Annotated in this window: 144 protein-coding genes and 4 pseudogenes (1 of these 148 cut by a window edge); 104 read left to right on the forward strand and 44 right to left on the reverse strand. The window is 33.6% G+C overall.

What is annotated here, in order from left to right:
• Nucleotides 1-338: the 5' portion of a pentapeptide repeat-containing protein gene (locus tag JNUCC52_RS00630; protein WP_172771816.1), read on the reverse strand. The gene continues 307 nt to the left of window position 1, outside the view; the window shows 338 of its 645 coding nt (coding positions 1-338); the start codon lies at nt 336-338; its stop codon lies off the left edge, out of view.
• Between the two features lie 350 nt (nt 339-688).
• Between JNUCC52_RS00630 and JNUCC52_RS00635 the strand changes: the two genes are divergently transcribed.
• The 5 genes from JNUCC52_RS00635 (at nt 689) to JNUCC52_RS00655 (ending at nt 4,001) form a co-directional block, all read left to right on the forward strand.
• On the forward strand, nt 689-1,249 hold the full coding sequence (locus JNUCC52_RS00635) for a GNAT family N-acetyltransferase (RefSeq protein WP_337981015.1): 561 nt from the start codon (nt 689-691) through the stop codon (nt 1,247-1,249).
• A gap of 153 nt (nt 1,250-1,402) precedes the next feature.
• A complete protein-coding gene (locus JNUCC52_RS00640) occupies nt 1,403-2,275 on the forward strand; it encodes a peptidase MA family metallohydrolase (protein WP_337981016.1) in 873 nt (290 codons plus the stop codon).
• 222 nt (nt 2,276-2,497) lie between these two features.
• Nucleotides 2,498-3,076, forward strand: a complete 579-nt coding sequence (locus tag JNUCC52_RS00645; RefSeq protein ID WP_172771813.1) for a hypothetical protein — start codon at nt 2,498-2,500, stop codon at nt 3,074-3,076.
• Nucleotides 3,077-3,164: 88 nt separating this feature from the next.
• Entirely contained in the window at nt 3,165-3,287 is a 123-nt protein-coding gene (locus JNUCC52_RS23230) for a DUF6713 family protein (RefSeq protein ID WP_337981017.1), read from the forward strand.
• Between the two features lie 81 nt (nt 3,288-3,368).
• Complete coding sequence (locus JNUCC52_RS00655) at nt 3,369-4,001, forward strand: hypothetical protein (RefSeq protein ID WP_337981018.1); 633 nt, start codon at nt 3,369-3,371, stop codon at nt 3,999-4,001.
• A 127-nt stretch (nt 4,002-4,128) separates the two neighbouring features.
• Here the strand turns inward: JNUCC52_RS00655 and JNUCC52_RS00660 are convergent, their stop codons facing one another.
• On the reverse strand, nt 4,129-5,175 hold the full coding sequence (locus tag JNUCC52_RS00660; RefSeq protein WP_443136906.1) for a beta-propeller fold lactonase family protein: 1,047 nt from the start codon (nt 5,173-5,175) through the stop codon (nt 4,129-4,131).
• 564 nt (nt 5,176-5,739) lie between these two features.
• Between JNUCC52_RS00660 and JNUCC52_RS00665 the strand changes: the two genes are divergently transcribed.
• The 5 genes from JNUCC52_RS00665 (at nt 5,740) to JNUCC52_RS00685 (ending at nt 10,839) form a co-directional block, all read left to right on the forward strand.
• Nucleotides 5,740-5,958, forward strand: coding sequence for a hypothetical protein (locus JNUCC52_RS00665; protein ID WP_172771810.1), 219 nt, complete (start codon nt 5,740-5,742; stop codon nt 5,956-5,958).
• A 157-nt stretch (nt 5,959-6,115) separates the two neighbouring features.
• A complete protein-coding gene (locus JNUCC52_RS00670; protein ID WP_337981019.1) occupies nt 6,116-8,383 on the forward strand; it encodes a beta strand repeat-containing protein in 2,268 nt (755 codons plus the stop codon).
• Nucleotides 8,384-8,664: 281 nt separating this feature from the next.
• Nucleotides 8,665-9,582 carry a DUF4868 domain-containing protein gene (locus JNUCC52_RS00675; protein WP_337981020.1) on the forward strand — a complete coding sequence of 306 codons (918 nt, stop codon included), beginning with the start codon at nt 8,665-8,667 and terminating at the stop codon, nt 9,580-9,582.
• 25 nt (nt 9,583-9,607) lie between these two features.
• Nucleotides 9,608-10,153 carry a KwaA family protein gene (locus tag JNUCC52_RS00680; protein ID WP_337981021.1) on the forward strand — a complete coding sequence of 182 codons (546 nt, stop codon included), beginning with the start codon at nt 9,608-9,610 and terminating at the stop codon, nt 10,151-10,153.
• 527 nt (nt 10,154-10,680) lie between these two features.
• Complete coding sequence (locus tag JNUCC52_RS00685; protein WP_172771806.1) at nt 10,681-10,839, forward strand: hypothetical protein; 159 nt, start codon at nt 10,681-10,683, stop codon at nt 10,837-10,839.
• A gap of 175 nt (nt 10,840-11,014) precedes the next feature.
• On the opposite strand, the gene JNUCC52_RS00690 is transcribed toward JNUCC52_RS00685, so the two are convergent.
• Complete coding sequence (locus JNUCC52_RS00690) at nt 11,015-11,449, reverse strand: hypothetical protein (RefSeq protein ID WP_172771805.1); 435 nt, start codon at nt 11,447-11,449, stop codon at nt 11,015-11,017.
• Between the two features lie 287 nt (nt 11,450-11,736).
• Complete coding sequence (locus tag JNUCC52_RS00695; protein WP_337981022.1) at nt 11,737-12,267, reverse strand: GNAT family N-acetyltransferase; 531 nt, start codon at nt 12,265-12,267, stop codon at nt 11,737-11,739.
• A gap of 197 nt (nt 12,268-12,464) precedes the next feature.
• On the opposite strand from JNUCC52_RS00695, the gene JNUCC52_RS00700 reads away from it, so the two are divergent.
• The 3 genes from JNUCC52_RS00700 to JNUCC52_RS00710 all read left to right on the forward strand — a co-directional run bounded on the left by JNUCC52_RS00700 (nt 12,465) and on the right by JNUCC52_RS00710 (nt 14,159).
• Nucleotides 12,465-12,725 carry a hypothetical protein gene (locus tag JNUCC52_RS00700; RefSeq protein ID WP_337981023.1) on the forward strand — a complete coding sequence of 87 codons (261 nt, stop codon included), beginning with the start codon at nt 12,465-12,467 and terminating at the stop codon, nt 12,723-12,725.
• 81 nt (nt 12,726-12,806) lie between these two features.
• Entirely contained in the window at nt 12,807-12,995 is a 189-nt protein-coding gene (locus tag JNUCC52_RS00705; protein ID WP_337981024.1) for a hypothetical protein, read from the forward strand.
• A gap of 150 nt (nt 12,996-13,145) precedes the next feature.
• Nucleotides 13,146-14,159, forward strand: a complete 1,014-nt coding sequence (locus JNUCC52_RS00710) for a S66 family peptidase (RefSeq protein ID WP_337981025.1) — start codon at nt 13,146-13,148, stop codon at nt 14,157-14,159.
• A gap of 442 nt (nt 14,160-14,601) precedes the next feature.
• On the opposite strand, the gene JNUCC52_RS00715 is transcribed toward JNUCC52_RS00710, so the two are convergent.
• Complete coding sequence (locus JNUCC52_RS00715; protein WP_337981026.1) at nt 14,602-15,168, reverse strand: GNAT family N-acetyltransferase; 567 nt, start codon at nt 15,166-15,168, stop codon at nt 14,602-14,604.
• Between the two features lie 176 nt (nt 15,169-15,344).
• On the opposite strand from JNUCC52_RS00715, the gene JNUCC52_RS00720 reads away from it, so the two are divergent.
• Nucleotides 15,345-15,629, forward strand: coding sequence for a hypothetical protein (locus JNUCC52_RS00720; protein ID WP_337981027.1), 285 nt, complete (start codon nt 15,345-15,347; stop codon nt 15,627-15,629).
• Between the two features lie 214 nt (nt 15,630-15,843).
• Nucleotides 15,844-16,209, forward strand: a complete 366-nt coding sequence (locus tag JNUCC52_RS00725; protein ID WP_172771800.1) for a hypothetical protein — start codon at nt 15,844-15,846, stop codon at nt 16,207-16,209.
• Between the two features lie 205 nt (nt 16,210-16,414).
• On the opposite strand, the gene JNUCC52_RS00730 is transcribed toward JNUCC52_RS00725, so the two are convergent.
• Complete coding sequence (locus JNUCC52_RS00730) at nt 16,415-16,588, reverse strand: hypothetical protein (protein ID WP_337981028.1); 174 nt, start codon at nt 16,586-16,588, stop codon at nt 16,415-16,417.
• Between the two features lie 142 nt (nt 16,589-16,730).
• Complete coding sequence (locus JNUCC52_RS00735) at nt 16,731-16,919, reverse strand: hypothetical protein (protein WP_172771798.1); 189 nt, start codon at nt 16,917-16,919, stop codon at nt 16,731-16,733.
• 381 nt (nt 16,920-17,300) lie between these two features.
• Between JNUCC52_RS00735 and JNUCC52_RS00740 the strand changes: the two genes are divergently transcribed.
• From JNUCC52_RS00740 to JNUCC52_RS00760, 5 genes and pseudogenes are all read left to right on the forward strand, one after another.
• Nucleotides 17,301-17,738, forward strand: a complete 438-nt coding sequence (locus JNUCC52_RS00740; protein ID WP_337981029.1) for a VOC family protein — start codon at nt 17,301-17,303, stop codon at nt 17,736-17,738.
• Between the two features lie 38 nt (nt 17,739-17,776).
• Nucleotides 17,777-17,995 (forward strand): annotated as a pseudogene (locus JNUCC52_RS00745) (GNAT family N-acetyltransferase); the annotation flags it as partial.
• 316 nt (nt 17,996-18,311) lie between these two features.
• On the forward strand, nt 18,312-18,530 hold the full coding sequence (locus tag JNUCC52_RS00750) for a lactate dehydrogenase (protein WP_337981030.1): 219 nt from the start codon (nt 18,312-18,314) through the stop codon (nt 18,528-18,530).
• A 267-nt stretch (nt 18,531-18,797) separates the two neighbouring features.
• The gene (locus JNUCC52_RS00755) at nt 18,798-19,364 is read left to right on the forward strand and encodes a hemoblobin-interacting domain-containing protein (protein ID WP_337981031.1); all 567 of its coding nucleotides are present in this window, start codon (nt 18,798-18,800) and stop codon (nt 19,362-19,364) included.
• A 591-nt stretch (nt 19,365-19,955) separates the two neighbouring features.
• Nucleotides 19,956-21,140 carry a multidrug effflux MFS transporter gene (locus JNUCC52_RS00760; protein ID WP_337981032.1) on the forward strand — a complete coding sequence of 395 codons (1,185 nt, stop codon included), beginning with the start codon at nt 19,956-19,958 and terminating at the stop codon, nt 21,138-21,140.
• 242 nt (nt 21,141-21,382) lie between these two features.
• On the opposite strand, the gene JNUCC52_RS00765 is transcribed toward JNUCC52_RS00760, so the two are convergent.
• Nucleotides 21,383-22,330, reverse strand: a complete 948-nt coding sequence (locus JNUCC52_RS00765) for a bile acid:sodium symporter family protein (RefSeq protein ID WP_337981033.1) — start codon at nt 22,328-22,330, stop codon at nt 21,383-21,385.
• Between the two features lie 310 nt (nt 22,331-22,640).
• Between JNUCC52_RS00765 and JNUCC52_RS00770 the strand changes: the two genes are divergently transcribed.
• Entirely contained in the window at nt 22,641-22,865 is a 225-nt protein-coding gene (locus tag JNUCC52_RS00770) for a hypothetical protein (protein WP_172771792.1), read from the forward strand.
• Nucleotides 22,866-22,969: 104 nt separating this feature from the next.
• On the opposite strand, the gene JNUCC52_RS00775 is transcribed toward JNUCC52_RS00770, so the two are convergent.
• On the reverse strand, nt 22,970-23,299 hold the full coding sequence (locus tag JNUCC52_RS00775; RefSeq protein WP_217270088.1) for a hypothetical protein: 330 nt from the start codon (nt 23,297-23,299) through the stop codon (nt 22,970-22,972).
• A gap of 389 nt (nt 23,300-23,688) precedes the next feature.
• Complete coding sequence (locus JNUCC52_RS00780; protein WP_172771791.1) at nt 23,689-24,126, reverse strand: general stress protein; 438 nt, start codon at nt 24,124-24,126, stop codon at nt 23,689-23,691.
• Between the two features lie 188 nt (nt 24,127-24,314).
• Between JNUCC52_RS00780 and JNUCC52_RS00785 the strand changes: the two genes are divergently transcribed.
• Both JNUCC52_RS00785 and JNUCC52_RS00790 read left to right on the forward strand, forming a co-directional pair.
• Entirely contained in the window at nt 24,315-24,608 is a 294-nt protein-coding gene (locus JNUCC52_RS00785) for a transporter suffix domain-containing protein (protein WP_172771790.1), read from the forward strand.
• Complete coding sequence (locus tag JNUCC52_RS00790) at nt 24,601-25,032, forward strand: MarR family winged helix-turn-helix transcriptional regulator (protein ID WP_172771962.1); 432 nt, start codon at nt 24,601-24,603, stop codon at nt 25,030-25,032. The genes JNUCC52_RS00785 and JNUCC52_RS00790 overlap by 8 nt, the downstream gene beginning before the upstream one ends.
• A gap of 48 nt (nt 25,033-25,080) precedes the next feature.
• Here the strand turns inward: JNUCC52_RS00790 and JNUCC52_RS00795 are convergent, their stop codons facing one another.
• Nucleotides 25,081-25,311 carry a hypothetical protein gene (locus JNUCC52_RS00795; RefSeq protein WP_172771789.1) on the reverse strand — a complete coding sequence of 77 codons (231 nt, stop codon included), beginning with the start codon at nt 25,309-25,311 and terminating at the stop codon, nt 25,081-25,083.
• Nucleotides 25,312-25,422: 111 nt separating this feature from the next.
• On the opposite strand from JNUCC52_RS00795, the gene JNUCC52_RS00800 reads away from it, so the two are divergent.
• The 6 genes from JNUCC52_RS00800 (at nt 25,423) to JNUCC52_RS00825 (ending at nt 32,173) form a co-directional block, all read left to right on the forward strand.
• Nucleotides 25,423-25,659 carry a DUF3953 domain-containing protein gene (locus tag JNUCC52_RS00800; RefSeq protein WP_172771961.1) on the forward strand — a complete coding sequence of 79 codons (237 nt, stop codon included), beginning with the start codon at nt 25,423-25,425 and terminating at the stop codon, nt 25,657-25,659.
• Nucleotides 25,660-25,969: 310 nt separating this feature from the next.
• Entirely contained in the window at nt 25,970-26,392 is a 423-nt protein-coding gene (locus JNUCC52_RS00805) for an ester cyclase (RefSeq protein WP_337981034.1), read from the forward strand.
• A 234-nt stretch (nt 26,393-26,626) separates the two neighbouring features.
• Entirely contained in the window at nt 26,627-28,033 is a 1,407-nt protein-coding gene (locus JNUCC52_RS00810; protein ID WP_337981035.1) for a YfcC family protein, read from the forward strand.
• Nucleotides 28,034-28,846: 813 nt separating this feature from the next.
• Nucleotides 28,847-30,547 (forward strand): hypothetical protein, encoded by a 1,701-nt coding sequence (locus JNUCC52_RS00815; RefSeq protein WP_337981036.1) that lies wholly within the window; start codon nt 28,847-28,849, stop codon nt 30,545-30,547.
• A 764-nt stretch (nt 30,548-31,311) separates the two neighbouring features.
• Complete coding sequence (locus JNUCC52_RS00820) at nt 31,312-31,602, forward strand: hypothetical protein (protein ID WP_337981037.1); 291 nt, start codon at nt 31,312-31,314, stop codon at nt 31,600-31,602.
• 136 nt (nt 31,603-31,738) lie between these two features.
• Nucleotides 31,739-32,173 (forward strand): YxiJ family protein, encoded by a 435-nt coding sequence (locus JNUCC52_RS00825; RefSeq protein WP_337981038.1) that lies wholly within the window; start codon nt 31,739-31,741, stop codon nt 32,171-32,173.
• 385 nt (nt 32,174-32,558) lie between these two features.
• Here the strand turns inward: JNUCC52_RS00825 and JNUCC52_RS00830 are convergent, their stop codons facing one another.
• Nucleotides 32,559-33,989, reverse strand: coding sequence for a serine hydrolase domain-containing protein (locus JNUCC52_RS00830; protein ID WP_337981039.1), 1,431 nt, complete (start codon nt 33,987-33,989; stop codon nt 32,559-32,561).
• Nucleotides 33,986-34,627 carry a DUF6241 domain-containing protein gene (locus JNUCC52_RS00835; RefSeq protein ID WP_337981040.1) on the reverse strand — a complete coding sequence of 214 codons (642 nt, stop codon included), beginning with the start codon at nt 34,625-34,627 and terminating at the stop codon, nt 33,986-33,988. Before JNUCC52_RS00835 ends, JNUCC52_RS00830 begins: the two co-directional genes overlap by 4 nt.
• Before the next feature lie 1,304 nt (nt 34,628-35,931).
• Here JNUCC52_RS00835 and JNUCC52_RS00840 point away from each other — a divergent pair.
• The 8 genes and pseudogenes from JNUCC52_RS00840 (at nt 35,932) to terS (ending at nt 41,406) form a co-directional block, all read left to right on the forward strand.
• Nucleotides 35,932-36,405 (forward strand): DNA adenine methylase, encoded by a 474-nt coding sequence (locus JNUCC52_RS00840; RefSeq protein ID WP_337981041.1) that lies wholly within the window; start codon nt 35,932-35,934, stop codon nt 36,403-36,405.
• Nucleotides 36,406-36,511: 106 nt separating this feature from the next.
• Entirely contained in the window at nt 36,512-36,742 is a 231-nt protein-coding gene (locus JNUCC52_RS00845) for a hypothetical protein (protein WP_337981042.1), read from the forward strand.
• Between the two features lie 979 nt (nt 36,743-37,721).
• Entirely contained in the window at nt 37,722-37,931 is a 210-nt protein-coding gene (locus JNUCC52_RS00850) for a hypothetical protein (protein WP_337981043.1), read from the forward strand.
• Nucleotides 37,897-38,115 carry a hypothetical protein gene (locus tag JNUCC52_RS00855; RefSeq protein ID WP_337981044.1) on the forward strand — a complete coding sequence of 73 codons (219 nt, stop codon included), beginning with the start codon at nt 37,897-37,899 and terminating at the stop codon, nt 38,113-38,115. The genes JNUCC52_RS00850 and JNUCC52_RS00855 overlap by 35 nt, the downstream gene beginning before the upstream one ends.
• Before the next feature lie 17 nt (nt 38,116-38,132).
• On the forward strand, nt 38,133-38,543 hold the full coding sequence (locus tag JNUCC52_RS00860; RefSeq protein ID WP_337981045.1) for a hypothetical protein: 411 nt from the start codon (nt 38,133-38,135) through the stop codon (nt 38,541-38,543).
• Between the two features lie 227 nt (nt 38,544-38,770).
• Nucleotides 38,771-39,226 carry a hypothetical protein gene (locus tag JNUCC52_RS00865; RefSeq protein ID WP_337981046.1) on the forward strand — a complete coding sequence of 152 codons (456 nt, stop codon included), beginning with the start codon at nt 38,771-38,773 and terminating at the stop codon, nt 39,224-39,226.
• Between the two features lie 822 nt (nt 39,227-40,048).
• Nucleotides 40,049-40,498 (forward strand): hypothetical protein, encoded by a 450-nt coding sequence (locus JNUCC52_RS00870; RefSeq protein ID WP_337981047.1) that lies wholly within the window; start codon nt 40,049-40,051, stop codon nt 40,496-40,498.
• Nucleotides 40,499-40,612: 114 nt separating this feature from the next.
• A pseudogene (terS, locus tag JNUCC52_RS00875) lies at nt 40,613-41,406 on the forward strand (phage terminase small subunit).
• Here terS and JNUCC52_RS00880 read toward each other — a convergent pair.
• Nucleotides 41,357-41,791 carry a type II toxin-antitoxin system HicB family antitoxin gene (locus tag JNUCC52_RS00880; RefSeq protein WP_217270087.1) on the reverse strand — a complete coding sequence of 145 codons (435 nt, stop codon included), beginning with the start codon at nt 41,789-41,791 and terminating at the stop codon, nt 41,357-41,359. The pseudogene terS and the gene JNUCC52_RS00880 sit on opposite strands and share 50 nt — an antisense overlap.
• A gap of 111 nt (nt 41,792-41,902) precedes the next feature.
• A complete protein-coding gene (locus JNUCC52_RS00885; protein WP_172771775.1) occupies nt 41,903-42,118 on the reverse strand; it encodes a type II toxin-antitoxin system HicA family toxin in 216 nt (71 codons plus the stop codon).
• Nucleotides 42,119-42,231: 113 nt separating this feature from the next.
• Here JNUCC52_RS00885 and JNUCC52_RS00890 point away from each other — a divergent pair.
• From JNUCC52_RS00890 to JNUCC52_RS00925, 8 genes and pseudogenes are all read left to right on the forward strand, one after another.
• Nucleotides 42,232-42,474: pseudogene (locus tag JNUCC52_RS00890) on the forward strand (phage terminase large subunit); the annotation flags it as partial.
• A 480-nt stretch (nt 42,475-42,954) separates the two neighbouring features.
• Complete coding sequence (locus JNUCC52_RS00895; RefSeq protein ID WP_337981048.1) at nt 42,955-43,917, forward strand: helix-turn-helix transcriptional regulator; 963 nt, start codon at nt 42,955-42,957, stop codon at nt 43,915-43,917.
• A 72-nt stretch (nt 43,918-43,989) separates the two neighbouring features.
• Complete coding sequence (locus tag JNUCC52_RS00900; protein ID WP_337981049.1) at nt 43,990-44,622, forward strand: type 1 glutamine amidotransferase family protein; 633 nt, start codon at nt 43,990-43,992, stop codon at nt 44,620-44,622.
• A 441-nt stretch (nt 44,623-45,063) separates the two neighbouring features.
• A complete protein-coding gene (locus JNUCC52_RS00905; RefSeq protein ID WP_337981050.1) occupies nt 45,064-45,414 on the forward strand; it encodes a hypothetical protein in 351 nt (116 codons plus the stop codon).
• A 59-nt stretch (nt 45,415-45,473) separates the two neighbouring features.
• Entirely contained in the window at nt 45,474-46,037 is a 564-nt protein-coding gene (gene lepB / locus JNUCC52_RS00910) for a signal peptidase I (protein WP_172771771.1), read from the forward strand.
• 124 nt (nt 46,038-46,161) lie between these two features.
• Entirely contained in the window at nt 46,162-46,527 is a 366-nt protein-coding gene (locus JNUCC52_RS00915) for a hypothetical protein (protein ID WP_228134073.1), read from the forward strand.
• Between the two features lie 436 nt (nt 46,528-46,963).
• Nucleotides 46,964-47,317 (forward strand): capsid assembly scaffolding protein Gp46 family protein, encoded by a 354-nt coding sequence (locus tag JNUCC52_RS00920; protein ID WP_337981051.1) that lies wholly within the window; start codon nt 46,964-46,966, stop codon nt 47,315-47,317.
• A 195-nt stretch (nt 47,318-47,512) separates the two neighbouring features.
• Complete coding sequence (locus JNUCC52_RS00925; protein ID WP_172771768.1) at nt 47,513-47,698, forward strand: hypothetical protein; 186 nt, start codon at nt 47,513-47,515, stop codon at nt 47,696-47,698.
• 97 nt (nt 47,699-47,795) lie between these two features.
• Here JNUCC52_RS00925 and JNUCC52_RS00930 read toward each other — a convergent pair whose 3' ends face one another.
• Nucleotides 47,796-48,005 carry a hypothetical protein gene (locus JNUCC52_RS00930; protein WP_337981052.1) on the reverse strand — a complete coding sequence of 70 codons (210 nt, stop codon included), beginning with the start codon at nt 48,003-48,005 and terminating at the stop codon, nt 47,796-47,798.
• A 563-nt stretch (nt 48,006-48,568) separates the two neighbouring features.
• Between JNUCC52_RS00930 and JNUCC52_RS00935 the strand changes: the two genes are divergently transcribed.
• On the forward strand, nt 48,569-49,882 hold the full coding sequence (locus JNUCC52_RS00935; RefSeq protein WP_337981053.1) for a YaaC family protein: 1,314 nt from the start codon (nt 48,569-48,571) through the stop codon (nt 49,880-49,882).
• A 31-nt stretch (nt 49,883-49,913) separates the two neighbouring features.
• Nucleotides 49,914-50,930 (forward strand): DUF6602 domain-containing protein, encoded by a 1,017-nt coding sequence (locus JNUCC52_RS00940; protein WP_337981054.1) that lies wholly within the window; start codon nt 49,914-49,916, stop codon nt 50,928-50,930.
• 9 nt (nt 50,931-50,939) lie between these two features.
• On the opposite strand, the gene JNUCC52_RS00945 is transcribed toward JNUCC52_RS00940, so the two are convergent.
• The 8 genes from JNUCC52_RS00945 to JNUCC52_RS00980 all read right to left on the reverse strand — a co-directional run bounded on the left by JNUCC52_RS00945 (nt 50,940) and on the right by JNUCC52_RS00980 (nt 56,540).
• Entirely contained in the window at nt 50,940-52,091 is a 1,152-nt protein-coding gene (locus JNUCC52_RS00945) for a tyrosine-type recombinase/integrase (protein ID WP_337981055.1), read from the reverse strand.
• A gap of 15 nt (nt 52,092-52,106) precedes the next feature.
• A complete protein-coding gene (locus tag JNUCC52_RS00950) occupies nt 52,107-52,463 on the reverse strand; it encodes a helix-turn-helix domain-containing protein (RefSeq protein WP_337981056.1) in 357 nt (118 codons plus the stop codon).
• Between the two features lie 53 nt (nt 52,464-52,516).
• The gene (locus tag JNUCC52_RS00955; protein ID WP_337981057.1) at nt 52,517-53,014 is read right to left on the reverse strand and encodes an ImmA/IrrE family metallo-endopeptidase; all 498 of its coding nucleotides are present in this window, start codon (nt 53,012-53,014) and stop codon (nt 52,517-52,519) included.
• Between the two features lie 129 nt (nt 53,015-53,143).
• A complete protein-coding gene (locus JNUCC52_RS00960) occupies nt 53,144-54,859 on the reverse strand; it encodes a rhoptry family protein (RefSeq protein WP_337981058.1) in 1,716 nt (571 codons plus the stop codon).
• Nucleotides 54,841-55,083, reverse strand: coding sequence for an ABC-three component system middle component 6 (locus JNUCC52_RS00965; RefSeq protein WP_337981059.1), 243 nt, complete (start codon nt 55,081-55,083; stop codon nt 54,841-54,843). The genes JNUCC52_RS00960 and JNUCC52_RS00965 overlap by 19 nt, the downstream gene beginning before the upstream one ends.
• Nucleotides 55,084-55,110: 27 nt before the next feature.
• Nucleotides 55,111-55,677: a hypothetical protein gene (locus tag JNUCC52_RS00970; RefSeq protein WP_025219743.1), complete on the reverse strand. Its 567-nt coding sequence runs from the start codon at nt 55,675-55,677 to the stop codon at nt 55,111-55,113.
• A 12-nt stretch (nt 55,678-55,689) separates the two neighbouring features.
• A complete protein-coding gene (locus JNUCC52_RS00975) occupies nt 55,690-55,926 on the reverse strand; it encodes a hypothetical protein (protein WP_025219742.1) in 237 nt (78 codons plus the stop codon).
• A gap of 254 nt (nt 55,927-56,180) precedes the next feature.
• Nucleotides 56,181-56,540 (reverse strand): helix-turn-helix domain-containing protein, encoded by a 360-nt coding sequence (locus JNUCC52_RS00980; protein WP_337981060.1) that lies wholly within the window; start codon nt 56,538-56,540, stop codon nt 56,181-56,183.
• Nucleotides 56,541-56,652: 112 nt separating this feature from the next.
• Between JNUCC52_RS00980 and JNUCC52_RS00985 the strand changes: the two genes are divergently transcribed.
• The 3 genes from JNUCC52_RS00985 to JNUCC52_RS00995 are packed head-to-tail and all read left to right on the forward strand — an operon-like array spanning nt 56,653 to nt 57,119.
• Nucleotides 56,653-56,775, forward strand: a complete 123-nt coding sequence (locus JNUCC52_RS00985) for a hypothetical protein (protein WP_337981061.1) — start codon at nt 56,653-56,655, stop codon at nt 56,773-56,775.
• Nucleotides 56,776-56,964: a hypothetical protein gene (locus JNUCC52_RS00990; RefSeq protein ID WP_337981062.1), complete on the forward strand. Its 189-nt coding sequence runs from the start codon at nt 56,776-56,778 to the stop codon at nt 56,962-56,964.
• A gap of 2 nt (nt 56,965-56,966) precedes the next feature.
• Entirely contained in the window at nt 56,967-57,119 is a 153-nt protein-coding gene (locus JNUCC52_RS00995) for a hypothetical protein (protein ID WP_337981063.1), read from the forward strand.
• Here the strand turns inward: JNUCC52_RS00995 and JNUCC52_RS01000 are convergent.
• Entirely contained in the window at nt 57,116-57,661 is a 546-nt protein-coding gene (locus JNUCC52_RS01000; protein ID WP_337981064.1) for a hypothetical protein, read from the reverse strand. The genes JNUCC52_RS00995 and JNUCC52_RS01000 overlap by 4 nt on opposite strands.
• Nucleotides 57,662-58,119: 458 nt before the next feature.
• Between JNUCC52_RS01000 and JNUCC52_RS01005 the strand changes: the two genes are divergently transcribed.
• On the forward strand, nt 58,120-58,749 hold the full coding sequence (locus JNUCC52_RS01005) for a hypothetical protein (protein WP_337981065.1): 630 nt from the start codon (nt 58,120-58,122) through the stop codon (nt 58,747-58,749).
• A 168-nt stretch (nt 58,750-58,917) separates the two neighbouring features.
• On the opposite strand, the gene JNUCC52_RS01010 is transcribed toward JNUCC52_RS01005, so the two are convergent.
• Together JNUCC52_RS01010 and JNUCC52_RS01015 are read right to left on the reverse strand one after the other, a co-directional pair.
• On the reverse strand, nt 58,918-59,277 hold the full coding sequence (locus JNUCC52_RS01010) for a helix-turn-helix domain-containing protein (protein ID WP_337981066.1): 360 nt from the start codon (nt 59,275-59,277) through the stop codon (nt 58,918-58,920).
• A 233-nt stretch (nt 59,278-59,510) separates the two neighbouring features.
• Entirely contained in the window at nt 59,511-59,876 is a 366-nt protein-coding gene (locus JNUCC52_RS01015) for a helix-turn-helix domain-containing protein (protein ID WP_227665353.1), read from the reverse strand.
• 162 nt (nt 59,877-60,038) lie between these two features.
• Here JNUCC52_RS01015 and JNUCC52_RS01020 point away from each other — a divergent pair, with 162 nt between their 5' ends.
• From JNUCC52_RS01020 to JNUCC52_RS01130, 23 genes and pseudogenes are all read left to right on the forward strand, one after another.
• Entirely contained in the window at nt 60,039-60,233 is a 195-nt protein-coding gene (locus JNUCC52_RS01020; RefSeq protein WP_337981067.1) for a helix-turn-helix transcriptional regulator, read from the forward strand.
• Nucleotides 60,234-60,546: 313 nt separating this feature from the next.
• Nucleotides 60,547-60,696, forward strand: coding sequence for a hypothetical protein (locus JNUCC52_RS01025; RefSeq protein WP_337981068.1), 150 nt, complete (start codon nt 60,547-60,549; stop codon nt 60,694-60,696).
• A 293-nt stretch (nt 60,697-60,989) separates the two neighbouring features.
• Nucleotides 60,990-61,214, forward strand: a complete 225-nt coding sequence (locus JNUCC52_RS01030; RefSeq protein WP_337981069.1) for a helix-turn-helix domain-containing protein — start codon at nt 60,990-60,992, stop codon at nt 61,212-61,214.
• On the forward strand, nt 61,183-61,461 hold the full coding sequence (locus tag JNUCC52_RS01035) for a helix-turn-helix transcriptional regulator (RefSeq protein WP_337981070.1): 279 nt from the start codon (nt 61,183-61,185) through the stop codon (nt 61,459-61,461). Before JNUCC52_RS01030 ends, JNUCC52_RS01035 begins: the two co-directional genes overlap by 32 nt.
• 216 nt (nt 61,462-61,677) lie before the next feature.
• A complete protein-coding gene (locus JNUCC52_RS01040; RefSeq protein ID WP_172771733.1) occupies nt 61,678-61,986 on the forward strand; it encodes a DNA-binding protein in 309 nt (102 codons plus the stop codon).
• 67 nt (nt 61,987-62,053) lie between these two features.
• Entirely contained in the window at nt 62,054-62,326 is a 273-nt protein-coding gene (locus tag JNUCC52_RS01045; RefSeq protein WP_337981071.1) for a helix-turn-helix domain-containing protein, read from the forward strand.
• 19 nt (nt 62,327-62,345) lie between these two features.
• A complete protein-coding gene (locus tag JNUCC52_RS01050) occupies nt 62,346-62,711 on the forward strand; it encodes a hypothetical protein (RefSeq protein ID WP_337981072.1) in 366 nt (121 codons plus the stop codon).
• A 117-nt stretch (nt 62,712-62,828) separates the two neighbouring features.
• Nucleotides 62,829-63,038 carry a hypothetical protein gene (locus tag JNUCC52_RS01055; RefSeq protein ID WP_172771730.1) on the forward strand — a complete coding sequence of 70 codons (210 nt, stop codon included), beginning with the start codon at nt 62,829-62,831 and terminating at the stop codon, nt 63,036-63,038.
• A gap of 103 nt (nt 63,039-63,141) precedes the next feature.
• On the forward strand, nt 63,142-63,792 hold the full coding sequence (locus JNUCC52_RS01060) for an ORF6N domain-containing protein (RefSeq protein WP_337981073.1): 651 nt from the start codon (nt 63,142-63,144) through the stop codon (nt 63,790-63,792).
• Nucleotides 63,793-63,870: 78 nt separating this feature from the next.
• Entirely contained in the window at nt 63,871-64,596 is a 726-nt protein-coding gene (locus JNUCC52_RS01065; RefSeq protein ID WP_337981074.1) for a conserved phage C-terminal domain-containing protein, read from the forward strand.
• 53 nt (nt 64,597-64,649) lie between these two features.
• Nucleotides 64,650-65,873 (forward strand): annotated as a pseudogene (locus JNUCC52_RS01070) (replicative DNA helicase).
• Nucleotides 65,870-66,364: a hypothetical protein gene (locus JNUCC52_RS01075; RefSeq protein ID WP_337981075.1), complete on the forward strand. Its 495-nt coding sequence runs from the start codon at nt 65,870-65,872 to the stop codon at nt 66,362-66,364. The pseudogene JNUCC52_RS01070 and the gene JNUCC52_RS01075 overlap by 4 nt, the downstream one beginning before the upstream one ends.
• Nucleotides 66,357-66,476, forward strand: a complete 120-nt coding sequence (locus tag JNUCC52_RS01080) for a BH0509 family protein (protein ID WP_337981076.1) — start codon at nt 66,357-66,359, stop codon at nt 66,474-66,476. Before JNUCC52_RS01075 ends, JNUCC52_RS01080 begins: the two co-directional genes overlap by 8 nt.
• Nucleotides 66,477-66,513: 37 nt before the next feature.
• On the forward strand, nt 66,514-66,732 hold the full coding sequence (locus JNUCC52_RS01085) for a hypothetical protein (protein ID WP_337981077.1): 219 nt from the start codon (nt 66,514-66,516) through the stop codon (nt 66,730-66,732).
• A gap of 91 nt (nt 66,733-66,823) precedes the next feature.
• The gene (locus JNUCC52_RS01090) at nt 66,824-67,021 is read left to right on the forward strand and encodes an XtrA/YqaO family protein (protein ID WP_107896292.1); all 198 of its coding nucleotides are present in this window, start codon (nt 66,824-66,826) and stop codon (nt 67,019-67,021) included.
• 201 nt (nt 67,022-67,222) lie between these two features.
• Nucleotides 67,223-68,773, forward strand: a complete 1,551-nt coding sequence (locus JNUCC52_RS01095) for an AAA family ATPase (protein ID WP_337981078.1) — start codon at nt 67,223-67,225, stop codon at nt 68,771-68,773.
• Nucleotides 68,760-69,728: a DUF4435 domain-containing protein gene (locus tag JNUCC52_RS01100; RefSeq protein ID WP_337981079.1), complete on the forward strand. Its 969-nt coding sequence runs from the start codon at nt 68,760-68,762 to the stop codon at nt 69,726-69,728. Before JNUCC52_RS01095 ends, JNUCC52_RS01100 begins: the two co-directional genes overlap by 14 nt.
• Nucleotides 69,729-69,889: 161 nt before the next feature.
• The gene (locus tag JNUCC52_RS01105; protein WP_337981080.1) at nt 69,890-70,333 is read left to right on the forward strand and encodes an ArpU family phage packaging/lysis transcriptional regulator; all 444 of its coding nucleotides are present in this window, start codon (nt 69,890-69,892) and stop codon (nt 70,331-70,333) included.
• Nucleotides 70,330-70,899: a tyrosine-type recombinase/integrase gene (locus JNUCC52_RS01110; protein WP_337981081.1), complete on the forward strand. Its 570-nt coding sequence runs from the start codon at nt 70,330-70,332 to the stop codon at nt 70,897-70,899. The genes JNUCC52_RS01105 and JNUCC52_RS01110 overlap by 4 nt, the downstream gene beginning before the upstream one ends.
• Nucleotides 70,900-71,156: 257 nt before the next feature.
• Nucleotides 71,157-71,573 carry a hypothetical protein gene (locus JNUCC52_RS01115; protein ID WP_337981082.1) on the forward strand — a complete coding sequence of 139 codons (417 nt, stop codon included), beginning with the start codon at nt 71,157-71,159 and terminating at the stop codon, nt 71,571-71,573.
• A 262-nt stretch (nt 71,574-71,835) separates the two neighbouring features.
• Nucleotides 71,836-72,405 (forward strand): hypothetical protein, encoded by a 570-nt coding sequence (locus tag JNUCC52_RS01120; RefSeq protein WP_337981083.1) that lies wholly within the window; start codon nt 71,836-71,838, stop codon nt 72,403-72,405.
• Nucleotides 72,374-72,619, forward strand: a complete 246-nt coding sequence (locus JNUCC52_RS01125) for a hypothetical protein (protein WP_337981084.1) — start codon at nt 72,374-72,376, stop codon at nt 72,617-72,619. Before JNUCC52_RS01120 ends, JNUCC52_RS01125 begins: the two co-directional genes overlap by 32 nt.
• 194 nt (nt 72,620-72,813) lie before the next feature.
• Nucleotides 72,814-73,440: a hypothetical protein gene (locus JNUCC52_RS01130; RefSeq protein ID WP_337981085.1), complete on the forward strand. Its 627-nt coding sequence runs from the start codon at nt 72,814-72,816 to the stop codon at nt 73,438-73,440.
• A 17-nt stretch (nt 73,441-73,457) separates the two neighbouring features.
• Here the strand turns inward: JNUCC52_RS01130 and JNUCC52_RS01135 are convergent, their stop codons facing one another.
• Nucleotides 73,458-73,814 (reverse strand): hypothetical protein, encoded by a 357-nt coding sequence (locus JNUCC52_RS01135; protein ID WP_337981086.1) that lies wholly within the window; start codon nt 73,812-73,814, stop codon nt 73,458-73,460.
• Between the two features lie 226 nt (nt 73,815-74,040).
• Here JNUCC52_RS01135 and JNUCC52_RS01140 point away from each other — a divergent pair, with 226 nt between their 5' ends.
• The 5 genes from JNUCC52_RS01140 (at nt 74,041) to JNUCC52_RS01160 (ending at nt 76,475) form a co-directional block, all read left to right on the forward strand.
• Entirely contained in the window at nt 74,041-74,346 is a 306-nt protein-coding gene (locus JNUCC52_RS01140) for a sigma-70 RNA polymerase sigma factor region 4 domain-containing protein (protein WP_172771752.1), read from the forward strand.
• Between the two features lie 185 nt (nt 74,347-74,531).
• Nucleotides 74,532-75,089 (forward strand): hypothetical protein, encoded by a 558-nt coding sequence (locus tag JNUCC52_RS01145; protein WP_337981087.1) that lies wholly within the window; start codon nt 74,532-74,534, stop codon nt 75,087-75,089.
• A gap of 153 nt (nt 75,090-75,242) precedes the next feature.
• Nucleotides 75,243-75,542 carry a hypothetical protein gene (locus tag JNUCC52_RS01150; protein WP_228134071.1) on the forward strand — a complete coding sequence of 100 codons (300 nt, stop codon included), beginning with the start codon at nt 75,243-75,245 and terminating at the stop codon, nt 75,540-75,542.
• Complete coding sequence (locus JNUCC52_RS01155) at nt 75,542-75,805, forward strand: hypothetical protein (RefSeq protein ID WP_337981088.1); 264 nt, start codon at nt 75,542-75,544, stop codon at nt 75,803-75,805. The genes JNUCC52_RS01150 and JNUCC52_RS01155 overlap by 1 nt, the downstream gene beginning before the upstream one ends.
• Before the next feature lies 1 nt (nt 75,806).
• On the forward strand, nt 75,807-76,475 hold the full coding sequence (locus JNUCC52_RS01160; RefSeq protein ID WP_337981089.1) for a M15 family metallopeptidase: 669 nt from the start codon (nt 75,807-75,809) through the stop codon (nt 76,473-76,475).
• 48 nt (nt 76,476-76,523) lie between these two features.
• Here JNUCC52_RS01160 and JNUCC52_RS01165 read toward each other — a convergent pair whose 3' ends face one another.
• A complete protein-coding gene (locus JNUCC52_RS01165) occupies nt 76,524-77,852 on the reverse strand; it encodes an Ig-like domain-containing protein (RefSeq protein WP_337981090.1) in 1,329 nt (442 codons plus the stop codon).
• A 325-nt stretch (nt 77,853-78,177) separates the two neighbouring features.
• Between JNUCC52_RS01165 and JNUCC52_RS01170 the strand changes: the two genes are divergently transcribed.
• From JNUCC52_RS01170 to JNUCC52_RS01235, 14 genes are all read left to right on the forward strand, one after another.
• Nucleotides 78,178-78,609 carry a BrxA/BrxB family bacilliredoxin gene (locus JNUCC52_RS01170; RefSeq protein WP_172771689.1) on the forward strand — a complete coding sequence of 144 codons (432 nt, stop codon included), beginning with the start codon at nt 78,178-78,180 and terminating at the stop codon, nt 78,607-78,609.
• Nucleotides 78,597-79,388 (forward strand): class I SAM-dependent methyltransferase, encoded by a 792-nt coding sequence (locus JNUCC52_RS01175; RefSeq protein WP_337981091.1) that lies wholly within the window; start codon nt 78,597-78,599, stop codon nt 79,386-79,388. Before JNUCC52_RS01170 ends, JNUCC52_RS01175 begins: the two co-directional genes overlap by 13 nt.
• Before the next feature lie 249 nt (nt 79,389-79,637).
• Nucleotides 79,638-80,198, forward strand: a complete 561-nt coding sequence (locus tag JNUCC52_RS01180; protein ID WP_172771687.1) for a biotin transporter BioY — start codon at nt 79,638-79,640, stop codon at nt 80,196-80,198.
• Between the two features lie 25 nt (nt 80,199-80,223).
• Entirely contained in the window at nt 80,224-81,702 is a 1,479-nt protein-coding gene (locus tag JNUCC52_RS01185) for an AMP-binding protein (protein ID WP_337981092.1), read from the forward strand.
• On the forward strand, nt 81,699-82,850 hold the full coding sequence (locus tag JNUCC52_RS01190) for a thiolase family protein (protein WP_337981093.1): 1,152 nt from the start codon (nt 81,699-81,701) through the stop codon (nt 82,848-82,850). Before JNUCC52_RS01185 ends, JNUCC52_RS01190 begins: the two co-directional genes overlap by 4 nt.
• Entirely contained in the window at nt 82,847-83,224 is a 378-nt protein-coding gene (locus JNUCC52_RS01195; protein WP_337981094.1) for an FAS1-like dehydratase domain-containing protein, read from the forward strand. The genes JNUCC52_RS01190 and JNUCC52_RS01195 overlap by 4 nt, the downstream gene beginning before the upstream one ends.
• Complete coding sequence (locus JNUCC52_RS01200; protein ID WP_337981095.1) at nt 83,221-83,565, forward strand: MaoC family dehydratase; 345 nt, start codon at nt 83,221-83,223, stop codon at nt 83,563-83,565. Before JNUCC52_RS01195 ends, JNUCC52_RS01200 begins: the two co-directional genes overlap by 4 nt.
• Entirely contained in the window at nt 83,562-84,383 is an 822-nt protein-coding gene (locus JNUCC52_RS01205; protein ID WP_337981096.1) for an SDR family NAD(P)-dependent oxidoreductase, read from the forward strand. The genes JNUCC52_RS01200 and JNUCC52_RS01205 overlap by 4 nt, the downstream gene beginning before the upstream one ends.
• Nucleotides 84,384-85,193, forward strand: coding sequence for an ATP-binding cassette domain-containing protein (locus JNUCC52_RS01210; protein ID WP_337981097.1), 810 nt, complete (start codon nt 84,384-84,386; stop codon nt 85,191-85,193).
• Nucleotides 85,169-86,023 (forward strand): ATP-binding cassette domain-containing protein, encoded by an 855-nt coding sequence (locus JNUCC52_RS01215; RefSeq protein WP_337981098.1) that lies wholly within the window; start codon nt 85,169-85,171, stop codon nt 86,021-86,023. Before JNUCC52_RS01210 ends, JNUCC52_RS01215 begins: the two co-directional genes overlap by 25 nt.
• Nucleotides 86,016-86,819: an energy-coupling factor transporter transmembrane component T family protein gene (locus JNUCC52_RS01220; RefSeq protein ID WP_337981099.1), complete on the forward strand. Its 804-nt coding sequence runs from the start codon at nt 86,016-86,018 to the stop codon at nt 86,817-86,819. The genes JNUCC52_RS01215 and JNUCC52_RS01220 overlap by 8 nt, the downstream gene beginning before the upstream one ends.
• A 1-nt stretch (nt 86,820) precedes the next feature.
• Complete coding sequence (locus JNUCC52_RS01225; RefSeq protein ID WP_337981100.1) at nt 86,821-87,132, forward strand: CHY zinc finger protein; 312 nt, start codon at nt 86,821-86,823, stop codon at nt 87,130-87,132.
• A 603-nt stretch (nt 87,133-87,735) separates the two neighbouring features.
• The gene (locus JNUCC52_RS01230) at nt 87,736-88,623 is read left to right on the forward strand and encodes a nucleotidyl transferase AbiEii/AbiGii toxin family protein (protein ID WP_337981101.1); all 888 of its coding nucleotides are present in this window, start codon (nt 87,736-87,738) and stop codon (nt 88,621-88,623) included.
• A 278-nt stretch (nt 88,624-88,901) separates the two neighbouring features.
• Entirely contained in the window at nt 88,902-89,510 is a 609-nt protein-coding gene (locus JNUCC52_RS01235) for a YpjP family protein (RefSeq protein WP_172771676.1), read from the forward strand.
• A 799-nt stretch (nt 89,511-90,309) separates the two neighbouring features.
• Here JNUCC52_RS01235 and JNUCC52_RS01240 read toward each other — a convergent pair.
• The 5 genes from JNUCC52_RS01240 to JNUCC52_RS01260 form a co-directional block, all read right to left on the reverse strand.
• A complete protein-coding gene (locus tag JNUCC52_RS01240; protein WP_337981102.1) occupies nt 90,310-90,819 on the reverse strand; it encodes a DUF3231 family protein in 510 nt (169 codons plus the stop codon).
• A 295-nt stretch (nt 90,820-91,114) separates the two neighbouring features.
• Nucleotides 91,115-92,251: a zinc-dependent alcohol dehydrogenase gene (locus tag JNUCC52_RS01245; protein WP_337981103.1), complete on the reverse strand. Its 1,137-nt coding sequence runs from the start codon at nt 92,249-92,251 to the stop codon at nt 91,115-91,117.
• 21 nt (nt 92,252-92,272) lie between these two features.
• On the reverse strand, nt 92,273-92,635 hold the full coding sequence (locus JNUCC52_RS01250; protein WP_337981104.1) for a spore coat protein: 363 nt from the start codon (nt 92,633-92,635) through the stop codon (nt 92,273-92,275).
• Between the two features lie 12 nt (nt 92,636-92,647).
• Nucleotides 92,648-92,857, reverse strand: coding sequence for a spore coat protein (locus JNUCC52_RS01255; protein WP_337981105.1), 210 nt, complete (start codon nt 92,855-92,857; stop codon nt 92,648-92,650).
• A 774-nt stretch (nt 92,858-93,631) separates the two neighbouring features.
• Nucleotides 93,632-94,444, reverse strand: coding sequence for a hypothetical protein (locus tag JNUCC52_RS01260; protein ID WP_337981106.1), 813 nt, complete (start codon nt 94,442-94,444; stop codon nt 93,632-93,634).
• A 524-nt stretch (nt 94,445-94,968) separates the two neighbouring features.
• Here JNUCC52_RS01260 and JNUCC52_RS01265 point away from each other — a divergent pair.
• Nucleotides 94,969-96,246: an oligosaccharide repeat unit polymerase gene (locus JNUCC52_RS01265; protein WP_337981107.1), complete on the forward strand. Its 1,278-nt coding sequence runs from the start codon at nt 94,969-94,971 to the stop codon at nt 96,244-96,246.
• Between the two features lie 134 nt (nt 96,247-96,380).
• Here the strand turns inward: JNUCC52_RS01265 and JNUCC52_RS01270 are convergent, their stop codons facing one another.
• Both JNUCC52_RS01270 and JNUCC52_RS01275 read right to left on the reverse strand, forming a co-directional pair.
• On the reverse strand, nt 96,381-97,028 hold the full coding sequence (locus JNUCC52_RS01270) for a FusB/FusC family EF-G-binding protein (RefSeq protein WP_337981108.1): 648 nt from the start codon (nt 97,026-97,028) through the stop codon (nt 96,381-96,383).
• Between the two features lie 263 nt (nt 97,029-97,291).
• Nucleotides 97,292-97,588, reverse strand: coding sequence for a hypothetical protein (locus JNUCC52_RS01275; protein WP_172771667.1), 297 nt, complete (start codon nt 97,586-97,588; stop codon nt 97,292-97,294).
• A gap of 370 nt (nt 97,589-97,958) precedes the next feature.
• Here JNUCC52_RS01275 and JNUCC52_RS01280 point away from each other — a divergent pair, with 370 nt between their 5' ends.
• The 6 genes from JNUCC52_RS01280 to thrS all read left to right on the forward strand — a co-directional run bounded on the left by JNUCC52_RS01280 (nt 97,959) and on the right by thrS (nt 103,205).
• On the forward strand, nt 97,959-98,357 hold the full coding sequence (locus JNUCC52_RS01280; protein ID WP_337981109.1) for a MarR family winged helix-turn-helix transcriptional regulator: 399 nt from the start codon (nt 97,959-97,961) through the stop codon (nt 98,355-98,357).
• Complete coding sequence (locus JNUCC52_RS01285) at nt 98,357-98,704, forward strand: DUF3147 family protein (protein ID WP_337982165.1); 348 nt, start codon at nt 98,357-98,359, stop codon at nt 98,702-98,704. Before JNUCC52_RS01280 ends, JNUCC52_RS01285 begins: the two co-directional genes overlap by 1 nt.
• Before the next feature lie 15 nt (nt 98,705-98,719).
• Nucleotides 98,720-99,205 (forward strand): GNAT family N-acetyltransferase, encoded by a 486-nt coding sequence (locus JNUCC52_RS01290; RefSeq protein ID WP_337981110.1) that lies wholly within the window; start codon nt 98,720-98,722, stop codon nt 99,203-99,205.
• Nucleotides 99,206-99,663: 458 nt separating this feature from the next.
• Nucleotides 99,664-100,155, forward strand: coding sequence for a hypothetical protein (locus tag JNUCC52_RS01295; protein ID WP_337981111.1), 492 nt, complete (start codon nt 99,664-99,666; stop codon nt 100,153-100,155).
• A gap of 158 nt (nt 100,156-100,313) precedes the next feature.
• The gene (locus JNUCC52_RS01300; protein WP_337981112.1) at nt 100,314-100,823 is read left to right on the forward strand and encodes a hypothetical protein; all 510 of its coding nucleotides are present in this window, start codon (nt 100,314-100,316) and stop codon (nt 100,821-100,823) included.
• Between the two features lie 459 nt (nt 100,824-101,282).
• Nucleotides 101,283-103,205, forward strand: coding sequence for a threonine--tRNA ligase (gene thrS, locus JNUCC52_RS01305; protein ID WP_337981113.1), 1,923 nt, complete (start codon nt 101,283-101,285; stop codon nt 103,203-103,205).
• Nucleotides 103,206-103,358: 153 nt separating this feature from the next.
• On the opposite strand, the gene JNUCC52_RS01310 is transcribed toward thrS, so the two are convergent.
• From JNUCC52_RS01310 to JNUCC52_RS01325, 4 genes are all read right to left on the reverse strand, one after another.
• A complete protein-coding gene (locus tag JNUCC52_RS01310; protein ID WP_337981114.1) occupies nt 103,359-103,835 on the reverse strand; it encodes a hypothetical protein in 477 nt (158 codons plus the stop codon).
• Between the two features lie 217 nt (nt 103,836-104,052).
• Nucleotides 104,053-104,217, reverse strand: coding sequence for an aspartyl-phosphate phosphatase Spo0E family protein (locus JNUCC52_RS01315; protein ID WP_172771661.1), 165 nt, complete (start codon nt 104,215-104,217; stop codon nt 104,053-104,055).
• A 533-nt stretch (nt 104,218-104,750) separates the two neighbouring features.
• Complete coding sequence (locus JNUCC52_RS01320; RefSeq protein WP_337982166.1) at nt 104,751-105,104, reverse strand: GNAT family N-acetyltransferase; 354 nt, start codon at nt 105,102-105,104, stop codon at nt 104,751-104,753.
• Nucleotides 105,105-105,110: 6 nt separating this feature from the next.
• Nucleotides 105,111-105,305, reverse strand: coding sequence for a hypothetical protein (locus JNUCC52_RS01325; protein WP_337981115.1), 195 nt, complete (start codon nt 105,303-105,305; stop codon nt 105,111-105,113).
• 273 nt (nt 105,306-105,578) lie between these two features.
• On the opposite strand from JNUCC52_RS01325, the gene JNUCC52_RS01330 reads away from it, so the two are divergent.
• Both JNUCC52_RS01330 and JNUCC52_RS01335 read left to right on the forward strand, forming a co-directional pair.
• Nucleotides 105,579-106,061, forward strand: coding sequence for a GNAT family N-acetyltransferase (locus JNUCC52_RS01330; protein WP_337981116.1), 483 nt, complete (start codon nt 105,579-105,581; stop codon nt 106,059-106,061).
• Between the two features lie 7 nt (nt 106,062-106,068).
• The gene (locus tag JNUCC52_RS01335; RefSeq protein WP_337981117.1) at nt 106,069-106,503 is read left to right on the forward strand and encodes a GNAT family N-acetyltransferase; all 435 of its coding nucleotides are present in this window, start codon (nt 106,069-106,071) and stop codon (nt 106,501-106,503) included.
• 156 nt (nt 106,504-106,659) lie between these two features.
• Here JNUCC52_RS01335 and JNUCC52_RS01340 read toward each other — a convergent pair whose 3' ends face one another.
• A complete protein-coding gene (locus JNUCC52_RS01340) occupies nt 106,660-107,409 on the reverse strand; it encodes a class I SAM-dependent DNA methyltransferase (protein ID WP_337981118.1) in 750 nt (249 codons plus the stop codon).
• A 210-nt stretch (nt 107,410-107,619) separates the two neighbouring features.
• Here JNUCC52_RS01340 and JNUCC52_RS01345 point away from each other — a divergent pair, with 210 nt between their 5' ends.
• Together JNUCC52_RS01345 and ccsB are read left to right on the forward strand one after the other, a co-directional pair.
• Complete coding sequence (locus JNUCC52_RS01345) at nt 107,620-108,396, forward strand: CPBP family intramembrane glutamic endopeptidase (protein WP_228134066.1); 777 nt, start codon at nt 107,620-107,622, stop codon at nt 108,394-108,396.
• Between the two features lie 85 nt (nt 108,397-108,481).
• Entirely contained in the window at nt 108,482-109,654 is a 1,173-nt protein-coding gene (gene ccsB, locus JNUCC52_RS01350) for a c-type cytochrome biogenesis protein CcsB (RefSeq protein WP_337981119.1), read from the forward strand.
• 77 nt (nt 109,655-109,731) lie between these two features.
• Here the strand turns inward: ccsB and JNUCC52_RS01355 are convergent, their stop codons facing one another.
• The 3 genes from JNUCC52_RS01355 to JNUCC52_RS01365 all read right to left on the reverse strand — a co-directional run bounded on the left by JNUCC52_RS01355 (nt 109,732) and on the right by JNUCC52_RS01365 (nt 113,124).
• Nucleotides 109,732-109,932 carry a cold-shock protein gene (locus JNUCC52_RS01355; RefSeq protein WP_010859201.1) on the reverse strand — a complete coding sequence of 67 codons (201 nt, stop codon included), beginning with the start codon at nt 109,930-109,932 and terminating at the stop codon, nt 109,732-109,734.
• 369 nt (nt 109,933-110,301) lie between these two features.
• Nucleotides 110,302-110,928, reverse strand: a complete 627-nt coding sequence (locus JNUCC52_RS01360) for a response regulator transcription factor (RefSeq protein WP_337981120.1) — start codon at nt 110,926-110,928, stop codon at nt 110,302-110,304.
• Nucleotides 110,929-110,931: 3 nt separating this feature from the next.
• Nucleotides 110,932-113,124 carry a sensor histidine kinase gene (locus tag JNUCC52_RS01365; RefSeq protein ID WP_337981121.1) on the reverse strand — a complete coding sequence of 731 codons (2,193 nt, stop codon included), beginning with the start codon at nt 113,122-113,124 and terminating at the stop codon, nt 110,932-110,934.
• Nucleotides 113,125-113,177: the final 53 nt, after the last annotated feature.

Consider the following 113,177-nt stretch of genomic DNA (forward strand, 5'->3'; position numbering starts at 1 on the left):
CCTAAGTTAGCTTCCGCTAAATTCAAACCTAATAATTTACAGTTTTTGAATTTGACTCTGTGAATTAGTCCTTCACTAAAGCTGGCATTCGATAAATCGCAATTTTCAAAAATTACATCGGTTAAATCAATTTTTGTAAAAGTTACATCTATAAATCTTACATTTTTAAAGAGTACTTTTGAGAGGACTAGCCTTTCAATGCACTCATTATTAATAACAGTGTTAGAGATTACACAATCTGATAAAAACGGATCTTCTTCATAAAAAATATCTTGAAAATTTGCATTTTCTAAAGATAAAGGTAATTTAGGTGATTCGATTTTAAATACTTTTGCCACGAGGAGCACACCTTTCAAATGGAAGTCTTCATAAGAATAATAAAAAATACATTAATATATAAGACTTTATTTTTTAGTAATAGTGTGGACAAGAAAAAATTTCATACTGGATTATTCCACGAATTACAAATAGGGGGGCTTTCAATTGGCTATTACGCTCGGAAAATATAAATTATAAATGGTAAGGAGGGATAAATCGGGAAATTAATTGGTACTACGAAAGATGACGTATGATTCCTAGGTAGTATTCGACTGTTCGATGTAATACTGATTTTTAAAAAATAATACGAAAATTTATGTTACGATAATGGGAAGAACGTATGTTAAATTTAGGGAAAAGGATGATGAATATGCATTCCAATTTTAATTTTACTAGTTTACCGATATTTACAACCGAACGTTTTATCTTACGTAAAGCACAAGAAAATGATTGTCATGATCTTTTTGATTTGTATTCAAATGAGCAAGTGACGAGATATACGCCTTTAACCCCATTTACATCTATTGATGATGCGATGGATGAGTTGAATTGGTATGACACGATTTCCAAAGAACAGACTGGTTTTAGATGGGTAATTGAAGAAGCGGAGTCTAAAAAAGTAATAGGTACTTGTGGATTTTTGAATTATGAAAAAGAACATAATCGTATTGAGATTGGCTATGATTTAAATCAAAGCTATTGGGGGAAGGGTGTTATGAAAGAAGCGATTAGTTGTATTATTCCATTTGCATTTTTGACGATGAAAATTAACAAAATAGAAGCAAAAGTGGAACCAGAAAATCTATCATCCATTAGATTGTTAGAAAAATTAAACTTTTATAAAGAAGGTGTATTAAGACAACATGAAGTTGAGAAGGGGAAATATATTGATTTAGCTATTTTCTCCATTTTAAAAAGTGAATATCAGTGATGTTTTGTTTAAAAAGTATCTCTATTCCATAATTGTGTATTTTCCGTTGGGGTCTTAATATTTTTTATTTTTAGAAATTTCCAAAAAAAAGTGAAACTTCCATAGTTTCCTTCCGTATAAAATGGAAAATACTATTTTTTATGGGAGGTAAATATGGTTAAGTTTAGAGGCTACTTTCTTATATTAGTGTTCTTACTAACAGCCTGTACGCAGGATACAGTTATTCCTAAAGAACAAGAAAAAAGTAATGAAAATATTGTGACTACACCTGATGGTAAAATAACGTTTGATGTTATTAATAACATTAAAATTCCCCAAGAAAAAGTAGAAACAATTAAAGAAGAGATACTTGCTGCATATGAAGTAATAAAAAGTTCAATCCAAACTACATATGTTCCATCGGAAAGAATTCAGATATTTCTCAATGAAGGAAGTCAAATGTCATGGGGCTTTGCAAAGGAAATCCAGCTATATGACATTAAGGATGATCGATATCCACTTGTCCATGAAATGACACATTCTTTACTCGGTTATGGAAATAATTTTGATACAAGCAGTGGTTATTTTACGCAAGAAGGTTTTGCTTCTTATATGGAACAAAAATACGGAAATGATAAAATTAATTCTCATCGGTTAATGAAGTATTTTATGGATTCAAATAAATTAATTCCTATTATCAAGTTAATGGATATGAATTATGCTTCATCTTATTTTCGCCCAAATCTTACAAATCCAATTGAGGAGAGTATCCTAATGGCTCTAAGCTATAATCAATCCAATTCTTTTGTAACATATTTAATTGATACTTATGGAATAGAGAAATTTGAACAGATTTACAACGAAAAGGAGTTGGATAAAAAGATAGAACAGGTTTACGGTAAAAATATTGATGAGTTAGAAAAAGAGTGGATAGCTATTATTAATAGCCAAACTGATCTAACAACAAATGAGAAATTAGTCAATGATCTCTATAATATTGTCTCAGTTATAGATAAAATAGATCCAAAATATTTTACAAAGGAATAATTTTTTAGAATCATTTATGGCGCTAAGGAAAGCTAATTGATGCAATACTTTATAAATAATAATAATTTTTCTTTTGCCTGCTTTAATTAGTTTTCTGATCCCCACCTTAAACTAAAAATCAAAGAGCATTTATTTCCATTTTATACTTTAAAGCTAATTGCATTTTACGTTCCAATATTATATTCTAACATAATACATAAATTTGGAAATGAGATGATTGACGTGAATAGTTTAGAAAGAGCCAATAAAAGAAAAACAAGAGCTATGCAAATTTTGGATGAATTACAATTAATTCAAAAATGGAGTACTGTAGGGGACTGTTATTTAGTAGGAGCAACAGCTTATAATTTAATAGTGTCACCTGATATTGATATGGAGACATTTAGTGAAGAGCTAAATCCAGACAAAATTATGAAAGAATTAGCGTCACTAATTAACAATAAAAACGTATTGGAACTTAAATTTAAAAATTATATGGACTCAGACTTTCAAGGCTTTTACTTTAAAATCATATATCTAGATAATCAGGAAGAGTGGAATATCGATATGTGGCTTTTTTCAAATGAACGTCAAGGCGCTCTCTCAAAAGATTTAGTACCTTTAATGAAAAAAGCATTATCTGATACTACTAGACAAGCTATTCTTGAAATTAAGGAAGCATTATTACAAGAGAATTTAATTTATTCATCAGTATATATTTATCAAGCTGTATTAGATTATGGAGTGAGCAATGTCACTGATTTTTTAGCTTGGACGAAAAATCATAATACGAATGGGCTTATTCCATGGAAGCCTCAATAAGGATGGATGGTGTACTTAATGATAGGTACACCAAATTCACTTTCTTAGCGACTTTTAATGGACATAGATAGCGATTTTACATTGTTTTTTGTACATAGCTTTCTTATTTTTTGAAAGGCACCCTCGAAATGAATTTAAAAATTCGTTTTCAAGATCCGTTATTTATTCAATGGGGTTACTTGCTATAATTCATTTATTATTTTTAATGTAGATTTAAGTCAATAAGATGTGGCTTTTTTATCTGGTCGTATATCTCCAAATTATGTATATTTATGTAAAGGAGGTATTGCAAATGAAGAAAATATTAATTGTACCATTTTTATTATTGCTAAGTATTCTTATAGCAGCATGTAGTCAAGATAAGGAAAAAGAGAGTGGTGTTGAAAAAGAAGTTGCTGCTGAAAACTCTACTGAAAGTACATCTGATGGAGAGCCACTAAAAGTTGATAAAGGGGTATTAAACGTTGAAGTAACGATACCAGGTACTTTTTTTGAGGGGCAAGATATTGATAAGGTTATAGCTGAAGCGAAAAATGATGGCATTAAAGAAGTTATAAAAAATGAAGATGGTTCTATCACTTATAAAATGTCTAAAGCAGAGCACAAAAAAATGATGAAGGAATTAGAAGAGGGGATAATTAAATCAGTAGAAGAAATTAAAACGAGTGAAGATTTTTCCTCTATTAAAGATGTAAGTTATAATAAAACATTTTCAGAATTTACATTGTCAGTCGACAAAGAAGAATTTGAAAACAGCCTAGATAAAATTGCTTCTTTTGGACTCGCAATTACAGGTATGTATTATCAGTTATTTAATGGTGTAGATCCAGAAAAGTATAAGGTGACAGTCATCTTTAAAAATGAATCGAATGGTGAAGTGATTAATACCATTGTTTATCCAGATGATTTAAATGAGAAAAAGTAAAACAATAATCCACAAATAAATTACAAATAAAAACAAATAAAAACCAGAATAATTCTACGTTTGAAGAATTATTCTGGTTTATTTTGTTAAATTTAATGCGTTAACAAACATTGATTAGAAGAAATGTTTAGTTTGAATTACAAATAGTACCTGTTTTTATTCCTGTAGGGCCATTAAATCCTGGTATTGTATCAATTACAGTATTTGTTGCTATATCTATCACGGACACAGTATTGTCAGCCTGATTAGTCACATAAGCAAATTTTCCATCTGGTAAGATTGTAACTTGGTCGGGAGATGATCCTACAGGGATTGTTGCAATTACTAAATTTGTAGCGGTACTAATAACGGATACAGTATTACTACCTTTATTGACAATGTAAATAAAGGTGCCATCAGGTGTGATTGCTGTTCCAACAGGACCTGTTCCAACAAAGATTGTATCGACTACAGTATTGGTCGCTGCATTAATTACAGAAACAGTGTTGCTGTTTTCATTTGTAACATAAGCAAATTGGCCATTAGGTGTGAAAACAATTGATCTAGGGCGAATTCCAACAGGGATTGTAGCAACTACAGTATTGGTCGCTGTATTGATAACAGAAACTGCATTTGAATTTTCATCAGCCACGTAAGCAAATGCGCCATTTGGGGTAAAAGCTATACCTTGAGGTTGAAGCCCTACTGGAATCGTCGCTGTTACAGTATTCGTTGCTGTGTTAATGACAGATACAGTATTATCACCGTGATTTGATACATAAGCAAGTGTGCCGTTCGGTGAAATTGCTACGCCAAGTGGATTAACTCCAACAGGTATAGTTGCAACTACCGTATTTGTTGCTGTATTAAAAACTGTTACATTATTGGAAAAGAGTGCAGGTACATATCCAAATTCACCATTTGGTGTAATTGCGACTTCAAGAGGAGCAGTACCTACTGGAATGGAAGCGACGATCGTATTAGTAGCTGTATCAATTACGGATACGCTGTTATCGGGAGTTTCCAATTGTCCAGCGTCTGTAACATATACGAGATAGTTACAGCTTGGTTGCACAGGTAAATATGGTGGTTTGCACTTACAATTACAACAAAATCCGCAGCAATGACAATGACAATTAGGATTTGATATAAATTTGAACTTGAACATTTTTAAATTGTTTGGGTCTTTATCCATACTGAACCTCCTTTCAAACGTATATTGATAGAATATGTAAACTAAACTAAATTCCTTGTATGTTGTCCTAAACTATTATAAATAAGTTGCAAGTGCTATAGGCTTCTACAATTGGTTGAAGTAATCAAGAGTGGTACTTAAAAGATAAATTCAAAGAGGACTTTCATTAGAAAGGGAGGTAATTTTATAGGAAAGTGTTGTAGTAAAACATTATAGGAAAAATTAATACTTGTTAAATTTAAGCTCCATTAAATAATATTTCGTTATTAATTTTTTTCCCCTTTTTAAATCCACATTTTTCGTATCATCTAATGGCTCTTTCATTCGAGATTTTTATGAGTAATTAATTCAAACCATGATAAACAATTCAATATTGCTACGAAAATATTAATCTAACAATAAACTTGTCACGAAATAAATTAGGGAATATTAGGTAAAATGTAGGTTGAATTTTCTGAGAATAATAGTCAGAATTAAATTTAATAGATAGTTTGATATCACTGGAACGTATTAATTATATAAAAAGCATAATTCAAACATAAAAGAGTATTGAGGGGGATGAAGATGGGAAATGTGAACATTTTTGAATTTATTGGTGTTTCGACGGATCCTATTTATGAGGTGCTGAATCAGCTTAGTACTAATGAAGAAATCTTTATCGATAAATATATTATTCGGAGAACGGCTAAATTTTATGAGATTGAGAATAGAGATCTGCATGAATGCTTTAGAGAAAAAGAAGGTTGCTATCAATTTTTAAGCAAATTGCTAATAAAAAAATAAACTAATTTGCCATTCAAACATCAGGACAAATTGAAATGGCACGATAATGAAGGCTAAATTGGATTGTCAATCTTAATTCATTTAAATCACCTAGGTATATTGTCTATTTTACTTATTCTAATAAGAATACATTAAAAATGAGGCAGGAGGTGATTTTTTGTCGTTTAGTGATAACAAAGATAGAATAATAAACGATAGCAATAATGAATGCTTCAAATATGGTACAAATAATGTTAATCAATTTAGATATAAATGTAATGAAAATGGGTGCTATAGTTACCCTTATAATGCTCAATATTCTTCTATATTTACTGGTCCCACTGGTCCGACCGGCCCACAAGGAATACAAGGTGTTACAGGAGCTACAGGTCCTCAGGGAGGCGTAACAGGGGCCACAGGGCCACAGGGAATCCAAGGAGTAACAGGGGCCACAGGTGTGCAAGGAATTCAAGGAGAAACTGGGGCAACGGGTATCCAAGGAATCCAGGGAGTAACGGGAGCAACAGGAGTCCAAGGAATCCAGGGAGTAACTGGAGCAACAGGACCTCAAGGAATTCAAGGAGTAACGGGAGCCACAGGTGTTCAAGGAATCCAAGGAGAAACTGGAACCACAGGAGCCCAAGGAATTCAAGGAGTAACGGGCGCAACAGGTGTGCAAGGAATTCAAGGAGTAACGGGCGCAACAGGAGCCCAAGGAATCCAAGGAGTAACGGGAACCACAGGTGTGCAAGGAATCCAGGGAGTAACGGGAGCCACAGGAGCCCAAGGAATCCAAGGAGTAACAGGGGCCACAGGTGTGCAAGGAATCCAAGGAGTAACAGGGGCCACAGGTGTGCAAGGAATCCAAGGAGTAACAGGGGCCACAGGTGTGCAAGGAATCCAAGGAGTAACAGGGGCCACAGGTGTGCAAGGAATCCAAGGAGTAACAGGGGCCACAGGTGTGCAAGGAATCCAAGGAGTAACAGGGGCCACAGGTGTGCAAGGAATCCAAGGAGTAACAGGGGCCACAGGTGTGCAAGGAATTCAAGGAGAAACTGGGGCAACGGGTATCCAAGGAATCCAGGGAGTAACGGGAGCAACAGGAGTCCAAGGAATCCAGGGAGTAACTGGAGCAACAGGACCTCAAGGAATTCAAGGAGTAACGGGAGCCACAGGTGTTCAAGGAATCCAAGGAGAAACTGGAACCACAGGAGCCCAAGGAATTCAAGGAGTAACGGGCGCAACAGGTGTGCAAGGAATTCAAGGAGTAACGGGCGCAACAGGAGCCCAAGGAATCCAAGGAGTAACGGGAGCCACAGGAGCCCAAGGAATCCAAGGAGTAACAGGGGCCACAGGTGTGCAAGGAATCCAAGGAGTAACAGGGGCCACAGGTGTGCAAGGAATTCAAGGAGAAACTGGTGCAACAGGTGTGCAAGGAATTCAAGGAGAAACTGGTGCAACAGGACCTCAAGGAATCCAAGGAGAAACTGGTGCAACAGGTGTGCAAGGAATCCAGGGAGAAACGGGAGCCCAAGGAATCCAAGGAGTAACGGGTGCCACAGGTGTGCAAGGAATTCAGGGAGAAACTGGTGCAACAGGACCTCAAGGAATCCAAGGAGTAACTGGTGCAACAGGTGTGCAAGGAATTCAAGGAGTAACAGGAGCCACAGGTGTGCAAGGAATTCAAGGTGTAACAGGGGCAACAGGTGTGCAAGGAATCCAAGGAGTAACTGGTGCAACAGGAGCCCAAGGAATTCAAGGAGTAACAGGGGCAACGGGTACCCAAGGAATTCAAGGAGTAACTGGTGCAACAGGAGCCCAAGGAATTCAAGGAGTAACTGGTGCAACAGGTGTGCAAGGAATTCAAGGAGTAACGGGAGCCACAGGTGTGCAAGGAATCCAGGGAGTAACTGGTGCAACAGGTGTGCAAGGAATTCAGGGAGTAACTGGTGCAACAGGAGCCCAAGGAATTCAAGGAGTAACGGGAGCCACAGGTGTGCAAGGAATCCAAGGAATAACTGGTGCAACAGGAGCCAGTGGACCAAGGTTGATGGAAGTCTTTTTCTCTACTGATCAGTCAGTTGGTAATAATGACTTTCTTGGAACAGGTACTTCATCAGCATCATTTATTAGGAGTTCAATTGTCATTCCGCTAAATGCAACAATTACAAGCATTACTCTAAATATAAGAGATCACACTTTAAGCGCTGGACAAACAGCTTCAGTTCAAGTATTTACAAGTACAAACTGTGGATTTACTGCACCAGTAGCTACAGGAGTTAGAGCTACAGTTACAGGGCCAAGTTCTTCTACAACACCGAATTGTTGTGCAACACAGTCTGCAAATTTAGCTATAAGTGGATGTACACTTTTATCAGTACAAGTAACTACCACGGGTGGTGCTTTCTCGAATGGTGTTTCCGTAACTATCTTATTGTCTATTTAAGAAATTAATTATTTTTGACTAAAAAATTAATTGATTTTTTATAAGATTATTAATAATGTAATAAAATTCTAATTATCTAAATAATAAAAGGCTCTGGAATTTTTACACTATGTAAAACTATCCGAGCCTATTTTTAATTGAGAAAGGTAAAAGTATCATATATAAGCTTTAACCGTTCCAAATAAATAAACAAATTTCTTTGGGTATACTGTTTTACTAAAAAAACCAAATATTGTATGATTTTATTAATAAATTGATTCAGATAGTTAGGGGGATTAATATTGGATATCGAATTTATTAACAGCAAGATTTCAGAACACTTATTAAGTGGTACACTTGAAGTAAGTTTGTTTCTAATTGAAAAGATTAAAACACATGAACATTTAGATTATTTTTCATTTAAGCCATCTTTAAGTCGGTCTTTGCAAATCGATATTGTAAATATTATTCATCCAACTATTCATAAATTAGTGGGTAAAGAGCAAGTTGAGTTTAATGAAAATGGTCGATCAAATGGAGTTGTTGAATACTGTATGTCATCCTATATAGGGGTTACATATGATAATTTATTCGAAAGCTTACAAGAACCTGGAGAAACGTTGAGTGAAGATACGCAAAAAGATTTATACTGTATTAAAATTGAAATAGAATCGGGGAAATTCGCTTATTTTTTAAATCGTATACCTCAACTAAAGAAGTTTACTAAAGGACTTTGGGGAACAATAGCAGATGCTACTTTTAGAAAAGTATCAGACTCATTTATAGGAATTGAACCAGGGTTTGATTTACTTATTTTTGAAGACGAAGTACTTGTAATTAATAATGTCGCTATGCAAAGAATTTTTGATTTGAAAACAAAGTATGTTCAGAATACGAATTCTGTATTAACGGTCTTTGAAGAAACAAATAAGTTGGAAGGGTTTGAACAGTTTAAAAATGATAGTATTGAGGATGGAAATATTGTAAAGAGGGTTTCAAGATTAATGACAAGGCCTGAGAGAATGACTAGGTTTGTTGACAATTTTGATAAAGTAGAAGAAATTATTATGGAGTTTGATTTAAATATTGAGTTAAATGAAGAAAAAACGAAAATAAAATATACGGATAAAAAACAATTAAATGATATAGTCAAATTACTAAACGATGCTTATTATAAAACGGTATTAACAGGTGAAAGAGGAAGAGATGACTTAAGGTAATTTATAAAGAAAGGGTGGAAGAAAGTTGACAAATCTTTTTAAATTATTTTTATTCATATCGTCCTACTCGCCATTATATTTAATTGTAGCAATATCCCTATACCCCTATGAAAAATTTAACATACATTCAATTTTTGAAGATAAAGTAACCGTTACAGTGTATATAATTTTAATCGTATTATTTATTGTTTCATTTTTACCTATTTGGTATATAAATAAATGTGAATTAAATAGCACAATCGATAGTGAACGTGTAACACGAAAAAATGAAGAAATATTAAGTTATTTAGTAACGTATATTGTGCCTTTATTGGCAATCGATATAAATGAAAAAAGTACATTGGTTACAAATGGAATATTGTTTCTTTTGATTGGGTATTTATATATTAAGTCGAATTTAATACATGTTAATATAACGTTTTTAATTTTTGGATGGAATACTTATGAGGATGAGCTTGGACGAATTATAATTTCGAAGGAAAGTCCAGACTATTTTAATAGAATGAAAATTGGTGGAAATAATATACGCGTTAGAAAAATGGCTAATAATATTTATTTGCATCGAGCCTAATACAAGTGAAAAGTTTATAAAAAATAAAACGCCTTTTAGACATCTGGCTATAACATCGAGCAGCCTGATGTCCTTGCAAAAGGCGTTTTTTTATAGATTGAAGTCAAATTGTTTTGAGAATAGATGGGGCAATCAAAATAAAATGGTTTGAATTATCTGGTCATTTACAAATGCCTTTAAGAGAAATAATTCATTTTCATTTGGCTCTATTTTATTTTCAACCTTAAAGCATTCGATAGCTTTTTCAAATAAGGTGGATTTTACAGCAAGATTTGCTTTTGTTAACTCATTCCAATATATATTCATTTCATTAGCATCACAGATTGATTCATAACCGAGTAGGAACATTTCAGCATCATAGTGAATGTCATTAATCATAGGCAATAGCAGTGATTGTTTGAAATGGTACAGTGAATCACATATAGACTGAAGAGGAAGCAAGCTTAAATTTACTACATAATATTGATATTTAAGTTGAAAGTATAGATATTTAAAAAAAGGAAAGTGTATTACTGGAGGTGATTATTATGACGAAGAATAAACAAAACAAAAAGGCTGTAGAACGAGAAGAATTTGGAAATGATTTAAGCCCTGATGATTTAGATGTACGTGAAGATAATGATCTTACAAAAGAACAAGTTAAAAATGCGAATGAAAAGAATGAACAACAAGCAGAAAAACAGTAAATATAAAATGAACAAAACTCCAGATCACACTGGAGTTTTGTGCTGTTAATGGCTTCTTAACGGCGCAACTAAATTTTTTCACTTTTCTCATCAATTTTAATGCATCTAATTAGACGCTGTCATATCATAATTCTTTGCAAGACTTTATCAGTTCATTAACCGCTAGTGCTCAAAGTTAATTAGTGAATTTAGATAACTTCTCAAATTGTTCTGGCGTAATATTTTTTACTTTATACGATATAACTGCTTTATTTGAAATCACTTTATATATAGTTGAAGCTTCACTAGAAGGTATTCGAAAAGTAATGTTAATTAGTTTGTAAGGTGGATTGTGTGCACCTTCAAAAGTAATAACCCTTAAAGAAACATCATAAAAGTCATTCTGTCTATTTCTTTCAATTTTTTCGATTCTTCCAGAGGTAAATAACTGATTATCTCCGTAAGAAGACATTGTTTCAAGAATGGATTGACCTAATTCACGTAAAAATGCTAATTCAATTACACTTGGTGGTTGATCTTGTGGGAAATATTCTGTATCGGATTGAGCAAAAGCATAACTAATGACGAAGCAAGACATTAATAGTAATGAGATGATTATTTTTTTTCTCATAATACAAATTCCTTTCAGCTTTTGCTCTTGTTATTTGTAGATTCAAGAAAATTTATGTACTAGAATTAATAGTATATGAGGTAAACAATAAATTGAGCTTGCTTAAGTTGAGCATGGCATCCCATTATATATAAAATATTGATTTAAATGATGAGGAAGCCGTTTTGTTGCTTCTTTTAATCTTATTTTTTGATATAATTACCATTAAATACAATAACAGTAGGGGGAATAATCTTAAACAAAAAAGAATGCCTATATCATGTTACAGATATAGGCGAAGATTAAAATTAATCCATTTTTAACAATGAATACATATTAATATTTATGAAACGCTCATTAGGTTCTTCGTATTGTCGATGTTGACCTTCGAACATGAAATTAAGTTTTTGTAACACTTTAATAGAATTTACATTTGCAGGCTCCACTTTTGCTTCAATTTTATTTAATTGTAAAGTGTTGAAAGCGTAATCTAGGAGTGCCATTATAGCCTCTGGAGCGAACCCCATGCCCCAATAGGCTTTTGCCAGATCATAACCAATTTCTGCCTTGCCATTTTCAAAGTCTATAAAATTGAATCCACATGTTCCAATTATTTCGTTAGATTTTCTTTCAATCATGCTAAAGCGAATTGCCTCATTTGCCTGGGCCAATTCTTCAAGTAGTTCAATCATTTCTTTTGCTTGCGCTTCATGTGTAAAGCTAGAAATGTTCATATATTTTGTTACATCAGGATCAGACCAAATTTTAAACAAGCTATGTGAGTCTGAAATGTCCATTCTTCTTAAATGAAGTCTTTGAGTATTTAGTTCTTTTATCAACACGTATACCTCCAATATTTTTAATCAATGAGATAAAAAATATTGCCATCTGCGCATAGTTCAGTCCCTTCAAAGTTGTATAGTTTAAAGATACCAAGCGTGACAAAATAAAGGAATAATAAATTGATTAACAACTTGAAGAAATAAAGCCGAGAAAAACAAAAAATTATGTTAAATCATTTTCATGAGGCTACAACTTGAAGAAAACTTTTTCAATAATCATTCTTTTACTAATAGTTCTATCTGTACATCATTTTAAAGATACAATAATTGAATCAGTTGATGATTCTCCCCAAAAAGTAGAGCGATTTTTTAAAAAAGAAGAAATTTATGAAACAGCACATGAAAAATATGGGGTTTATAGCATGGGGGTAGATCAAAAAGATAAATTATTACTTGTAAGTCTGAATGTATCCAATTATGTATACAAGGAAGATGTAGAAAAATATTTTGAATAACAACTATTTATCCATGGTTTAAAAGAATATAGTATTGAAGTATATTTTTACGAAAATGGAAATAGATAACGAGGTGATCTAATGAAATCATTATTAGCAAAAATTAAGGACAGCTTTATAAATACTACACCAAAAGTTTCTAACAAAATATGCTATTTTTGTAAGCGTGAAGCAGCCGATTTACGAAATTATAAAAATGAGAGAAGCCAAAAAATCAAAGTGTGCTTTTTATGTGTTGAATATGCAGAGAGAAGAGCTTATCGTAAATAAAACATATTTTATCTTCTTTTCGGTGACCTTACATAGCTAGGTGATGCAATTATTCAATAGAATGCATGCATTTGAAAGCTTTGAATTATCCATAAGATTAACTAGAGCTATAACATTCACTAAAGTGATTATAAAACGAGGGGGATACGTATGATTAAATATCCATTTTTAGAAGATGGGGCAACAATTGGTGTTACAGCACCGTCATCGGGAATACCAAGTGAACTGCATGACTTATTAAAAAGTGCTTGCACTCGGTTGGAAAAGGAAGGATATAAAGTTTTTTGTGGAGAAACAGCTTGGACTCAAGATAAAGCAAAGTCTGCTTCAGCTAAAAAGCGTGCTGAAGAGTTTAATTACATGATGACTAATGATGAAATCCAAATTATTATTCCACCATGGGGTGGTGAATTACTTATTGAAACACTTGAATTTATAAACTTTGAAACTATCCCGACTAAATGGGTATTAGGCTATTCAGATATTAGTCTTTTATTATTAGCTATAACGTTAAAAACAGGTATAGCTACGGCTCATGGAACGAATTTAATAGATTTAAGAGGAGAATATGTTGATGTCACGACAGCGATGTGGCAGTCGGTTTTATCATTAAAAAAAGGTGAATCAATCCTCCAACATTCTTCAGATCAATATCAAAAAGAGTGGGATTTTGACAAACCTAGTCCATATGTTTTTCATTTTACAGAAAAAACATACTGGAAAACTACGCAAGAGAAGGGTGCTAAAATACAGGGGCGTTTACTTGGAGGATGTATTGATACGATAAGGCATCTAATTGGAACAGAATTTGGTAATATCCACACCTTTAATAAGACGTTTATTAAAGGTGAATCTATAATTTGGTTTTTTGAGAACTGTGATTTATCTACTACCGATTTACGTAGGACACTTGTTCAAATGAGATTAGCTGGATGGTTTACAAATTGTTCAGGCATTATGTTCGGTAGAAATAATGCTGAAATCTCTGTTGAAAATTATACCGTCGAGGATGTCTATAGGGAGCTTTCGAAGGAACTTGAAATGCCGATTATATACGACATTGATTGTGGTCACTTACCGCCCCAAATTACACTAATAAACGGAGCATTTGCAGAAGTGCAAACGAATAATGGTAAAGGGACTATTTTACAACACTTTATTTAATCATGTGCTTATAAGGAGCCACTTGGAAAGAAACTATTTAAGGGTCACCCTGGGATAGTGGCGACCCTAAGAAACAAATCAGGAGGAAGTTAAACTATTTAGCTTAACACTATTATTTATATGCAGCATACCATTAGATTTTATAGTTAATTGCCTTTGAAAAATAAAAAAGTATAAAGAGGCTCTTAAATTTAGAGAAACTATTCTCGTAGGTATGATCTAAAAAAATCTTAGCACTGCAATATGTATGGAATAATGCAACATAAATTTTTATGTAAAAGACTTATAGTAGCGTTTATAAGGACTAGTGGGGATATGAGGTATTATTGAGTTGTGGTCGCGGAAACTACTTATAGTGACCTGTACGCCAATAGGTAATGTCCATTGGGGTGCAGGTCTAGTTAATAAGTATGTTTATGTGAAATAAATAACTTTTAATATTTTAATGGTGATTCACCTTCTGTAATTCCCACTCACTACGTAAAATGCCCATTTTAATTGCATCATAGTATTTTCCATCAACTATTCGTGCATCTCTTATTTTTGCCTCTAATTGCATCCCCAATTTTTCAGCTACTCGCATCATTCTTTCATTGCCAGACCAAGTAGACATACCTAGGCGATGAAGAGTAGTTTTTTCAAAAAGATAATCGATCCATAAGCTATAAGCCTCTGAACCGTAACCACCATTCCAGTATTCCGAATTATATGTAACAATCCCTGTTTCAAGCCAATTTGTATTTTTGTCAATCCAATAAGCACCAACTACTCCAATAAATTGGTCATTTACTGCCATGACTAATGTACTTGGAACACCTTCAAACAATTGTTCATCATTGGCCCATTCCTTTAAAAACTCATTTTTGGTCATTTGTTTTTCTGGAATATAAGGTCCATTCCATTTTTTAGCGGACTGTCCTTTATCTACATATTTCCAATAATAAATTGCTTCTAAATCCTCCATTGTAGCTGTTCGTAAAATAACTCTTCTACCTTTTTTATGAATCATTATCATTCTCCTTTTGTTACCTAAAAAATAACTAATTTTATAATATCATACACAGTTTTGTAAGTTAATAAAATAACATTGGTTATATGTAAATGTTGACTAATATTATATACTTGTCTGAATTTAGAGGAGTTCTGCTCTTCTTGTCGAATTAGTACATAAATGGAGGGATACTATTGTTAACCAAAATTAGAAAAGTTAAGTTTGAAAAAGAAAGAAAAAATCCTATTTATAATGTTGTTATGGAATGTCCAGATGGGAAGGAACTTTTTGTTAAGTTTGATTATACTTACGCTACAAAAAACTTTTGGCCATTAGAAGTAAATTATAATAAGAAAAATTACGGTGCTAAACTAGCATGGTATACAAGAGAAGTGGAAAATATGACGGTTGAATTATTCCTAGAAACCATTGCAAGCAAGATAAACAAAAAATATAACTTTGTGCTACAGCATTTGTAATTTGAAAAATTTCTTTTAGGTCCTTCACAGCTCGTTGTAAGGGCTTTTTTGTATAAAATGAACAAACCTGTTATGTAGAAGTACTTGTTACTGTGTGGGGACTCTTTCAGGACTTTTCAGGCATATAATAAGCAAAATTTAAGAGAAAAAGTTTGAAAAAAACATTCCATTTTTATAGTTTTCTTTTTATTATTAAAGTTGGAGGGGATATTAGATGTATAGTAATACAGCGAATATGTTTAAACAAACTACTAATCTTATAAATGCTTTGAATAAATTAAAGCAAAACTTATCTTTTGTAAAATCAAATGTAAATAACGATAAAACGCTGGCCATCTATTTTTTAAGTAATGCGTATAGTGACTTTAATTTATTTAAAACAATCTACTTATCTGTAACACCTGGTGATCATAAAATTGAGGCATTTTTAAAAGAGTTTGAAAAATTTTTTGTAGATGTAAACAAGTATTTAGTATTTATTACTGAAGATAGCATAGAAGATACACTTCATAAAGAAGTGGTCCTTTCAATAAATGAAGTAGAAAGATATTTGTTAAATCAGTTAGATATGTATAGATAAAAATTGGGGGACATTCCTTAGAGGAGTGTCTTTTTCTTTTTTCTACTACAACACGCTTTAAGTGATGAGATGGAATGTCAATCTACATCTTTCATAGCATGCAAGTATTTTCGGATAATCGAGGAGATGGTGGGCTGTGAAATCAATATTAGATAATGGGTTTACACATTAAAAAGAGCTGCCTTAGAAAGACAGCTAGTTAACATTATTTGACAGCTTTTAAAAAAGCTTTCCCTTTGCTGTATACAAAACGTTCCCACCTAGCTAATAACCCGTCTCCATTTACGCCATTTTCTAATTCTAAAGCGTGTTTCTTATGGAAATCTTTGATTAGCATATTATGTTCTTTTTGCCATTGATGTAAAGGATTATGTTTCATTCTTTCCCTCCTTTTAGTTTGTTAATTATATGGTTAGAAAGGGTCAATTGAAAGCAATATATCTACTTACTTTAAAAATAAATCTGGTAGTTACAAGTGAAGCATATTTAATAACTTGATTAGTATCATTAAAAAAGAAACATTAAGTTTGTTTCTTCTTAGACAACATGACAACACTCGATAAAATTGTGATAAAACCGCCAATCAAGAAAATATAAGCTACTAATATGGACATTTCTTCTAAGTTGTTTGTAAAGATTCTATAGGCTCCTAAAGTAAATAATGCTAAACTACTTACTAAACTAAGAATCGTTCTATTCTTATTAGTCAATACAACGCACCTCCAAATAATGGGATTGATAATAAGCGATAATAACACTTTAGCTAATTAGAAAATCTCATACAATAGGTTTTCTTTCTAACAAATCCAAGTTCCATTATTAACATAATGCCAAATGGAGGTAAAAAAGGAAAATACCCCGTAGAAAGCGAAATTGATGTACTTACCGAATTTAGTCCACTCAAGCACTTTAATATGTAATTTATGTAAATAATAACATAATAAAAACTTCAAAAACATCTAAAAAATTTTTTATGGTGATACTTTTTTTATTTGTTATGGTTAGTATATTATAGATTTACTATTTATCGCTTTGACAATACTGGAAATTGTATACATTACGTTGAAAAAACAACTGAGGAGGAATGAAAGTTGAAAATCAGAAGGATAGATCATGTGGCTATTGTCGTAAACGATCTTTCTGCCGCTAAAGTGTTTTTCCACGATTTTGGACTTGAAGTAAAAGGGGAATGGGAAGCGGAAGGAGATTTGATGGGATATGCAGTTGGACTTAAAGACGCTAAAGTTGGGTGTGTAGGATTGGGAACTCCAGACGGTCCAACATGGATAGAACTCATCAAATTTTATTCACCATTAGATGAAAAAGATCTTCATCAAACTTTTGCAAATACACTCGGTATCCGACACCTTGCATTTACAGTTGAAAATATGGAAGCTATTGTTGCCAAACTAAAAGGGAAAGGTACGGAAATTTTTAGTGAAATACAGCAATATGAAGATCGCTATAAATTATGCTACGTTCGAGGTCCAGAGGGAATTATTTTAGAGTTGGCTGAGGAAATCCTATAAGTAATGAATGGAAAACTCGAAAATAACATCGCTGCCAACGTTGTAATGGCATAGGTACTGCACTCTTAAAAAGAGCTAAAGGGTGGGCTTTAGAAAAGGAAATGAAAGGTTTTATGCTTGAAACACAAGATGTTAATTTGCTTGCTTGTCATTTTTATTCTAAAAATGGATTCACCATAGGTTCAGTCGACAATATGCTTTATGCAAACTCAAAATATGCGAATGAAAAGGCTGTGTTTTGGTATTTAAAGTTTTAAGCCTTACTTACAACGCCATGAATAGCTGTTTTATGGCTGACATCACTTTATGAATATTGAAAATTTTAAAGGCATGCCAGTAAAGCATGTCCTTTTTTCGCTTTTATAATTTCTTTACTGTACAGGCTGATTATAAAATTCTATATTGTGGCGCTGACTAGTAAAGAAGCTTCGTCATAATATAGTGGTTAGTGCTAGCCTGACAGGTAGTAATAGATGGACGTATTACTGTTATTTTTATTGTATTGCAATATTTTTCGATAGATAGTGGCATGATATGATTTAGAGGTTAACAAATGTGTAAGGAGGAAAATGATTGGACACTTTATTAACGGAAATTCGAGAAGGAATGGACTATCTTAATTTGCAGGGCAAGCATATTAATAAAATTAAAATGAACGCTGATATTTTTGATAATATGACTAAACTTACCAATATCGAACATGCGAATAATGCCGCTACTTTATTTGGAATTACAATTGAGTCAGATGAAAATATTGAAAAATATGCATTTATTTTAGAAGACGTCAATTAATGAGTAGTGGCTTATTTAAAAAAGTCTGGAACAGCCCTTACATTTGCAGAACGACCAGTTGGATGCTTGGATGAAAGAAAGTGTAACAAGCTAAATAAATATGTACAAAAATTTAATTATAGTGACAATAACCTATGACTAAAGTTATAGTTTTTTTGGGGAAATAAGAAAAATTATTACTGACGGATCGCCGTATGTGATGAAAGTCGCCTGTACGGTGAAGGCTCGTTATAAAACCTAAATATAGAGGTATAAGACGAGAATAGCTTGTTAGAAGCACCAATTTTAATACCTGATACTACAAATAACTACTTGGACAATATACTCGAAATTAGCTTCTCTTCTAATACTTCTTGGGAATCTAAAATAAATTCCATTTTAATCAGTACAGACGGTGGAGTTACATTTAATCCTCTAAATTTTGACTTATCATGGGTGAGTCCAGGAAAGGTCACACTTCCTAAAGGATTGCCTTCAGGCTCGTTAATTTTCAAGTTTCAAGCTATTGGTTATAAAGATGCAGTTGTAAATCAAAATGTACTTGAACCATTAGCGGAAGTAAGAATAAAAACAAAAGACACAAATATTGTACAACTGGACAACACAATTGGATTTATAACAGTTAAATCGACAGCAACAGTAGGTGAAATTAAAGCAGCAATTGAATCCTACAATGGTTCAGCTCAAAGCTATGTATTTAGAAAAAATATCGGTGATGATAATTTCGACTATACAGAATCAGATACGATTTCAAATATCTATGTATCATGGCTGGATATTACGTCTGAAGATGGGTCGACAAAAGGGCAATATATAATAAATTTTATTGAATAAAAAATGAGAACGTCCATTATGGCGTTCTTTTCTTTTTGTTCAACTACATATTGAGTTAGTAAAGACTGAAATCCTCATTTCATAGAGGAATCATGGCAATGAGGCTAGGCTAAAGACAATGAGATAGAGTTTTATCAAAAAGCAGAAGGGAATGAGCTTAATGCACCCCCATTCAGTTAAAAAGGATGGCATTAGCATTTAGTAAAAGTTGGCTAGTAGGAGGGAATGGTGCTCATATTAAAGCCTATGGATATGATGACAGCATTTAAGCTAACAGGTCATCGATTTTTTGCTTTTAGGATTCACTTCATTAACAAAGTAAATCCTTTATTTTTACAGAAAATGCGAAGATCTAGCTTTTTACTCCAATACATCTATTTTGACGCACTACGTGCAGAAAATGATTTAGTTTTTAACTTATAAAAAACCTGTCGTCAATTTAACCGTGGGGATGGTATAATTTTACGTATATTTAATTTGGAAGGAAGTGAATTCATGAGTGATTTAGAACAAATTAAACTCGTGAAGCCACCATTTCCCAAGCTACGATGTTTTTCTTTCAAACCTATAATTATTTAGGAGAGGATTATTTTGAGGAAAAACATCGGAAACAAAACACCTAGCTTATTATTATTAATTGTATTAGTAGGTTTTCCACAAATTAGTGAAACTATTTTTAGCCCATCATTACCTTCTATCGCAGAAGCATTGAACACTTCTATGAGTGAAGCACAGCTTACTATGAGCGTATACTTTATCGCTTTTGCCTTCGGAGTATTTTTCTTTGGACGACTTTCTGATAAAATCGGACGTCGTAAGGCAATGCTTTATGGGTTATTTTTATATTTTGTTGGTAATGTACTTTGTTTAGTAGCAAATGAAATGGCAGTTTTATTAGTCGCACGCTTTATTCAAGCGTTTGGTGCAAGTGTTGGCTCTGTCGTGACACAAACGATTTTACGGGAAAGCTTTACTGGTGTTGTGCGTCATAAATTGTTTGCTCAAATTTCAGCAGCCCTTGCATTTACACCTGCACTTGGTCCCTTAATCGGAGGTTTTACTGATTATTATTTTGGCTTTAAAGCTGTATTTTTAGTGTTAGTCGCTATGAGCATTATTGTATTTTGCTATGCGTCTTTACGCTTACCAGAAACAGCGCTTGCAACATATGAGATGAAGCCAATATTACCAATAGTAAAACGCATGCTTACAAATCCGCGTCTATGGCGTTACGGCGTATTAATTGGCGGTATTAATGGTGTTTTATTTAGCTACTATACCGAAGCACCTTTTATTTTTACGCAATACTTTACACTAACAAGTGCGGTCTATGGTTATTTAGGCATTATCGTTGCACTCGCTTCTATTGCAGGGGCGATGCTATCTAAACGACTCGTTAGTCACACAAAACCTGAGAAAATTATCGTCCGTGGTTTAGTTATAATGTTCATCGGTACATTATGCGCTACAGCAGTCCATTTTTTACCTACTGTATTACAGATGCCCACGATGATTATGAGTGTGTTCATTATTCTATTTGGTACAGGTACCGCTTTACCAAACTGTTTAAGCTTAGCGCTCATCGATTTTCAAGACGTTATCGGTACTGCTAGTGCATTATTTAGCTTAGGCTATTATTTACTCGTCAGCGCGACAATCTTTGGCATGAGCCTTTTCCATAATGGAACAGTCCTTGCAATGCCTTTATATTTTTTAGCGTTAGGAATTGTAATGCTTTTAATAAGCTTACCGTTACTTCATAAACAAGTTTCGTAAATTTCATAAAAGTATCCTCTTTTGAGGATGCTTTTTCTTTTGCATGAGTATGGAAAAGAATTATATCCGATCATAGAGGCTTTATAAGTGCTGAAAGGTTGAGCATACAAAAGTATCGGATATTATGGTGAGTACCATCGTTATTGAAAGAAAGTGGCAGTAACTAAAACAAAAGAACACCAGTACAAAACACTGGTATTCATTTTATGTTGTAAGTAGTAGGTAACAAATTATTATTTAAGTTAATTATTAGAAGAAGTGACTGTACGTTTTGTAACAATTTTGCTAAATAAGGACGCTAAAACTTGTTGAAACAGCATTCCGAATACAACGGGCATTGCTACTTTACTTGGGAAATATGTTGTTGCAACAATGACACCAATTGCAATATTTCTCATTCCGCCTGTAAATACTAAGGTCGTCATTTGTGGATAGTCTTTAATAATATATCGACCAATTATTAAAGCAAAAACATAGCCCGAGACAGCAATTACCAAGACTAAAAGTAAAACTGAAATTAGATGTAAGTTGAAATTTGTTAAATATGGAGAAATGGCGCTACTATTAATCATTATCACTGCAAATAAAGACAGTGTTGAAAAAGGAGCAAGTTTTTTCCCAAATTTCTTTGGTATTTCTCCTTTGGAAAGTTCGTTCACTAATATACCTAGAATAGTGGGCAACACAATCATCAAAATTAAATTAAGTATAAGGGAAGTAACATCTAATTGAATTTTTTCACCTGAAACTATATAGAGCATGAACGGCATGATAAACGGAGAAAGTAGGGTATCAATTAAAATAATAGATAAGCCTAACGGCAAGTTTCCCTTACAGATATTTATCCAAATAACACTTGTTACGCCTGTAGGGACTGCAACCGATAATACAAAGCCGACAGTTAATAAATGATCATCGAAAATGATTGTCGATAAAAAATAAGCCCATAAAGGCATCAATAAGTGAAGAAAGATAATGGAGAATAAGATGAGAGCTGGATGTTTTGTGAAAATTTTTACATCTTTAAATTTCATGTTTAAACTTCCAACGAATGTCATAAAAGCAAATAGCCAAGATACGAGGAATAATAGACTGTGACCAACGCTTTCTAATAAAACACCTACAACTAAACTTAATGGTGTTAAAATAGCAATGTATTTTTGGAGAAATCCATTTAGTTTCTCTAACATAAATAAGACCTTCTTTTTGAAATATTATTTAAATAACTTTAACATATGTTTTTAGTAAAAAGTAAAATAATTAAAACGCTACAAATTGATTTTATCTTTTCTAAATTAATGAAAATTACTATAATGTACTTTCAAGCTAAAATGGCTTGGTGAAATATAAAGTCAACCATCGTGTGCAACGAGATTTGGAGAAAACAAGTTAACATAAGTTTTGATTAAGATATTTTTGTGCAATACTTTAATATATGTTAAAATAAACCATATCAATATGTTAAAAGACACAGAAATCATTTAAGAGGAGGGTGAGTGTATGAGTGCAAAGAAGAAAAATGGAAAATTACAAATATTAGCGATAATTTTAATAATATTACTATTTGTTGTGGCATTTGTTTCTTTTTTCTTAGGTCATTTCATGGTAGGTTCAGTTTTATTTGTGATCTTCATCGTTATTTTGAATGCTATTAGTAGTTGGACGAGAGTCAAAAATACAGAGTACATTCATTTTAAAAATCATAAAAACAATGAGAAGTGGTGATTTCCCCCACATTAGCATATTGGCCATTCACTTGAGTGGCTTTTTATATTTGTTTTTCTCTTCTTATAGGAAATTTAATGGAGAAGGGTAGAAAGCAAAAGGTATTATTCCTCTTGCTTCGTTTCTAAAAATAAAGAGAAACTAAATGCAATTAACATTACTATTGAAAAAACAATTGAAGGAGTGGATTTATATATTAATGAAGCAGTCAATAATACTAGAGCAAAAATGATGGTGACTATGCGCAATAGCATATCTGTTTTTTTACTGGGGTTAAAAAAATCTTGAAGTATTCCTAGTAATGCTATTAACCCTGCAAATAGAAGATACAAAGAAAGAAGTAATGGTTCTAAATAGTCTGGACTGAAACTAATTAATCTTACAGTAAAAATGATTAAAAATATGTATTTAAGATATTTATATATGCCTGACAAAATATCACCTCTTTTAAATGATAGTACATCAAAATAATATAAGTACAGAGGGGTATAGAAGTAAATTTGCCAAATCATTAATTAGTAGTTTTATTATATTAAAATTAGGAGCACCTACATGATAACAAACATGGCGCCAAAACTTAAGTAAAATCTGTCTCTGAACAAATGGAGATGGCATGCACTGGACTTCCTACATGGGGTGCTATTTGAGGAACATCTTATGTCGCCAAATGAAAAGCGACAAATAAAAAAAGTCCTATGTTTGTACAAAATCCATACAAACATAGAAACTCACTTTTTTTTTATAGTTATAGTAAGTGATTTAGCGAATTTTAGCTTAAATCACAGCATGTTAATTGCGAAAGTAGAGACTTTTCAATTCTTCCTCACGCGTTGTGATGAAGTAAAACTAGGATTTTACCATCTTCAGCGTCATTCGAATAGCGTTCCGCTTCATCATCTGGGACTCCAATTTCCATAAGTGCATGCTTTAAGCCACCAGCTCCAGAGTTTGCCCCTACGACTGCTCCTCCAATTGTTGTAATGATAGGGCCTGCAGCCAATACAGCACCAAATCCTGGAATTAATATACTGGACAATCCTACTATCACGCCTGCTATGCCAATGGCAGCTCCAGTCGCAGCTCCAGCAATGGCCCCATCCATAGTGGAGGGTTTAACTTCCTGTGTGTTTACTGATAGTTCTTTTGCTTTTTTAGCAATAACTGAAATTTCCTCAGTTGTATAGCCGCTCTCTTTTAAATCTTTAACTACTTCAGCTGCTTTTTGTTCATTATCGAATACGCCAATAACTTGATTCTTCATTTCAAATTACCTCCTGTTTGTTTCTTCAACTATGTATTCTTTACCCGTGTTTTTGTATTTCTAGACACAATTCACTTTTAGATTGTTGATGAGACGTTTTTATAAGAGTGATTGTATTTTAAATTCTTGTAATCAAAAATCATTTGGTATATAATTTAGTTAACTTAACTAAATTAGGGGGATTGAAATTGGAAAGAGAGATTATTACAGATGAAGCTAAGAAAAAAAAACCATTTCTATTTAAACTTGGAATAGGGCTTCTAATCCTTTATCCTATCTTATGGGGAGCGGCTGCAATCGTACCATTTACGCCATTTCCGACTCATATAAAGGCAACTTTTATAACATTATTTATAGTTTTGGGAGAAATACTATGTTTGTTAGGTATTGCGCTTGTTGGGAAAGAAGTGGTGACTAAATATAAAAGTAAGTTAAATCCTAAAAATTGGAGAAGAAGAGGTGATCAACAAAATGATGAATAATGAAAACTTACCTGAGGAAATAAATAAAACTTTAGAAGAGCTTTGGCTGTTACTTGAAACAAAAGAACGAGCCTATACAAATTTCCAATTAAATAATCAACAATATTCGTTATTAACATTAATTATTCGCCATCCTTTATCCACTCCTACAGAGTTAGCAGAAAAAATGAATATTACCAAAAGCGCTATTAGCCAACAGTTAGTAAAACTTGAAGCGGAAGGTTATATTTATAGAAAGCAACACGTAGATGATAAGCGTGCATTTTCTGTTGAATTAGCCGAAAAAGGACTGCTTTATAAAAAAGAAATGGATAGATTTATGCAGCAGGTTTCCGAAAAATATTATGCGATTTTATCACCCCAAGAGTTAACAAGCTTTTTATCCGCACTTCAAAAACTAACTAAAGTAATAGAAGGGTTATAGCGCTGAATTTAGTTTCTTATATTGTTTATGAGCATTCAAAAAACTATTCTACCATTTTAAATCTGGATATATTTCAGAGATCTTCATACCTTCTATTGTTCCATTTTCAAGGAGTTCTTCATATCCATTAAATTCTTGAGAAAATTGATCTTTAACTATTGTTAAATAGGATTTCCCACGACTATGACTTATCCAAAGTTCTTCACCTTTATAATAAAAATTTAGTTCATCATTCATCTCGAGATGGCTTTTGAACTCTAAATATTCTTTTTCTGTCATATAATATCCTCCTTTATACAGGGCCTCTTTTGCTTAACTAATATAAGAGACAAATGTATGGAACATATTACTTTTTGTATTGTATAATCAAAATACAATATTTAAAAGGTGATGGTTATTTTGCTAACGATATTACAAATTCTTTTTTCAATCATAGTAATATCACTCTCGACTTACTCAATTATCACGAGTGATTACCAGTTGAGTTTCCTAGTGATATTCTTCTTAGGATTATTGATATGTATTGTTGGAATAAAAGAATTTCAAAGAGAGAGAAAAGTTTCTGGTTGGTTCCATATAGGGGTATTTTTATTTTCAGTATATGTTTCAATTAAAATCTTTTTTTGATTCAGGATAAATGGCTTACCGTTTTTTATAAAACTCATACTTGAAGTAAGATAACCTACTCGTTATTTTATCACAATATACTAATAGAAGTAATGCAAGGCCTTAATCTAGTGCAGGGATGGGGGCTTTTCTTATGCTTTAGAAACTATATCAAACATCCAAAACACTTTGTGATAGGAAGGTTGAGTTTAGTGTTGTTTTGAGCGTGTGAATTATAGAAGAAGATTCCATTCTTTTGACTCATACATTAAGATTAAGTATGTAGAGATTGTAAAATCCTTGCTATCATATTTAACAACGGAGGACTAAAATGACACCAGAACAAATTGTTAAGAAATTTTTTGAAGAAGTACGTTCAGGGAAAAATCCTGATTATGCAACTGAATTAATGGCAGACAAAGTAATGGCACACCAAGTTATTTCTGAAGAAGAAATAACGGTTATAAGAACGCCGAAAGATTATTCAGATCATGTAAAAGAAATGGTAGATGCGTATGGCAATTTTTCGTTAGAAATCCAAGAATTTATGGTACAAGATAAAAAAGTATATGTACGATGGAAACAAGTTGGTACCCATGTTGGAGAGGTTGATGGATATCAGCCTACAAGTCTTCCAGTTATAGAAATAGCAAGCGCAGTTTATCGAATAGAAGATGAAAAAATAGCAGAATATTGGATACAAATCGATCGAGCTGGTATTGAAATACAACTAAATCGCAATAAAAGTAATTAACATCCTTCGGGGTGTTTTTATTTTGCTTTGAAACGGGAGTTTTGGGAAATCCATAACTGAATTGTTGGAAGTGGTGTTTATATAAATTTTATAAGGCAACAATCAAATTATTTTTGAAATGGGGGAAAATTAAGACTTTACAAAGAATTCTAACTCCTGTATATTTATTTTCTATTAACGACATATATCGACAATGTTGTTAAATGTTTAAATCTTTGAAAGGTGTGTTATTTAATGGAAAATGAACAGAGAGAAAAGAAGAGGAGTTGGCTCAAAGTACCTCATACATATACTATTATTTTTGCTATTATTTTTTTAGCAGGTATTTTAAGTTATATTATTCCAGCAGGTGAGTTTGATCGTGAAGAAGATGATGAAGGGCGTATGCTCGTTGTAGATGGAAGCTATCATCATATTGAGAGTGATCCAGTTTCATTTTTCGAAATGTTTACAGCGATTCCAATGGGGCTTGAAAAAGGAGCTCAAATTATATTTTACATTTTCTTAGTTAGTGGTGTATTTGGCATTATTCATAAAACAGGTGCGATTGAAGCTGGTGTCTATAAAGGAGTAAAAGCTTTAGAAGGCAGAGAAAAATTACTTATTCCTTTATCGATGATTTTATTCTCTGTTGGTGGTTTTACAATGGGGATGGCGGAAGAAACAATTATTTTCGTACCCATTGGTGTGGCCATTGCACGCGCGATGGGCTTTGATGCTGTAACAGGAACTGCCATGATCACACTTGGTGCTGCTAGTGGATTTTTCGGAGGCATGCTTAATCCCTTTACAGTAGGTGTTGCGCAATCATTAGCAGATGTACCATTATTCTCAGGGATCGGCTTCCGTGCAGTAGTCTATGTTTTTGTATTAGGCTTTGCTATTTTCTATGTATCTCGCTATGCTTTTAAGGTGAAAAAGAACCCGCAGGCAAGCGTTATTTATGATATTGAGCAAAAAGCTAAATCTAATGTATCAGTGATTGACATTCCTACATTAACTGGAAAGCATAAATTTGTATTTATTGTCATGGCTTGTGGAATTGGCTTTAATATTTATGGTGTCTTTAATTGGGGTTGGTTCTTAACACAGCTAACTGCATCCTTCTTAATAATGGGATTAGTTGCAGGATTAATAGGCGGTTTAAAACCTGCTTCTATATTTGATTCCTTTATTGAAGGAGCGAAAGCTGTAACATTTGGTGCTTTAATTGTAGGTTTTGCCCGTGCCATTACAGTTGTTTTAGAACAAGGGAAGATTATTGATACAATTGTGTATGCAGCATCTGAAACAATTGGACATTTACCACATGCTATTAGTGCAATCGGCATGTTAATTATCCAAGCACTTTTAAATTTATTTATTTCATCAGGCAGTGGACAGGCTGCAGCAACAATGCCGATTATGATTCCGATTACTGATTTATTAGGATTAGAACGACAAGTGGCTGTTTTAGCATTCCAATATGGGGATTCCCTCACAAACTCTATTATCCCAACTTCATCAGCATTAATGGCTTATTTAGCTGTTGCAGGTATCCCATATGAAAAGTGGATTAAATTTATTTGGAAGATGATACTTGGTTGGGTAGTCATTGCTTGTATCGCGTTAATTGCAGCGGTTGCCTTAGGTATCAGTTAAAACATAAAGTAATCAAGTTAGACATAATATAAGCAACTTCTAAGATCTGAGTCCGATATTGTATTGGGCTTAGGTTTTTTAATTTAGCTTGTATATGATGGTGATTATTAAAGGGAAGGCAACTATTTTCAGTATTTAACGGTATTTCTTCGGAAGCTGTTGACGCTAATGGAAGTTGGACACAACTAGGTTATGAGGAGTCTTTAATTGAGGGTAAAACTGTATATAAAATCGCGGTTGGAGGAAACTACTCCCATAGTGGTATTATTTCTTCACATATCATAGAGATGGAATTTCATTGTGATATATACGGAGGAATTAGTTAGAAACCCTAAGCTGCTACAATGGTAGACACATGAATTTGAGTCATACTAATATACAATTAATCCGTAAAAATATTATAAGTTCGATTGGAAAGGCACTCGTGAAAAATAGCGAGTGCCTTTACTTAACATTTTTTATAATTTTTTATTTCACTTTGCATTTGATGAAAATTGCTTTTAATTTCTTTCCTAAGGTAATTAATGACCATGTAATTATAAGAAGATACACTGTTAGAAGAATTCCAATAGTAAATATACATTTATCTTTAAACTTATCTCTTTTTTCGTCATTAATAACTCTTTGCAATCTTTTTTTATAACATAAAGCATTTTTTCCAAACTTGCCATACTTTCAAAATTAGTCAAATTAAAACAACAATGTAAACTTGGAGGTAGGTACGGTGCACGACATACATGGCCTGCCTAGTTACTTAGAAAGATTAGGTTCTTAATAAGTAACGTTAAAAATATAAAATTGGAGTGATTTGATTTGACAAAATTTACACCCTTGCAAGAAGCTCAAGCCTTTGCAGAAGCGTTTCTACTACCTATTGAGCAGTTATCTATAAAACATCCTTATAAGAAGGATAAAGGTCGATATCCTCGAGTCAGAAAATTTATCCAAAACTATTTATTAAATGGTTCAAGTGAAACATTCAATTCTTCTCCAATTCAACAAGGTGTTGGACAACTAATGATGTTCTGTGCTCAGTTCGCACAACAAAAGGCTCAAGCTGGAGAACATGATGCAGTTTACAAAGAAATTGTTAATACTGTTATTCCAAAACTTATCGATAAAGCGTTTAATTTTCCGACGAATCCAATTGATCAACTAGCAGGTTTAATTTATCTTGGGGCAGCAATGCTTAAGAAATTAGATGATTCTCAGAGCGATGTTTCATTTTCTAATGTAGATACATTGTTAGAGCAATACCGAGAGCATTTTGCTAATGAAGTATTAAGTTCCAGAGAATACAATATTTTAAAGTATTATCGTACTCCGTCAGCTTGGACATACGATGATTCAGAAAAATCATATCGTTTTGCTACTGGGCCATATGAGGGGCAAATCGGATATTGGATTACTACAGCGGATTTATCAACTGATCCTCAGAAAGATTACTTAAATAACCCAACTGTTCTTGATGATTCGGGAAAGGTTACGTTCGCAGGTATTCAACCAGGTACAAGCGGTAAAGATTATATTAATCATCATGCAAATTTTAAAACTAAAAACGAACGATTTATTCTTAATTCTTCACTAAATGCTGTTGCTTGTTGGATGGCAGCGCATGTATATGATGTAAAGGTTAATGAGACTGGCGCTTCATTAGATCCTGCACATAACCTGAAAAATGCAATCCGAGATGTTCTTAGTTATACTCAATGGGGTTCCAATACTTCAGTGGCTAATGCTTCTAAAGGTTGTTTCCAGCAAGAGCCCTATAACAATTCATTATCTGCAAAAAGAGTTCTTCCTGTTCACGGGTTTTCTGATGTCAACCTGACAAATAATATGCTACGTGCTCGGTTCGATTCTCCTGCATATAATGCTTTTGCAATAACATTCTTGCAAATTTATGCAAGTTTAATAGAAAACCCAACAGCCTCATCATGGCACAGTCTTATTCCGAATATAGAATCGGATTCTGGAGTTATGGTTACTCAGTTAATTAATACCTACAAGGAGATTTTTGATAACTATTCAACTATAAAAAATAACTTAGTTAGTAATTCGTTTAGCCAAGCGAAATATTGGGGAATGTACATTCCTGAAAATGCCATGTTAGGTTCATCAGAGTTGATTAAAAATCCGTGGCAAATGCCTAATAAAGGCGAGGGAATCAATCAAGCTATGGTTGGATTATTTAATGTTTATCCTGGAATTACAGGACAAGGAATAGCAAGTATGGAAAACAAAGTATCTATAGCGATTAAACATCAACTTGATGTTGGTCAAGCATTACACGGCCAAAGTAAGTTTCCATCGCACGGTCGTTCAGGCCTTTGGGATTTGGCTCGCTTAGATATATTAGCCGATACTACAAATACAAGTGGAACTGTTGATGTTGCTACAGACCTTACTACCACCGATAAAGAATCTCCGAACTGTGCTGGAGCTCGTCGAGCATTCTACGCTTTAGCTATGTCATTAGCAGTTGATGGTTCTAGTGGTTTTACATTAGATTAATAGGAACTTAGGCTCCTTCTTCCAAACTTCTACGACCTAAAGAGCGAGCTTTCGACAATTATCACAATAACTAAATAGACGAATGCAAACCCCTTGAGTGGATTCGAGGGGTTTTTATTTTGTTTTGAGAGTGGAATTTCTTATCACGGCTTTTATTTTTCGCTGCTATCTTATTATTACCTGTACAATTCTATAACAACAGCGAAAAAGACTCTGCTGCAATTTTACAACGAGAATGCTAAGGGCAATAGAGCTTGATTGACAGGTTAGTATAAAATATATTTAGGGAATATTTTACATATAATATATGCAAAATGTTAAAATAAAAGTGAATAGTTTGTCTAGGGGGAGAAAGCCTTGTTTTGGGTCGCTATCACCATCTATATTCTTTTAATAGTTAGTTCTATAATTCTCGAAAAGTTGTTGAAACGGTAATTTAAACTGGAAAAGGATTTTAAATTTAGTAAAAGGTTCACTAAAAATCAAAATTTAATAGAAATTATAATGTTGTTTATATTTGTTATTGGTTTTTCTATAACCTTTTTTCCTTTTTATTAATTAAACAGCATGGACATTTGTTGAAGATATCGAAATAATGCAGCAAATAGAAACTTCTTTAGTATTAAACATACGGGAGCGATTCTGTAATAAGTAGCAATGTTAGCTTTCATTTAAGGACCCTTTAATAAAAAAAGCTAGGAAAGTATCTTTATCTTTACAGGAAATAGTGTTATAAAACGCTGTATTCATTAGGAGGTGTTATTGTGATGGAAATATTCTGGATAAACGGACAATATCAAGAAGATGAACGGATTTTTGATTCCCAGTTTGAAGTTTATGAATGGACGGACTCATTATATCAAGATTTCTCAAATGGCTTTTTGAGAAAAGAAAATATCGGTTATGCTACTCCTGATGCAAAGGTAATCGATTGTTTAACGGAACTAATACCACAATGGGCGGGATACACAAATGTAAATGTTACATTGCATAAAGATATAATTGAAATAGACGGTAAAGATCTGTATAGAATATGGATTACTTATTGTAGATAAAATTATTCCACAATCGAGAGGGATTGTGAAATAACAATTATGAAAGATAACCAAACAATGCTTTGGAAGAGTTTGTGTTAGTCTACTGAACAAACTTAATAAAATAGGTAATTGACACAAAAATAAGGGAGAAAATATGAACACTATTATAAAACAATTAACTGAAATGAAAGATGAATTAAGACAGCCATTTCCTACTGAAGATATTAATAAAATAAGTGAAGATTTTCGAACAGAATTTTTGAATTTATCGAATGAGGAAGAGGTGGATTTCTATGAGGATTTTCGATTCTACTGTTCAAACATAGCGGGAACATTAAGTTATGTTTTAGAAGAAAAGATAAATCAAATTCCTGAAGGACAAATTGACATGCTATATAAGTCTTTTTTTGAATACTATAATCAATATGAATTTCTTGAAGACAAGATAGCAAACTATAATCATTTCTTTCAAGAATTTAAAATCAATGAGCAAGCAAGAAAATGGTTATTACAGCTGTTGTCAAATAACCATTATCCATTAAAACAACAGAGTCTTTACACTAAAATAAATCTGAATAATGAGAAATGAACTTTACAAGTATACAAAAAAATTTAATTCGATCGAGAAAATGGTAAGAAAGCTAGTAAATATTAGAAGTGGAGAAAGATTATCGAGCACTATGGTTTAAAGAGTTAGAAAAAACATATTGAATCAGATGAAGAAGTAGCCAATGGGCTACTTCTTTTTAATAACATTTGCTTAACAATCGGGTCAGAATGTGGAATAACAATCTTTTAAAATGTTACCTAACACCGCTTTTGCAAAAATAATATAGTTGTTTAGTTTGAATTCATTTAAAAAAATAGTTTTATTAAAAAAAGACACCGCAGTGTCTGATGTTTTTCAAATTAAGCATACCGATAAGTTGAAATTCAATTACTTATAATTATGCTTATCACGGGAGCGAGATATTTTATCGGCGAGTGTATACAAACCATGTAATACTTGCTGTTAATAATGCAGAGGAAATCAAAGCTGTAAAAACGCTATATGTTTGCCAAATAAGTATCGTTGACCAATCGAAAGCAAAGCACAGTATACCCAGGACGATCGTAGCAATCAGGAAAATAACTGTTACGATTGTTCTCCTTTTTGTCATTCGATGTCGCTCATTCGTTTTCCTTCTGCTGCGTAATCCTAATAGAAATAGCAAAACTGCCAATAGGGAAAGAATAATGGTGAAAGACGACAAAATAATATCCAACAGCTGTGTGCCGCTTATTTCATATGACTGAGTTAGATTGCCATCTAATATATCTTTAACTTTTAGTACCAGGTTTATATTGGTATTCGCACCGTTACTCAGCAAGCAAATGGCTGTGCGTTCATTTGGCAATATGACTACTTCGGTTCTGAAATTTGGATTGCCCCCAGTGTGTTCTATAATCGTTTGGTCGGCGTTAACCAACCAGCCTGCCGCATAATACATATCGTTGACAGACGAAACTGACATATCACCCTTATGTGATTTTTCGATAACCGTTTGCAATATTTCGGGTATGTTCTGCACGATACCAATTTGTATGCCCATCCAACGCGCCATATCTTTTGTATTAGAAATGATGTAGCCTGCAGGTTTATTCCCAGCATAATCTGGAGCTTTAAATGGGGTTGTCATAAAAAAGGAAGAACGGTAGCCTTGTGCCAACTGTCCAGTGGCTTGAGCATCTTCTTTATAAACATACGTCTGGTGAAGACCTAACGGCTGAAATACCTGTTCTTTCATAAAGTCTTCATAGCTTTGTCCCGACACCATCTCAATAACCAAACCCAATACGTCATAATTAACGGTTCCATAGTTATACTGTTCACCGGGAGGGAACTCCAATTCTGCATCAGCAAGCATTTCCACAGTCTTTTGCAACATATCTGGTGTATTACCTTGTGGAATATTTTGAGTATGTCTAATATTTGTTAGACCACTTGTATGATGAAGAAAGTTATTTAATGTAAGACTTTGCATATCAACAAGTCTCCCTTGATACTTTAACGTAAACCAAGGTAAATATTTTTGGACAGGGTCAGTCATTGAGAGCAACCCTTGCTCTTCCAACAGCATAATACCCAAACCAGTAAAAGCTTTACTGACTGAGGCTAACTCATAGAGTGTATTTTCACTTGCAGACAACCCCTTTTCACGGTCTGCATACCCTGAAGAAAAGTAGAGCACTTCATTATCAACAAGAATTGAGATTGACATTCCTGGAACACCTGATATATGACGGGCATCATCTAGCAACGCTTGTATTGCCGCAGATTTCGAATCTGACAAGGCATAACTTTGTGTTGAGAATCCTGAGAATAATATAAATATCATTAATATAAAAATAAAAATCTTTTTCATAAACCCTGCTTTTCTGTCGAACCAAAAACTTCATCAACCTCTTTTGAAAAAACTTGGAAAATATAGTTTTTCTCTTGTTCTTCCGAAGCAATGCCTGTCCCTAAACCTTCAGGTGTTTTCCCACCTTGAATAAACATTAAAATATTATGGTCATCGTCAACTGTTGAAAAATCACCTTTGTGCCAACGTTTTAATATATCTAGATATATTTCATAAGGTGCATATTTATCAGACATTTTATGACGTTCATATTTATCTTTGTTTTCTTCTACCATCTGTATTAAAGTGTCGATTCTTTCTGGTGTAATCATAATAGAACCTTCTTTCGATTCAGCGATAATCTTTTGGTGTGCCATCTCTTGAATCACTTCTTCTACTAGATTGCCAACAAAGGGTTCATCTCCACTTTTCCAATCATCAATTTTCTTGGAGAAAATAGGATTTTCCCACCCCATACCACTCACATCAACCGTCGATACAAATTTTTCTTTTTCCTCTTCTTTTGAATTGTTCTTTAATTCTTTAACATCATGTTCAGACTCTTCTTTCTCATAGATCTTTTCTGTGATTAAAAGAGTACCACCTATACTCAATAACGCAGTTAAAACAACAATACCTAAAACATATGTCCACTTCATTATTCCACCACCATAAATAACATTTTAAACCAAATTATCATATATAATCCTTTGTGTAAACAACGATTACATTTTCTCGCTCTCCTGACAATTCACTTAATAAATCATATTCCAATTCACACAATGTACTCTATTTATCTGCGTGATTTGATGAAATTGAATAATGTGCAATAAACAACATATGTAACAAAAAACATATTTTATTTTCATACGCGAAATAATGTGTGTTTTAACTTTTTAATAACTTTTTTTGTACTTCTGACGTAAACCCGTTGTATCTGAACAAGGGGCCTTTCATTCGTCCATTATTTCAACTAACGGATGCTTCGTTCAAGGAGGATTTAGCAATCAAGATAACTTTTTTTCATTGAAAGAAGTGTTGAAATACGCTCCTAAATCTACCTAGCTTCAAAAGGTTATAGAAGTGGATGAAACAATTAAAACGGAATTTGCAGAAAATATGAGGGAAGTTATCGAAGACACAGATTATGCAGTTTTTGAAGAATAACCGATGCAACACATGGAAGTGTCAATGAACAGTAAAACTTGTCATTTCTTGCGCTTACCCGGGAAATTATTATTTATTTCCTAACTGAAATATCACATTTCGAATAGCATTTTTGCAGGAACAAGCCTTGATCAGATGGTGTTACACATAAGCCTCTACAAAAAAATATCAGTACAAAGAAAACGAGATAGGGTTTTATCAGAACCTTGAAGCATTACGCGTGCTGAAAGGTTTGAGCACTCAGGACGAAGCTTTAGATTATGCTATTACAATGACTGAAAGAGCGAGGGCTTCATGAGACTGTGAAACGGTATGCAAATTGAAATTATTAGTGCGTGTAAGCCAGTGCTAAAAGTTAGAGAAAACGGCTTTAAGTTGTTTTATCAGCAGACTTGAAGCATTTGAGAGAAACTAGTATCGATTATTAAGTGGGTTTTGAATAGTTAATTAAACATGTGCTTTTCTTTTTGTGATAAGTGAAGCTGAGAGTAGCACAATCCCAAAGATCAAATACCACACCTTTCCTTCATAAGAAATCATAAGTATAAGCTCCAACAAATTTGAGGGACCTGAATTAGGACTATCGCTGAATGGATAAGCAAATAAAAAAGGGAAAAGGCCAAAGAATGTAGCAACTAATCCAGAAATCAGAAATAGCTTCGAAAGATTTTTCAAGAAAATTCCCCCAGTCTTTTTAATTTCATTTTAACATGAAATATCTGTGTAATGAGTAACTGGATTTACTGAGAACTTTGATGATGAAGCGAAAAAATGTGCAATAACAGGAGGTGATTGTTTGAAGCGAGTCTTAAATTATGTCGGTTCTAAATGGAATCTGGCTAGCTGGATTGTAATCCAAATGCCTGAGCATGAGGTGTATCTTGAGCCATTCTTCGGTAGTGGTGCTGTCTTATTCAATAAGCCACCTGCACGTATAGAAACAATAAATGATTTAGATGGCAATATCGTCAATCTATTCAAAGTCATACGCGACCAGCCTGAACAACTGGCTCAACAAATTCAACTTACGCCCTATTCAAGGCAAGAATACAACGAATCATTTGCTGCATTAAAGGGTGAATTAAATGCGTTAGAAAGAGCTAGGGTATTCTTAATCCGCTGTTGGATAAAAACAAGTGATCGTACAGGGTGGCGTCACAATGTAGATTCATCGACTTTCAGTGCATTGCCTGATTGGCGCAAGCTACCAGCTATCGTTTTAGAAGCAACGGAGCGATTACAAAATGTACAAATTGAAAATTTAGATTGAGCAACATTAATAGGCCGTTATAACAAAGAAGACTGTTTGATCTACAGTGATCCACCGTATTTATTAAGCACACGTACAAAAAGACATTATGCTTATGAAATGACGAATGAGAAATGAACAACACGAGGCATTGCTATTTGCCTTAAATAAGCATCGCGGATTTGCCATGATTAGTGGCTACAACAACGATATGTACAATGATTTTTTACGTGGTTGGACAAGGATTTCGAAGATTGCCACAACCGAAGCTGCAAAAGAAAAATGCGAAAGCTTGTGGCTCAATCCTCAAATAATTGAGCGTGGGTATATACAACAATCGCTTTTTGAAATGGTGTAGGAGGGGCGCAAATATGATGTGTGAAAAAGTTTGGTGGACTTGCGGACATTTTGCTTTTGGTGCTTTGTAACAGGTGAATACAGCATTACAGTTAAAGAGTTAAAGTAGATGACATACGCGATAAATGGTGTCCAGAAGGAACTCAAGGCATTGTAACAGATTATGGTTACGATGATGGAAAAAATGAAGAGTGGCTAAAAGATGATATGTCATGTCTAATCTTTAGTTAAAGCAGTATAAAAAGATTGTTTATTAGTGCTTCATTAAGTAAAAATAAATTGCTATTAAATAAATGACTATGTATATCACTGCCCAAATTTTATAAATAAACATTAAGCAACCTTTTTCACTTTTAAAGATAAGTAATACTAGAAGAGCTATAATAACTTGCAAGATAAATAAAGGGCTGTAGGTTAATTGAGCTATTAAACTAGTCAAAGGTTGTCCTGCTAAATCAGTCATATTGCCTCCAAATAAAGATAATGAAATCAATTAATTTTATCTTTATTCTAAATAAGAATCCATGGAAAGTGTTGGAGATAAAATGAGGCTCTGTTAGTTAAAAAGAAAAGAGTCTAATGAACAATATGAGGAAAATAAGAAGAAAGAGCGACTATAATATCGCCCTAAAAAATTCATAAAACCCCATATTCATAGGGATTGCCCATATCAAGAAACCAAGTAGGGCGATGGGGCCAATAAAGAAATTATAAATCTTTGTCGGCAAGATTTTTCCGAATAACGTTTTGTAGATTGCTACGCAAACTATCAGTAGTAATATCATTGGTGGTATAAAAAATAAAAGACTTCCACCAAGTGATATATCTGAAAATATGTCCATTGTATTACCTCGTTATGTATTTTGTGTAAATTTTACCATAAAAAAGCTGCAGCATCGTCACTCGCTACAGCTAAAAATTGGTTATTCCACTTGAGCCTTTTCAAAAGCATTATACCACAGCTTAAGGGGGCTAACCTGATGGGCAAACAAGAGCAAATGAAAGTAACGAAAGAGAATTTACTGCAGTGGATTAAGAATTATCATTGGATGGTTGCGACTATTGAAGAAGCACGAAAACCAGTAGCAAAGGTTGATAATAATAGTTACATTGGGGCTAAATATGGGAAAAGATTTAACGTTAGAAGATCATGTTTTGACGAACTTAGGCATAATTTTTACTTTAGTTAAAGAAGATAAACTAAGAAGAACTGCAATTCAAGAATCTTTTAGTGGTAAACCACAATTTAAAACAAAGCTAACAGAATATGAATTAATTAGAACAGGAAAATTAGAAACATTGATGTATGATATGGACTTCTCAAGAGAGGAAATTGTACGACTTTGTGAAGAGTTAATTAGGAAAACAAGTTAAAAAAGAGAGGTATTGAAATGGATATAAAAAAAGAATTTATAAATATTAATATCTCTAAAAATAATTCGGAGATAGTACTCCTACTTAGTGCAGCTGTTTTAAGCGAAATTATCTTAGATAGAGAAGCATATTATACCAAAAATGCAGAATTAAAAATTTTTACTGTTGAAGTTCTTGAAAAAGATTATGGTGAATACTTATTTAATGCTAGACCCGCACTTTTTGCAAGAGCAGTAAAGGATTTAAGAGAGCATCAAAAAAAGGAAATTGAACATTTTTTAAAAACAATGAAAAATATCCAAAAATTTTTAAAAGATAATAAGAAAGAAAAAAATGACAAAAATAAATCTAATAATAACAAAGAAAAGAAAACTAATAGTAGCAATAAAAATGTTATTGATGCATGGCGAGCGGTTATAGAATCATAAAAGTAGGTTGATATAATGTCTATAGAAACTAAGAAGAATTGGGAACGGGATTTTGATTCCTATGAACTATTTCTAACAGAACGTGAGTATTTCACAAATACCGAATTAAAGGTACGTTTTATAAAAATATATCAAAAAATATACTTATATACTACATTAACAAATGTTATTTGCGATTTAGACAAGCGAAGTAAAATACAACAATTCTTTTTTGAATGAAAAATAATATGATTATTAGTTTTGATTTAGCAAATCTTAATTATATAAATGCTTCTAAACAAATACTAAGGTCAGGGATAGAATCTTTATTCAGGCTTTCAATAGGAATTAGTAGATACATTGAATATCGTGAAAACAAAAAGATGGGTATTTACACAGCTACTGATAGCTTAAAAAACTTAAAAAGCATGCAAGAAAGTCATAAAGTAGGTAAGTTAACACACTTTGTAATTGGTTATTTTTCCGAAACGCCAGTTAATGAATGTATGAAACAATTATTTGATCTATATTCAACCTTATCTGGTGCAGTTCATGTAAATGATAAGGATAATTTCATACCACATAAATACTTATTAGATTACAATACTGCTAACAGGGAACACATAGAGCCACATCTAATAAATTTTGAAATAGTAATAAATAATGCGATATTTATCTTATATTATTTTTCTTTTCACTTATAAGACGAAGGTGCTCAAATTCACAAAAGAGATTTATTGGAATTCGAGAAAACGTTAGAAAAGACAGTTGTATTAGAAGAAATAGAAAAATACTTTGACAGACTACATATTTCTGAATAGCGTGAAACAGATGCAATATTAGGAACAAATGTAAAGCATGTACGATAGTTTGTGATTAAAAATTTGTATTGTAAACTCGGAGATAGGTTCGGTGCGGTAAAAGTTTCTTCCCCTGGTATTTATAAAAACCTAAATATTAGTGAAGACAGACCGAAGACCGACCCGCGCTCCATAGACTAGTTCGGAGCAAGACATACATGGCCGGCCATATTTTTTAAGAAATTAGGTATCTTAATTAATATAAAGGGCTAAAGACGGGATAAGAGTGGTTTTTATGTGAACTTCGTCCACTTTCCATAATTCAGTCAAACTTACTAAACGTGCACGGAAATGCACGAAAACAATTCGATTATAATAATAAAATGGTGTAGCTCTACCACGGTTGTTAGAAGTGAGCTAACTCGACATTTTTACCAGAATAGAATAATAGACGAATACAAGGCCTTCATCCAGCGCAGGTATGGGGGCTTTTAATTTGCTTTGAAAACTGCATCGAACAGCCAAAACGCTTTGAGTTGAGAGGGCAGAGTTTGGTGTGGTTATGAGAGTGAAAACTTATTACATTCTATTCTATATTCTGATTTGTTATTGGGCTAAGGAGGTAAGAGTTTTGAAAAATATAGAAAATACTGGTCTAGTTTAAGAGTTTAGAAGGAATTTCCATTTTCGAGTCGAATAATGACATAAAGAGGGAGAGTGATTTGAATGACTGAACAAACGAATAGTTCGGATCAGAGTATTTTCATTAGCGATTTAATCGAAGCGACAAGAGGGAAAGATCAGGAATTGAAGAAATTCATTGATGAACATTTATACATAAAGAAATCCCCTTTCGGCATTGAAAGAATAAACAAAAATATAGAGTATTTAGAAACTTTGGATTCGACCCAACAAGCGTTAATTATAGGGAGGAGTGCCGATTTTAAAGAATCTAACGATCCTTCAAAATATTTCCCTGTACTAATAGCTTTTTTTGGATTTATCATTTCGCTTTATCAATTACTAGATAAGTTCACTGGCACTGTTATTTATTCATTTATGGTAACCTTTGTATTGTCCATTTATTTCACTTGGATAATGATTCGTGCTTTTTCAACATATCCGACAGCAGCATATTTTCATTCTATGGTAACGAACATAAAATTTGAAAAATAGTTTAAGCATCTCTTAGGAGGTGCTTTTTCTATACCTAAAAACAAACTAAGCAACTATCATAATGGGGTGATTACAAAACAAACAAACGAAGATGGAGGTGGTGGTGTATGAGATATGGCTAGACCAAGGAATCCGAAACGTGATGAAGCGTTTCAAATGTGGGTTGAAAGGAAAGGGAAAATACTCTTGAAGGATATTGCCGAGCAGTTGAATTTATCCGATTCGCAAATCCGAAAGTGGAAGAACCAAGATAAATGGGATAACCAATTGAAAGGTAACGTTACTAAATCCAATGGTAACGTTCCTAAACGAAGTGGGGGCTCCTGCTGGCAATAGCAATGCTAAAAGGCATGGTGCACCAAAGCAAAATCAGAATGCAACAACGCATGGTTTTTTCTCAAAATACTTACCCAAAGAAACACTCGAAATCATGGAGGCAATGAACGAGCGCTCTCCTGCCGATTTAATATGGGACCAAATACAAATCCAGTATGCTGCTATCATTCGCGCTCAACGTATTATGCATGTTGAATCAAAAGACGAAATCATAAAAGAGCTCAAACGAGAGAAGGTGCAAGGTGCAAGGTGGTAAAAATCCTTCGCATGAAACTGAATACAACTTCCAATTTGCATGGGAACAACAGGCGCAACTACTCACTGCTCAATCGAGAGCTATCGGGGAGTTGCGTTCTTCTATTCGTCAGTTTGTGGAAATGGCTGATGTTGATGATGAGCGTAGACTTAAACTAAAGCAGATGAAGCTGAATATTGATAAAACGAAAGTGGAGATTGAAAAGCTTGGTTCTAATCAACAAAATGAACCTATAGAAATTCAAAATATCAGCAAAAAAAGCAACCTTAATTGGCTGCTTTTTTGTCGTTTTGGTCAATACCAAGAGCCTCTTTAAGGGAAGCTTGAAGTATCTGTGAGAAGTTTAAACCTGCATCTTCAGCTGCATCTCGTAACCAGCGAGGTAGCGTACAGTTTTTTGTTACGGCTTTATTTACAGCCTCATTACGAAATGGGGGCATGTAAACGTCAATAAAGATAATGCGATCTGATTCTGCATGCAAAACGATATCTGCAGGATTTGATGGATTGGGCAGAGATGTTTCCTTTTCTTCTAATTCAAGGATACGAAAAGCTAACATATCTTTCGCTTCTTGGATACCTTCTTTAATATGGTCAGCTAAAATAGCTGTGCCCGCAAAGTCAGGGAAATACATTCCTAAACCACCATCGGCTGCAGTTTCAACAACGACTGGGTAAATAAAATGATTGGCGTAGCTCAATATTAATACCTCCTTTCTTTTAAATGCTATTATGTTACTTTTGGACATTGAGGTAAGGCAATATAGAGAAAGGCAAGTTAAGGTAAGGCAATAGATGTAAGCAGAGAGGGGTTAGAATTTAACCCCTGAAGTCTGCTCAATACTTTTAAGTGTGCCTACCGGAATCAATCGACCATCAGCTTTTACGCTTATATCAGCAAATCTTGTTGGGTCATCTTTATGTATGTATCTCTGATGACTGCCAGGACCCTTATGAGTAGGAGATTTGATGAATCCTTCTTTTTTGAGTCTTTTTAGTGCTTCTCTTATGGTCACTTGCTTTCCCATTACCTTACCTCCTTTCTAATATCATTATAACACGCATAAATAACGCGTGTCTATTTTGGGGTGTGAAAATACGCGTGTTTTTTATGCGTGTAATGTTAAAGGAGTTGAGTAAAATGACATTATTAATTGAAAAAGAAGTAAATCCACATTTCGAAACTTTCTTATTCGACTGGCGTTGTAAGACACAAGTCCTCGTCGGTGGTTATGGCTCATCGAAATCCTATCATGTTGCATTAAAGATAATCTTTAAATTACTTGAGGAAAAACGTACAGCTCTAGTCGTTCGTGTAGTTTACGATACGCACAGGGAAAGTACGTTTTCTTTATTTAGTGAAATCATTGAAGATTTAGGACTAGGAGTGCGGGTTAGCGGAGCGATCTCAATCAGCGCTTGATGAGGAACTAGCGCGATTGACAAATTCAATGATAGAAATAGCAAATTACTTAGAATGAGAATTTTTTCCCTTTTTTAATTTAGTATACGAGATTTATGTAATACATTTGTTTGTATGAGCATAACTAATTTAGATCTCAAATTAAGTTTGATAAATCACCTCGTTAGTTTTGCATAGAGTTGATTTTATTGTTGGTTATATGTGTTAAAATTGAATTGGTTTGGAAGTCTTGTTTAAGTTTTATTCCTTAATTGGACCAGATTGAGGAATATCGGAGTTGATGAGTTATACTAAAAATCAGAAATAGATTGTTAAGAATTTTACTTTATTTAAAAAGACAGAATAATCTAAGTCAAGGAAATAAGTTAAATTTAAATGTAAACTAAAGTTTATTTATTACGAATTAATAAAAATAAACTTATCTTATAGAGGTGGATTTATATGCCTAAAATGGACAATGTGTTAGCAATTCTATGGATGCTTCGTTCAGGTGAAAAAATTACTGCACAACAAATTTCAGAAAAGTTAGAGATGAATATAAGGACTGTGTATCGTTATATTGATACACTTTCAACAAGTGGCGTACCTATAATTTCAGAACCAGGACATAATGGTGGATACACTCTATTGAACAATTTTATTGAGGCTCCTCTATTTTTTGATTTTGAGGAGCAAACTTCACTTTATCATGCTGCTGTTTTTGCAGAAGAAGCTGGATATTATGGTGGTGAAGCACTAAATAGTGCTATTTCAAAGCTAAGCAAATATTCAAATCAAGAGCAGAAAATAAAGATAAACCAACATTTGGCCAATCTTGAAGTAATAAGTCGATTAAGTTCTCAGCCTATGGATCCTTTCTTGAAAGAGTTGGAGCAGGCCGTAGCTGACGGAAACTCTTTAAAAATTCTTTACCATAAAAGTGGCGAAGATCAATCAAAGTATAGATTTATTAATCCTTACAGAATTATTTATTGGAATAATAAATGGTATGTGATTGGGTTTTGTCATCTTAGGAATGAAATCCGTAGTTTTAGAGTAGATCGAATTGAAAGTTTAACGCTAACCGAAAATAAGTTTAACCGACCAGAAAATTTTTCAGCGAGTGACTTTTTTATGAAAAACCTCCTTCCAACTATAGAAGATACGGAAGTAATTATTTCTTTGGTTATTAATGGGAATTCATTAACGTTGGATGATATTTGCCAACATTGGTTTTTAGGACATTATTTACAAACACGGACTTCAAATCAAGCAGTTTTTCTTCTTGAAAAAGATATAATACATACATATGTACCTTATTTACTTTTACCGTACAATAAATCTATTAATGTTATCGAGCCAATAAGTCTTAAGAAAAGAATTATTGAAGTTCTGACGGAATTAATAAATTTTCATCAAGTATGATAACTTCCCTGACGTTAACTGTCAGGGAAGTTATTTTATAATAGCTATATCAAATGTGATTGGAGTGTTTGGATGCAAACAAAAAAAGTTTTTCTATATGTCTTTAATACAATGTCGGACTGGGAATATGGATATTTAATTGCTGAACTAAACTCAGGAAGATATTTCAAAAAAGACTTACCCCCTTTAAAAGTAATTACAGTAGGAGCTAATAAAGAAATGATTACAACTATGGGAGGACTGAGCATAAAACCAGATATTTCACTTGATGAATGTATTCTTGAGAGTAAAGATCTTTTAATTTTACCAGGAGGGACTACTTGGAGTGAAGAAATTCATCAACCTATCTTGGAGAGAGTTGGCCAAGCTTTAAAGTTTGGCACTATTGTTGCTGCAATTTGTGGTGCAACTGAGGCCCTTGCGAATATGGGATACTTAGATTCTAGAAAACACACAAGCAGTGACTTAGAGTATATTAAAATGGTCTGTCCTAATTATAAAGGAGAAAAATATTATGAGATGAGACCTGCGGTATCTGGTGAGAATTTGATTACTGCATCAGGAGTAGCACCTCTAGAATTTACGATGGAAGTACTAAAAAAATTAGACGTCTTTGCACCCGACACATTACATTCATGGTATAACCTAAATAAGACTCATAAACCGGAGTACTTCTTCCAGTTAATGAATTCAATAAATAGCTGAGCTAAATAATTACCTAAGCAGTTTCATATTAGTTCAAATAAAAATCAAACTTTAGACAATGTCAAAGTATGGTTTTTGTATATAATTTAAAAATGTTTATGGAAGTAAAAAAACTTACATAGTACTCCGGAAGTTGTTATAAATAGAATTGGTAACTAAATCTCTTTTTAATCTTGTTGAACAACGGTGTGCTTTTTTCTTTGGCAATAATGTTGGAATAATCTTCAACAATCTGGCGCGATTCTGTAATAAGGATCAGCGCTCGTTTTCTTTATAGGATCAGATTGTGGATTAACGGTTCTAGTCAGATTTATGTGGATTTTACCATGGTAACATTTTGGGAAGGTTATACTTCAACTAAAGACAAGGTTTAGTTGAATAAAGAAACAAGAAGAAACAGGTTACCGAATATTTACATACGTTATATAAAGGAGGCTGTATATGCGATTACTATCTACTGTTCTTATAATATTCTTAATACCTTTTATATTAATTGGCTGTTCAGGAGGTCCTGGTCAGAATGAATGGGGAGTGTTAAGTAAGGAACAAGTATTAAAACTAAATCCAGATGCAGACATCTTTGAATTTGATGGGAGAGTTTATAAAACGGGTATAGATTGGATTGAAGAGGAAGAATTAATAAAAGATGAACAAATAGGGGAAATATCTGAAGGGATTGCAAATAAATTACCAGTTGGTGCAAAGATATTTTCTTCAAAAGAAAGTAGAGATATTTTGATTGTTGAGTATGATGGGAAAGAAAAGAGGTACTTGCTTCAAGTTGGCGAATAGGTTTATTTTTCTTCATTGGTTTATAATTGATTTAATGGTAATTAAAGGGGTTGTTTGTTTTGAAGAAATCTAAGAAAAAGGAATTATTAGACTGGGTTAAGTCTACAGTAATAACGTGTGTTATTGTTATCGCTACGATGTCATTTATTGTTTCTCCAACTAGAGTAGGTGGTGCTTCAATGATGCCAACATATGAAGATGGAGACTTTGTTCTAGTAAATAAAATTGGTAAGAAAATTTCTGGTATTGAAAGGTTTGACGTTATCTTATTCATAACCCCTAATGATGAGCTTTATATTAAACGTGTCATAGGATTACCCGGAGACCATATTGCTTATGAGAATGAAACCCTTTATGTAAACAATGAAGCCTTTGAAGAACCATATTTAGATTTGCATAAAAAACAACTACTAGACACTGGTACAATAACAAAAGATTTCACTTTACAGTCTTTAACAGATCATTCAACAATACCAGAAGGCTATTTATTTGTTTTAGGTGATAACAGGAGAAATAGTATTGATAGTAGATATTCTAGTGTTGGATTAGTACCATTAGAAAAAGTATTAGGGAAAGCCAACGTTAGATTTTATCCATTTGACAGTGTAGGTATTGTTAAATAATTCGTTCATCAGAGAAGTTCTTTGTAAAACTACTGTAGTTCTGGATTGTAGGCAAAGAGAGCCTTTTAGACGAATAAATAAAAAGCGACGTATTCAAGTGCTTCTAGCTGTTGTGTTCACATTTATGATGACAATAATAGGAGCATGGATCGTACAAGATGTTGGGGCAGTCAATGACATCTTTTTCCCAGATGAATGGGGAATCGCAACTGTAACAGATGATACGGCGGAAGAGTGGGAGGGTGTAAAGTTTAACGATCAAAACTATATAATATTTGATAGTATTTTTTGGAGAAAAGAAATCGTTAATTATGCAAATAATGAAAAGAACGTATTATTAAGAGTAAAAGATGATAATGACAATATAGTGATTGATGAAGTTCAAGTACCTGCTGGAACAAGTGTGAAATTAGACGGCTTGAAAAGAAATGAAAAATATTATATTGAAATCAAAGCACCACAAGGTAGATTTACTCTCACTGCGACATGAAGAAAACGGAAATAGCCAAATATATTTGAGTATAATTCAATATTATGGCAGGATTGTTGTATAAGCACTGCTGTTTTTCTATAACTTATGGGTTCAAGAATGTTCATCTATTATTAAAAAACTTTTATAAAGGTAAACAAGCCATTCATTTTGATTGGCTTTTTATTATGCCTAACAGGTGGTGAAATACATGTTAGTAATCGTTTACTCATTACCTTAAGCGTATTTGTCTTTCTTCTAGCACGACATTATAAAAACTGGGAAAAATACTTTCCAACAGTTTAGGGATTCAACAAAGTAACTTAATTGGACAAGGTGGAAATGATTATAAACACTCTATTAAATTTAATAACCTTTTTACCTTTATCTATTCGCTGATTGTGGTGAAGGAAATCCATCCATTACAAGGAAATGGCGAAACGGATAAGGGGCTAAAATGACACTTGAAACGGTTCAAGCATTTCTAATCGACAATGATGAGGGGGAGACATGGTTCCAATCATTTGCTGATACGAATGTAACGGAAGCGATTAAAACGTATGAAACGAAAACTCTTCCAAAGAAACTAGAAGAGGAAATTGCAAAGCTTCATCCTCTGGTAACGTATGAAACGAAACAGTTACGTAAGTTAAAGGCGCGATTTCAGCAATCACATAAAGAAGCTGCACGTGAAAAGTTAATTAATCAGGCATTATCTATTCCAACCACACTGAAGAGTAATCATACTTCATGTCTAGCTTGGGACATTGCCATGGCTCCTCCACTAAGCTTATTGGCCCAGATCGAGTAGGGTCAATAGTTAGTAATTTAGGTTTAACGTGTGGCGGTGATTGGGCACGCAGCATTGACCGACCTCATTTTGAAGTGAAACGCAATTGGAAGATGCCTAGAGGGTACAGATTAGAAGGACGAGTTATCGTGCAAAGTAATAGTAAAATGAAAGATTTTTTAATTAATTGTGAAAGACAAGTAAGAGGAGGTTACGGTGGCTAATACAAATTGGAATCCTAGTTCATCAGCAATGAGAACTGAAACAGAAAACTTTATTGCACAGTCTTTGAAAGAGGGGATTATAAATGCTTCACATTTGAATGACTTGCAGAATGGCATTTTGACAACGGATCGTTTAATCGGTCTTTATATTACTATTCAGCAGAGAAGGAATAAATAGTAATTTGTAGAGTTAAGAGCAATCTATAAACTATCAATACTCACTTGTAGTTAAAAGGAAAGTTACGGATACAATAGTACAAAAAGACCGATAGTGCTCAATCGCTTTCTTGGTCTTTTTTTTCTTGTTTTTTACCAGTAGAAGCCCATTCATACAAAAATATAAAGAAAAAAGTCATGAAGGTCTTTGAGAAGTTCATACCCCATTCAAACCTATCATACTTAAAATAATCATAAGAAGTGTAAGAAAATAAAATTAAAAAGAAAAAAACGATTGTTAAAATAATTTTTCTTAAATTTATATTCATAATTGCCTCTTTTCTAAAAATCTTTCGTCCTTATATGAATTATAACATTTAACTAATTTGTAAAATAATACACTTTTATTTTAGCTTCACTAAATTGCTTAAATGGTACCATTCTGTTCTCTCTTAGAAAATCCCCCAATACGTATAGTACATCCATTTTTCAGGTGTAAAACAACCCCCAACCAACCCGACTTCGTTACACAAAAAAAGTCACGAAAGTCACGAAAAAGTTACATTTCTCCCGAAAACATGTGATTTTGGGCGAAAACAAGTTTTTGTACATTCGTAAGAAACCTTGCTATAATGGGCTTTGTGATTACATATGAAAGAGGGTAAAAGCATGAATGCTTACGACGAATGTATGCGTTCATGCTTTTTTTATGTCTTGATATATCAGCGTTTGTAGGGATTTTTTGAGGTTGGTTTTTTGGAAAAAGTCACGGAAAGTAAACATTTATTATAGTTTTTTTCATTATTTAACTGCTATAATTAAAAAATTGCTATATAATTGAGGTAAATTTAACTAAATTTAACTAAATTTTTTAGAATATGTGGTGACTAAAATGATACCTAATAATCTATTTATTAGAAATATAGAATTAACAAATCATAAGTATTTCCCTTTAAATAAACCTTATTTTGATCCCGATATTGAATCGGAAAGAATAATTACCAAAGATTCATCTGAATATGTAAGAAGCTTTTTTTCTTCTAAATTAAGAGATCTCGAATTAAGAAGTGAAAATAATTTAATTACATATATTAAAGAACATTACAATAGACAACATAGTCTAGAATTAGATGTAGAATTAAAAAAAAATTTAGAAGAAGAAGATTTATCAGCATTAAAAGAGAGATATAAAGAAGATGTGACTGAAGCTAGTTTTTTTTGGGATCAAGCGATTGAATTTTATAAAGGAACTATTAATATGGATGTACACGTAAAGCCATTGAGTATTTATTATTTTATGTTAAATGCTGCTAAAGCATTACTAGTATATAACGGAGTACTTTATAAAGATAGGAATAGTAAAAATGTTTATCACGGTGTAACCGGGTTAGACTTAAGAAATGTTGATAAACAAAAATTTTTAGTAAGGACTTCTGAACATAGAATAATTTATTTCAATGAGAATTCAGATTTAAATAGTATACAAGACAAACAGATTGATTATAATTTTATTGAGTTAAATGAATTGTATATTCAGAGTAATAATGGAGTATTTGCAAATTTGGGGAATTTTTTTAATAACAATATAAAGAGTAAGGAGATTTTTAGTTTAGACGATTTAATAAGTAATTTAGTTTTTGTACATAGGGCATATTCTATTTGCAAAGGTATTAATATTGATGGTCAACTATTTATACCTTTAGAATCTCAATGTTTTGGAACTCATCCAGAAGAAAATAAGTTTCTTTATTATTTTAAAATTGACACTAAATATAAGTTACAAACTTTAGGGAATATTATTGATCTAACTACCTATGTTTCTGAACAAGGAAACCATTATATGATTAAATCTGATCAATCTTATAGCAATAATTTTAATGATATTAAAAGTTTTATTCTTGATATTAGGCAGAAACATCAATATATTGCTGGAGTGAAACCAAGGTGGTATTTAATGAAAGCAACAGACTGTGATAATATTAAAAATTTAGAATTAAATCCGTTAGTAATATTACTAGGTATCTTCCATAGACTTAGTGAGTTTTCTAGGTATAATCCATTAAAATTAAAGAATCTACTTGATTCTAAAAAGAACGAAACAAGTTGGTTATTAAGAGAGTTGATTGAAAATGCTGCGTATCAATTTTTGGATCTAATCTCATCAGAAATTACTCATAAAGAATTTCACTTACCAAGAACTTATTAAAATTATTAATTACAGTAAGGTTGGGGTTATTTTGAGAAATAGAAAAGAACTATTTTACAGATCTATTGCCAAAGAATTTCATGCAAAGAAGGATCGTCTAAACTATTTTTTGGATTTTAAATACGATTCACCATTTCAAGAATTATTTGAAATTAAAAAAAAGATAAAAAATAAAGCTCCAGATAAAAAATTGTCAGCTCTCTTGCGAAGAAAATTAACTGAAATACTTACAAAATTGAATAAACCCCTCGATAATGCATTAGAAAGTGAAAAGGAGATTTATGATTTTATAGAGAGTGTCTTAGAAAATACACCTCCAAATATTCAATTTGGTCCAGAAGGTAGTTACAGGGAATCACTTATAAGAAGCTATTTAAAAGAAATCTTACCTCAACCAAGTGCTGTTGGAACTGGTTTTATTTTGAACGAGAATAACTCTAGTAGTAAACAAATAGATATTATTATATATGATCCAAGAATACCCACTTTATTTAATTCGGATGATCTTGTAGTAGTCGTTCCAGAGGCTGTTTATGGAATAATTGAAGTGAAAACAACCCATCGTAGTTTTAATTTTAAGAAAGAACTTGAGAACGCAAATATAAATGGAGAGTTAATAACAAAACCTCTGAAAACATTTTTAAAAGAAAATAACTTTTATATTGATAATGAAGTAACTAATGATTACTTCTTTAATGGAATATTTTATTATTCGCTTGTGAATGATATTTATACTAAAGATGGATTATTTTTAGAAAAAGAGCAGAGAGATAGATATATCTGGGAGGCTGAAGACTATAAAAACGTAAATTATATTGCTTTTTCTAGTAGCGTATTCGGCCGAAGGTACGGAGAGGAATTCTCTTATTATGATATGAATAAAAAGCAACTCGCTTTTTCTTATTTTTTTTCTAATCTAATCCGTATCATAATGAATAGAAATAATGTTTCAAGCGAAGCTATAAATAATCATATATTTCCTATAGATGACCCAAACGGGAAAGAGTCTTTGAAAATAATAATGGTTAATGGAGTTACTAGTTTATAGTACTCCATTTTATTTATCCATTAGTAACTCCGTAAACTTATCATGCATCCTCTCCGCGGCAGCCACCCGCATCCCTGAAGTAACATGCAAATAAATCTTAGTAGTTGTATCAGAATTTTTATGTCCAACCCGATTCATAATAAAGTTTAAATCCACACCAGCCTCTGCCAGTAGACTAATATGTGTATGGCGGAGGAGGTAGGTGCGGAATTGTTTGTTGATCTCGGTGAGGGCGCCGATGCGTCGGACGGTTTGGTTTAGCATTTTGACGGTAGGGGGGATGCCCTCCTTATCGCCGAAAACAAAGTCGGACTTAGTCCATTCGCGATACTCGTGCCATTGGTAAAGTTGCTTCAATTTTTCCACCACAATATCATCAATATCGACGGAGCGGACGCTGCCTGCTGTTTTTGGGGGCGTGAGCTCGAAGTCGCCTCGTAAACTTTTCTTTGCATACACTGTTTTGTTGATGTGTATGACCTTCTTCTCCAAATCCACATCCTCATATTTTAACGCAACAGCTTCGCCTGGTCGCATTCCTGTAAAAGCGATTGCGTAGATCAGCGTGCGATATATGATATTACGATGTTTGTCTACGTAACTTAAAAATTCCTTCAGTTCATCGGTTTCTAAATAAAGTTTCGCTGTGTCCTCACTGCTAGCTTCCTCTAGCGTCATTTTTTTCTTCGGTACAAAAGTAGCTTCCACAGGATTCATCTCAATCAACCCAGATTCTTTGGCATAGGCAAATAACATTTTGGCTGTATTATGAGTGCCACGTAGCGTATTATAGGCTGTTCCATTCGCAAATAAATGATTGAGCAAACCTTGTAATTCGATAGACGTGATTGCAGTCATTTTCTTTTTGGCCAAGTATCGATTGAGTAGGGTGATGCAATAAGTACGGTGTTCATTTGTCGTTTCCTTGTTGCCTTTCATACGGTAGAGCTTTAACCAATCTTGGCTAAATTCTTCAAACGTTATCTTCGCATCGAAGTAATATGCTTTGTTTAATTCAGCTATAGCTTTTTCAACTCTTTCGCGTGCTTCTGTTTTACTTTTACCACGTCGTGTAATTTGACGGCGTTTGCCAGTGGCAGGGTTACGAGGGCCTTCACCAGTGCACCGCCAAGTTGTCTTATTAATTTGAACAAAATGCATTAGCTGTCACCACCTTTATGAAAGTACTTCCCAAATTATTTTTAGTTTTTCGACGTCTTTCTCATTACAGTGGGGGAGAGACTTGTACCATTGCTGTAATGAGGGATTGTGAGGAAAAGGTTCTTTTAATGCAGGATTATAAGAAGGGTCATCGTACAAACCTGCAACCTCAATTAGCTTTATGTAATCATATTGATAGGCTGTGGCAATGCGTTGCAATGTTTCAGGCGTAGGTTTTATCGCATTGCCAGTACGACGATCCGTTCCTCTTTCAAGCATAGCCAAGTAAGAAAACGTAATATCCATACGTTTTGCTGCATCACGTAAAGATTCATCACCACGTAGTTCCTTTAATAACTCACCTAAACTCAAAATCGTTCACCTTCATATCATTAGTTTTGAATGCATATACCATTCTGTTTTAACTATAAAATAAAGTTATCTGTCTCACTATTCCAATTCAGCATATGTAACTTTTTACTGCGATACTGTTCCAATCGTTTGAATGCAAAATCATATTCTACATTAAATAGCCGTTGTACATTTTCGACAGTAAGATCACTAGGATCCAGTTCATCCAACATAAAAGAGGGGACACAGGCATGGTACATAAAGTTGTTTGCTTTATATTCTTGGTATTCACGGAATAGGGGATACATGCGTTGTTGATTGCCAGTATGTAAGAGAACATGGCCTAGTTCGTGGCAGAAATCTTGCCATTGTTGTTGTTTTGTTAATTTTTCATTTAAGATTATGAAAGAAATATTTTTTGAAAAGAGGCTCTGGCTAGTATCTGGCCAGTAAAACACATGAATTCCAAGTCGTTTGGAAATCGTTTGGAATTTAAGACTCTTAGGAGTTAATGTACCAATACGAACGTATAGTTCCTTAATAAAATCCTCTGTGTGTGTAGAGTATTTCAAAATAAACACCTCCTAAATAGAACTAATGTTCTGTTTCAGTCTACAATAAAACCCCGCTTTTAGGGAAGAGGGGTTTAGCAAATAAAAGTATACATGGAGCTTATGGAGAACATTCAAACTAATCTTACTTCACTTCATAAATAATTTATTATCTTTAGAGAGAATAAGAATTTTATCTTTGTCAGATATTACATCCATATCTTTAATTTTTTCATTAAGTACAGCTACTATATATTGACAGTCTATTGTTTTTACAAGATTGAATATTTTAGTAAGAATATCACTTTCAATAGTTTCGATTACGTCATAAACTATGAAGTGCGGTATCAGTTTATTTATTTTCTTTGCAAATTGAATATATGATAAATCGAAAGCACTAATAAGACCCTTTTTTGTTCCGATACTAATACTTTCATCAGATGCTAACAAATATAAAGGAAAGTTATTTATATCAGAATCATACCCTAATTTATATGTGATACCTAGGATTTTTTTTGAGTTTTTTGCAAAATACTCATTAAATAGATCTAGATTATCGTATGCATCAAAAGGAGAAAGATTTAATGCTACCATAAAACTCGTATATTCATCTTGAGCTTTACTTTTAGCGGTATTTAAAACATTAATTTCAGATTGAAAAGATTGTAACTCTAATAGTTTTGCTTGTTCATGAGTTAATTCTTCATAAAGTGTATTACTTTTATCAAAGTCAAAATTTTTAATGTTAGATGAAATGTCTATATAAGCTGCATTTAATCCTTTTTTCAATATATGTAATTCTTCAAGTTCTTTTGACTTAACATCTAATACATGATTATAATATTTTATTTTATTTTTAACTAAAGAATTGTTAAATTGTATTAAATCACTAAATGTTTTTTCTACATTAAGCTTTAATTTATTTGTTTCATTATATAAAACTTGTAAAACTTCAGTATCAATATCTTTATCACTTTGAAAAGTATAATCGAGGTTTTGTTCAAGCATTTTTATTTGAAAGTTGAACGCTCCAATTTTTTGATTCAATAATTCTATTTCAGTTTGCAATTTTCTTAACTCTTCAATTTTATAAATAAAATTATCGTCGGATGAATTAATTTTAATTTGATTTGATAGGGATTGAATAAAATCAATTTGGTTTTTAATAGTCTCTTCTAAATTAAATATATCTTTTTTCTCTAGAAATTTATTGAAAGTAACTATATCATTTTCATATTTTTTTGAAACTGAACGATTATTAGCTATTTTCTTATTTTCCTCCTCATCTATTAAATTAAATAAAAAATTATAGATTATCCGATAGGAAAGATTGGAATGCATTTTATTAGATGAGAAACGTAAGAGATTATATGCACCAGCTTCCATTTCAACTCTAACGAATTTTTTTATTAAGTCTATATAATCAGGAACTGAATCGGAGTAATTAAAAATTAATTTATTTAATTCTGGGAAATAATTATCTTCTATATTTTTTAGCTGATTATTGATCTTTCTTCTTCCATAGCTAAATAATTCAACAGACAATGTAATATCTGCTTCTTGATTAGGATTATTTAAATTATCTTTATCAATAGATAGTTCTAGAATGGCTTCAATTTTATGATTATGTATATAGTCTTTTAATGGTTTATTAATTAAATTAGTTTCTTGATCGGTGTAAATAGAGCTTTTGTCTTTTTCCCCCAAACAAATATCGATGATTTTTAATGTAGTTGTTTTCCCAACGTTATTTCCAGAGTGTTTACTATCGTCAACAATAAGATTAATACCTAATTTAAATGGAATACTTCTAATAATTTTTATTTTAGGTTTAGTTTCTTGAAGGATTAATTTTCTAATAAACATATTTTCTCCTTACTATCAAGAGTAATTTTTTCCAATAAATACAAAAAATCTAATGCTAATATGAAATCTGAATAAGCCATATTTTTGTTGAATTTCACCTTGATTTCATCAAAAAGAATATCTATATCCTTACTTTTATCTTCATTTATTAAAATAAAGAGGATGCATGCAGCACAATACATTATTGTATCTTGGGGATTTTTTAAATCATTTAATAAAAGCATTCAAATAGTGTTCCTTTCTTTTAATTCCTATTGACAGAATTCCTTAGGAGGTATATTTAATATTTTACATCTAGTAAATGCAAAAAAGACTACGCTTATTAAGACATCTTCAATGTGTTCATGGGTTAGAGTAGTATTCTGATAGCTATTATTAACAATGTCTCGTAACTTAGAAATGATAGAATGAACAATTTTATCACTTTCTACGTTAGCGTTAATTAATAAAACATCATTATAAATAGTATTAATCCTTCTTAAAAGACTAGGGCCATTTATGGTTGAAGAACTAAATACCTTTGCTACAGATTCATAAAAAATACTATATTCCATAAATATTTTTTTATAAATCTGTAAGGTGTTAAACTCCATTTTACATAACCAGTCTGGGTTTATAGCATAGGAAAGATCATTAGTCTCTACTAAATTACCATCTAAAATTTCACATACTTTATATATTTCGCTTGGGGTAATAGTTTTTAAAGTAATATTTTGTATAGTTTGATTAATTGTTCCGTCATCACCGTTTATGACTGCACTTTTATTTCCAATCGTTTGATTAGTTATAGTAGTATTATTTGAATTTACATTAACCATTACAAATCGTCCTCACATTGAACCATTGTTGCCGTTTATGACACGACTACCTTTTCCAACTTTTTGGTTTCTAACAGTTGTGTTTCCATCCCCGTTATTCTCCATTTTTGTAATTTTATACAGAGCCTCGTTAGCAGTAGTTTTAGCTTTTGAACTTTGAACTAAAGCTATTCCACCGATAACAGCACCAAAAACGCCGGCGATTCCTCCTATAATTGTGAAAACAGAAGCTAAATTATCTAAATTCATATCTATCAATCCTTTCCTGAGTAAAATATAGCTACCAATCTTGCTAGAAAATAATTTTTGTTTAGAATAATTTGTTGTTCAATATTAGATTTCGGTCAAAATATCCATAAAGGAGTATAAATTAGTTTTTTTTATAATTCAAAAGTTTTTTAAGAAAAGGGTTAATCTTTCATAGAAAAATATAAAATTAATACAAAAAATCATGAATTTAACAATTGATAATTGGTTTTAAGGACATGCTTTAATAGCATGTCCTATTTTTTTTCGTTTTTTATGATTTCCCAAATATTACGAAGCTTACGTACAGCTTCTTCATCTGATTCAGGAAGCTCCTTATAAAATACATTAAGTTCTGGGTCATTAGCAAAAGCTTGAAAAGCAGCTTCGTCTTTTTCTTGTGGTGTTAGTGCAGAGATGTTTGTACGTCCAAGAAGATAGTCAAGTGATACTCCAAAGAAGTCAGCGAGTTTCTCTAATGTTTCAAAGTCAGGTTGTCTACTTCCCTGTTCATAAGCTCCATATGTAGCACGAGCAATACCAACCTTGTTTGCTACATCAGCTTGTAAAAGTTTTCTTTCTTTCCTTAAAGAAGTTAAACGAGTGTTGAATTCCATGTTTATAACTCCTTCCTTATAAGGAATTATAACGCTTCAAAATGTAGAATTAAACATTTTCTTCGTAATGAAGAATATTTATTAAAAAGCTACGAAATGTAGAATATATTAATTGAATACGCAGGAGTCTGAGAAAGAATCTGATTTTGATTTATTTGGCGATGAGCCAGTACATGAAAAGGGTGGAGTCATTAATGTAGATCAAATCAAAGCAATCATTGAATATCATTCATAAGTGGAAGATAATAAATTATTAGAAGTAGCATTAAATGATGGAGAAATTACAGCTACAATTGAAGTTCAAGCGGTAGAGGGCTTACCTGCTGCATCATCTGCAGAAATTGTATATTCAAGTATGGGAAATGAGTTGTTATTACATAAAGGCTGGGAAGAACTGTTGATTATGTTGGAATTGGAGCAGTAAGCATGAATCGTTCAGAACAGAAAGATGATAGTGTCGGTCCATATTTTCCAACTGCTGAAATAGAGAGGCGGTTGGGGGGGAGAATAAATAAAAAGAATGTAGCGATTGCACAAGCTACATTCTTTTTATTTTCAGTCAATTTTACTGTGAGTTAATTATTCTCTTCTGCTACATAACTTCCGTTATTTTCCTCTGCGTTATTTGAAAGGGGTGATATTTCTCTTTTTTCTAGCTTATAAAGTCTAATAACAAAACTAAAATCTTCATTATTTAAATATTTTATAGCTCTATATTCATTGTTTTTATCGGATAAAATATGTGTAGAATTATCAACGATTCTCTCTAAATAAAGATCACAAGGAGCATAATTTCTATAGGAACCAACATATTTAAAATGAGTTGAATATGATTTAGAATCCTCTTTTAAAAAAAGAATTAATAACATAGATAACAAGAGAGCAAGTGATGGATATAGTACCCAATGTTGAATTGAATTTGTATTTTTATCAGTTTCAATAGAAATTAAAAATATTATATTTGCAAATATCCCAGAAGAAAAAGTAACTAAAAATTTCAATATTTGAATATACTTTTTATGCTTTCTATTTTGAGAAAAATTTGAGCGAATTCTTAAAAATTCACTTGGTATACTAAGATTTCTTTTAAATTCCTTACAAAAGTAAATTATAAAAGCCACTATATTCCTAATGCTCCACCAAACAATAGCTATAACTAATAGTAACGCATACAATAATATAAAAATAGTTGTAACCCATTCATTTAGATTAATTAGTAAGGCAACAATAAAAAATAGACAAGAAAATACAAATATAATAATTAAAGTTGTAAAAAGTGATCTGATCATTGTTACTAATGTTTTTTTCTCACTATTGAAAAAGAGCATGTCAAAATTATCAACTGCAAAACTATTATAAATGACTTTAACAATTGGAATGAGGATAGTTAATGGTAAGATTGCGAAGATTGCCTTATAGTGTTCTGTGATAAAATTTAATATTGTTCTTCTTCCTTTCTAGGTTAGATGTAGATAGAAAAATAGGCAACCAACTGATTGGTATGCCCATTAACGTAGCTATTTAAATCCAATTTAGTTACACTTATTATGAGAAGTAAATTGAGAGTGAGGTAATTCTAATGAATATACTCAGTACTATTGTTGCTACTGGTATCCCAGGTTTTTTATCGTACATTTATTTAAATAGACTTGGAATCCTTAATTATACGAAAGATGAAAAAGATGAGAAAATTATAGTATTATCAATTTTTTCTCTCATAAATATAGGAGTTTCAATAGTTGTATTTTATTATTTGACTGGTAAAAAATTTTCAAAAAACCTTGATATAGAAAGTTATTTATTTCTTTTTCTTATAGCAGTTGTTGTAAGTTTTATTTTAACTTTATATATATATCCACTAGTTATGAAAATGGGTAATAAATATATTGATAATTTTCAAAAAAACAATCATATAGCAAATAAATCAACAAAGACAGTTTATGAGAGTGTGTTATTTCGAAAAGATAAGAAGTATCCATTTATATTTATCTTTGACTTTGATAATAAATTTATCGAAAGCGGTTTTGCTCACCGTCTTTCTGGAGCTAGCGAAAAATTAAATATCTCAATAACTAATACTACAGGTCATATTAAAGAAACTTACACTATTTATGAAGTGTTGGAAAAATTTGAAAACCATGATAATGAAAGTGCCGAGATAATTATAGATGTTGAAAACAAATTGAAAGTATTTGTTTTTTATTCCTAATTTTTTTTGATAGGTACTTGAGTAGAACTCGGTGGGCGACTAGGTTGTGTGGTACTTCTAGTATCATTATTAATCTTACGTGGGGGAGTTCCTGTATTTTTTGGTTTAGTCATAATAATCTCTCCTTAAAGTAGTAGTATTAAATAGGCAGCCAGTTAACTGGTATGCCTATTTATTTTTTTCAGCTTTAATCATTTCCCAAATAGAACGTAACTTACGCAACTCTTCCTCGTCTGATTTTGGTAACTCCTTGTACCAAATATCAAGCTCAGGATCATTAATCAATGCTTGAAACTCCGCATCATCCTTCTCCTGCGGGGCTAGTGAGGGTGTATCAGTGCGTCCTAAAAGATAGTCTGTACTGACTTCAAAATAATCGGCTAACTTAGTAAGCGTTGAATTGTCAGGTTCACCTAAATTATTTTCATACTTTGCATAGCCTTGTCTAGTGATCCCTAGTAAGTCAGCCATTTCCTGTTGGGTCTTACGTTGCTGTATTCTTAGGGCTTTTAATTGACTTGAGAGCATTGTAAACCCCCTTTAATGCAATAATAAGTTACATATAAACTTAACAGTAACATTACGAAATAGTGAATAATCTGTACCAACTTTAAAATAGTCTACATGTCTTTGTTGTGGCATTATGAGAATAAGTTAACCATTAATGTGTAATATTTACATACTTTATGTAATTTAAAGGACATTCCATATTCGGATGTCCTTATTATGTTTCATTACAAAATTTCAAACATGATATTATATTACTTTTGTTGCCCGTTTATCATTTCCCAAATTGTTCGTAATTTGCGAAGTTCTTCTTCACCAGATTGTGGAAGCTCTTTATACCAAACACCAAGCTCGGGGTCATTAATAAATGCTTGAAAAGCAGCTTCGTCTTTTTCTTGTGGTGTAAGTACTGGGTTATCTGTACGACCAAGTAGGTAGTCTGTACTGACTTCGAAAAAATCGGCAAGTCTTTGTAAAGTATCAGTATCAGGAGAACGGTTCCCACTTTCATAACCAGATATAGAAACTTTAGTTACATTTATTTTACTTCCTAATTCAGTTTGAGTTAGTTTCTTTTCTTTTCTAAGTTTCTTTAGGCGCTCTCCATTCAATAAAAACACCTCATTTCGATAAATTAATTATACAAGTTAACTATTAGATAACAAAGTCATAAACACAAAGTTAACTAAAGGGGAATTTTTGTGTTATAAACTATTGGCAATTCCTATTTAGTTAACTTATTATGTTGTTAACAAAAGGTTAACTTCGGCTAGGGGGTGTTTATGTTGGCTCATGAAAAACTAAAAGAACTTCGAGTACAACAAAAGTTAACTTGTAAACAGGTAGCTGATGGGGCGGGTATTTCAAAGGAGCATTACTGGTTTATTGAAAATGGTAAGCGAGGTTTGACCTATGAAATGGCCACGCGAATAGCAAAAGTTTTTGATAAAAAACCAGATGATATTTTTTTAAAATAAGTGTTAACTAATTGTGAACTTTGTGAGTGGAAGTAGGGTATAGAGCATCACAAAACCAAGATGAGCGTGCATGACAGGGAAACCTCTGCTGGAACAGAGACTGAAAGGCCATTATTACTTCATGTGATTGAACAATGTATGCAGTTCTTATTACTTAGAGACAAATACCTCAAAACGCTTATAGCAAATAAAACAATGATACTCATATGTCTGCTTTTTAATTGAACTTTCTAAAGGTAGTATTGATTATTTTCTCGTTGTATATGCAGTCGTATGGTCGGATTAACTACTTATTTGAAAGGAGGTGAGAAAGATGCGGAAACATACTTTCAAAGAGTACTTGTTACGAAATTATCCACCAAATGTAAGGAGCTTGGAAGAGGCATATGCTTGTAACATTTGGAAAGATTGTACTTTAGAAGAGGCGGTAGATATGTCTAATAAAATCATAGAGCTTTTTTAAGAAGTAAACATGACGTACACAGATGCATACGCCATGCTTGGGTTCATTCGTATGGATTTAGACTATCGCTCTGAGCGCGTGAAGTTATAGTCATTCGCATAGTAATAAAGCCTTGTAAATTTTATAGATTCACAGAAAGGTAGAATTCAAATGTTGAACAACACTACAGTAGAGGAAGGTTAGCACCAGTGGAGGTGCTAATCTTACCAACTAATATAATTGATGTCTGGTGTTTTCTTATAGTGATCTCCGTAAGATTCGAATTGATATTTCGTAAAAAGGATGGATATATTGTGTTTTATTTAAAAACTATTAGAAAAACAAAAGGGTTATCCCGTTACCAGTTAGCGAAACTATCAGGAGTGAAGGATTCTACTATCCAAATGATTGAAAATAGCGAGAATCCGAATCCTACTTTTAAAATCATGTGCAAATTAGCAGATGCATTAGAAGTAAGTTTGGATGATCTAAGGGGAGGTGAGAAGTTTGGTATGGAGCATGACAAAACCGAAGCGTAAGAAAAAGCGCAAAAAGCCTTTACCTTCGGATGAATTTCGAAATGTAAAAGGGGTTAAGCGTGAGCGGATGATTGCTGAAAGGAAAGCGAGACAACTTACGCAAGCACAGTTAGGAAAATTGGTTGGCTGTTCAACTGCAATGATAAGCGCTATTGAGAGTGGTCGAGTTAAACCAGGATTAGAGGTTTCATTGCAGTTGGAAGTTGTTCTGGAGACTTCAATTTTTGAATTATTTCCTGATTTATAAAAAAAGTACTTGACTTGGAGGGGGGCACATTTTTTCCAGTTAAAAAATAAAAAATGAATAAGTATGAAAGTTTATAAAAATCCATTATTTGTAAAGTGGTCAAATATGAATGAATTCGAATATTAATGAAAATAAATGTATGTATTTTTATTCCTCATTTGGAAAAATGGCAATTTGGTAATATAAAATCAAACCTTAAATGAGGAGGTGAGGGGGATGTATAGCGAGGAGTTTAAAGCGGAGATAAAAGAGGAATTTCGCAAGTTGCTTCGAGAGGAGTTGGAGAAGACATTTACACGAAAACCATTAATTTGTGAGTTACCGATTTTATTGACTCGTAATCAGTTGATGGAGTTATTCAATATAAAAAGTACAAAAGCGTCTGCGTTATTGAGGCGAGACGATTTCCCGAAGTTTTATGAAGCTGGTCGGGTACTAATTCCATCAAAAGCATTGTTGCAATGGATTGATGAGCATACCGAATGGGTTCAAACACATACCAAGTATTTTCAATCCGTTGGTTAATGTTTCATATTAAAATTTTATATCACAACAACGTAATATTGTATTCCGGAATGTGAAAGGTGGTGAGATGATGAAAATTGGCGCCATTTTGCAAGCCTGTCGTGAACGAGCAGGGTTGTCACAAGAAGAACTGGCATTTCGCATGAATCGATCGCAGTCCTGTATCTCAAAATTTGAAAATAGCGTAAAGATTCCTGATGCCATAACCTTTATGGAATGGTTTAAGCAAACAAATACGCAAGAGGTCGCTGTCGCATTTTTAATGGGGATGGATGGGCTAACGATTTTGCAAACATTGCTTCCGATGGTTGGTGGGTTTGTATGTTGGATTATTTTATGAAATTAGAAAGGAGAACACTATGGAAAAAATCAAAGCATTTTTAGCTTATCAAGATGCAACTAAATTCACATTGCATAGGGTAGCAAATGCAAATTTAGATATTTGTTATTCAAATTTTAAAATGATGGAATTGTTATCCATGTTAAAGGAAAAGCATGAAATGGCACAGAGTGCAGGTGTTTTAGCGATAGATTTTTATGATGGGATTTGTAATGTGCAAGTGTCGTATGACGATTTTCAACGTTTAACAGAAGGTGTTCAGGACATTCGCATTGAGCCGTCTCTGTGTTCTGAGTCTTATTATGAGTATTTAAATGCTGAAGTAGAGGGCATTCATTTAGTAGCTGTTCGTTCGAATGAAAAAGAAAAAATGCAAGCGCAATAGCACCTGCATAAAGGTTGAACTGTAGCTTTGGTCGGTCTCAGTTCGAAAATTTAATAAAAATCTTGTCCTTTTATTATGGACAAGAACTGGATAGAAGTCAATAAAGGAGGAACGGATATGAAAGAAGTTTTAGAGAAACTAAATACATTTCTGGCGCAGGAAGAAGAGTTGTTACGGGATTATGCGGTCGATGTAGCGGAAGCTTTCGATAGTTGTTTATATGTGAGCAATCAAAAGGATTACTTCGAACAAAAAGGGAGAGTCACTGCTATAAGAGCTGCTATTGAATTAGTGGAAGATTTAGAGAATCAATTGCAAATGGTGTGATTTATTTTTAGGGTTCATCAATTGTCTAATGAATTTGATGTTGCAACCTTGCACTTATAGGGTGGCGACAATTTGTCGCCACCCTTATGAAAGGAGAAGTCGCATGGATTTAACAGAGATTCAACACGCAGATAAAAAGGTGTTAACAACGGCACAAATTGCTGAGGCGTACGAAGTGGACAGTAAGTCGTTGATTCGAAATTTTCAACGAAACAAGGAGCATTATCAAGAAGGTACGCATTATTTTGCGCTTACAGGGGAGGCACTGAAACAATTTAAAGGTGGGCGACAAAATGACGCCACCCTCAAATTTGTATCATTGCTGTATTTGTGGACCGAAGAAGGGGCGTTTTTATTAGCGAAGTCACTCAGTAGCGACAAGGCGTGGGAGGCATACCATCTGCTTGTTGCGCAGTATTACAAACTGACAAACGAATTGCAGCAAGTACAGCCCATTGAATTGCCGTATGACGAGAAACGCTTATTAGCCTTGGAGCAGCGTGTACAGGAAATTGAACAACAGCTAAATGGGATCACACTACATACGGGCGAGCAAAAGCGTTTACGACAAGCGGTGACCGAACGTGTCAATCAATTATGCATAGTGCAAGGGCGCCGTCCTGCCTTTTTCGCGTCCCTTTATCGTGAAATCAAACGCCGTTATCAAGTGGGGTCGTATCGAGATGTTCCACAGTGCAAGCTACAAGATGCTTTGCATTTTATTTCCACATGGAGAGGAGGGGCAGACACATGAAACACTAAAAGTCAGAGCGTGCGATTTAAATTACACTCATATTGCTAATTCAACCAAATAGGCGAGGTAGAAAAAATCATGACAATATTTCGTGTTCAAAAAAAGGAGAACTATGTTGTTTTAGACAAGGGATTTTTGAATGATGAGAACTTAAGTTGGCAGGCGAAAGGGATGCTTGCTTACATGCTGTCGTTGCCTAATGATTGGCGTTTTACTATTCAAGACTTAACAAAACGCAGTAAAAATGGGCGTGATGCTACTAATAACATTGTCAAAGAGTTGACGGCTGCTGGATACATCCAAAGGGAGCAAAAAAGGAGTGATGACGGAAAGTTTGGTAAAACAGAGTTACTAGTTTTTGAAACGCCTGATACATTACCGTTTACTGAAAAGGCGTTACCGGATAATCCGGATACGGAAAACCCGACACTACTAAATAATAAATTACTAAATAATAAAATAAATAAATATAATGTCGAGCAACTCGACATTGTGCATGAAATTATTACTCACTTAAACAAAACAGCTCAGAAAAACTTTAAAGCCACAACAGCTGCAACTAAGCGACTCATACATGCCCGACTGAAGGATGGCTATACGTTAGAGCACTTCAAATGCGTGATTGACACGAAGGCTAAACAGTGGCTGCATAATCCCGACATGAATAAATACTTGCGTCCGGATACGTTGTTCAACGCTACGAAATTTGAAAGCTACTTGAACGAAAAACAGAGCATACCAACAAACCAAACTCATTTGCCTGAATCACTGGATTTAGATTTTAGCAAGGGGGAAGATCTGTAATGACATACCAAAACATTAGCATCGAGCTAGCTGAAAAAAGTCTACTAGGAACGATGCTCCATGAAAATTATTTAATTGCAGATAGCAACTTAGAGCCAGCTCATTTTATTTCGCAAGTGCATCAAAATATTTTTACTAGCATGTTACAGCTTGTCAGTGAACGTAAAGCCATGGACTATATCACATTGCTGACAACACGAGAGCCGATAGAACTTGGCGGGGCAAATTATTTAGCGGAGCTTGGGAGCTTTGCGAGTGCAACGAAATTTGAGGAGTACGAAACCATTGTGCTTGAGAATTGGCGAGAGCGATCCAAGCGTCAAATGATGGAGCAAGCACAGCAAGAAGATTGGGGCATAGCTGAAATTCAACATGCACTGGATAAGCTCATGACGCAATATACGACTACCAATACGAGTATTAAAGCCGACTTAATGCAAATGGCGAAGCGACCTTTTGAGCAAGAAAACAGCAAAACAGGGGTGCTTACAGGGCTACTTGATTTGGATAAGCTGCTAAACGGCTTTCAAGATGCTGAGCTTACGATTATTGCGGCTAGACCTTCGATGGGGAAAACGGACACGATGAACCATATCGCACTAAAAGCGGGATGGGATGGCTATTTACCAATCATCTTCTCACTGGAAATGAGTCGCACCACGCTAATTGATCGCCTTATTGCCGCAACAGGTAATTTTAATCGCTTAAAGATGCGCAATCCCTATGAGTATTTTACAGACGGCCAAAAAGAAAAGTGGATGTCAACACTTGGCATGCTTGATAATGCCAATATCGAAATTGATGATCGAGCAGGGATGACCGTTACACAGATTCGAGCTACTGCACGAAAAATCATTAAAGCCAACCCTGATAAAAAGCCCGTCATCTTAATCGATTACTTGCAAATCATTCGAGTCAGCAATACACGCGATAATCAAACACAAGCAATTGGCCAAATCTCATGGGATTTAAAGTAAATGGCAAAGGAATTTAACTGCCCTGTAATTTGCTTAGCTCAACTGAATCGCAGTGTCGAGCAACGTCAGGACAAACGCCCTGTTATGAGCGACTTACGAGACTCAGGCAATATCGAACAAGATGCTGATGTTATCGCGTTTTTATATCGCGATGATTACTACGCCAAAGAATCCGAACGCCAAAATATGTTGGAGTTTATTATCGCTAAGCACCGAAATGGCCCGACTGGGACAGTGTTCGCCAGCTATGTAAAAGATACTGGCAGATTGTCGAATATAGCCTGGAGTGTTGCCAAATGAGCGACCTTATCACGGTAAAGGAGATTTTGGAGTATGCGACAGAGTTTGAATTGTGTTGGTTTGCACATCAAGTCTATTGGGCTGTGTCTACACAACAAATTCAGTTGGAGGACGATTCTAATAAATTGCTAGAGGTGGTCTATGATGATGCAGCAGTACGTGAAATGACAAACCGAAATGTCCTTGGCATTGGCCGTATCAAGCTATACGTCGTCAAAAGCTTTGCCCAATATGCTTTTTACTTTGCTAGTGATTCACTGGAAGTCAACATGCTGCATCAAGCGTTATTTGGTGAAGTGCCAGGAGCCATTACGGAAGCCCATCGATTGTTAACAAAGGTAATGTATTTTGCCGATTTCGATATACAAACGTCACTGCTAGAATACCGAAAAACGATCGTGCAATTTCCGGCCTATCTTGGTCATGCAGCAGCAGGTCAATATAACTTGTATCGCCTAGATTTGCACAAAGGAGGAAGATGGATTGTCTAAGCAAGAACGTGAAGAAATCATTGCGATTATCATGCTACGCAAAAACTACGCTGAGGATATGTTTCGCAATATGTCAGATGAAGAGCTTGTGAAAACGTTGGACGAATTATAAAAAGTGATTTTAACTTGAAGAAATGAGAGGGATGAAAATGGATAATGTGAATATTTATGAAATCATTGACGTTTCGATGGACCCTATTTATCAGGCACTGAATCAGCTTCATGATGATGAAGAAATCCTTATCGGCAAACATACCATTCGCAAAACAGCTAAATTTTACGAAATTGAAAATGATCGCTTACATGAATGCTTTAAAGAAAAAGAACGTTGCTATCAAGTGTTAAGTAATTTGGTCATGACCAATTAAAAAAAGCTATGGCTGCAACCATAGCTTTGATAGAGCAAAGGCTTCTCCCTTGCTACCAGTAATATCATTATAGCATAAGGGGAAAGCATTTATGCGATTAAAACCACTAGTCATTTCGAACGATGGCATCCTACAAATCGACATCATGGAACTCCCTGAAAACTGCGTCATCGTCCTCTCCGATGGCATAGCAAAATTCACCGAGCTCCCTGCACACGCTAAGACAAAGATTGTTACCTATCAGGGAAAGGTGAGACGTGTTGAGTTTGATGAGGGGGAGGAGTTTTAATAAAGTATTTAATGGTTTTACTAATTGAGATAAGAAAAAAGAAATATTAAATATATCAATAAAATAGATATAATAGAATTATTAATTGGTAATTATTGTGGTAAATTTGATATAATACTATTGAATTTTGGGAAAGAAGGTGATTACTCTTTGATAGAGCTGTTTGAATAGAAAATAAATTTATTAATATGAGGTGAGAAAATGATTAATAGTTTTTACATAAAGGGGCTTTACGGCCAAAAAAATACTATAAAATTAGAAAATGTAGGAAATTTATCTATATTAACAGGTGATAATGGATCAGGGAAAACAACTCTTCTAAATTTACTATTTACTGTGCTTACTGGAGATTTTGAAAACTTATTTAAAACAAAGTTTAATAGTCTTGAGATTGATTTCGATAATAATAAAAGGAAACTTCTTTCTATAGAAATAAAAAAAACAAAATCAACACTAGAAGTGTTTTATATTTTTGAAGATTATGAGTTTTGCATAGAAATAGAAGATGTTGGTTTGCCTTGGAATAGTTTTTCCTACAAGTTAATAGACTATGATTCAGAATATACAGATTTAAATTTAGAAGAAATCACGGAATCTGGGGATTATTGTTTTGATGAAGTATTAGATTATGAAACTGCTATGAGTGAGGATGAAGATAATTATTATACTTCTACAAGGTTGTTTGATAATCTTGATGAATTAAAAGATAACTATCCTGAACTTTCTTTCATCGATGAAATCAAAAATTCAATACTATATTTTCCGACTTATAGAAGAATTGACAGTGATATAAAAAATTTACTAGAGGATAAATATCATATTAATTCTCCATTTGCTTCAGATATTGATATATATAGAGATTTAAAAAATTTTCCAATAGATCGTCGTGTTATAGGAGTCGATGACAAAGATATTGAATATATATATCAATCCTATTCAAAAGAGCTTCGTGACTTTAATTCAGAAGGATTAAATGAATTATTAAAAAAGTTTATAAAAAGTATTATTGAAAGTATATATGAAAACAAAGATGAAACTAGAAAAGAAAGAAAGAATGATATCAATTTATATGGAAGTGCAGCTGAACAACTAATTGAACTTTCTAATAAATTGGGGATAGGTGAGGGGATAGACAAAGAAGAAATTAATAAATATTTTGAAAGTCAAAAATTAATTAGTAATGATTCTAAAAATATTGTAGATAAAATAGAGATTAAATATACGGAAAGTTTAAATAACAATTATGGATTTGTAAGGGATTCATATCCGAGCCTTGTTGACATAGTGAACCAGTCCTTAAAAACAGTTAGTACAGAGACAAATTTCTTTATTAGATTAATCACACTTTATAGAGAACATGTTAATGAGCAAGATAAATTGCTCGAACCATTCAGGTATTTGGAAAATGGATTTAGTAATTTTTTTAAAGAAAAAGTTAAACTTAATTTTAATGAGAAAAATTACAATATTTCTTTATCACGCCCATTTGAAAAACTTTCAACGGGAGAAAAACAATTAATAACAATTCTATCTTATATTGGGTTAGTGTTAAGGAATTGCGTATTTACTCCATTAATTATAATTGATGAACCAGAATTATCATTACACATATCATGGCAAAGTAAACTTCTACCACAATTATTAAAGAAGAAAGACACTAAGTTCTTGCTGGCAACACATTCCCCTTATGTAGCTAATATAAAATATAAAAATAATCTAGTAAAATTAGGTGATATAGATGAATATAAGTAATGGGGAGATGCATGAAGAACTTCTAGAAGCTGTATTAGCTGAGGATTTCTTCGGTTATTCTGAAAACAATAACGATATTTTATTAGTTGAGGGTTCTGATGATATACAAGTTATAAAAAAATTTTATTATCATAGGAGGAACGGCGATATTCCATTTAGGGTAGTAAAAGCTGAAGATTTAAACGAAATTTTATCAGGTAAAAAAAATGCTCTTAAGGCATATGAAAAATATAAAGATGAAAAATCAAATTTAATATGTTTATTTGATCGTGACTTAGATTTCTTTTTAAATGAAAATTGTAAAGATGACAGAATACATTACTATGATTTTTATGAATTGGAGAATTATTTATTTGATGAATCTATATTAAAATTATTCTTTGATAGATACTATGATTGTGATGAAATTGAACTTTTTGAAAAAATGCTTGATGAATTTAATAATATTTCTGATTTATTATTTCATTATCCTAAACTTAGCTTAATAAGAGAACTGAATTTTAAATACAATTTTTTAAATGAAGAAGAATTAGATAAAATAGTAAAACTTTCAAAAACAAAACCCATTCAAATTTTTAATAATCAAGCAGAGAAATATAGAAATTTAGATTTACTACAAAAATTTGATTTATTTATTTCTGAAGAATTAAATAAAGTTAATACTAGCTTAGTAGAAATTGAACAAAGGATTCTTCCAGATAATGTAGCGGCTACGATTTCAGAATATACAAGTATGGAAAAAATGTTTTTCTTCAAGTACTGTATTAGTGCAAAATTTATATTGAGCTCTTTACATTTCCTTATGCAAAATTGTATTAAGGTGGGTACAATAATTAATTCTGGAAATTCAAGTAGCTTAGAGCGTACTTTAAAGAAAGAGTGGATTCCTTGTAGATCTGATCATTTCCACACCTTAATGCTACAAATAGAGAATAAATTTAAACAATTAAGTTGAATTATATTCTTTGAGTAAGAGATGATTAATTTATAACTTAAATTCGCAATGTTAATAATATAATGTACTACCAGCTCACTGGAGGACAATAAAAGGTATCAGCAACCACGCTGCCATCTTCTATTGTCCTCTTTTTATTTTAACCAAAGGAGTGGAGTATAATGGATATTCTAAAAAATATTGATGGCAAGGCAACGCAAAAAGCCATTGAAAAGGTATTGAGACAATATCGAACATATCAACTAACAACACCTGAGGATTTGTTGCCGACGATAACAGCGAATTATACGTTAAACATGCCATCTTACAGTGGAGTATTTCATTCGAAAGTTGAAAACGTGGCGATTCGAAATGTAGAGTATTACAAGCAAGCGAAAGCCTTTTTTGAACGATTTAATCGTGCATTTTATAAACTGACGCAAAAAGAGAGACAGATTATTGTTATGGCTTGTTTAGAGGAGACGCCTTTGTATAATTATCAAATTTCAAAAAAGCTACATATTAGCGAGCGTACGTTTTATCGTATTAAAGCACAAGCATTGTATAAATTAGCATTAGCATTACGTGTAGAGGTATATGAGGGGGATGAGGTGAAGAGCCTATGAATTTTGTCCAGCCAATACGTGAAATAGACAAGATTCGTGATGTTCGTAAAACATTGCAAGACAATCCACGTGATGAATTGCTTTTTTGTTTTGGTATTTATACTGGGCTTAGAATAAGCGATATATTGCGTTTAAAGGTAGGAGATGTTCGTCATAAGCAAGTGTTGTTTATAAAAGAGTCAAAGGTGCAGAAAAAGAAGCAGAATAAGACAAAACGCATTCCAATTTTAAAAGAACTGCAAAAAGTGATTACACAATATATAGAGGATAAAGAAGATCAGGAGTACTTATTCAAATCAAGACAAGGTAAAAATAAACCAATTACAAGAGTAAGAGCATATGCAATATTACGTGCAGCTGCATTGGCTAATGGTTTGGACGAAATAGGGACACATACGTTACGCAAGACCTTTGGCTATCATGTGTATCAAGAAGAAAAAGATGTGGCGTTGCTGCAGGATATTTCTAATCATTCAGCTCCCTATATTACATTGAAATATATTGGGGTAAATCAAGATGCCATCGATCAAGCGTATCAAAAATTAAATAAGCGTTTGAAATTTTAAAATAGCACTGATAAGTTGGTGCTATTTTTATTTGGCTTATTTTAGGAAATTGAGTAGGGTTTAAAATTGTTTAACACTTTCACAGACTAAAGACATTTACAAAATAAACACATGTAAAGCTCATAATCTGAATGGCGAGTAAAGTGTAGAAAAATCTAGCCTTTAAACATATTCTGCACCTTAACAGAATGTAAGATATGTTAATGTCATTGTGGTATATTCAATATAAAAATAAATACGATTAATATGGAGGGTATATGAGGAAAAGAGAATTAGAAAACGAAATTTATGAAAAGAAAGATAAAAAATTATTGAAGTTTTTAATTAAGAATTATATGGTACAGAACGTTAAAAGAGAAGAATTGAAGAAAAATATCAATACATATAAAAGTTTGGATTCACAAGAAAAACAAATTTTACTATCTAGGTTGCAAGGAATAGAAGAAAAGTTTGATTTAACAACAGTATTTGTAGCAATAGTAGCGATTATTACTGGTTTTGTAGGTGCATACGGGAGTTTATTAGAATCATTAGAGGATAATAAAAAAATATCGTTATTAGTAGTAGTATCATGTTATTTTATTTTGATTTTTGCATTCACTTACATATTATCTAAATTTAAAGATAATAAAGGGAACGCGAAGTACTTTATTAATTTGTTCAAGCAAGAATAAATTTTATCTAATATAATGGCAGACTTTTGGCAGAATGTTGGCACACTCTTTCAAAATGAACATGCTATTATTGTAGTATGCAATATTTATCAAACAACATAACGATAGGCGATGCAGCACATGCTGCGTCGTCTTTTTTTGTCTTAGGTTCTTCTACCCAAGAACGCCAGGCTGCGGGTCTCCGAGGCCCGAAAAAGGGCTAGATAAAGTGTGAAAAAAGGTGTTCCTTCCATCCGGTAAATCAAGTGAGGTGAGTACATGAGTGACAGCGAAAACGAAATTGGATGATCGAACGATTGTCAATACAAAAACGATTGCCAAAATGTTTAATATGACGGAACGGAATGTTCGTTATTTAGTTGAAGAAGGTGTGATTGCACGTGTCGCTCATGGCCGCTATGATCTGATCGATACCGTCAGTCGCTACATTACTTTTTTGAAAATGTCCTTTGAAGGCATTGATGAGAACAAGGTGATGGAGTCTTTAGATTATGAGAAATGGCTGCATGAGAAGGCGAAGCGGGAGAAGGCAGAAATTGAGTTGGCGCATCTAAAACGAGAAATGCATAAGGCAGATGAGGTGGAGAAAATTCAAAATCACATGGTCATGGCGTTTCGTTCAAAGATGTTGTCGCTGCCCTCAAAATCAGCGTTACTTTTAGCGAGTAAGGATGACCCGAAGATGATTGAAGCATTACTGGAAAGAGATATTCATGAAGCATTAGCAGAGCTTGCTGAGTATGATGCGGCACATTATTTCACAGAAGATAAAGTTGAATTAGAATTGGAAGGTGATGAAGTTGGTCCAAAAACAGACAATGAGTCTATCTAAAGGAATTGCTAGCTTAGTAGTACCTCCTCCCAAGCTTACGGTATCGCAGTGGGCGGATAAGCATCGTGTATTATCCAAGGAATCGTCAGCTGAGCATGGGCGATGGAATACGGAGCGTGCGCCATATCAAAGAGAGATTATGGAAGCAGTCAATGATCTTGAAGTTCATCATAATGTCGAAAAAATTAAAAAAAGTGGTCTTATAGAAAAATAATCTGTTTTTAATAGTTATATAACATTCATTGGATAAGTCTCTTAGTTTCGGTATGTCATTTTTGTGAAACTGAAAATGGAGATTTAATATAGAAATCATGTGATAAATCTTGTATAAATAAAAGAGTTTAGAATTTCGTATACACCTTATGATTAGTTGTATCTATATGACAACATGATAAGGGGGCATCTTAAATGGCAATAAATAATGGGAATACAGATTTTGGTTTAAGAGTCTCAAAAACAGGAATCAAAAGTTTAAGAATTTCTTGGAATAAAAGGGGTGGTATAGGTTACAATGGATCAATTCAAGTACAGCGGCCTGGAGATGGAAAAATCATTTTCACAAAAAATTATAGCCAATCAACTTCAAGAGACTCTTTTACGGTAGAAACGCCTTTTTTCGGAGAGTACAAAGTTCATATAAAGTCAAATAACGGTTATACGTATGATATAGCTTATACAAAAGTGCATTTATCAAGAACAACATCTACAACATATACGTTTACATCGCGTGATGTATTGAATTGGAAGGTAGGTGCAATATTTACAATAGGAACTTTTGCCGCACTGGGCTTAGTAAGTTTTGTAGCTGTAAGTGTTATATCTACAGTAATTACAGTTGGTGCATCAATTAGAGAGGTTTGGGTATATGATACTCAATACGAACCATTTCCAACCCCTAGGGCTGGCGATAATATAACTACTAAAATTGAACCAGTAGCTGAGGGAGTGAAGACAACAATGTCGTACAAAGCTAAAAATGGTGCGGTATATCCTGACAAGGTTGTAATAGCAAAATACTTGTCATATCCTCGATAAAAATCCAAAGCACATGTCTATTCATGTGCTTTGGATTTTTTTATATATTTATAAAGCTGATAAAAAAACATTATGTAACTAAAGAGCAAAATAAAAATAATCCCTAAATTTAGAATGTCAAAATTGATAAATAAAATATCTTTTATATTAAATACAAGACTGTTAATTAGCAAAAATAGAGCGAAACTTGCAATTAATTCAATAAGTTGTTTTTTTCGTTTGAAAAAGAGAGGTAATAGCAATTTTAATGAAAGGATAACTGCCAAAATAGTTAAATAGTGCGACATACCAGTATCGAATTCTACAAATATTCTATTAATACCCGTATCTATTTCCATTTCATCACCTTGTGTTCTAAATGTTTTAAGACTCAATTCATGAAGGGCTACCTTTAATTATTATAAAAGGGTGTTTTAATTTCGTACAGTCAAAAAGGAAAATTGAAAGTAGGTTATTATTTGGGGATATTGTGAAATAAATCAGTTTTTTACTCCACTTAAAGTAACAACCTATTTGGTGATTCGCTTTTAAAATCGTTAAATTAGACAAAAAGATGAAAAGTAAAAGGGGTATCGATTATAAAATAAGGTGGAATTTTCAATGAAGAATAACCGTAAACTTGATAAATTGGTAGAGGAATATTTGAAACTATATCCATATATAAATAAAGTAAAAGATGGAACTTTAACGAAAAATCAAAAAATTGTAATATGTATAGATGAATTATTAAACATAATGCCTGAAAAAGAAGTCTACTTCATAAAGCATAGATATTTTAAGGAATGGACTATAGTAAAGATTGCTAGAAAGATGAATTATAGCCCACAAATGATATATGTCATTCGTAAAAATGCATTAAAAAAGATTTATCACGGTATCAGCCACATACTATACGATTCAGAATAAGATTTATATGTAGTTAAAATAATACTATTCAACTCTTGCCAGTGGAAACGTATGGGCTAAGGAGGATTTGATATAACTATGTTATAGTTAACCAACTGGTGTGTCGGAAATTGATATAATGCAATAAACGGGTACAGACGAATAATTCTGAAACAAACAATATATATTTTTAGGGAGATTAGTTAGTGAAGTCTATTTATACAAAAGTACATCAAATAATTATGGATGTTTGGTGTTATGATATTAAAAGTGATTATAATCATCATTTTTTACTTAAAGAAGATACATTAAAAAACGCAATGTACTATCATATTCGAAATCGACTAGGTGATACATTCATAAAAGACAACAACTTAGCAATTTTTACAGAATATTATATCGATACGAATCAAAAAATCGATTTAGTAGTAGTGAAAATAGATGTAGATAAAGCAAAAAATGATCATTTAGGTGATTGTGTAGAGGAAATATTAGCAATTGTAGAAATGAAGTATAAAGGACTGAATGTTTCAGAAAAACATTTTATCAATGATGTTGAAAAAGTATTAGTATTCACTAATCAGTTTAACTCAGAGGCAACGAAGTTCTTTCTAGCATTTATTAGGGAAAAATATTTCCTTGCTGATGAAGTTACTAATTTTTTATCATTTTATGAAGGTTATCCAAGTGGTAGAATAGTAGAACTTTTATCGTATGGATCTGTTGAGGAAGATGATATGGTTTGGAAAGTATTTGAATCTTGATGAAAGCCAGTATCTTAAATCATTTTTTATAATGATACATGCTAATAGTATGCGCTGAAAAACAATCTAGTTATGCAACAGTATTTAGTTATTGTTATGTTTCTCCAGGTTTCTCAGCGCTTTTATATTATTTAAAAGGGTGGTGGTAATGGTATGGATGTAGTTGCAGTAAATGAAATTGCTACAAGCCAAGCAGTATGGGCAATTGCATGTTTAATTATCGCGTTTGGAGCGTTTCGTTATTTAATTAGTAAAAATGATAAGTTGATGAACAGGGCGGAGGAACGTGAAAACAAATTAATGGATCACTTAGAACGGTCTAATGACTCGCAAGAAAGAACGGCCATTGCACTCGAAGGAATAAATCGATCGTTGAATGTTTTGGAAGGTCGTGTGGATCGTATCGAAAAACACACACTCAAAAATAAAAATACAGAAAGGGAAGCTGAATAATGGATCTAAAGAACATTTTTACACTTGCAGCGATAATGGTTGCAATCGTTTTAGCCGTTTCAGAGGTACTAAAAAAGACATTCAAAATTAATACACAATACATGCCAATCACTTCCGTTGTGATTGGTATTTTTATTGGTCTAGTTTGTTGGCCGTTATCAGAGTATCCAGTGTACATCATGTTAATTGCTGGTTTTGTTGCAGGATTAACAGCTTCTGGAACATTTGATTTATTGAAAGTATCCAAAAAGGTTGGTGGATAGAATGACTAGTGTCACAACTACATGTCGAGATTTAGCAGAACTATTACCAGTGGCGCAAACTGCCTGCAGATTGCTCTTTCAACAGTGCTATAAAGCGGGCATTCAAAATATCTTCGTCACAGAAACATACCGATCGCAAGCACGCCAAAATTACCTATATGCACAAGGCAGAACAAGACCAGGGAAAATTGTGACGTGGACACTGAAGAGTAATCATACTTCACGATTAGCATGGGACATTGCGGTGGCTCCACCTAAACCCTTATATGATGTGGATACATTAACAAAAGTCGGGGCAATAGTTCGTAAGTTAGGTATAACATGGGGCGGTGATTGGACACGTAAAATTGACCGACCACACTTTGAAGTGAAACACAATTGGAAGATACCAAGAGGATACAAATTAGAAGGACAAGTATTCGTGCCGAGCAACAGTAAATTGAAAGCTCAATTATTTGTGAAAGACAAGAAGGAGGAAATCAAAGTGAGTAATATTATTTGGGATTCTGGTTCACCAGCGATGAGAGCGGAAACTGAAAACTTTATTGCACAGGCAGTGAAGGAGGGGATTATTAATGCTTCACATTTAAAGGATTTACAAAATGGCGTGATGACAACGGATCGATTAATTGGGTTGTTTATTACAATACAACAACGTCGTAATAAATAAAATAGTAAGACCGCCCTACCACTGATTATTGTGGGGGCGGTCTCTTGATTAATACTCTCTTACTTCAAATGAAGCAATCTTGTCGTGTACAATATATTCAGTTACTTTTTTATAAGGTGAGATGGTTTTTGTGAATTTGAAAGTAGACGTACCTTGAGCACTTTCAAACCAATTCAAGTAACTATTTAAAACAGTATTAGTAACATCATATTCTTTTGTAATACCGTTTACTAAAGTAATACTCAAAATTGCACTCGAAGTTTCATTGTTTGGTTTCTTAACAATTACTGTACAAATTGCTACAATATCAGTATTTTCTATTTTTGCAGTAATGATTGCAGTTCCTTCACTAATAGCTGTCACATTACCATGCTGGTCTACCGTTGCAATTGATTCATCACTGGAAGACCAAACTACATTTTTAATTATCGCATCTTCAGGTAGGACTGTAGCCGTTAATTTATCTTGGCTGCCTTCTAGTAGTTCTAGTGAAGTCTTATCCAATGTGATTGATTCAAGTTCTGTACTTCCTTGCTTCTTAACCGTAACTAGACAATCGGCACTTAGATTTGTATTTTCTACTTTTGCTGTAACTTTAACTATTCCTTCTTTAATGGCAGTTACATTACCGTTTTGATCAACTGTTGCAATATTTTCATCACTAGACGACCATACTATTTTTTTACTAGCGTTTTCAGGTAATATAGTTGCTATTAATTTATCTTGAATACCTTCTACTAACTCTAATGTGTTTCTGTCTAATATAATTGATTCTTCAACGAACCCTTCATCTACAAGACTACCATTTATATCAATATCAATAGCATCTAATCTAAGTGTAAATGTGTCTACATTAGAAGGAGTACTTGTTATTGCAACTTCAACTTTATGAATACCAAAGGGTAACCCTTCTTTTTTAAAGGCTACTGTTTGAGATTGAGTTGAGCCATAACTCTGTAGATAGCCCTGATCAATCCCGTCTATTTTAACTACAGCATCTTGTGTGTACGTTGGAGCTCTGTATGTAATAATATTAATTTTACTACCTAAAAACCAAAACTCCATTTTAGCAGTTACTTTTTTCTTAGCACCCATGCTGCCTTTTTTGTAATCAGCAGAATTACCTGTATAACTTACCCACTTATCTTTTTCATAAATTAATTTTTCATGGTTATCGTCATATCTCTTCCAACCTTTTTCTGGTTTTTTCAAACTATTACCAACTACTGCACTATTTTCTGGAGTATTATTTAAATTAGTAACACCTTCTTCATAATCCACAACTTCTGCTGCCAATGCACTTTCGACACTAATACTAACTAATGCTAACACCATTAATGTGAGATAAATAAAACCTTTTTTGAATAAATTAATCACTTATGTATCCTCCTTCAATATATCTAAGGGCATTAATCCAAATACCCTGTAATAACAACTTTAACCATATATAATTTAATTTACCATAATAAAAATCGACAATTTTTGATAACAAAAAATGTCCTAATCGAATAATCATCCAATTTTTAGGTGTAAAACAACACCAACCAACCCGACTTCGTTACACAAAAAAAGTCACGAAAGTCACGAAAAAGTCACATTTCTCCCGAAAACATGTGATTTTGGGCGAAAACAAGTTTTTGTACATTCGTAAGAAACCTTGCTATAATGGGCTTTGTGATTACATATGAAAGAGGGTAAAAGCATGAACGCTTACGACGAATATATGAAACAGGTAGTGAAGCCGATGCGTGAAGAATTGGTGGAGGCTGGATTTAGTGAGTTGACAACGGCTGATGCTGTGAATGAATTTATGGCGGAGGCAAAAGGGACTTCTTTGGTTGTCATTAATTCGGTTTGTGGATGTGCAGCTGGGTTAGCGCGTCCAGCAGCACGTGAAGCGGTAGGTACGGTAAAACCGGATAATCTTGTAACAGTATTTGCAGGGCAAGATCCTGAAGCTACTGCTGCTATGCGTGGTTTCTTTGAGGATGTGCCACCAAGCTCGCCGTCAATGGCTATTTTAAAAGATGGGGAATTGGCTTACTTTATTCCACGTGAACAAATTGAAGGTTTTCCAGTGGAGCAAATTACAGCGCATTTAACAGGCGTTTTAGAACAAACATGCGAGAAATAAAAACGATTGTGACTACAGCGGGCAGACCAGACGACATGTCGATGGTGCTCGCTGGTTTTGTGTGTGATACGTTAAATATTCCATTTGTGGCTCGTAATAAGCGTTCAATTTGTAAAATTTCAGAGCAAATGCAAGCAAACGTCATTGTTGCAGGAAAAAATCGCTATGAATATTATGCATTTGGAGCGGACGAGCCTTTTTTCTTTCATCCAAATTCCGCCGCATTTCGTTTAAAGCGGGTGGCACGTGGAGAAATTGAACCGTTTTTAGAGGCAGCTCAGCTAGAAAAAAATGATACTTTATTAGATTGTACATTAGGTTTAGGTGCAGATGCGATGCTAGCTGCTTTTGTTGTCGGGGAATCTGGTCGAGTGGTTGGGTTAGAGGCAGATCCTAATGTGGCGTTTATTGTGGCACATGGTATGAACACGTATGATACATCGGAGCTTCCTTTAACCGCATGTATGCGACAAATTGAAGTTGTGCAGGCAGAAGCGATTGCATATTTAAAATTACAGCCAGACGATGCATTTGATGTCGTTTATATGGATCCGATGTTCGAAGAAATAATAGAAGAATCGAATAATTTTCAAGCACTTCGCACGGCTGGCGCACATATAACATTGACCGATGAATGGGTAGCAGAAGCGAAACGAGTAGCAAAAAAGCGTGTCGTTTTAAAGGCTCACTTTCGATCGGCATGGTTTGAAAGATACCATTTTTCAAGATTGACACGTGTAACGTCAAAATTCCATTATGGCGTTATTTTGAAGCAATAAAATCGGCATACCGATTTACAATTAAATAAGAATGACGATTAGAACAGACTAAATTAAATGTCTGTTCTTTTTTCTTGTCGAAAACCATGTCTTGAAAAAAGAAAACAACTACTTAAATATATTAATTTATAATTTGAGTTAACTTTTAAAATAAAATAAGTTTACACAAATGGATTTTAGCGCTATTATAATTCACATACAAAGAAACTGGTTTATTTGCATAAATATTTTTAAAGAGAGGTTTTTTATATGACAACTAAAGAAATGGTGTATGCGGCACTTTTTGCGGCATTAATAGCGGCTCTAGGATTGATTCCTCCAATTTCAGTAGGTTTTATTCCTGTACCAATAACAGCACAAACATTAGGTGTAATGTTAGCAGGAGGATTTTTAGGAAAGAAAACTGGGGCAATTAGTCTCGTACTGTTTATTGTTTTAGTTGCTTTAGGTTTACCTTTATTATCTGGTGGACGAGGTGGCTTTTCGGTATTAGTTGGTCCATCAGCAGGCTATATTTTTAGTTGGCCGATTGCCGCTTTTCTCATTGGTTTTGCAACTGAGAAATTATGGTCTTCTATTAAAATATGGAAATTACTAATTATTAATTTTGTATTTGGTGTATTACTAGTTAGTTTAATAGGTGCACCTGTTATGGCATTAATTACACAAACATCTATTTGGGCTGGTTTAGTGGGAGCATTAGTATATTTACCTGGAGATTGTATAAAGGCAATTATTGCAGCAATTATTGTTTTGCAATTAAGGGCAGTTAGTCCAATTGAACAAAAGCTAAATAGCGATGTAGAATAAGATATTTTTAAAGGTGTGTGAAGAAATGAACATCATCGAACCCATTATCGAACAGGCAGTTCATCAGCCAAAGGGGATTGCCCTAATTCATGAGGAACGGTTTTATACATACGAACAATTAGTAAGTGCAATGAAAAAAATTGCAAAAGGCATTCAATGTAAAGGACTTGAACATGAAAAAATTGCGATATTATCAAGCAATCGGATTGAATTTGTGGAAGTTTTTTTAGGAATTATGTACGCAGGTTGTGTGCCGATTTTACTTGATACAAAGTGGAGTTTACATGAAATCGAGTTGGTATTAAAACAAGCACAGCCGAGAATGATTTTTCTTGAGTGTAAGCTTAAGGACAATATGCATCGTTTCACGCATATCGACACGTATGTATTTTCGGGCAAGCAAGTAGCTTCTTACGAAGAATGGTTTTCTACTTTAACAGAAGAAGCTTCTGTTAATTATGCGAAAGACCCGTTATTTATAGGCTTTACCTCTGGTACAACTGGCATGCCAAAAGGGTACGAACGAACACACAATTCTTGGCTGAAAAGCTTTATGGCAACAAAACAAGCATTTCAGTTAAATCCTTTAAAAAATTTTTTAGCACCTGGACCATTCGTGCAGTCATTGTCATTATTTGCGCTAATGCAAAGTTTATATTTTGGTGGGACGTTTCATATTCTGTCCACTTTTGAGGAAGAAAAGGTAGTCAAGTATTGCCGAGAAGTGCCAAATATGATTTTATTTCTTGTGCCAACAATGATTGAAAAGTTATTGAGATTAGATGGCTTGGAAGATATGCCTGCACAAGCTATCATTTCTTCCGGAGCTAAATGGTCTGTACAATCGAAAGCACAAGCAAAAAAGGTGTTTGGCTCAGCGAAATTATTTGAATTCTACGGTTCTTCTGAAGCAAGTTATATTAGTTATTTGGCTGTCCATCAAACGATGGAAGAACATGTTGTCGGGATTCCTTTTCCTGGTGTAGAGATTTCCATCCGAGATAACGACCAACGTGAAGTGCCTACTGGTGAAATTGGATTACTCTATATTCGTAGTGATATGATGTTCACTCGTTATTTTCAATTACCCGAAGAAACAAATGCAGTTTTTTATGAAGGTTGGTTAAAAACAGGAGACTATATGATGCAAGATGAAGCGGGTGCATTACATTTAATTGGTCGAGCTAAAAATATGTTGATTACAGGTGGCTTAAATGTGTATCCAGAAGAAGTGGAAACAGTGCTAAAACGACATAGTGCCATAGATGACTTGATAATAATTGGAGTGCCAGATGAATATTGGGGAGAGCGGCTTATTGCCTGTATAAAATGGCGAGTTGACCAAACGATTTCACTAGAGGAACTTCAACAATTTGGGGCGCAGTTTTTAGCTAGTTTTAAGTTACCTAAACAATTAGTAACGGTACAAAAATTCATTTATACAAGCAGTGGAAAAATAGCTCGTAAGGCAATGAAAGATTGGGTAATGGAGGTAATGTCATGAGAGACGCAGTGATTGTGATGGCAAAACGAACACCAATCGGCAAGTTGGGTGGTCAGCTAGCTACACTTGAACCCGAGCATTTAGTAGCTCCATTAATAAAAGAAATTATTAAAGAAACAGCATTGCCAAGCGATTGTATTGATGATGTGATTTTAGGTAATACAGTCGGACCAGGAGGGAATTTAGCCAGACTTGCTGCTTTAGAAGCAGATTTACCATTTTCGATTCCAGGTGTTACCATTGACCGTCAATGTGGCTCAGGATTAGAAGCTATAAATATGGCTGCGAGATTCGTTCAAAGTGGAGCAGGAGAGGTTTATTTAGCTGGTGGTGTAGAAAGTACGAGTCGAGCGCCTTGGAAAATGAAAAAGCCGAACACATTAATGGCAATGCCCCAATTCTATTCACGCGCTCCATTTACCCCACAGCGGTATGGAGATCCTGATATGGGGATTGCAGCTGAAAATGTAGCAAAGAAATATTCCATATCACGACATGCTCAAGACCACTATGCATACAAAAGCCATCAAAAGGCGATTCAAGCAATGAAATCAAATCGTTTCGCCGATGAAATAGTGCCTTTACAAGTAAAGGAGGAATGGATAACTTTAGATGAATGTCCAAGAGAAAATACAAGTTTAGAAAAGCTTCAATCTTTAAGCCCTGTTTTTTTAGAAAATGGTACTGTTACAGCTGGAAATGCTTGTCCGTTAAACGATGGCGCAGCGCTAGTATTAGTTATGTCATTAGAAAAATGCCTTGAATTCCAATTACAGCCGATACTACGATTTGTCGATTCTCAGGCTTCAGGTGTCGATCCAAATTATTTAGGGATAGGTCCAATACCAGCTGTACAAAAACTTTTGAAAAGGCAGCAACTAAACGTACAGGATATTGATATTGTTGAATTTAATGAAGCTTTTGCCTCACAGGTGTTAGCATCAATTCAAGCATTACAAATTCCAGAGGACACGGTTAATCGTGCTGGTGGTGCAATTGCCATCGGTCATCCATACGGCGCATCAGGCGCTGTTTTAATTACACGATTATTTTATGAAATGAAATATCAACCGTATAAAAGAGCACTTGCAACATTAGGAATTGGTGGGGGCATGGGGCTTGCAACGCTTGTGGAGGCAATAAAATGAAAGCAACTAAGAAAATAACCGTAACGGCTGAGTGGATACAACGCTATGCAAAAAGTATAGATGCACCGTTGCAATATCTACATGGTAGGCTCATTGCTCCTGCTACAATGCCAATCGTATTTTGGCAACAATTCAATCATGCGCATTTTCATGACACAGTGCCAGTTCTCCATGGCTCGCAGCAATTTATTTATCATTTACCAATTCAAGAAGGCATGGTACTAGACTGTGAATTAGCGTTAAGTCAAACAGAACATAAACAAGGAAAACAAGGACCAATGACTTTTAATACTTATACGTTAAATTGCTTTGAACAAGGAACAGAAATAGTGCAAGTAAAAACAGTTTTGATTCATGTTGGTGCTGCCATATGAAAAAAACAGTTACTGCCAAACAGGTCCACTACTATGCACAAGTATCGAAGGATGATGCAGCGATTCATATTAATGCTGAGGCGGCGAAGCAAGCGGGCTTCGAACGACCGATTGTTCATGGAATGTATTTAATGGGACTTGCTCAATCATTGTATATGAAAGAACATCCGTTGAAATGGATTGTTCGCTATAATATGCGCTTCCAGAAACCACTACTTATAGACGAAGAAGTAACATTTCTGTTTATAGAAAATCACACTAGAATAGAAGTATCGATATCGAATCGCAACAACGACCAAATCGCTTTAGGAAATTTTGAAGTAGAGGAGTTGGGATCATGAGTAGGGTCGTACTTATTACAGGGGCGACAAGGGGAATTGGCCGCAGTACGGCTATTTATCTTGCGAATAGTCAATACAGTGTCGTTGTAAATGGCACGAACCAGCAATTAATTGATGAGGTCGTCCAACAAATTTCTGCCAATGGAAATAGGGCAATAGGGTATTGTGCGGATATTGCGGATGTTGAAGCGGTGTCTAGGATGATTGACTTTGTCATGGAACAGTTTGGGCAAATAGATATATTGATTCATAATGCAGGAAATCTCCGAGATGAAAAATGTATGCGAATGACAACTACGCAATGGCAAGATGTTATCAATGTGCATTTACACGGAGCCTTTTACTGTATTTCGTGTGTACTACCTCATTTACTTGATCGAGGCGGTGATATTTTATTGATGACGTCAACAGCTGGACTATTGGGCTCCAAAGGCCAACTCAATTATAGTGCGGCGAAAGCAGGCATTCTTGGGATGACATGGACATTGGCGGAAGAGTTGAAGCCTTTTAATATTCGTGTAAATGCCATTTCACCTGCTGCGTTAACTGATATGACGAAGCCTGTGATTGATTTTATATCAAAAAAATATGCCCAACGCAATGAACCGTTTCCTGATTATTGGAAGGTGGGGACTCCAGAGGATATTGCCCACTTTATCGGTACATTATTAACACAGCAAGATGCAAATCTAACGGGAGAAATATTTGGGGTAAATGGTACAACGGTTACGAAATGGACGAGACCACAGCAAAGCATTTCTGCCAGTAGTCCAGAGCGTTTTTTCACCATGTACGATGAGCAAAAGGGAAGTGTTTAAATGCTAGTATTTGAGCATGTCAATTTTTATCACAAAAAGAGTGCACCGATTTTAAAAGATATTCATTTTACCATACAGGCTGGTGAATTTGTATCAATTGTCGGCAAAAATGGATGTGGCAAATCAACACTTGCAAAATTAATGAATGGCTTAGTGCTTCCGAAAAAAGGGGTTGTACGATTCCATCATTTAGAGACAAGGAATACTGCACAGTTAAAAGAAATTCGACAACACATAGGTTTTATTTTTCAAAATCCTGAAGATCAATTTATTACAACAAGTGTTCGAGATGAAATTATATTCGGGCTTGAAAATATTCGTTTACCAAAGGAAGAAATGGATCAGCGTGTTCAATGGGCTAGCAAAGCAGTTGACATGGAAACATATTTAGATTGCATGCCACATGAATTATCCGGTGGACAAAAGCAACGTGTTGCGATTGCGGCAATTTTAGCAATGCGTCCACAATGCATTATTTTCGATGAGGCCACGTCAATGCTTGATCCATTAGGAAGGGAACAAGTATTAGCCCTTATGCATGCACTGCATCAAGCAGGCATGACGATTATCCATATCACGCACCATATGGATGAAGTTATGCAATCAAATCGTGTACTTTTACTTGATAACGGTCAAATCTGCTTTGATGGGCATCCAATAGCACTATTTGAAACAATCAATGTTAGAGATTATTCCTTACAGGAACCGATAGCGGTCAAAATTCATCAATTAGCAAATGAAGCATGGTCATTAACAGCAGACTGGGAAGGGGCGGTTCGTTTACGATGGGATACGAGCTCAAAAACGTAACTGTTACATATGAACATCGAACAGCCTTGAAAAATATTTCGTGTTCCATAGCAGATGGAAAATGGATTGCGGTTATTGGGAAAACAGGCGCAGGTAAATCCACCTTTGTTCAATTGTTAAAAGGATTAGTAGACTTTAAAGGGGAGTATAGGCTACATAATAAGCTTATTACGCTAAGTGGAAAAGGCCAACCAAAAGATTTGCAAGAAATTGGCTATGTCTTTCAATATCCAGAGCATCAGTTTTTTGAAACAACAGTTTATAAGGAACTAGCGTTTGGACTAAAACAAAGGGGACAATCCGAAAAAGAAATACGAGCTAGTATTTCTGCAATTCTTCCGAAAGTAGGTTTAGATGAAACCATTTTGACGCTTGCTCCTTTTCAACTTAGTGGAGGGCAAAAACGGCGTGTAGCAATTGCATCCATATTATTAATGCAGCCAAAGTTACTGATTTTGGATGAACCTACTGCAGGACTTGATCCAACTAGCAAGTCATCAATACTAGACCTTTTGAAGAAATGGCAATTAGAAACGAATCATACCGTTCTGTTTGTTACCCATCAAATGCAAGATGTTGCGGAGTACGCTGATGAAGTCATTGTTCTTCACGAGGGAGAAATAAAAGCACATTTAACTACCAACCAATTGTTTTTACAGCAGGCTCATATAGTAACAAGTGCAGGCCTAAAAATGCCAGAACAAATTCAACTATTAAAAGTAGTGGAACAATTACTTGGGGAAAAAATAGCCGTAGCAAATTGTATGGAACATACTATCTTCAATGCAGTTAAGCCGTATTTACAGTTTAGAGGGAAGCTCAATGCGTAGTTCTATTATTATTGGACAGTACGTCGACAAGCATTCCATTTTTCATCAATTAGACCCTCGAATCAAGATCATCAGTATTTTTATGTTGATGCTAAGCTTCTTACTATTAGATACAGCAACAAGCTATGTAATCACTACTTTTTTTGTATTTACTCTAATAATTGTTTCTAAAGTCCCTTTTGTTGTAATTTTAAAAGGTTTGAAGCCGTTACTTTTCATCTTATCCTTTACACTTATTTATCATCTGCTTTTTACTCAAGGACAGGTAATATGGTCAATCGGATTCATCACCATTTCGTTAGAAGGTATGGTAGCAGGCATACGATTTGTTTGGCGTATTTTGCTTCTTGTATTATTGGCTTCTTTGTTAACCCTTACAACAAAGCCACTAATTTTAGCTAAAGGTTTAGAAAAATTGTTAAAACCGTTATCGAAGCTTCGTGTACCAATTGAACAATTTTCATTAATGATTGTCATTGCCATTCGATTTATTCCAACCGTGTTAGAGGAGTTGAACAGAATTGTGCTAGCGCAAAAATCAAGAGGGTTTGATATTAAATCATTACCTTTTATGCAACGTATTTTTGCGTATGTTCCAATTGTTATACCGTTGCTGTTTACAACCATACAAAGGGCAGATCAATTAAGTGATGCCATTGATGCTAGAGGATATGGCGATGGTAAAAATCGGACGAGTTATATTGAACTACATTTTGAGAAAAAAGATTTCATAGCAATGCTCGTAACAATTTTATTTGTCCTTGTGTTATTTTTTATAAAATGGAGTGGTATATAAAATGGAGATTTTCGGACCTGTAATGGATAATGAAACGCGATGTATACATTATCATACTGAAAAAGATATTATCGCGATAAAGTTTGCATGCTGCGAACGCTATTATCCTTGCTATAAATGTCATGAGGAACATGCCAAACACGCCATTAAACGTTGGCAGCAATCACAATTTAATGTAAAGGCAATACTTTGTGGACATTGTAAACATGAATTAACAATCCAAGATTATATGGAGTCATCATCTTGCCCGCAATGCATGGCTGCTTTTAATCCACGCTGTGCAAATCATTATGCTATTTATTTTGAAATGTAATGATAAGAGAAGTAATATCATATAATGGGTTTACTTTTAAAAGATAATATGCTATACTAATAATCGTGCTATTTTGGGTAGCAAATTTCAGTAATCTGGCATTCTGCTTTTTGTTTTTTAGGATACTTATTCACACTGGCGCATGCTTTGGGGCTGCAAGGACGCAAAAGAAGGTTGGGTTTGCGTTGCTTAAGTTAGAGGGCACACAGTGGAATTTTACCGCGGTGATGAAACGAAAACGTTTCGAAATAATATTCCCCAGATGATTGGGTTGAGACTTTACAATTTACAGAAATGTTACCTATTAAATACTAAAGGGGTAGTTTCGCAAAAGCGAAGCTGCCCCTTGTCTAATTTTTTTGATAATATTAACAGTAATAATAAATATTTGCCATTTCGCACCTGCTTTTTTAAAAAAGGCAGGTGTATTTTTCGTTTTATTTTCCTAAATAACGACAAAAAACGACAAACTATCTCTGGATTATATTACCGTTTACTATTGTGGGAAAATAAGTAATAATGAAGTACAGAGTTTTTTCAAAAATCAAATATATGCTAGTTTGGTTGGAAAATTCTGAAAAATGATTGAAATGAGGGTGGCATATGAAACAAGTAAATGATGTATCAATCCCTGTATTGGACCAATTAACAGATGTAGCTCAGCAACAACAAAAAGGCTTAGAGGTATTTGTAACACTCTATTCACATGAAAGGTTACTAGTTCGATTAGCAGCTTCTTGCTACGAGGATCAGTATTGGCTATATGGAGATTTTTTAATCGGTACATTAACAAATGATTACGAAAAATCTACTACAGGAATTACATTGTGTACTAAAAAAATGGCCAACAAAGATAGCATTATAAAGCATGCTTTCAAAGAAATTAGTTCGATGAATGTACAAGAGGATGGAATTCAATTTGTTAGCGATGAACTAGAAATTATTAATAGTAATGAAAATCAAATTTATATTAGAATTCCTGCACATTTAGGGCACATAACAACATACATAGAAATAACGATTAATCTTTTTGATCAAATTGCAATGGCTCCAAAAAAGATAGCGATTCAGTCAATACTAGATAATACGCCAATCGAGTTATTAGCTTATTCAACAGAGCTTATGATTGCACATAAATTTAACTTACTATATCAATACCCAGCATTCGAACAAGCGATGAAAGAATACTATGATGTATATTTATTAGCAAGTACACAGAATTTTGAAGGTCGAGTTTTACAAGAGGCTATATCAGATACATTTGACCGACATAAAACAACACTAGAAAAATATCCATCAATGTTCTCTAAACAGCTTTATTTAGACGCTACTAACAACAAGAGATGGCAACAATTAGTTAATCAACAGACGTTACCGTTCGATAAAGTACAAAAACTTGTTCATCAATTGTTAGTGCCAATTTATGAGGAAGTAATAGTAGAAAATGAATTTTTTGAAAATTGGGATTACAAGCAAGCTATTTGGCGATAAGAAAATGAAAAATCCGCGAGCTTAAATAAAGTTCGCGGATTTAAAGAAAAAAATATGAATTAGTTCGTGTAACATAAAGAAGTTAAATAACCTAACATTAATAAAAGACCAATACCCATAACGATTGACATATTTTGTACCTCCTTTTAAAAAACGACACATTTATACATAAATTATTGTACAATGAAATATAGAAATATGAAACCTTTTATTGGTTGGGACGTATTATATTATAAGAAGAATTACCAATTTGTACATAAAAGAGAAGGTGTTAATTAATGAAAAAGTGGGTTCAAAAAAGTATCGTCATAATGGTTGCGTTTTTAACATTTGGATTAATTACGCCAACACATGAAATTTGGGACGCATTCGATCATAATCCATCTAATCGTGCTTCCATTGGTCCATCACCAGGGACGAGCACTGCCCTAGCAGCTGAGCCAGAAACAATAGCAGATGAAGCGACCGAAATACAGCACGAGGCGATTGACTATGGGGCGCTACTTGTTGACGCAGCGAAAGAGCAGTCCTATATGAAGTTTGGAACAAAAATTGGCCCTAAAATTAGCAATGAATTTGACTCCATTATCTTCCCTAAAATGGAAGAAGCAATTGCGATGACCGTTGCAAATGTAGAAGACGGATCACTGGCAAATCTCACAATTACAGAAAAACCAAGTGGTAACTACGGAGAGAAAATCTTCAATATCGTTAATAACGAAACAGGAGATGATTTAATCCGCTTCCACGTACGAACTGAAAAGCGTCCACAAGAAGGCTATTACTATAACTTCCATTACCATAGTGCCGAGGACAATTTTATGGCTCATAACAATCTTGGTGATATTTACTGGGAAAAAAACACACCACCGAAGTGGTTGTCATAGCATGCTCGAAACACTCGTATTTTATGCGAGTGTTTTTTTGTGCGGAAACGTTGATAATGTTTATAGAAAATCACTAAAGATGAAATTAATAATGTAATGCAAGGAGGAGAGTGGAGAAAATACGTGTACCCCAAAAAGTACCCCAAAATCACCATTTTTTGATTTCATAAGATTCTTAATATGAATTTAAAGTGATGATATCATCCATGAGGTTAGATGCGTGTACCTCATCTTTTTCGAATGAGTGTGCATATACTTTATAAATTGTTTCAGGCGTATCCCGAGAATAAAATGTATCTTCCTTTTACTTTCCGCCCCATTCAATCGTTACGGTTGCCCTCGGATTATCAGAATACAACTCGAAGGGGAAAGCATTATAAGTACATCTGGGGTTCGATGCTTGCCATCCCAAAGCTAATTTATGTAGTGAAGTTAACAATATTGCTACTATAAATATGTGATTTACAAAAGCGTTAAAAGGGTCACTGGACCAGAGTGACCCCAAACCTTCAAATCATGAGGTGTCAAACTGAGAAACTAGCTAAACACTACTATTTATATGATAGTAAAACTATGTTTGTATAGTTCATAGCCTTTAAAAAAGAAATAAAAAAAGCTATAACAGCGAGGTCGTTATAGCCAGAGAAAAATTTTGTGTGACAGTGACACATCTATCTTTTCAAGATTGTATTGAATTTTATACATTAAAAAATAAAAAAGATCCTCAGACGATCTAAATATGACAAGAAACCCCCAGATTTTAACTGGGGGACGGTTTGTCAGGTAAATAAAATAAATATTATTTTTCTGGATAATCTACATGTAATGGTGGTGGTATTAACCAACCTTTATTTTTATTAAGACGTAACAGTTTAGCTCCAAGTTGAGCCTTAGCAGTATGGAATTGACCATACATTAATGCGATATCTTCGCGAGTAGAGGTGCCCATTGCTTGACTGCAAGCAACTAATCCAGCTGCTAGGTCAGCACTGAGAGTAGCGCTAATTTCAGGATCGTTAAATTTCGCTCCTGGAGGAATATTTTCCATTCTTGCTACAGGTCTTTCAGGAGATGCAGGTGGTAAAGCAATACCATTTGTTTTTAGGATTTTTTCTAATTGTTTTACTTCTTCCCTAGAAAGTTCGATGATATCTTCAATAATTTTTTTCAAATCTTCATCGCCAGCGTGATTATAAAATGTTTGATAGCCAGAAATCATACCATAGTCTGCAATTAAGCTTGACCAAACAGCAAATACTTCACCGTAATGTAACGGTTCATTTTTAGGATTTCCACCAAGAATACCCATGCTTACACATCCTTTTCTTATTTTAGCTAAAGCAAGGATAGTATGGTTAAAATTTATAAAAAGATACATTAGTAAACAACTTAAGGAGATTATTTAGTAAACAAAAAAGCCGCAGCGATTGCACACGTTAAAAAGGGCTACTTTAACAACAATGAGACCGTCATTAAGGTGGTTTACTAAGGAGGTAGATAAGTGCAAGACTAATTAAAATTTAGAAGTACTAAATATAAATGTAACCAAGGGCAATAGAAAAAGTACTTTTGCAATAGGGATACAAAAGTACTTAAACTTATATTTAGGGTTTTAAAACCACTTTTATACAGTCTTCCTGTTTTGTATCGAATATTTCATAACCATGTTTTGCTTTTTCGAGAGGGAGGACATGTGTAATGATATCACCTGCACTCACTTTACCATCAGCAATTAAGTTATAGACATGAGGCATGATATGAACAACTGGGGCTTGTCCAGTACGAATCGCTACATTACGCTGAAAAATATCTCCGAGTGGGAAGGCGTTGTATCGACCACCATATACACCGGTAATTTGGATAGTTCCACCTTTGCGGACAGCTTGACTGGCTGTGACAATGGCTCCCATAGCCCCACTTTGAAGTTTTACGCCACTTGCAAGAAATTCGAGAGGCGTCATTTTTCCGCTCATTCCGACACAATCAATGACAACGTCAGCCCCTCCTTTAGTAATCTCTTTCAGATATTCACCACAATTTTCATGATCTTCAAAATTAACAATTTCGACGTTATTTGTTTTCTTGGCATGTTTAAGACGATACCCGATGTAGTCCACTGCGATTACTCTTTCTGCTCCTTTCAACCAAGCAAATTTTTGTGCTAATAGTCCAACAGGTCCACAGCCAAGAATAACAACAGTATCTCCTTTCTTTACGCCGGCATTTTCTACACTCCAAAAAGCAGTGGAAGCAGCATCGGCAAGGAGAACTAGACTTTCATCAGGAACTTCAGATTTCTCTGGAATTTTGAATGGGATAAAATTACCATATGGAACCCTCAAATACTCTGCCTGTCCTCCTGGAAAACCGCCTGTTGTGTCTGAATAACCAAAGTAGGCACCCATTTCGCCATTATCGTTTGCATTATCACACTGACTTTCCAATTCATGATTGCAATACCAACATTCCCCGCATGCAATATTAAAAGGAATGACAACTCGGTCACCCTTTTTAACCTTCGTCACACCTTTACCAACTTCTTCTACAATGCCCATCGGTTCATGGCCAATGACATAGTCTTTTCCAATATTCGGAATCATTCCATGAATCAAATGCAAGTCGGACCCGCAAATGGCAGTAGTGGTTAAACGAACAATAATATCATCGGCTTTTTTAATTTTTGGGTCTTTTACTTCTTTAACCTCAACATTTTTTATGCCTTGAAAAGTGACAGCTTTCATTAAAAAATCCCTCTTTTTCTTTTATTTTTTCGGTGGGGTAGGGAACATTCCTTTTCGATTCATACTTTTAGGGAATAAATCCAACTGCGCAATACTAATCGCATTTTCGGCAGATTTAATATCTAGTTCTTTTTGGCCTTTTAGATCATAAGGTTTTAACCACTCTTTTTTTAACATCAGTTCAGAAATTTCAAAGTATAAATCAACCATGACATCCAGCTGAGTTTTCAGGATTTTCTGAAGAGTAGGGGAAGCTGTTTCTGTTAAAGCAATTGAAAGATTTCTAATACCCGTCTTGGTTGTTAGTAAAAACTCAAGAGCAACCCCCGAATCAGTTAGTTCAGGCATTCCAATTGAATTTATAGGATCTAAATAGTCTTCCATACAATTGTCCTCCTAATATTCTAATTCAGATTTAGAGTAGAGTTTAACCATAGCAGTGAGTGCTGGGGTAGATAATTTTACATTTTTGACCAATAACGCTCTTAAATCATCATCAAAAACTACACCTTGACTTAGCTTTGATTTAAGTAAACTAGTTGTCATAAAGTTAATGACTTCATGAAATTCCATTGTTTCATGAAGTGCTAATTTTTTCTCAAACACGTAATTCGCACCTCCAGAATTTTCTTTAAAAAGTCTACCCTGTAGCAATTTGATTTATACAAATTCGCCTTAGAGATTAAATTTTCTTTCTAAAACTATGTTGATTGCCAGAAAATTAAGGGGCGGTTTTATCAAGATAAATGGATGAAAAATCAAAGAGAACTCTGATTTGAAATTGAATTTCCTCCGTTATTTTCATTCTACACATATTCTCTTAATATTTGATGAAAGAGTTACTCTGTTGAACTATCTAAAGCCAGACTTACAACTATTGGAGGAGATTTTTTAATTGAAGAAATGAATTGTCAAAACAACGTTCTCTAATGAAAGTGAGGATAGGATACATACTTAAAAGCCACAAAACGAAGTTTTTAGTTATTGCATTAAAGGGCGCGATTCCGTAATTAGAATAAGCGCTTGTTTTCATTAAAAGGCCATGAATTAAAATAGGTTCTCAAAAGAAAGTATATAAATGTTAATTTCTATAAACTATTAAGAGTGATAGGGGAGAAATAGACGGCTTATGCTGTCAATTCGCTAAAATTAAATAGGAGGGGAAGTAACATCTAAAAGGATTGATATGTATGAGCAAATTGAAACAAAGTTTTGTGAAATTAAATAAAATTGATATGTTTTCTCCGTAATAATATAAAGCGCTTCTATATAATCATAAAAGATAAGGGAGAAATAGACATTTTATAATTTAATAATACATTTGTAAAATACTATTAAATACATTTAAAACATAATTTTGTTCTATGTTTGAAGAAAATTCTAGATACTAAGACTGTAATGAAATCTATCTGTAGTGCCGTATCTAGTATTTTTATAATTCACAAAACCATTTACACCTGCTCCCGAACCACTAAAAGTATTAGGTATTACAAATTTACTAAAACCAGTTGCCATTGAATAAAATCCTATAGGATTCGTCCAAGTGTTTATCCCCGTGGTTTCAGTCTTTGAATATGGTGTGCCATCTATTAAGTAGCCAGAACCATGGGATCTTGCCTCACTTGTAATTGAAGTTATAGTAGTACGAGCAACATTAACTGATGGTGTTAACTTATAAAAGTTTAATCTATAAGCACTAGTGCCATTCACCACTATTTTGTAATAATTAAGTTCTACTTTAATACTAACTTTTCCATCTCCAGAATATTCAGTTTTTGAACCACCTGTTGGATTAGACACACTTGCTAAAAGGGGAGTTCTTATTGTATTTTCAATTTTTGAAGCATCTGTTTGATTTGAAATATTTGTTAAAACTGTAGCGCTCTTCGAATATTCAGTAACCTCTTGACCATCTTCCATTGTTATTATACTTAATAGTTTAGTAATTTCAATAATTTGTCTTTCATCTTCACTGTTTTCCTTTACTTCTACTGTTGTGTAATCATTATTCACTAAATGACCTTCTAATGCTTGTTCTATCAATAAATCATCGGATATTTGATATCTAGAAAATTCCTCCACTTTTAGTACACTAGATGAAGAGTCAATTTGAGAATCTGCAAAGGTACTTGAACTAAAAGATAGAAACACTACTAAAATTAAACTTGAAATGAACGATAAAAGTAATTTCATATGAAAGTTCCTCCTTTAATAAAAACTAATTCTCACCTTATCTTAATATTATTTATAATTAGACATTAAATTTTATGTTTCCTCTAATTCTATTGTATTATTTTTATCAGGGGAAAACATATTATTTAAGAGAGGTGTAGTCATGGAAAACAAAAAACGCAATGTACGCAATGATGATAATAATTGGATTCCAGAAAGAAATATAGTGAAAGGATTTACTTTCAAAGGATTCCTAATTTTTATCATTATATTGATTATTGGATCGCTTGTTAATTATTTTTTAAAACAATAATTTTTTGATTATACATTTACATCTTTTTACTCTTATAGAGATTGTTTTTACCACTAATGGAACAGTGCTATTAAATCCTTGTATGTAATGAATAGGCTCTAAACTGTAAAATTGTTTAAATCCTCATATAAATTGGAAACTATCTATAAAATTTACAAAAAATATGATATACTAATTTTGTTTTACAAAAAACAAAGAGGAGGGGAAGTAACATCTAAAAGGTGTGATATGTATGAGCAAATTGAAACAAAGTTTTGGAAAATTAAATAAAATTGATATGTTTTCTCCGTATTTCTTTTTGCCATTTATTTTACTGTTATATTTTTTTATCAGTTTATTTGATTGGCATAAATTTGAACAATTCGGTATACATGTATCTATATGGCCAGCTGTTATTTTAGCTGTTGTTTGTTATTACATAGGTGTATTAATAATCGATAAACTGGATTGGACAATTCCATCATTTGGATTGTCGTTTTTAGGGAAATATGTCGTTCATTTTATAGCTGTCTTGACAGTGCTTGGGCTCGGCTCCTATTTAATGATGATTTTTAGTGGTAACTTAGGAATTACGGATGAAGCAAACCGCCGTAATTTAGATCCAAAGTTAAACTTCTTTAGCCAATTATTATGGTTCGGTGTGTTATTGCTTTTGTCCTATAAAATGATTTTGGAGAAGACGATGACATGGAAAAAGGCAATCGTCTATGGTTCGATTTTTGCGGTTGTCATGTTTTTATTTCTATTAATGGGTTATCGTACGCCGCTTATCATTATGTTATTTACAGGCATCATTATTTTCCACTATGTTGTAAAAAGAGTGAAATTAACTTGGTTTTTAACAGCATTGGTCGTAATTGGTGTAGCATTCTCATTGTTTGGATTTATACGCGTCCTTACAGAAGATACATCCATTGAATTCAATAAGCGTGAGCAACCAGATGTAGAATTAACAGCTGAGGAAAGAGATAAACTATTAACTGCTGAACAAAAAGTAAACTTAGTACCGAAATGGGTTCGTGCATTAAATGCAGAAGCTGTCACAAGTCATATCGTTTTAAGTACGATAATCGAATACACAAAAGAAGAAGATTACTTAAAAGGTGAAATTCATAAAGGAATATTTAGTACAATTTTACCAGGTGAACAAATTTCACCCCGCATGAAGGTTACCGAGGTCGTTAACTCGATTACAAGCGAGCGCGGTGTCAATGTTACACGTGAACAGCGAACAACAACCCCAACATTTATTGGTCAATTGTTTTTAGATGGGGGTTATTTGTTAGTAGCGATCGGCTTCTTGTTATATGGTGTCTTAATATCGTTAGTTTATAATAAAGTAAAGCAAAATGGGATTCGCAGTTTCCACACTGTCGCTTACGCATTTATAATTACCGTGTTTACCGTTTCAATGCATACAGGTTTACTCGATTTAATTTTTGTTCTTATGCTAGGCTTCGTTATTATCGCATCTTCCATTATGACAACAGATAAACGCAGACTTTCTTAAAATATAGGCAAACTATCCTTTAAAGTTAATGGAAACTACTTTTAAGGATGGTTTTTTTGTGGGGAAAGTTTGTCTGATTGTATTAACGACATACAAAATACAGCCTTCCCTAAAGTAGGGAAGGCTGTTTATGATCAAGTAACGCGCTCAAAAAATGCAATTGTTTTATCCATATCTGTCACATGTTGATTACACGTTTCGCTGTCAGCACAAATATAATTACTATGGTTCGTATAAGTGCCAACGACATTCCCTTTGATGGAAGTTGTAAATAGTCCTACATCAGAGTGACGATTACATATAGCACATATACCACGAACGGTATTATTTGCAAATATGCCTTTGATTGCTTTTAGCTTAGCGTCTTGCTCTAAAATGACATACTTACGATGTGTGCCAGGATCATCCCAAGCGAAATAACAAATTTGCTGAAAATCTAATCGTTCTAGATTAGGCAACTTAAGCTTCTTTTCTTTTTTAAACAAGCTTTTTATAGTGCTTGCGGTAATTGGCTTAAATGGGATGACATATGATTTTAGGTTGTGCAAATATGCTTCACCTGCTGCACGCTCAGTTACTGTATAAATGGGCTCAATTAGTTGGGCTTCTGAAGTTGTCATGACAATGTTATCAGAAATCTCTGTTTGAACAAGGCCACGCACAGTTTGAATGACATTTGTATCTTTTGAAGTAGCGATTGTTTGTAAAATTTTATTCATTTGTTGACCAAGTAAATTATAGTTTGCAACCGTTAAAAACGGCTGAATTAATTGTTTATCCATTGAAATCACTCCTGTAATTAGGCTTTTGTCTTTGTGGCCTAAAGAGATCATCCATTTTTAAGTTAATCTAGACCTCTTCGACCTGTATAAAGTCGGGTCTAGAGCAGGCATTACAAAAGAATGCGACCATTTCGATTCCTCCTTATAAAGAGAACTATTATTATTTTAACATTTTAAGGCAGTGAAATAAAGAAAGAGGTGGGGTTTTTTCTAAAATAAAAAAAGGCTGTGCTCAGCAGCCCTAAAACCGTCCACTATTGAATTTACGATACCATAGACATAATAAATTTCCCTGAAAGCATGAAAATCGCGTAGATAAGTAATGCACCAATAACAGCAATGCTAGGCTTATACCAGTTTGTTAAGAGGAAGGCGAGTACAGTGAAGAGCAACATACCGACTGCACCAAAAACTGTATTTTGTAACACACTATGAAAGGTATCAGCTTTCATATTTTTCATCTGCATGCCCATATTAATGAGCGTTAGTATAGGCAATGCGGTAATAATGCCCGATAAAAATAAATATTTAGACTGACTTAAGAGTAAGGCTAAAACCATAATGATTCCACCAACAAAAAAATACACCAAATATAACACGCATAACCCTCAATTTCATAAACTCTTTAAGTTTTAGTAGTGTAATGATACTGCACATAGTACAGGCTTACAATAGCCTATCAATGTAAGTAGAAAAAAGTTATCTAATAAATGAATCAATTTGCAATAACTAGCGATTTTAAGCAGAGAGCAGTGAGCAAATAGACTATTGTATTAGGATGGTACAAATTAAATGAAATAGACAGAAGGATAGTTTTCCGAACACCTTGTTGCAGAATAAATATCTCATATATTAATAGTATTCGCTTTATTTATATCGTCATTTACGATATAATCGCTAAAGACGATATATTAAAGGAGTATAGAAATTATGATACAAGAAATTAATCATTATTTTACAAATATTTTTTATCATCTCCATACAACACATGAAGATGTAATTTCCCATCAGAGCGTGCGTATTTTACAGATGATTCAAAAGGAAGATGAAGTGACAGTTCGCGATATAGCAACATTACTGAATATTTCACAAAATACAGCTTCGGAGCATATAAAAAAGCTTGAACGGCATGGCTGGGTTGAAAAGATTCGAGCAACCGATGATCAACGCAAAGTAAAGCTCTTTCTAACCGATAAAGGGCAGCTTGTTTTAAAGAAAAACACAGAATTAGACGATAATAAGCTTAAGCAAGCACTGAACCTATTATCAGAAGAAGAACAAAAAACTATTTTGGAAGCATTTCGGCTATTAAGTGAGGTGTCGAAATGATGTACACACTTGTAAAAATTATTAGCTCCGCTGCAATTATTGCTATTGTGACTGAAGTTGCGAGAAGGTTTCCTACATATGGTGGTGTAATTGCTGCATTGCCCCTTGTCAGTATTTTAAGTATTATTTGGCTAACCGTTCAAAGTGAACCAAATGAGCATATTCAGCGCTTTACGGTAGGAGTTATTGTTGGACTTCCAGCTACAATGGTCATGCTTTTTGTGATGTATATGGCGATGAAATCATCGATTCATATAGTATTTGCCATAGCGTTAGGAGTCGCATCATGGGTAGTTTGTTTAGGTATTCAGAAAGCCATTGCTGGAGTATTCCATATATCTATTTAAAGAAGGTGAAGCAAAATGTCAGTCATAAATATTTCTCAAGTTCATAAAAAGGAAGTCATCGAGTTTTTTCAAGCACATTGGGGAACTACCGAAATGGTCATATCTAGTGGGGTCTATGATTGTAGTAAGTTAGAAGGATTTGCATTTCTTGATGAAAGTCAAAAAATTGTAGGTCTTGTAACTTACATTATCCGAGACAAGGAATGTGAAATTATTTCTCTCGATAGTAGAGAAGAGGGAAAGGGAATCGGTACATTACTTGTTCAAGCAGTAGAGGACCAAGCCCGCCAACATCATTGTACAGTTGTTTCACTTATTACTACGAATGATAATTTACATGCATTAAAATTTTATCAAAAGCGTGGCTATTATCTCGTGGAAATTTTACAAAATGCGGTTGAGCGTGCCAGAGTATTAAAACCAGAGATTCCCCTAATCGGCAACGATGGAATTCCTATACGTGATGAAATTCGTTTGCAAAAACCATCTGCCTCGATATGAGACAGATGGTTTTTTATGATTTTTATTCTTCTTGGAATTTTTATTTTAGGAGTGAAGAGGACGGTAACAAGCAAGCCTAAATATAAAGGATACTTTAAGAATTCATTCGTTGAATAACCTAATAAAAACGGTAATCCGATTAAAATCATCATTATGCCAATACTAAATAGTACAATCCCCATTGTTTTAAACAAATATAACCTCCTCTATTTTCCATTAAGATGCCAACGTAATGGACTTTTTCTATTCTAGATTGATAGTAACAAATATGAACAAAATCTGCACGGAGGGTCGTTACTTAAAATTAGGAAGTCAAAACGCATCTATCCCGACAGACCTATTGTTTTCTTAGAATACTAAATTGCAAGATGAACCATCATTGCTAGTTGAAAGAATTATGTTCCGCTGCTTGCCATTTCTCGCTATACTAATGTGGGAGATTGAAAGTGAGGAATCTAATGAAAAAAATATTCTTTGTGTTCTTTTTTAGCGTACTAGTAGTGGGTGCAACTTTTGTAATTTATTTAAAAAGTAATCCTCCGCTTGTAGTGAATGGTTATACAAGTGTTAATGGTAATCCAGATATTCGTTTAATTGAAATTGAAAATAAAGGTATAAGAGAGCTAAAGTTACAAACGATTCTCGTCGATGAAAAGTATCCTGAAAGTGCTAAGCTGGTCGTTAGCAAATCAGAACCATTTGAAGTCGGGACAAAAATTGAAAACAACGCAAATATGACATTTCATAAGTTACCGCAAGTAAGGATTTTCCCAAGTCAATACATAGACAGACAGGCAATTGGTAAGCAACCACAACATTATGCAATACAAGTAAATGCTGCATCGATTCAAAAAGTAACAATTCAATACAACTATTTAAAAATACCATTTACATTAACAGCAGAGCTCCAAGCAAATAGCGCGGAAAAAAATGATACTAAATCAAATTAAATCATAAAAGAAGCGTTTATCATTTACGTATAATTAAATTATTTGTCATATCGTTTAGGCCAATGTCATTTCATAAGATTGTTTGATGAAAAAATCCCTTTTTTCCTAAATCATGGTAATCTATTGGTAATAGTTATTGCGATGATAGGAGGGGGCTAATGGGATTAGTAATCGTTGGTGTCGTACTTGTACTTAGTATTTTAGGTACCATTTTCGTTCTTGTTAAGAAGCAGTCTAAAGGTGATATAAGGCTCCAGGTTGAAGCAATATGTGAAGGAAAGAATGAATTGGATCAGGCCATTATGAAGATTTACTTTACGTTTTCAATTGGAAAACTTGCCAGTCGTCGTAAAGAAATTATCGGTAGTATTGATTGGTCTGAAGGATGGATGCCCGTCAGCTATAATTTGAAAGAACACGGCAGTTATAGGGAAGATCGAATCCCTACATTGATAGAAGACAAATACACTACTTTTGATATAGATGCAACGAATGCAATTGATAGCGATGGGAGTGGGGAGGGTTATATTGTACTCGTGTTAGAAAATCCGACGCATACAATGCTGTCTAGAGCAGGTGTGATGCTAGTCGTAACGGCTAACTTAGTATCTTATCAATTGTCAGAATCTATAAGCTGGCATAATGAAGTAGTGGTCAACCATTATTAACTCATAAGGATTGCACTTCACAATAAATGCTCGATTCCATAACAAAAAAATTTTTTTTTAGAAAAAATGTATGCGTTTTACACACAGTGTTATTAATAAAAAGGTCATCATTACTAATGTGAAAATTAATTTTCAAATATTGACAAGTATTTAGATGTCCGATATAGTAAATACCAATTTCATGAAACAATGAAAATAGCTATGACAGGGACACGAGAACTGATGAACGATTCACAGAGAGGGAAGCCTAGCTGAAAACTTCCTAATGCCGCATCATTTTTTACTACCTTCGAGCAGTGCTTGGAAACATGCACCGTAATTGCGACGTTACTGCAAATCAATGAGCCGCTAGTGCATCTAGTGGGAATTTGGGTGGAACCACGGGTAAATTACACATACTCGTCCCTGTTTTGGGACGGATATGTGTTTTTTTTATTTTCTAGTAAAGGAGAAAAGAACATGTCAAATCAAGTATTAAACATTCAGTTTCCAGATGGAAAACAACAAGTATTTACAAAAGGTGTTACACTAACCGACATTGCACAGGCGATTAGTCCCGCATTGCGCAAAAAAGCAATTGTAGGAAGTGTGAACGGAACCATCACTGATTTGACGCGCCCTATATTGGCAGATGCCCAAATCAATCTATTTGATGCTAGCTCACATGAGGGAATCGAGGTTATTCGTCATTCAACTGCTCATTTATTAGCACAGGCTATTAAACGAATATATCCAGATGCGCAGTTTGGGGTAGGACCTGTCATCGAAAATGGGTTTTATTATGATATTGATTTAGCACAATCCCTTGTACCAACAGACTTACAAAAGATAGAAAAAATGATGAATCGAATTGTTCAAGAAAATATTGAAATTCACCGAAAAGAAGTATCTCGTGAAGAGGCAAAACGATTGTTTCAACATGATAAATTGAAGTTGGCATTACTCGCTGATATTCCTGAAGATGAAATCATAACAGTTTATGAGCAAGGTGATTTTTATGATTTATGTCGAGGACCACATGTATCCTCTACAGGTAAATTGCGACACTTTCAATTAATGCAAGTTTCAGGGGCGTATTGGCGAGGGGATAGCCAAAATAAAATGTTGCAGCGGATTTATGGTGTTGCATTTGCTACAAAAGAAGAATTACAAGATTACTTAATATTTTTAGAAGAAGCAGATAAACGCAATCATCGTAAACTAGGAAAAGAGCTGGACCTATTTATGTTCTCCGAGGAAGCGCCAGGCATGCCATTTTATTTAGCAAACGGTCAGATTCTTCGCAATGAATTAGAATCCTTTTTACGAAATCTACAAACGAAATATGACTATCAAGAGGTGCGTACACCGTTTATGATGAACCAGCGTCTATGGGAACAATCGGGACATTGGGACCACTATAAAGACAATATGTATTTTACACAAGTAGATGCTCAAAGCTTCGCATTAAAGCCGATGAATTGTCCTGGACATATGTTGATTTTTAAAAATGCAAGACATTCATACCGCGATTTGCCAATTCGCATGGCGGAATTTGGGCAAGTGCATCGACATGAATTTAGCGGTGCATTAAATGGTCTATTACGCGTACGAACATTTTGCCAAGATGATGCCCATATTTTTGTCACACCAGAGCAGATTGAGGATGAAATTAATTTAGCGCTGAAGATCATTGATCACACGTATCAAGTATTTGGCTTCGAGTATGAAATTGAATTATCAACACGTCCTGCTGATTTTATGGGTGATATTCAACTTTGGGATGAAGCGGAAACGGCATTGGAAAATGTCCTCACTAATGCAGGGTATCCTTATAGAATAAACGAAGGAGATGGTGCTTTTTACGGACCTAAAATTGACATTCATATAAAAGACGCCATTAAACGAAGTCATCAATGTGCAACGATTCAACTTGATTTCCAACTGCCTGAGAAATTCGATTTAACATATTTAAATGAACTGAATGAAAAAGTAAGACCTGTCGTTATCCATCGTGCTGTTTTTGGTTCAATTGACCGCTTTTTAGGCATCTTGATAGAACATTTTGGTGGAGCTTTTCCAACTTGGTTAGCACCACAACAAGTTATCGTAATTGGTGTTGCAAATATCCATCAAGAGTATGTTCAGCAAGTTGTACAAGCACTTGAAAAAGAACACGTACGAGTTCGTATAGATAATCGTCAGGAGAAGCTCGGGAAAAAAATAAGAGAAGCACAGATGAAGAAAACACCCTATATTCTAGTATTGGGCGATAAAGAACGCGACAATCAAAGTGTTACTGTACGCAAATATGGTAATCAAGCATTAAATGAAAAACCATTACAGCAGTTTGTTGAAGAAGTTAAACAAGAAATTTTGCAAAAAGCCTTACCTACTAGTTGATCGTAGAGAAAAGCCTGGTTGGATATTTCAATCAGGCTTTTTCTCATTCAAATGTAAAATCGAAAAATATTGATTAATGTAAGAAAGATGCTTCTAGTAACGGTTATTCGAGCATACTATATAGTAGATGTACTTATTAAGAAACATTATGACTTATCGACTTTTAGTAATGAATGGCGAATACTTACTACTACCTAATAGAATATTATTCGTTCCAGCATCAATCACTATATATTTATGCAATTCATCTTGTCCGTTTTGGCGATATGAAGCTAATAAATATACTTGTCTGTTTGGATGAATCCGAATGTGATTTGATAAATCTAATTTTTCACTAGTATCGTTTGTTTGCATATGAAAAATTTGAAGCGTGTCAGGCACATCTTTAAAAAGAATTTTTTGACGAAGGTTGAATGTTGCATCTTTATACTCTTCATAGATGGATTTATCTAATTGCTTATAAAATTCATCTTCAACAAGAAAAGATTGAAAGTGATTACTAGGGTATTGAAGCGTAGTGTCAGATGTTGTGATAGGTTCACAAATAGTAGTTGTTGATTCTTCAGGTGTGTGTGTTTGTGAAAATAAATTCGAAATAACGACCAAGGTTAAAAAAAGCACTTGCATCATTTGGCCTCCTATAATTAGCGTTATAGGTAGAATTCCCAATTTTTTGTTATGTATACGTTTCATTACAGTAACATTGAAAAACGAGGGAAGTCGACAGGGCGTTTTAACAAGTAATTAGGCTGAATGAAAAACCAGCCAAGTTAACATTCAATCTGACTGGTTTTATCGAAAATGGGATTACTTTATAAAATTTATTTATAAATACTCCTCCTTTATGTTAGGATGCTTGTTTTAAATATTTATTTAGTAAAACATCAAGCTCTTGGCTATAATCTACTACGGCGGGGTGAGTAAATCCTAAATCTTTTGCCTTTTTATACATAATTCTCCTTTTAATCTCAATTTCAAACTTCAAGAATTGTTTAAGCAATAAATGTACCAACTTATTCTCCTCCTAATTTTTTTCTGCATATTCTTGATTTAAAATTCCAATGACTTTGATTCAGCTTTTTCATTGTATATCAGTTAAAACAAAAAAATTGTCATATTGTGTATCGAAATTGAAATTCGTAATTTAGTCACAAATTAGTCTATGTAACTATAAAAATACTGTGAATTGTAGTGAAAATTTTATCTTCTTTTGTTAGATACATAAGCTATGTAAATAGCGAATACACGGCATTTTTCCAACGAAAAAGGTTTAGAATTAAACTTTTTGTATTTATGTCTTTTTTACTATATGGAATTCTTCTTCTAACTAGAAAAGTTTAAGAGAACTATGCCATTTTTTCATTTCTTGTCGCAATTTATCAAATTCTATTATTTGCTGTTTAATTATTAGGAATAATTCTTTTTTCTATAATTACTTGACATATATAGACGTTTTGATGCTCAGAACGTTTAGTCAAAATTCACAACGTTTCATTATAAACGCGTAACGCACACATTCTATAATTGAATGTGTGCGTTTGTTTTTTAACTACGGAAGGGCCACTCTTCACGTAACAGGCCGAATAAAATAATATCGTGAAATTCACCGAAGCGAAAAATTTCATTACGAAGAGTACCTTCTTTTTTAAATCCACATTTTTCATAGGAACGTATCGCGCCTGCATTAAAGCTAAACACTTGTAGTTTAATTTTGTTTATCGCAATGTACTCGAAGATAAACGTGATGAGCGTCTGCATTGCATCAGTTCCCAATCCTTTACCCTGCCATTTTTCACTAATAGAAATTCCTACTTGACAGGTGCTATTAGTCCAATTTATAGAATATACGCCACAAGAACCAATAAGCTGTTGTGTCGTCTTTTCAAATATACCAAAGATAAATTCTTATTTTTTTCCACTAATACTTTGAAAGAATGAGGTATGGTCTTCTACAGTATGTGGGAAAGGAATGTCATCATTAGCAAGCAATAGTGTATGTTTTTCACTCTCCACTTTTATAAATTCTTCTAAATCAGAAGATGCCATTTGCTTTAATATAATTGATTGCCCATTAAGAAAGTTTTTAAAATATTGTTCCATATTAATTCTCCCATGTTTAAGGGCTGTAGAGTAAGTTTTACATCCCTTTGAAATTAGTTAGTTCCATACGTTTCTACTGCTTTGAGCGCAATCATATTCGTTTCTCCTTTAATTTGAATAGTATAATAATATCATATATTGGAATTTAAAGTAATTAAATGCAAAAACAACGTAAGCGTGTGTGATTTTTTAGTAAATTGAAGTTTTTCTATTTTGCCATTAATTGTTAAAATATGTTAGAATTGTTTGAAAGAAAATGAAAGAAGGGATAAAATGCGCCTAAAATTTTATGAAGCATCAGATAGTCCACTGATTGAGCAATATACATTATCTGAAGAGCAGCTTTGTTATACAATGTCCCCTCAGGCAAGTATTGAACTAGTTAAAACCGATAAAAGTCGACATGCGGTTTTAGCGTTGAAGGAAGGGAAGCTTGTTACTTTTTTTGTTCTTCACGAAAAAGAAGGAGTAAGACCTTATACTCAAAATGAGCGAGCTTTATTAATCCGCGCATTTTCAACAGACATTTATGAACAGGGTAAGGGGTATGCAACTGAAGCATTACAATTATTGCCTTCATTTGTACGACAATATTTTCCTACCATAAACGAACTAGTTTTAGGTGTGAATTTTCCGAATACTGCTGCACAGGCATTGTATAAAAAGTGTGGTTTTATAGATGAAGGTGTAAATGCAGTAGGGATTAACGACGATGAGTTAAAAGTAATGCGTTATGATTTACAATCTGTCAGATGAATGAAGGGTGAAAAAAAAGATGCCAATAATGCAGGCGAATATAGAGCAAGTGGATGCGCTCTGTACAATGGATAAGGAAGTAGTAGGGGAATTTTCAAGAAAAGAAATGATAATAACTGCTATTAAAGAAAAACGATGCCTTGTTCAAAGAACGCACAGAGGGATCGCAGGATTTTTAATTTATACGACTAATTTTTTTGAATGTAGTTTTATTTCATTAATTATTGTAAAGCCTTCAGAACGAAGAAAAGGGGTGGCTACATCTTTACTAGCTCATTTTGTCAACATGGCTCCCACACTTAAAATTTTCTCCTCTACAAATCAATCAAATTTGCACATGCAAAAAGTTTTTGAGTTAGCTGGATTTAAGAGAAGTGGCTATATTGAAAACTTAGATGATGGTGATCCTGAAATTATTTACTTTAAATCAAAAGTGAATTGAAATAGAAAAAAATTGTTTGAGTGCCTGTCACTTATTTATTTCGTTTTCCACGGGCACAGTGTATGCCGCAACCCGCGCTATGCGTGGATTGTTGCGACTTACAACTTGTGCTATTCTGTCAATTGTTTAGAAAATTCATAATTGTTTGAGTGCCTGTCACTCAGTTAGTGCTTTTTTCTTTGCTCTAACTAATAAAAAAGAGGGTTTGCGTAATTCTTTTTTGAGCTTCGGTAGTGCTTGAATGGCTTCAAGCGAAGGGATAGGTTCTTCAATTTTTTCGATAGTGAGTCCATGCGCAATTAAAGTATTAAGTATCGTAGATAACGTCCGATGATACTTAATAACACCGTCCACTAACCATGTTTGCTTTCTCATACCTTCCGCTTGATAATTATCCATTGCATAATGACTTACATTACCATCCTCCTCGAAAATCCAATTATCCATTTGTTTGCGTGCTGTGACAATCGGGTGTTCAATGGAAAAAATGATAATACCTTCTTCACGAAGCATTGACGATATTTTAGTAATAACTGCTTCGAAATCCTCTATATAATGTAGTGCGAGTGAGCTTGTGATACAATCAAAGCTATTTTCTGGTGCATTAAATTCTTCAAATGATTGTAAACAATAAGATATGTTTGGATGTGCATGTACAGCTTTAGCAACAGCAAGCATATTTTTCGATACATCTATCCCAGTTACATGGCGCGCTTTGTTTTCAATACAGAACTTTGCAAATTCTCCCATACCACAGCCGATATCAAGTAACTGTAAGTCATGTAGATTAGGCAGTAATGCTTTAAATGCTGGCTGTTCAAGTAATTGATTATAATTGAATGGGGATGTTCGTAATTGTTGGTATTGCTTAAAAAAATTGGGGTTATCATAAATATTCTGTTGCATGTAAAACCTCCGATTTATTTTCCATAACGTTATGTTTTATTTGCGCATGTTTATTTTCCCACATAGTTAAAGAAAGAAATAGACTTAAAATATAATTTTTGGTAATATGTAGATAGAGGCATGTCTGCTTTATCAAAACCAACTTTTTACGTTAGTGAAAAGTTGGTTTTTTTTTTGAAATGATGAATTACATGATAAGGAGTTGAAGTTTTGTCAAATTATTTAGTGATAAAAACTACATTATGTATATACATTCTTACTACTTTAGTTCATCTATTTTTACTGACATTTTCTAATGGGCGAAGCTTGATTGGGCTTACAATGATAATTCCACTCCTCTCCGTTTTTCTTATGCAAAAAATAGGCGCAAGCCTACCTATTGTTTATTCCTTTGCTTTTAAAAAGCCAAAATGGAATTGGTTATTAGCAAGCATTGTAATGCCCATTCTCATGGGGGGCAGCATTCATTTATATTTCCTATATACAAATCGTGGGACATTTCTTGTAACGAGCATAGCTGATCTTTTTCCCTTAATACTCATTGGTCTTACTATTAGTACACTTTCAGCATTATTAGAGGAAATTGTCTGGCGTGGAAATTTTCATTTTTATTTGCGTCAGTATTACGGTTTGTGGCAAACCGCTTGCATAACAGGTGCCATATGGTCTTTATGGCATTTACCAATTGCACTATTTTATAAATCTTATAATATGCCATTTTTAGGGGTAATTATTTTTTTGTTACTGCTATATGGGATATCGTTAATACTTTCATTGTTCCGAGAATATGGACAATCTATTATGCCAGTCGCTATATTACATGGAATGATGAATGTGTTTTTTTTAAGTGATGGGTACCAAATGTCGGTTTCATTGGATGTCCAAGAAGGTGTAAAAGGAGCTATAATCCTGCTTCTATCCGTCTGCTTTTTCTTGTCTCGCCACATTTTTGTAACATACACCATTAAAAGAAGGATTTTACAGTAGAAAGTGGACACTTAATATAACGGTTTACGTTCTTTTATAAAGAGGCATTCACAGCTTCTACCAAAAAAGGATGTTGGAGGTCGTTATGTTGGAAACAGAAAAAATTTTAAGTATGAGTGGGAATTCGCTATTTGGCGCCTTTATTTTATTGTTAATCGCCATTTTCCCATTTGGACTAGCAGTAAAATCGTCTGGACAGACGTTTAAAAGGCTTGGTCTTATCCTTACATATTCCGCCTTTGTTTTGCAATTATGCTATTTTATTTTAAGGTGGATTGCAGTCAAGCATGCGCCTGTAAGTAATATGTATGAGTTTATGACGTTTTTTGGCATTATGTTAACGGCTAGTTTTCTTATCATACATTTTTTGTATAAGCAAATTGTCGTAGGGTTATTTGCTATACCTGTAGTACTTATCATTCTCGGCTATGGAAGCGTTTTTACAAATGAGGTGACACCGCTAGTCCCTTCATTACAAAGTAATTGGTTAACAATTCATTTGATGACAGTTGCCTTTTCAAGTGCTATTTTATCTATCTCATTTGCCACGGGAATAATTTATTTACTAAAAACATTGGATGTTCAAAAGCGATCCCTTAGTACGATTTCGTTAGAATTTGTCATGTACTGTTTGCTTGTTGTCATCGGCTTTAGTGGCGTATCGACTGCATTTAATATAATAAAGAATGACGTACATCTCCAATTTGAAAATGCACAGGGCAAGGAAGAAAAGGTTATTTATTCGATGACACCTCTTATTGTCAATAAAGGAGCATTAAAGGATAGTGGAGACTCTATTGGATTATTGAAAGTACCCCAGAATATAGATGCAAAAAAGTTAAATTCTATTATCTGGGCATTTATCGTGGGGACTATTTTATATGGACTCATACGAATCATCTTTAGAAAGCGAGTTATCGTTTTATTAAAGCCACTGTCAAAACGTGTACAGCCAGCATTAATGGACGAAATTTCATATAGAGCTGTTGTGATAGGTTTCCCATTATTTGCTTTAGGTGGCTTATTATTTGCAATGATCTGGGCACAAATTGCTTGGGGAAGATATTGGGGGTGGGACCCTAAAGAAGTATGGGCACTAATTACATTTTTATTTTATGCAGCTTTTTTACATTTACGTCTTTCCAAAGGATGGGAAGGGGAGAAAACTGCATGGTTATCTATCATCGGTTTTGGTATTATTGTTTTTAATCAAGTTTTCGTTAACTTAGTCATTGCGGGTCTCCATTCTTACGCATAGAGAAATATTTACAAATGAAAAGAGACATCCATTAAGGATGTCTCTTGTAGTTTGAACTGTTAATTCTTGAAAAAGAATTAAAGTTTTACAACGTTTGTAGCTTGAGGGCCACGGTTACCTTCTTCAACGCCGAATTCTACTTTTTGTCCTTCTTCAAGTGTTTTGAAACCTTCAGATTGGATTGCAGAGAAGTGTACGAATACATCGTTTCCACCTTCTACTTCGATGAAGCCAAAACCTTTTTCTGCGTTAAACCATTTTACTGTACCTTGAGTCATTTAAAAAACCTCCAAAAATAAATTCAACAATCATATTCCTTCATTCTGTATAAATAAACACATAATCAGAAGATCCCAAAAACACGTTACTATTGAATACGTGGTTTCATTGTTTACGATGAAGTAATTTAATTATTACTTTCATTATATAACAGATTCATACATTTATCCAGCAAATGCCGTTTTTTAGTAAGAAAAAATTACATAATATTGTTTCTAAGTATAAGGATAAACCCATTTACTGAAAGAAAAGAGGTATAAAGAACCTATTTTGTTAATAAAAAACGATAAAATGAATGGATTTTAAACCTTTATCACATTATTAAATACTATGTAATTTTATGCGAAATTTAAGGTATCATAAATGACTCAGTCAATCCATGCTTTTTCCTTCGCAACAATTACCGCCTCAGCACGTGATTCCACTTGTAATCTGACAAAGAGTTTTGATAAATAATTTTCTACAGTACGCTGGGTAACGCCAATTGCAGAGGCGATGGCTTTATTTGTACAACCTTGTGCTACAAGCTGTAAAATTTCTTGTTCTTTATGACTTAGTAACACTTCCTGTTTTGCATTAGAACGATTCGAGTGTTGTTTGACAAAGTCCAAAAAATCAGCGGATAATAAAATCTCGCCGCGTAAAGTAGCTTGAATTGTTTGAATGACTTGTTCTTTCGTAGCAAGCTTTGATAATAGACCGTCCACTTTTTTTTCAATGAGTAGCTCGTAATAATCGGATAATTCGTAGCCTGTATAAAGGATAATGAGAGCTTCAGGCTGTTTTTTCTTAATCATTTCAGCAAGTTGAATTCCGTTTATTGGTTTCATATTAATATCAATTAAAAAGAGCTGAAATGATTGAGCCTCCATTCGGCAAGCGACATTAGCACTTTCTTGCTCTGTTTCAATATGAACGTTTTCCAAGTCTTGTAATAATGTTTTCGTTCCGTCTAATACGACAGGATGATCATCTACAATCAATATTTTAATCATTTTTTATGGTTCCTCACATTCCTCTTGAATTTGAATAAAGACATGCATGCCATCATTTGGTTTGGAGGTAATGGTCATTTCTCCGTTAAACGCTCGAACACGTTCGCGAATCCCATTAATGCCCATAGAAGCGGATGATTGCATTAAATCTTCAATATTACAGCCGATTCCATTATCGTCGTATTGGAGAACAAAACCATTATTTATCGCAAATAGTTTAAGTGAAACTTTTGATGCATCAGCGTGTTTAATCGCATTATTAAGCAGTTCTTGAACTAGCCGATAAACGACTAAATGTAAAGTTGCATCTTGAAACTGAACACGGTCAATTTGAGTATTCAATAGAAAGTTAGCACGAATTTTTACTTTTTGGACAAGTTTTTTTAAAGCCATTTCTAAACCAAACGTATCGAGTAATGGTGGGCTTAGATTTTCACAATACTCACGTAAATCTTTCGTGGCATTAATAAGCTGCTCTCGAATGTTTAAAACTTTTTTTTCTTCGATAATAGGGGAGCTTGCGATAACATCTAATTCCCTCGCTAAATGAAGCTGCTCCTGTAAAATAGTGTCATGTAACTCCTGGGCAAGGATACTTTTTTCTTTTTCAATAATATTCCATAATAATTTATCGAGCCAAGGAAGTTGGGTGTTATTTGTGTCTTTCATGTGTTGAATATCGCGTACTAAATCTTCGATATGCTTTAAATTGTCGATAAACATAGAGACATATAAAGCAAGTAACTCCAACCAAAGTAGCTCTTCTTTTTGTAGAGTGTGTCTTATCCGAATAAGAATCTTTTCATCCACTGTATCATGGATAAGGAGTTGTGTCATTTGGTTCTCAATTTGGATGCCACCTTGTGGAAATTGAACATCTTCGGTTATTGTTTCAAGGGTAAATGCTGTCGTACCAAGTTTCTCGGTAATTTCACTTTTAAGCTTATTAAGTAATTCCTGTTGATTTTTTGCATTACCAATACGATTAACAGCAGCATATAAATTATGTACATAATCACCAGAAGAAGAAAATATAATTTTTCGATGTTTAAAATCAAGTTGTTCTTTTATATAGAAGCTTGTAATAAAGCCTACGAAAAGCACGAAAAATACAACAATTAACATTGCAATTGTAAGCTGTGAAAATAGCAATATTGCTAAGACTGTCGTTATGATTAGTGAACTAAAAAAGGCAAGGGATGAATAGTAGCGAAATCGTGATAATTGGTACTCAATATCAAATAATCGTTCATTTAACTGAATGAATATAAAAGAAAAAGGAATAAACAAAATAAATAAAACACTTATTTCGGGCTGTATGATTGTGTTATTACCTAAAATCTCAGGTACAACAAATAATAGTAAAAAAGGTAAAAATGGAATAATACATGAGATGGCAATTAATCGTATTTTTGCTAACCGTGTTCGTAAATAACTAGTGAGCAATATAAAAGTAGCGTATAGAATTAGTAAAGCAAATAAACTGAGCGTAATATTAGGTGTGATATTCCTAAACTGTGGCACAAATAATTCAATGACGTAACAAGAAGGTATGATGACTAACGGAATAAAATAGAGCCACTTTGTATCAAAATATGACCATTTAATATGTAAATAGCGAAAATATTGTTGTAAAAAATGAATGATTAATACTAAACATAAAACGATACAAATACCATTTACGATCATCCCAATTCCATTCCCTCGACTTGAAGCACCTGTGCTCGTATAAGCTAAAGAACATGTTAAAAGAAATAGCATAAGTAACTTGGTAATAAAATTGTCTTTATTATGCTGCCATAAGTAGAACGCAACACCAAAACAAAGCATGAAATAAAACATCGGAAAAACTATATGCGTATAAAACTCTTCAGGAAGCTCTCGATGTAATACTTTAATTGTATGTACTGTGCCGTCTAATTTTAAAATCGACAGTTCATTTGCGCTAGGAATATATGTATCTTGTTGGAAAGATTTAAAACCTTTCGCAGATTGTTGATCGATGCTCAGGATAATGTCTCCTCGTTCAATATTTTGTTGTTGAGCCCAACTTGTATAATAAGGATCAATTATGACAGGTAGCTCATTGGACGTATCGACTGAAATGTTAATAAAAGGGGCACGGATGGCAACAACAAGTACATAAATGCCAATAAGTAAGTAGGTTATAAAAATACTAGAAGTTAATTTGTGCATAGTATATCCTCTTTATTTTTCATAATCATTATGAAAATGCCTCGTTTCATCAA

Origin of the sequence: Lysinibacillus sp. JNUCC-52 (genome assembly GCF_015999545.1) — a bacterium.
Lineage (GTDB): Bacteria > Bacillota > Bacilli > Bacillales_A > Planococcaceae > Lysinibacillus.

Excerpts from the sequence above, each read along its gene's own strand:
- thrS (WP_337981113.1), top strand. The coding sequence starts at position 101,283 with ATGTCAAATCAAGTATTAAACATTCAGTTTCCAGATGGAAAACAACAA.
- JNUCC52_RS00790 (WP_172771962.1), top strand. The coding sequence starts at position 24,601 with ATGAATAATGAAAACTTACCTGAGGAAATAAATAAAACTTTAGAAGAG.
- JNUCC52_RS01260 (WP_337981106.1), bottom strand. The coding sequence starts at position 94,444 with ATGAAATTACTTTTATCGTTCATTTCAAGTTTAATTTTAGTAGTGTTT.
- JNUCC52_RS00965 (WP_337981059.1), bottom strand. The coding sequence starts at position 55,083 with ATGCTTTTATTAAATGATTTAAAAAATCCCCAAGATACAATAATGTAT.
- JNUCC52_RS00960 (WP_337981058.1), bottom strand. The coding sequence starts at position 54,859 with ATGTTTATTAGAAAATTAATCCTTCAAGAAACTAAACCTAAAATAAAA.
- JNUCC52_RS01190 (WP_337981093.1), top strand. The coding sequence starts at position 81,699 with ATGAGAGACGCAGTGATTGTGATGGCAAAACGAACACCAATCGGCAAG.
- JNUCC52_RS01240 (WP_337981102.1), bottom strand. The coding sequence starts at position 90,819 with ATGGGTATTCTTGGTGGAAATCCTAAAAATGAACCGTTACATTACGGT.
- JNUCC52_RS00900 (WP_337981049.1), top strand. The coding sequence starts at position 43,990 with ATGCAAACAAAAAAAGTTTTTCTATATGTCTTTAATACAATGTCGGAC.
- JNUCC52_RS00635 (WP_337981015.1), top strand. The coding sequence starts at position 689 with ATGCATTCCAATTTTAATTTTACTAGTTTACCGATATTTACAACCGAA.
- JNUCC52_RS01180 (WP_172771687.1), top strand. The coding sequence starts at position 79,638 with ATGACAACTAAAGAAATGGTGTATGCGGCACTTTTTGCGGCATTAATA.
- JNUCC52_RS01025 (WP_337981068.1), top strand. The coding sequence starts at position 60,547 with ATGCGGAAACATACTTTCAAAGAGTACTTGTTACGAAATTATCCACCA.
- JNUCC52_RS01075 (WP_337981075.1), top strand. The coding sequence starts at position 65,870 with ATGAGCGACCTTATCACGGTAAAGGAGATTTTGGAGTATGCGACAGAG.
- JNUCC52_RS01160 (WP_337981089.1), top strand. The coding sequence starts at position 75,807 with ATGACTAGTGTCACAACTACATGTCGAGATTTAGCAGAACTATTACCA.
- JNUCC52_RS00915 (WP_228134073.1), top strand. The coding sequence starts at position 46,162 with ATGATGACAATAATAGGAGCATGGATCGTACAAGATGTTGGGGCAGTC.
- JNUCC52_RS01235 (WP_172771676.1), top strand. The coding sequence starts at position 88,902 with ATGAAAAAGTGGGTTCAAAAAAGTATCGTCATAATGGTTGCGTTTTTA.
- JNUCC52_RS01185 (WP_337981092.1), top strand. The coding sequence starts at position 80,224 with ATGAACATCATCGAACCCATTATCGAACAGGCAGTTCATCAGCCAAAG.
- JNUCC52_RS01055 (WP_172771730.1), top strand. The coding sequence starts at position 62,829 with ATGAAAGAAGTTTTAGAGAAACTAAATACATTTCTGGCGCAGGAAGAA.
- JNUCC52_RS00835 (WP_337981040.1), bottom strand. The coding sequence starts at position 34,627 with ATGAAGTGGACATATGTTTTAGGTATTGTTGTTTTAACTGCGTTATTG.
- JNUCC52_RS01115 (WP_337981082.1), top strand. The coding sequence starts at position 71,157 with ATGAGGAAAAGAGAATTAGAAAACGAAATTTATGAAAAGAAAGATAAA.
- JNUCC52_RS00825 (WP_337981038.1), top strand. The coding sequence starts at position 31,739 with ATGAACACTATTATAAAACAATTAACTGAAATGAAAGATGAATTAAGA.
- JNUCC52_RS00850 (WP_337981043.1), top strand. The coding sequence starts at position 37,722 with ATGGGCAAACAAGAGCAAATGAAAGTAACGAAAGAGAATTTACTGCAG.
- JNUCC52_RS01295 (WP_337981111.1), top strand. The coding sequence starts at position 99,664 with ATGAAAAAAATATTCTTTGTGTTCTTTTTTAGCGTACTAGTAGTGGGT.
- JNUCC52_RS01155 (WP_337981088.1), top strand. The coding sequence starts at position 75,542 with ATGGATCTAAAGAACATTTTTACACTTGCAGCGATAATGGTTGCAATC.
- JNUCC52_RS01110 (WP_337981081.1), top strand. The coding sequence starts at position 70,330 with ATGAATTTTGTCCAGCCAATACGTGAAATAGACAAGATTCGTGATGTT.
- JNUCC52_RS01275 (WP_172771667.1), bottom strand. The coding sequence starts at position 97,588 with ATGGTTTTAGCCTTACTCTTAAGTCAGTCTAAATATTTATTTTTATCG.
- JNUCC52_RS00710 (WP_337981025.1), top strand. The coding sequence starts at position 13,146 with ATGATTAAATATCCATTTTTAGAAGATGGGGCAACAATTGGTGTTACA.
- JNUCC52_RS00845 (WP_337981042.1), top strand. The coding sequence starts at position 36,512 with ATGAGAAATGAACAACACGAGGCATTGCTATTTGCCTTAAATAAGCAT.
- JNUCC52_RS01290 (WP_337981110.1), top strand. The coding sequence starts at position 98,720 with ATGTCAGTCATAAATATTTCTCAAGTTCATAAAAAGGAAGTCATCGAG.
- JNUCC52_RS00690 (WP_172771805.1), bottom strand. The coding sequence starts at position 11,449 with ATGAGAAAAAAAATAATCATCTCATTACTATTAATGTCTTGCTTCGTC.
- JNUCC52_RS01085 (WP_337981077.1), top strand. The coding sequence starts at position 66,514 with ATGGATAATGTGAATATTTATGAAATCATTGACGTTTCGATGGACCCT.
- JNUCC52_RS00870 (WP_337981047.1), top strand. The coding sequence starts at position 40,049 with ATGACTGAACAAACGAATAGTTCGGATCAGAGTATTTTCATTAGCGAT.
- JNUCC52_RS01265 (WP_337981107.1), top strand. The coding sequence starts at position 94,969 with ATGAGCAAATTGAAACAAAGTTTTGGAAAATTAAATAAAATTGATATG.
- JNUCC52_RS00780 (WP_172771791.1), bottom strand. The coding sequence starts at position 24,126 with ATGAAGAATCAAGTTATTGGCGTATTCGATAATGAACAAAAAGCAGCT.
- JNUCC52_RS00995 (WP_337981063.1), top strand. The coding sequence starts at position 56,967 with ATGAATCGTTCAGAACAGAAAGATGATAGTGTCGGTCCATATTTTCCA.
- JNUCC52_RS00795 (WP_172771789.1), bottom strand. The coding sequence starts at position 25,311 with ATGACAGAAAAAGAATATTTAGAGTTCAAAAGCCATCTCGAGATGAAT.
- JNUCC52_RS01095 (WP_337981078.1), top strand. The coding sequence starts at position 67,223 with ATGATTAATAGTTTTTACATAAAGGGGCTTTACGGCCAAAAAAATACT.
- JNUCC52_RS01220 (WP_337981099.1), top strand. The coding sequence starts at position 86,016 with ATGCGTAGTTCTATTATTATTGGACAGTACGTCGACAAGCATTCCATT.
- JNUCC52_RS00715 (WP_337981026.1), bottom strand. The coding sequence starts at position 15,168 with ATGATTCATAAAAAAGGTAGAAGAGTTATTTTACGAACAGCTACAATG.
- JNUCC52_RS00660 (WP_443136906.1), bottom strand. The coding sequence starts at position 5,175 with ATGGATAAAGACCCAAACAATTTAAAAATGTTCAAGTTCAAATTTATA.
- JNUCC52_RS01100 (WP_337981079.1), top strand. The coding sequence starts at position 68,760 with ATGAATATAAGTAATGGGGAGATGCATGAAGAACTTCTAGAAGCTGTA.
- JNUCC52_RS01330 (WP_337981116.1), top strand. The coding sequence starts at position 105,579 with ATGCGCCTAAAATTTTATGAAGCATCAGATAGTCCACTGATTGAGCAA.
- JNUCC52_RS00980 (WP_337981060.1), bottom strand. The coding sequence starts at position 56,540 with ATGGAATTCAACACTCGTTTAACTTCTTTAAGGAAAGAAAGAAAACTT.
- JNUCC52_RS01045 (WP_337981071.1), top strand. The coding sequence starts at position 62,054 with ATGATGAAAATTGGCGCCATTTTGCAAGCCTGTCGTGAACGAGCAGGG.
- JNUCC52_RS00705 (WP_337981024.1), top strand. The coding sequence starts at position 12,807 with ATGAAATCATTATTAGCAAAAATTAAGGACAGCTTTATAAATACTACA.
- JNUCC52_RS01230 (WP_337981101.1), top strand. The coding sequence starts at position 87,736 with ATGAAACAAGTAAATGATGTATCAATCCCTGTATTGGACCAATTAACA.
- JNUCC52_RS00865 (WP_337981046.1), top strand. The coding sequence starts at position 38,771 with ATGATTATTAGTTTTGATTTAGCAAATCTTAATTATATAAATGCTTCT.
- JNUCC52_RS00770 (WP_172771792.1), top strand. The coding sequence starts at position 22,641 with ATGAGTGCAAAGAAGAAAAATGGAAAATTACAAATATTAGCGATAATT.
- JNUCC52_RS01090 (WP_107896292.1), top strand. The coding sequence starts at position 66,824 with ATGCGATTAAAACCACTAGTCATTTCGAACGATGGCATCCTACAAATC.
- JNUCC52_RS00975 (WP_025219742.1), bottom strand. The coding sequence starts at position 55,926 with ATGAATTTAGATAATTTAGCTTCTGTTTTCACAATTATAGGAGGAATC.
- JNUCC52_RS01310 (WP_337981114.1), bottom strand. The coding sequence starts at position 103,835 with ATGATGCAAGTGCTTTTTTTAACCTTGGTCGTTATTTCGAATTTATTT.
- JNUCC52_RS00800 (WP_172771961.1), top strand. The coding sequence starts at position 25,423 with ATGGTTATTTTGCTAACGATATTACAAATTCTTTTTTCAATCATAGTA.
- JNUCC52_RS01020 (WP_337981067.1), top strand. The coding sequence starts at position 60,039 with ATGTTGGCTCATGAAAAACTAAAAGAACTTCGAGTACAACAAAAGTTA.
- JNUCC52_RS01365 (WP_337981121.1), bottom strand. The coding sequence starts at position 113,124 with ATGCACAAATTAACTTCTAGTATTTTTATAACCTACTTACTTATTGGC.
- JNUCC52_RS01325 (WP_337981115.1), bottom strand. The coding sequence starts at position 105,305 with ATGGAACAATATTTTAAAAACTTTCTTAATGGGCAATCAATTATATTA.
- JNUCC52_RS00655 (WP_337981018.1), top strand. The coding sequence starts at position 3,369 with ATGAAGAAAATATTAATTGTACCATTTTTATTATTGCTAAGTATTCTT.
- JNUCC52_RS01170 (WP_172771689.1), top strand. The coding sequence starts at position 78,178 with ATGAACGCTTACGACGAATATATGAAACAGGTAGTGAAGCCGATGCGT.
- ccsB (WP_337981119.1), top strand. The coding sequence starts at position 108,482 with ATGTTGGAAACAGAAAAAATTTTAAGTATGAGTGGGAATTCGCTATTT.
- JNUCC52_RS00905 (WP_337981050.1), top strand. The coding sequence starts at position 45,064 with ATGCGATTACTATCTACTGTTCTTATAATATTCTTAATACCTTTTATA.
- JNUCC52_RS01140 (WP_172771752.1), top strand. The coding sequence starts at position 74,041 with ATGAAGAATAACCGTAAACTTGATAAATTGGTAGAGGAATATTTGAAA.
- JNUCC52_RS01215 (WP_337981098.1), top strand. The coding sequence starts at position 85,169 with ATGGGATACGAGCTCAAAAACGTAACTGTTACATATGAACATCGAACA.
- JNUCC52_RS00945 (WP_337981055.1), bottom strand. The coding sequence starts at position 52,091 with ATGCATTTTGTTCAAATTAATAAGACAACTTGGCGGTGCACTGGTGAA.
- JNUCC52_RS01150 (WP_228134071.1), top strand. The coding sequence starts at position 75,243 with ATGGATGTAGTTGCAGTAAATGAAATTGCTACAAGCCAAGCAGTATGG.
- JNUCC52_RS00685 (WP_172771806.1), top strand. The coding sequence starts at position 10,681 with ATGACGAAGAATAAACAAAACAAAAAGGCTGTAGAACGAGAAGAATTT.
- JNUCC52_RS01205 (WP_337981096.1), top strand. The coding sequence starts at position 83,562 with ATGAGTAGGGTCGTACTTATTACAGGGGCGACAAGGGGAATTGGCCGC.
- JNUCC52_RS01360 (WP_337981120.1), bottom strand. The coding sequence starts at position 110,928 with ATGATTAAAATATTGATTGTAGATGATCATCCTGTCGTATTAGACGGA.
- JNUCC52_RS01200 (WP_337981095.1), top strand. The coding sequence starts at position 83,221 with ATGAAAAAAACAGTTACTGCCAAACAGGTCCACTACTATGCACAAGTA.
- JNUCC52_RS00830 (WP_337981039.1), bottom strand. The coding sequence starts at position 33,989 with ATGAAAAAGATTTTTATTTTTATATTAATGATATTTATATTATTCTCA.
- JNUCC52_RS01175 (WP_337981091.1), top strand. The coding sequence starts at position 78,597 with ATGCGAGAAATAAAAACGATTGTGACTACAGCGGGCAGACCAGACGAC.
- JNUCC52_RS01280 (WP_337981109.1), top strand. The coding sequence starts at position 97,959 with ATGATACAAGAAATTAATCATTATTTTACAAATATTTTTTATCATCTC.
- JNUCC52_RS01250 (WP_337981104.1), bottom strand. The coding sequence starts at position 92,635 with ATGGAAGACTATTTAGATCCTATAAATTCAATTGGAATGCCTGAACTA.
- JNUCC52_RS01340 (WP_337981118.1), bottom strand. The coding sequence starts at position 107,409 with ATGCAACAGAATATTTATGATAACCCCAATTTTTTTAAGCAATACCAA.
- JNUCC52_RS00640 (WP_337981016.1), top strand. The coding sequence starts at position 1,403 with ATGGTTAAGTTTAGAGGCTACTTTCTTATATTAGTGTTCTTACTAACA.
- JNUCC52_RS00935 (WP_337981053.1), top strand. The coding sequence starts at position 48,569 with ATGATACCTAATAATCTATTTATTAGAAATATAGAATTAACAAATCAT.
- JNUCC52_RS00805 (WP_337981034.1), top strand. The coding sequence starts at position 25,970 with ATGACACCAGAACAAATTGTTAAGAAATTTTTTGAAGAAGTACGTTCA.
- JNUCC52_RS00725 (WP_172771800.1), top strand. The coding sequence starts at position 15,844 with ATGTATAGTAATACAGCGAATATGTTTAAACAAACTACTAATCTTATA.
- JNUCC52_RS00860 (WP_337981045.1), top strand. The coding sequence starts at position 38,133 with ATGGATATAAAAAAAGAATTTATAAATATTAATATCTCTAAAAATAAT.
- JNUCC52_RS01285 (WP_337982165.1), top strand. The coding sequence starts at position 98,357 with ATGTACACACTTGTAAAAATTATTAGCTCCGCTGCAATTATTGCTATT.
- JNUCC52_RS01065 (WP_337981074.1), top strand. The coding sequence starts at position 63,871 with ATGACAATATTTCGTGTTCAAAAAAAGGAGAACTATGTTGTTTTAGAC.
- JNUCC52_RS00895 (WP_337981048.1), top strand. The coding sequence starts at position 42,955 with ATGCCTAAAATGGACAATGTGTTAGCAATTCTATGGATGCTTCGTTCA.
- JNUCC52_RS01210 (WP_337981097.1), top strand. The coding sequence starts at position 84,384 with ATGCTAGTATTTGAGCATGTCAATTTTTATCACAAAAAGAGTGCACCG.
- JNUCC52_RS01105 (WP_337981080.1), top strand. The coding sequence starts at position 69,890 with ATGGATATTCTAAAAAATATTGATGGCAAGGCAACGCAAAAAGCCATT.
- JNUCC52_RS00920 (WP_337981051.1), top strand. The coding sequence starts at position 46,964 with ATGACACTTGAAACGGTTCAAGCATTTCTAATCGACAATGATGAGGGG.
- JNUCC52_RS00730 (WP_337981028.1), bottom strand. The coding sequence starts at position 16,588 with ATGAAACATAATCCTTTACATCAATGGCAAAAAGAACATAATATGCTA.
- JNUCC52_RS00970 (WP_025219743.1), bottom strand. The coding sequence starts at position 55,677 with ATGGTTAATGTAAATTCAAATAATACTACTATAACTAATCAAACGATT.
- JNUCC52_RS01270 (WP_337981108.1), bottom strand. The coding sequence starts at position 97,028 with ATGGATAAACAATTAATTCAGCCGTTTTTAACGGTTGCAAACTATAAT.
- JNUCC52_RS01060 (WP_337981073.1), top strand. The coding sequence starts at position 63,142 with ATGGATTTAACAGAGATTCAACACGCAGATAAAAAGGTGTTAACAACG.
- JNUCC52_RS01225 (WP_337981100.1), top strand. The coding sequence starts at position 86,821 with ATGGAGATTTTCGGACCTGTAATGGATAATGAAACGCGATGTATACAT.
- JNUCC52_RS00765 (WP_337981033.1), bottom strand. The coding sequence starts at position 22,330 with ATGTTAGAGAAACTAAATGGATTTCTCCAAAAATACATTGCTATTTTA.
- JNUCC52_RS01005 (WP_337981065.1), top strand. The coding sequence starts at position 58,120 with ATGAATATACTCAGTACTATTGTTGCTACTGGTATCCCAGGTTTTTTA.
- JNUCC52_RS01050 (WP_337981072.1), top strand. The coding sequence starts at position 62,346 with ATGGAAAAAATCAAAGCATTTTTAGCTTATCAAGATGCAACTAAATTC.
- JNUCC52_RS01010 (WP_337981066.1), bottom strand. The coding sequence starts at position 59,277 with ATGCTCTCAAGTCAATTAAAAGCCCTAAGAATACAGCAACGTAAGACC.
- JNUCC52_RS00885 (WP_172771775.1), bottom strand. The coding sequence starts at position 42,118 with ATGGGAAAGCAAGTGACCATAAGAGAAGCACTAAAAAGACTCAAAAAA.
- JNUCC52_RS00665 (WP_172771810.1), top strand. The coding sequence starts at position 5,740 with ATGGGAAATGTGAACATTTTTGAATTTATTGGTGTTTCGACGGATCCT.
- JNUCC52_RS01130 (WP_337981085.1), top strand. The coding sequence starts at position 72,814 with ATGGCAATAAATAATGGGAATACAGATTTTGGTTTAAGAGTCTCAAAA.
- JNUCC52_RS00810 (WP_337981035.1), top strand. The coding sequence starts at position 26,627 with ATGGAAAATGAACAGAGAGAAAAGAAGAGGAGTTGGCTCAAAGTACCT.
- JNUCC52_RS00930 (WP_337981052.1), bottom strand. The coding sequence starts at position 48,005 with ATGAATATAAATTTAAGAAAAATTATTTTAACAATCGTTTTTTTCTTT.
- JNUCC52_RS01195 (WP_337981094.1), top strand. The coding sequence starts at position 82,847 with ATGAAAGCAACTAAGAAAATAACCGTAACGGCTGAGTGGATACAACGC.
- JNUCC52_RS01040 (WP_172771733.1), top strand. The coding sequence starts at position 61,678 with ATGTATAGCGAGGAGTTTAAAGCGGAGATAAAAGAGGAATTTCGCAAG.
- JNUCC52_RS01245 (WP_337981103.1), bottom strand. The coding sequence starts at position 92,251 with ATGAAAGCTGTCACTTTTCAAGGCATAAAAAATGTTGAGGTTAAAGAA.
- JNUCC52_RS01300 (WP_337981112.1), top strand. The coding sequence starts at position 100,314 with ATGGGATTAGTAATCGTTGGTGTCGTACTTGTACTTAGTATTTTAGGT.
- JNUCC52_RS01355 (WP_010859201.1), bottom strand. The coding sequence starts at position 109,932 with ATGACTCAAGGTACAGTAAAATGGTTTAACGCAGAAAAAGGTTTTGGC.